88 protein-coding genes and 2 pseudogenes are annotated in these 99,295 nt (G+C 71.4%); 51 read left to right on the top strand and 39 right to left on the bottom strand.

Annotated features, from left to right (window positions below; genetic code table 11):
* Positions 1–405, top strand: a pseudogene (locus tag O3W51_RS21565) (acetyl-CoA C-acyltransferase); the annotation flags it as partial.
* A 40-nt stretch (positions 406–445) separates the two neighbouring features.
* Here O3W51_RS21565 and O3W51_RS21560 read toward each other — a convergent pair.
* Together O3W51_RS21560 and O3W51_RS21555 are read right to left on the bottom strand one after the other, a co-directional pair.
* Positions 446–2,164, bottom strand: a complete 1,719-nt coding sequence (locus tag O3W51_RS21560) for a class I adenylate-forming enzyme family protein (protein WP_138353435.1) — start codon at positions 2,162–2,164, stop codon at positions 446–448.
* Positions 2,165–2,242: 78 nt separating this feature from the next.
* Positions 2,243–3,208, bottom strand: coding sequence for an LLM class F420-dependent oxidoreductase (locus O3W51_RS21555; protein ID WP_164292771.1), 966 nt, complete (start codon positions 3,206–3,208; stop codon positions 2,243–2,245).
* Positions 3,209–3,415: 207 nt separating this feature from the next.
* Between O3W51_RS21555 and O3W51_RS21550 the strand changes: the two genes are divergently transcribed.
* The 4 genes from O3W51_RS21550 to O3W51_RS21535 all read left to right on the top strand — a co-directional run bounded on the left by O3W51_RS21550 (position 3,416) and on the right by O3W51_RS21535 (position 5,758).
* On the top strand, positions 3,416–4,027 hold the full coding sequence (locus tag O3W51_RS21550) for a hypothetical protein (RefSeq protein ID WP_138353433.1): 612 nt from the start codon (positions 3,416–3,418) through the stop codon (positions 4,025–4,027).
* 95 nt (positions 4,028–4,122) lie between these two features.
* On the top strand, positions 4,123–4,542 hold the full coding sequence (locus tag O3W51_RS21545) for a hypothetical protein (RefSeq protein ID WP_138353432.1): 420 nt from the start codon (positions 4,123–4,125) through the stop codon (positions 4,540–4,542).
* A 2-nt stretch (positions 4,543–4,544) separates the two neighbouring features.
* Positions 4,545–4,790 carry a helix-turn-helix transcriptional regulator gene (locus O3W51_RS21540; RefSeq protein WP_244808981.1) on the top strand — a complete coding sequence of 82 codons (246 nt, stop codon included), beginning with the start codon at positions 4,545–4,547 and terminating at the stop codon, positions 4,788–4,790.
* Positions 4,787–5,758 carry an NAD(P)-dependent alcohol dehydrogenase gene (locus tag O3W51_RS21535; protein ID WP_198358984.1) on the top strand — a complete coding sequence of 324 codons (972 nt, stop codon included), beginning with the start codon at positions 4,787–4,789 and terminating at the stop codon, positions 5,756–5,758. Before O3W51_RS21540 ends, O3W51_RS21535 begins: the two co-directional genes overlap by 4 nt.
* Before the next feature lie 283 nt (positions 5,759–6,041).
* Here the strand turns inward: O3W51_RS21535 and glgC are convergent, their stop codons facing one another.
* Both glgC and glgA read right to left on the bottom strand, forming a co-directional pair.
* Positions 6,042–7,259 carry a glucose-1-phosphate adenylyltransferase gene (glgC, locus tag O3W51_RS21530; protein ID WP_138353429.1) on the bottom strand — a complete coding sequence of 406 codons (1,218 nt, stop codon included), beginning with the start codon at positions 7,257–7,259 and terminating at the stop codon, positions 6,042–6,044.
* A gap of 39 nt (positions 7,260–7,298) precedes the next feature.
* Positions 7,299–8,483: a glycogen synthase gene (glgA, locus tag O3W51_RS21525; RefSeq protein WP_269287167.1), complete on the bottom strand. Its 1,185-nt coding sequence runs from the start codon at positions 8,481–8,483 to the stop codon at positions 7,299–7,301.
* A gap of 341 nt (positions 8,484–8,824) precedes the next feature.
* Between glgA and pgm the strand changes: the two genes are divergently transcribed.
* Entirely contained in the window at positions 8,825–10,480 is a 1,656-nt protein-coding gene (gene pgm / locus O3W51_RS21520) for a phosphoglucomutase (alpha-D-glucose-1,6-bisphosphate-dependent) (RefSeq protein ID WP_138353427.1), read from the top strand.
* A gap of 114 nt (positions 10,481–10,594) precedes the next feature.
* Positions 10,595–11,794 carry a serine hydrolase domain-containing protein gene (locus O3W51_RS21515; protein ID WP_232486001.1) on the top strand — a complete coding sequence of 400 codons (1,200 nt, stop codon included), beginning with the start codon at positions 10,595–10,597 and terminating at the stop codon, positions 11,792–11,794.
* A gap of 80 nt (positions 11,795–11,874) precedes the next feature.
* On the opposite strand, the gene O3W51_RS21510 is transcribed toward O3W51_RS21515, so the two are convergent.
* The gene (locus tag O3W51_RS21510; RefSeq protein ID WP_138353426.1) at positions 11,875–12,720 is read right to left on the bottom strand and encodes a hypothetical protein; all 846 of its coding nucleotides are present in this window, start codon (positions 12,718–12,720) and stop codon (positions 11,875–11,877) included.
* Positions 12,721–13,436: 716 nt separating this feature from the next.
* Here O3W51_RS21510 and O3W51_RS21505 point away from each other — a divergent pair.
* The 3 genes from O3W51_RS21505 (at position 13,437) to O3W51_RS21495 (ending at position 17,039) form a co-directional block, all read left to right on the top strand.
* The gene (locus O3W51_RS21505) at positions 13,437–15,215 is read left to right on the top strand and encodes a diacylglycerol kinase family protein (RefSeq protein WP_269287166.1); all 1,779 of its coding nucleotides are present in this window, start codon (positions 13,437–13,439) and stop codon (positions 15,213–15,215) included.
* On the top strand, positions 15,151–16,104 hold the full coding sequence (locus O3W51_RS21500; protein WP_138353424.1) for a YihY/virulence factor BrkB family protein: 954 nt from the start codon (positions 15,151–15,153) through the stop codon (positions 16,102–16,104). The genes O3W51_RS21505 and O3W51_RS21500 overlap by 65 nt, the downstream gene beginning before the upstream one ends.
* 83 nt (positions 16,105–16,187) lie before the next feature.
* Positions 16,188–17,039 carry a phosphatase PAP2 family protein gene (locus tag O3W51_RS21495; protein ID WP_138353423.1) on the top strand — a complete coding sequence of 284 codons (852 nt, stop codon included), beginning with the start codon at positions 16,188–16,190 and terminating at the stop codon, positions 17,037–17,039.
* 40 nt (positions 17,040–17,079) lie between these two features.
* On the opposite strand, the gene O3W51_RS21490 is transcribed toward O3W51_RS21495, so the two are convergent.
* Positions 17,080–17,931 carry an LLM class flavin-dependent oxidoreductase gene (locus tag O3W51_RS21490; RefSeq protein WP_138353422.1) on the bottom strand — a complete coding sequence of 284 codons (852 nt, stop codon included), beginning with the start codon at positions 17,929–17,931 and terminating at the stop codon, positions 17,080–17,082.
* A 226-nt stretch (positions 17,932–18,157) separates the two neighbouring features.
* On the opposite strand from O3W51_RS21490, the gene O3W51_RS21485 reads away from it, so the two are divergent.
* From O3W51_RS21485 to O3W51_RS21475, 3 genes are all read left to right on the top strand, one after another.
* Positions 18,158–18,595, top strand: coding sequence for an SRPBCC family protein (locus O3W51_RS21485; RefSeq protein ID WP_138353421.1), 438 nt, complete (start codon positions 18,158–18,160; stop codon positions 18,593–18,595).
* A gap of 52 nt (positions 18,596–18,647) precedes the next feature.
* Entirely contained in the window at positions 18,648–19,598 is a 951-nt protein-coding gene (locus tag O3W51_RS21480; protein ID WP_232486002.1) for a ribokinase, read from the top strand.
* Between the two features lie 71 nt (positions 19,599–19,669).
* On the top strand, positions 19,670–20,290 hold the full coding sequence (locus tag O3W51_RS21475; protein ID WP_138353419.1) for an RraA family protein: 621 nt from the start codon (positions 19,670–19,672) through the stop codon (positions 20,288–20,290).
* Positions 20,291–20,305: 15 nt separating this feature from the next.
* Here the strand turns inward: O3W51_RS21475 and O3W51_RS21470 are convergent, their stop codons facing one another.
* Positions 20,306–20,698: a hypothetical protein gene (locus tag O3W51_RS21470; RefSeq protein WP_138353418.1), complete on the bottom strand. Its 393-nt coding sequence runs from the start codon at positions 20,696–20,698 to the stop codon at positions 20,306–20,308.
* Between the two features lie 550 nt (positions 20,699–21,248).
* Positions 21,249–21,797, bottom strand: a complete 549-nt coding sequence (locus O3W51_RS21465; protein ID WP_138353417.1) for a ferritin-like domain-containing protein — start codon at positions 21,795–21,797, stop codon at positions 21,249–21,251.
* 335 nt (positions 21,798–22,132) lie between these two features.
* Here O3W51_RS21465 and O3W51_RS21460 point away from each other — a divergent pair, with 335 nt between their 5' ends.
* Positions 22,133–22,882 carry a YhjD/YihY/BrkB family envelope integrity protein gene (locus O3W51_RS21460; protein ID WP_244808982.1) on the top strand — a complete coding sequence of 250 codons (750 nt, stop codon included), beginning with the start codon at positions 22,133–22,135 and terminating at the stop codon, positions 22,880–22,882.
* Between the two features lie 41 nt (positions 22,883–22,923).
* On the top strand, positions 22,924–23,244 hold the full coding sequence (locus O3W51_RS21455; RefSeq protein ID WP_138353415.1) for a hypothetical protein: 321 nt from the start codon (positions 22,924–22,926) through the stop codon (positions 23,242–23,244).
* 6 nt (positions 23,245–23,250) lie between these two features.
* Here O3W51_RS21455 and O3W51_RS21450 read toward each other — a convergent pair whose 3' ends face one another.
* The 12 genes from O3W51_RS21450 to O3W51_RS21395 all read right to left on the bottom strand — a co-directional run bounded on the left by O3W51_RS21450 (position 23,251) and on the right by O3W51_RS21395 (position 36,483).
* Entirely contained in the window at positions 23,251–24,846 is a 1,596-nt protein-coding gene (locus tag O3W51_RS21450) for an MFS transporter (RefSeq protein WP_138353414.1), read from the bottom strand.
* Between the two features lie 244 nt (positions 24,847–25,090).
* Positions 25,091–25,471 carry an RNA-binding S4 domain-containing protein gene (locus tag O3W51_RS21445; protein ID WP_138353413.1) on the bottom strand — a complete coding sequence of 127 codons (381 nt, stop codon included), beginning with the start codon at positions 25,469–25,471 and terminating at the stop codon, positions 25,091–25,093.
* Positions 25,472–25,516: 45 nt separating this feature from the next.
* The gene (locus O3W51_RS21440) at positions 25,517–26,734 is read right to left on the bottom strand and encodes a glycosyltransferase family 87 protein (protein WP_269287164.1); all 1,218 of its coding nucleotides are present in this window, start codon (positions 26,732–26,734) and stop codon (positions 25,517–25,519) included.
* 239 nt (positions 26,735–26,973) lie between these two features.
* Entirely contained in the window at positions 26,974–28,140 is a 1,167-nt protein-coding gene (locus O3W51_RS21435) for a glycosyltransferase (RefSeq protein WP_138353412.1), read from the bottom strand.
* 394 nt (positions 28,141–28,534) lie between these two features.
* Positions 28,535–28,879: a hypothetical protein gene (locus tag O3W51_RS21430; protein ID WP_138353411.1), complete on the bottom strand. Its 345-nt coding sequence runs from the start codon at positions 28,877–28,879 to the stop codon at positions 28,535–28,537.
* A 73-nt stretch (positions 28,880–28,952) separates the two neighbouring features.
* Positions 28,953–29,120 (bottom strand): hypothetical protein, encoded by a 168-nt coding sequence (locus O3W51_RS21425; protein WP_269287163.1) that lies wholly within the window; start codon positions 29,118–29,120, stop codon positions 28,953–28,955.
* A gap of 170 nt (positions 29,121–29,290) precedes the next feature.
* Complete coding sequence (locus O3W51_RS21420; protein ID WP_138353410.1) at positions 29,291–30,544, bottom strand: DUF2637 domain-containing protein; 1,254 nt, start codon at positions 30,542–30,544, stop codon at positions 29,291–29,293.
* A 166-nt stretch (positions 30,545–30,710) separates the two neighbouring features.
* Entirely contained in the window at positions 30,711–31,682 is a 972-nt protein-coding gene (egtD, locus tag O3W51_RS21415; RefSeq protein WP_138353409.1) for an L-histidine N(alpha)-methyltransferase, read from the bottom strand.
* Entirely contained in the window at positions 31,679–32,431 is a 753-nt protein-coding gene (egtC, locus tag O3W51_RS21410) for an ergothioneine biosynthesis protein EgtC (protein WP_138353408.1), read from the bottom strand. The genes egtD and egtC overlap by 4 nt, the downstream gene beginning before the upstream one ends.
* On the bottom strand, positions 32,431–33,768 hold the full coding sequence (egtB, locus tag O3W51_RS21405; RefSeq protein WP_244808984.1) for an ergothioneine biosynthesis protein EgtB: 1,338 nt from the start codon (positions 33,766–33,768) through the stop codon (positions 32,431–32,433). Before egtB ends, egtC begins: the two co-directional genes overlap by 1 nt.
* Entirely contained in the window at positions 33,765–35,099 is a 1,335-nt protein-coding gene (gene egtA / locus O3W51_RS21400; protein WP_138353486.1) for an ergothioneine biosynthesis glutamate--cysteine ligase EgtA, read from the bottom strand. Before egtA ends, egtB begins: the two co-directional genes overlap by 4 nt.
* Positions 35,100–35,256: 157 nt before the next feature.
* Complete coding sequence (locus O3W51_RS21395; RefSeq protein WP_138353406.1) at positions 35,257–36,483, bottom strand: aminotransferase class I/II-fold pyridoxal phosphate-dependent enzyme; 1,227 nt, start codon at positions 36,481–36,483, stop codon at positions 35,257–35,259.
* Positions 36,484–36,596: 113 nt separating this feature from the next.
* Between O3W51_RS21395 and O3W51_RS21390 the strand changes: the two genes are divergently transcribed.
* Both O3W51_RS21390 and O3W51_RS21385 read left to right on the top strand, forming a co-directional pair.
* Positions 36,597–37,121 (top strand): hypothetical protein, encoded by a 525-nt coding sequence (locus O3W51_RS21390; RefSeq protein WP_138353405.1) that lies wholly within the window; start codon positions 36,597–36,599, stop codon positions 37,119–37,121.
* A gap of 210 nt (positions 37,122–37,331) precedes the next feature.
* Positions 37,332–40,067, top strand: coding sequence for a glycoside hydrolase family 2 protein (locus O3W51_RS21385; protein ID WP_269287162.1), 2,736 nt, complete (start codon positions 37,332–37,334; stop codon positions 40,065–40,067).
* Positions 40,068–40,149: 82 nt separating this feature from the next.
* Here the strand turns inward: O3W51_RS21385 and O3W51_RS21380 are convergent, their stop codons facing one another.
* The gene (locus O3W51_RS21380; RefSeq protein WP_443048314.1) at positions 40,150–42,372 is read right to left on the bottom strand and encodes an RICIN domain-containing protein; all 2,223 of its coding nucleotides are present in this window, start codon (positions 42,370–42,372) and stop codon (positions 40,150–40,152) included.
* A 34-nt stretch (positions 42,373–42,406) separates the two neighbouring features.
* Positions 42,407–43,651 (bottom strand): ricin-type beta-trefoil lectin domain protein, encoded by a 1,245-nt coding sequence (locus tag O3W51_RS21375; RefSeq protein ID WP_232486186.1) that lies wholly within the window; start codon positions 43,649–43,651, stop codon positions 42,407–42,409.
* Between the two features lie 635 nt (positions 43,652–44,286).
* Between O3W51_RS21375 and O3W51_RS21370 the strand changes: the two genes are divergently transcribed.
* Entirely contained in the window at positions 44,287–45,738 is a 1,452-nt protein-coding gene (locus tag O3W51_RS21370) for a dihydrolipoyl dehydrogenase family protein (RefSeq protein WP_269287159.1), read from the top strand.
* Positions 45,739–45,835: 97 nt separating this feature from the next.
* Here O3W51_RS21370 and O3W51_RS21365 read toward each other — a convergent pair whose 3' ends face one another.
* The gene (locus tag O3W51_RS21365) at positions 45,836–46,996 is read right to left on the bottom strand and encodes a PP2C family protein-serine/threonine phosphatase (protein WP_138353402.1); all 1,161 of its coding nucleotides are present in this window, start codon (positions 46,994–46,996) and stop codon (positions 45,836–45,838) included.
* A 95-nt stretch (positions 46,997–47,091) separates the two neighbouring features.
* On the opposite strand from O3W51_RS21365, the gene O3W51_RS21360 reads away from it, so the two are divergent.
* On the top strand, positions 47,092–47,583 hold the full coding sequence (locus O3W51_RS21360; RefSeq protein ID WP_138353401.1) for a MarR family winged helix-turn-helix transcriptional regulator: 492 nt from the start codon (positions 47,092–47,094) through the stop codon (positions 47,581–47,583).
* 40 nt (positions 47,584–47,623) lie between these two features.
* Here O3W51_RS21360 and O3W51_RS21355 read toward each other — a convergent pair whose 3' ends face one another.
* Together O3W51_RS21355 and O3W51_RS21350 are read right to left on the bottom strand one after the other, a co-directional pair.
* Positions 47,624–50,014: a SpoIIE family protein phosphatase gene (locus O3W51_RS21355; RefSeq protein WP_269287157.1), complete on the bottom strand. Its 2,391-nt coding sequence runs from the start codon at positions 50,012–50,014 to the stop codon at positions 47,624–47,626.
* A gap of 120 nt (positions 50,015–50,134) precedes the next feature.
* Positions 50,135–53,656: a HAMP domain-containing protein gene (locus tag O3W51_RS21350; RefSeq protein ID WP_232486185.1), complete on the bottom strand. Its 3,522-nt coding sequence runs from the start codon at positions 53,654–53,656 to the stop codon at positions 50,135–50,137.
* 298 nt (positions 53,657–53,954) lie between these two features.
* Here O3W51_RS21350 and O3W51_RS21345 point away from each other — a divergent pair, with 298 nt between their 5' ends.
* Positions 53,955–54,905, top strand: coding sequence for an anti-sigma factor RsbA family regulatory protein (locus tag O3W51_RS21345; protein ID WP_138353399.1), 951 nt, complete (start codon positions 53,955–53,957; stop codon positions 54,903–54,905).
* A gap of 141 nt (positions 54,906–55,046) precedes the next feature.
* Here O3W51_RS21345 and O3W51_RS21340 read toward each other — a convergent pair whose 3' ends face one another.
* The 3 genes from O3W51_RS21340 to O3W51_RS21330 all read right to left on the bottom strand — a co-directional run bounded on the left by O3W51_RS21340 (position 55,047) and on the right by O3W51_RS21330 (position 58,752).
* Complete coding sequence (locus O3W51_RS21340) at positions 55,047–55,922, bottom strand: SigB/SigF/SigG family RNA polymerase sigma factor (protein ID WP_138353398.1); 876 nt, start codon at positions 55,920–55,922, stop codon at positions 55,047–55,049.
* A gap of 84 nt (positions 55,923–56,006) precedes the next feature.
* On the bottom strand, positions 56,007–56,843 hold the full coding sequence (locus O3W51_RS21335) for an undecaprenyl-diphosphate phosphatase (RefSeq protein WP_138353397.1): 837 nt from the start codon (positions 56,841–56,843) through the stop codon (positions 56,007–56,009).
* A 163-nt stretch (positions 56,844–57,006) separates the two neighbouring features.
* Positions 57,007–58,752, bottom strand: coding sequence for a glycosyl hydrolase family 18 protein (locus O3W51_RS21330; RefSeq protein ID WP_138353396.1), 1,746 nt, complete (start codon positions 58,750–58,752; stop codon positions 57,007–57,009).
* Between the two features lie 670 nt (positions 58,753–59,422).
* On the opposite strand from O3W51_RS21330, the gene O3W51_RS21325 reads away from it, so the two are divergent.
* The gene (locus O3W51_RS21325; protein WP_138353395.1) at positions 59,423–59,659 is read left to right on the top strand and encodes a DUF5133 domain-containing protein; all 237 of its coding nucleotides are present in this window, start codon (positions 59,423–59,425) and stop codon (positions 59,657–59,659) included.
* A gap of 33 nt (positions 59,660–59,692) precedes the next feature.
* On the top strand, positions 59,693–60,112 hold the full coding sequence (locus O3W51_RS21320) for a YchJ family protein (RefSeq protein WP_138353394.1): 420 nt from the start codon (positions 59,693–59,695) through the stop codon (positions 60,110–60,112).
* Between the two features lie 31 nt (positions 60,113–60,143).
* Here the strand turns inward: O3W51_RS21320 and ligA are convergent, their stop codons facing one another.
* Positions 60,144–62,231, bottom strand: coding sequence for an NAD-dependent DNA ligase LigA (ligA, locus tag O3W51_RS21315; protein ID WP_138353393.1), 2,088 nt, complete (start codon positions 62,229–62,231; stop codon positions 60,144–60,146).
* A 60-nt stretch (positions 62,232–62,291) separates the two neighbouring features.
* Between ligA and O3W51_RS21310 the strand changes: the two genes are divergently transcribed.
* Positions 62,292–62,516: a hypothetical protein gene (locus tag O3W51_RS21310; RefSeq protein ID WP_138353392.1), complete on the top strand. Its 225-nt coding sequence runs from the start codon at positions 62,292–62,294 to the stop codon at positions 62,514–62,516.
* A 6-nt stretch (positions 62,517–62,522) separates the two neighbouring features.
* On the opposite strand, the gene O3W51_RS21305 is transcribed toward O3W51_RS21310, so the two are convergent.
* The gene (locus O3W51_RS21305; RefSeq protein WP_138353391.1) at positions 62,523–63,134 is read right to left on the bottom strand and encodes a HutD/Ves family protein; all 612 of its coding nucleotides are present in this window, start codon (positions 63,132–63,134) and stop codon (positions 62,523–62,525) included.
* Positions 63,135–63,332: 198 nt separating this feature from the next.
* Here O3W51_RS21305 and ehuB point away from each other — a divergent pair, with 198 nt between their 5' ends.
* From ehuB to O3W51_RS21250, 10 genes are all read left to right on the top strand, one after another.
* Positions 63,333–64,250, top strand: coding sequence for an ectoine/hydroxyectoine ABC transporter substrate-binding protein EhuB (gene ehuB, locus O3W51_RS21300; RefSeq protein ID WP_138353390.1), 918 nt, complete (start codon positions 63,333–63,335; stop codon positions 64,248–64,250).
* A gap of 12 nt (positions 64,251–64,262) precedes the next feature.
* Positions 64,263–65,009, top strand: a complete 747-nt coding sequence (ehuC, locus tag O3W51_RS21295; RefSeq protein WP_138353389.1) for an ectoine/hydroxyectoine ABC transporter permease subunit EhuC — start codon at positions 64,263–64,265, stop codon at positions 65,007–65,009.
* A complete protein-coding gene (gene ehuD / locus O3W51_RS21290) occupies positions 65,009–65,644 on the top strand; it encodes an ectoine/hydroxyectoine ABC transporter permease subunit EhuD (RefSeq protein WP_138353388.1) in 636 nt (211 codons plus the stop codon). The genes ehuC and ehuD overlap by 1 nt, the downstream gene beginning before the upstream one ends.
* Positions 65,634–66,524, top strand: a complete 891-nt coding sequence (gene ehuA, locus O3W51_RS21285; RefSeq protein WP_443048313.1) for an ectoine/hydroxyectoine ABC transporter ATP-binding protein EhuA — start codon at positions 65,634–65,636, stop codon at positions 66,522–66,524. The genes ehuD and ehuA overlap by 11 nt, the downstream gene beginning before the upstream one ends.
* A 433-nt stretch (positions 66,525–66,957) precedes the next feature.
* On the top strand, positions 66,958–68,322 hold the full coding sequence (locus tag O3W51_RS21280; protein ID WP_138353387.1) for a CoA transferase: 1,365 nt from the start codon (positions 66,958–66,960) through the stop codon (positions 68,320–68,322).
* Between the two features lie 52 nt (positions 68,323–68,374).
* Positions 68,375–68,890, top strand: coding sequence for an NUDIX domain-containing protein (locus tag O3W51_RS21275; protein WP_443048312.1), 516 nt, complete (start codon positions 68,375–68,377; stop codon positions 68,888–68,890).
* Between the two features lie 240 nt (positions 68,891–69,130).
* A complete protein-coding gene (locus O3W51_RS21270) occupies positions 69,131–70,300 on the top strand; it encodes a lactonase family protein (protein ID WP_198359524.1) in 1,170 nt (389 codons plus the stop codon).
* A gap of 197 nt (positions 70,301–70,497) precedes the next feature.
* The gene (locus tag O3W51_RS21265; protein ID WP_443048311.1) at positions 70,498–72,639 is read left to right on the top strand and encodes an NPCBM/NEW2 domain-containing protein; all 2,142 of its coding nucleotides are present in this window, start codon (positions 70,498–70,500) and stop codon (positions 72,637–72,639) included.
* A 174-nt stretch (positions 72,640–72,813) separates the two neighbouring features.
* A complete protein-coding gene (locus tag O3W51_RS21255; RefSeq protein ID WP_138353385.1) occupies positions 72,814–73,305 on the top strand; it encodes a peroxiredoxin in 492 nt (163 codons plus the stop codon).
* Between the two features lie 169 nt (positions 73,306–73,474).
* On the top strand, positions 73,475–75,184 hold the full coding sequence (locus O3W51_RS21250) for a serine/threonine-protein kinase (protein ID WP_187144746.1): 1,710 nt from the start codon (positions 73,475–73,477) through the stop codon (positions 75,182–75,184).
* Positions 75,185–75,200: 16 nt separating this feature from the next.
* On the opposite strand, the gene O3W51_RS21245 is transcribed toward O3W51_RS21250, so the two are convergent.
* Positions 75,201–76,463, bottom strand: coding sequence for an MFS transporter (locus O3W51_RS21245; RefSeq protein WP_187145255.1), 1,263 nt, complete (start codon positions 76,461–76,463; stop codon positions 75,201–75,203).
* 476 nt (positions 76,464–76,939) lie between these two features.
* Between O3W51_RS21245 and O3W51_RS21240 the strand changes: the two genes are divergently transcribed.
* On the top strand, positions 76,940–77,113 hold the full coding sequence (locus O3W51_RS21240; RefSeq protein WP_244808988.1) for a hypothetical protein: 174 nt from the start codon (positions 76,940–76,942) through the stop codon (positions 77,111–77,113).
* 396 nt (positions 77,114–77,509) lie between these two features.
* On the opposite strand, the gene O3W51_RS21235 is transcribed toward O3W51_RS21240, so the two are convergent.
* Positions 77,510–78,058, bottom strand: coding sequence for an SRPBCC family protein (locus O3W51_RS21235; protein WP_164298096.1), 549 nt, complete (start codon positions 78,056–78,058; stop codon positions 77,510–77,512).
* A 233-nt stretch (positions 78,059–78,291) separates the two neighbouring features.
* Between O3W51_RS21235 and O3W51_RS21230 the strand changes: the two genes are divergently transcribed.
* Positions 78,292–78,753 carry a universal stress protein gene (locus O3W51_RS21230; RefSeq protein ID WP_138354555.1) on the top strand — a complete coding sequence of 154 codons (462 nt, stop codon included), beginning with the start codon at positions 78,292–78,294 and terminating at the stop codon, positions 78,751–78,753.
* Here the strand turns inward: O3W51_RS21230 and O3W51_RS21225 are convergent.
* Both O3W51_RS21225 and O3W51_RS21220 read right to left on the bottom strand, forming a co-directional pair.
* Positions 78,737–79,321, bottom strand: coding sequence for a winged helix-turn-helix domain-containing protein (locus O3W51_RS21225; RefSeq protein ID WP_138354554.1), 585 nt, complete (start codon positions 79,319–79,321; stop codon positions 78,737–78,739). The two genes, O3W51_RS21230 and O3W51_RS21225, sit on opposite strands and share 17 nt — an antisense overlap.
* Before the next feature lie 373 nt (positions 79,322–79,694).
* On the bottom strand, positions 79,695–79,931 hold the full coding sequence (locus O3W51_RS21220; RefSeq protein WP_138354553.1) for a hypothetical protein: 237 nt from the start codon (positions 79,929–79,931) through the stop codon (positions 79,695–79,697).
* 167 nt (positions 79,932–80,098) lie between these two features.
* Between O3W51_RS21220 and O3W51_RS21215 the strand changes: the two genes are divergently transcribed.
* From O3W51_RS21215 to O3W51_RS21200, 4 genes are all read left to right on the top strand, one after another.
* On the top strand, positions 80,099–82,174 hold the full coding sequence (locus tag O3W51_RS21215) for an FUSC family protein (RefSeq protein ID WP_138354552.1): 2,076 nt from the start codon (positions 80,099–80,101) through the stop codon (positions 82,172–82,174).
* A 46-nt stretch (positions 82,175–82,220) separates the two neighbouring features.
* A complete protein-coding gene (locus O3W51_RS21210) occupies positions 82,221–82,409 on the top strand; it encodes a hypothetical protein (RefSeq protein ID WP_138354551.1) in 189 nt (62 codons plus the stop codon).
* Positions 82,410–82,462: 53 nt separating this feature from the next.
* The gene (locus tag O3W51_RS21205; RefSeq protein ID WP_138354550.1) at positions 82,463–83,011 is read left to right on the top strand and encodes a flavoprotein; all 549 of its coding nucleotides are present in this window, start codon (positions 82,463–82,465) and stop codon (positions 83,009–83,011) included.
* A 179-nt stretch (positions 83,012–83,190) separates the two neighbouring features.
* Complete coding sequence (locus O3W51_RS21200) at positions 83,191–83,832, top strand: PASTA domain-containing protein (RefSeq protein WP_138354549.1); 642 nt, start codon at positions 83,191–83,193, stop codon at positions 83,830–83,832.
* An 85-nt stretch (positions 83,833–83,917) separates the two neighbouring features.
* Here O3W51_RS21200 and O3W51_RS21195 read toward each other — a convergent pair whose 3' ends face one another.
* Positions 83,918–85,144 (bottom strand): acyl-CoA dehydrogenase family protein, encoded by a 1,227-nt coding sequence (locus O3W51_RS21195; RefSeq protein WP_164298090.1) that lies wholly within the window; start codon positions 85,142–85,144, stop codon positions 83,918–83,920.
* A 147-nt stretch (positions 85,145–85,291) separates the two neighbouring features.
* On the opposite strand from O3W51_RS21195, the gene O3W51_RS21190 reads away from it, so the two are divergent.
* Entirely contained in the window at positions 85,292–85,936 is a 645-nt protein-coding gene (locus O3W51_RS21190; protein WP_138354547.1) for a TetR family transcriptional regulator, read from the top strand.
* Positions 85,937–85,965: 29 nt separating this feature from the next.
* Here O3W51_RS21190 and def read toward each other — a convergent pair whose 3' ends face one another.
* The gene (gene def / locus O3W51_RS21185) at positions 85,966–86,511 is read right to left on the bottom strand and encodes a peptide deformylase (RefSeq protein WP_138354546.1); all 546 of its coding nucleotides are present in this window, start codon (positions 86,509–86,511) and stop codon (positions 85,966–85,968) included.
* A gap of 180 nt (positions 86,512–86,691) precedes the next feature.
* Here def and O3W51_RS21180 point away from each other — a divergent pair, with 180 nt between their 5' ends.
* The 7 genes from O3W51_RS21180 to O3W51_RS21150 all read left to right on the top strand — a co-directional run bounded on the left by O3W51_RS21180 (position 86,692) and on the right by O3W51_RS21150 (position 93,188).
* Positions 86,692–87,930 (top strand): MurT ligase domain-containing protein, encoded by a 1,239-nt coding sequence (locus O3W51_RS21180; RefSeq protein ID WP_138354545.1) that lies wholly within the window; start codon positions 86,692–86,694, stop codon positions 87,928–87,930.
* A 21-nt stretch (positions 87,931–87,951) separates the two neighbouring features.
* Positions 87,952–88,680, top strand: coding sequence for a type 1 glutamine amidotransferase (locus O3W51_RS21175; RefSeq protein ID WP_138354544.1), 729 nt, complete (start codon positions 87,952–87,954; stop codon positions 88,678–88,680).
* 128 nt (positions 88,681–88,808) lie between these two features.
* Positions 88,809–89,834, top strand: a complete 1,026-nt coding sequence (locus tag O3W51_RS21170; RefSeq protein ID WP_138354543.1) for a 6-phosphofructokinase — start codon at positions 88,809–88,811, stop codon at positions 89,832–89,834.
* Positions 89,835–90,019: 185 nt separating this feature from the next.
* A complete protein-coding gene (locus tag O3W51_RS21165) occupies positions 90,020–90,979 on the top strand; it encodes a cytochrome c oxidase assembly protein (protein WP_138354542.1) in 960 nt (319 codons plus the stop codon).
* 26 nt (positions 90,980–91,005) lie between these two features.
* Positions 91,006–92,037: a hypothetical protein gene (locus O3W51_RS21160; protein ID WP_138354541.1), complete on the top strand. Its 1,032-nt coding sequence runs from the start codon at positions 91,006–91,008 to the stop codon at positions 92,035–92,037.
* Positions 92,038–92,119: 82 nt separating this feature from the next.
* Positions 92,120–92,281 (top strand): hypothetical protein, encoded by a 162-nt coding sequence (locus O3W51_RS21155; RefSeq protein ID WP_187144749.1) that lies wholly within the window; start codon positions 92,120–92,122, stop codon positions 92,279–92,281.
* A gap of 157 nt (positions 92,282–92,438) precedes the next feature.
* On the top strand, positions 92,439–93,188 hold the full coding sequence (locus O3W51_RS21150) for a lysophospholipid acyltransferase family protein (protein WP_138354540.1): 750 nt from the start codon (positions 92,439–92,441) through the stop codon (positions 93,186–93,188).
* Here the strand turns inward: O3W51_RS21150 and O3W51_RS21145 are convergent.
* Positions 93,185–93,796, bottom strand: coding sequence for a DUF1707 SHOCT-like domain-containing protein (locus tag O3W51_RS21145; RefSeq protein ID WP_138354539.1), 612 nt, complete (start codon positions 93,794–93,796; stop codon positions 93,185–93,187). The two genes, O3W51_RS21150 and O3W51_RS21145, sit on opposite strands and share 4 nt — an antisense overlap.
* Positions 93,797–93,993: 197 nt before the next feature.
* Here O3W51_RS21145 and O3W51_RS21140 point away from each other — a divergent pair, with 197 nt between their 5' ends.
* From O3W51_RS21140 to O3W51_RS21130, 3 genes and pseudogenes are all read left to right on the top strand, one after another.
* Positions 93,994–94,824, top strand: coding sequence for a TIGR02452 family protein (locus O3W51_RS21140; protein WP_138354538.1), 831 nt, complete (start codon positions 93,994–93,996; stop codon positions 94,822–94,824).
* Positions 94,821–95,324, top strand: a pseudogene (locus O3W51_RS21135) (YbaK/EbsC family protein); the annotation flags it as partial. The gene O3W51_RS21140 and the pseudogene O3W51_RS21135, both read left to right, overlap by 4 nt.
* A gap of 48 nt (positions 95,325–95,372) precedes the next feature.
* On the top strand, positions 95,373–95,699 hold the full coding sequence (locus tag O3W51_RS21130; RefSeq protein ID WP_138354567.1) for a cupin domain-containing protein: 327 nt from the start codon (positions 95,373–95,375) through the stop codon (positions 95,697–95,699).
* A gap of 108 nt (positions 95,700–95,807) precedes the next feature.
* Here O3W51_RS21130 and O3W51_RS21125 read toward each other — a convergent pair whose 3' ends face one another.
* Together O3W51_RS21125 and O3W51_RS48495 are read right to left on the bottom strand one after the other, a co-directional pair.
* A complete protein-coding gene (locus O3W51_RS21125) occupies positions 95,808–96,413 on the bottom strand; it encodes an anthrone oxygenase family protein (protein ID WP_198358552.1) in 606 nt (201 codons plus the stop codon).
* Between the two features lie 164 nt (positions 96,414–96,577).
* The gene (locus O3W51_RS48495) at positions 96,578–98,245 is read right to left on the bottom strand and encodes a discoidin domain-containing protein (protein WP_198358553.1); all 1,668 of its coding nucleotides are present in this window, start codon (positions 98,243–98,245) and stop codon (positions 96,578–96,580) included.
* A gap of 170 nt (positions 98,246–98,415) precedes the next feature.
* Between O3W51_RS48495 and O3W51_RS21110 the strand changes: the two genes are divergently transcribed.
* Entirely contained in the window at positions 98,416–99,168 is a 753-nt protein-coding gene (locus O3W51_RS21110) for a Mut7-C RNAse domain-containing protein (RefSeq protein WP_138354536.1), read from the top strand.
* Positions 99,169–99,295 lie beyond the last annotated feature (127 nt).

Raw genomic sequence — 99,295 nt, 5'->3', positions numbered from 1 at the left:
CTCCTGCTGGGCGGCGCGGACTCCGGACGGCGCCCCCGCGCCCGCATCGTCGCCTCCGCCACCGCCGCCACCGACCCGGTGATCATGCTGACGGCCGGGCAGACCGCCGTGGAGCGGGTCATCGCCAAGGCGGGCCTGCGCCCCGCCGACATCGACGTCTTCGAGTTCGCCGAGGCGTTCGCCGCGCTCTGCCTGCGGTTCCGCCGCGATCTCGACGCGGGCCCCGACCGGCTCAACCCCAACGGCGGGACCATCGCCATGGGGCACGCCTTCGGCGCCACCGGAGCCGTCATGATCGGCGGCTGCGTCGAGGAACTGGAGCGCCGGGCGGGCCGGTACGGCGTCGCCGCGGTCAGCGGCGCCGCCGGCCTCGGCGCGGCGGTTCTGCTGGAACGCGTCCCGTAGCGCGGCGGCGGACAAACTGCCGGCCGGCGTCCGCCGCCGGTCAGAGGCTGTCGCGCAACACCCGTTTGAGCACCTTGCCGACGGGGTTGCGCGGCAGTGCGTCGCGCAGCTCCAGCCGTTCGGGCAGTTTGTACGAGGCGATGTGCCGCTCCTTGAGGTAGCCGACCAGGTCGTCCAGCACGAGCGGCGACCGGGCGACGACCACGGCGCAGGCCTTCTCGCCCAGCACCTCGTCGGGATAGCCGACAACCGCGACCTCGGCCACCGCCGGATGCCCGGCGAGGAGCTGTTCCAGCTCCGCGGGGGCGATGTTCATCCCGCCGCGGATCACCACGTCCTTCGCCCGGTCGACGTACTTCAGGAACTGCCCGCGGTCGCCCGCGATCTCGAAGAGGTCGCCCGTCTTGAGATAGCCTTGGTCGTCGAAGGGGCTCGGCAGGTCCGTGCCGCCCAGATAGCCCGCGAAGACCTGCGGGCTCTTGATCCGCAACTCCCCCGGCCGGCCCGGCTCCTCGATGTCCTCACCGGTGGCGGCATCGACGATCCGCACCTTCGTCCAGGCGGCGCCACGGGTGGACCACTCGACGCCGGGCACCCCGTACCGGGGGAAGAAGCGCGCCCGCTCCTCCGGATCCGGCACGTCGTACGGGTCGGTGAGCATCCCCGTGCCCTCGTTCGACCCGAAGAAGTTGATGACGCCGATCCCGTACCGCTCCTGCCAGCCGCGCACCATCGCCGGGGAGAGCGGCGCCGAGCCGGAGCCGATCCGGGTGAGCGAGGAGATGTCGGTGCTCGCGAGGAGTTCGTCCCTGGCGAGCAGCATGGTCAGCAGCGCCGGCGGCGCGACGGTGTAGGTGACGTGCTCCTCGGCGATCTGCCGGAGGAACACCGGCAGATCGAAGGGGTGGTGCTGGACGAGGACGCACCCGATCCGGAGCCACGGCAGGAACAGCCCGGCGAAACCGGCCATGTTGACCATCGGGAAGGGATTCAGCAACACGTCGTCCGCGGTCATCCTCGGCGCTTCCAGACACGTCCAGGCGATGGCCAGCCAGTCGTTGTGGCAGCGCGGGACGCCCTTCGGGGTGCTCTCGGTGCCCGAGGTCCAGCAGATGGTGACGCAGTCGTTGGGATCGACGGGGTGCTCGCGGGTGTACGCCGCGACGTCGGCCGGGTCGTACGGTGACCGCAGTTCGGCGTCGAGCGATATCGCCCCGGGTGGTACGTGATGACTGGCCGCGTCGGCTGCGTTGGACGCTCCGTACGCGAACAACAGCCGCAGCTGTGGCAGCCGGTCGCGCAGAGCGTCGACCTCCGCGGCGATCTCCCGCTCGCCGACCCGCACCGCCGTGATGAACGCCGTGAACTCCGCCAGCCCGCCCAGCTGCACCGTCTCGTGCTCGCGGTACTGCACCGGCAGCGGGGAGACGATCACGCCGATCCGCCAGCAGGCGAGATAGACGCACACCAGCTCGACGATGTTGGGCAGTTGCACCCCCACGACATCGCCCTGGCCGACGCCGTGCCGCAGCAGTACGGCCGCGAACCGGTCCACGTCCGCGTCGAGTTCGGCCCAGCTCAGCCTGCGGACCGGCATGCCCACCAGGTCCGCCTTGTTCAGCGGGTCGACCAGTGCGAGCCGGCCGGGATGCGTGCGTACACGTTCACGCAGCAGCGAGTCCGTGGTCTCGCCGTCCCACCAGCCCGCCCGGGTGTACTCGGCGACCCGTTCGGCCGGATGCAGCTTCCGTGCCCCCATGATGTCTCTCCCCTCCACCGATCGGCCGGTCCACCCGTGCGCCCGTCCACCCGTGCGCCGGTGTACCCGTGTGCTGGTCTACCGGTCCCGCAACAGGGCGAGCGTCCGCTCGCCTCCCGGGTCGGCGTCCGTGCTCGACGCGACGACCGCGACCTCGTCCACCCCTGCCGCCGCGTACTCCGCGAGCCTGGCCCGTACCGCTCCCAGATCGCCGACCAGCCCGACCGCCGCGGTCAGTTCGGCCGGCACCGCCGCGAGCAGCTCCCGCGGATGCGGCCGTGACCGCGCGAACTCCACGACGTCACCGAAGCCCGCCTCGATGAACATCTCGGCGTAGCCGGGCGCCGCGAGATAGCCGACCACCCCGCGCCGCAGTTGCTCCACCGCCTCCGGGGACGGATCGACGGCGGCTGTCACCCAGGCGGCCACCCGCGGCGACGGACGTCCCAGCGCCTCGGCCTCCTCCCGCATCCGTCCGACCAGCTTCGCCGCCGACGCCGGAGTCAGGAGGTTCAGCACCATCCGGTCGGCGAACGCGGCCGCCGTGCGGACCGCCGCGGGGCCGAAGGCGGCCACCGTCAGCTGTGACTTGGGGGCAGGCAGCCGCAGCCGGTAGCCGCTGGTGCGCACGACCTCCCCCTCCGAGGTGGTCCGCTCCCCGTCCAGCAGCTGTCGCAGCGCCGTCGCCGACTCCCGCAGCGCCACCCCGCTGCGCCGGTGCGAACGGCCGTGCCACTGCTCGACGACGACCGGGCTGGAACTGCCGATCGCCACGTCCACCCGCCGCCCGGTGAGGGCCGCCACCGAGGCGGCCCCGCGCGCGATCGTCATCGGGTCCCGTACGGCCACGGCGAGCGGGCCGACGGTCAGCGGGATGCTCCCGGTCCGCAGGCCAACGGCGGTGGCGAGGGCGAACACGTCATAGGTGGCCATCTCACCGAGCCACAGCTCCTCGTATCCGTTCCGCTCGGCGGCGGCCGCAGTGAGCAGCGCCTCCTCCGGCGGCCGGTCCTGCCAATAGCCCAGCGACACCGACAACTTCACGTGCTTCAGCCTCCCCGACCGCAGCCCACGAACCCCACGAATCCACGCTACGCCGACGCTACAATAAGCAGAGTGACCAGACCACCCCTCCCGCGGCGCCGAACACCGCGGCGGGCTGCGACGGATCGGTCGGCGTGGCGGGACAACCATCGGGACCCGGGGTCCGTCCTACTCGGCAGTACTCCCTGAAGACCGAGGCCATCACCCATGCCCTTCGCCCGCGCGACCGTCACGACCCTGCTCAGCGCGACACTGCTCCTGACCGCCGCACCGTACGCCCTCGCGGACTCCGGCATGTCGCTCTCCGTCGATCCGACCTCCAGCCGCCAGCGCGGCCGGGAGGTCACGTTCACCGTCGCCGCCGACGAGGCGGACCTGAGTCACGGCAAGGGGACGTTCACCCTGGAGTCCCGCGCCTTCGTCAAACCGGTCGGCGTCGCGAAGGAGCGGTTCCACGACGGCAAGGGCGGCCAGTTGTACGCGAAGACCATGGCCATGGTGCCCTGCGACATCGAACCCGGCCCCTACACCGTGGAGTTGAAGGCCGGGGCGGGCAGCCAGGCCGCGGCCGCCATGACGTTGACGGTCGTGCCCGAGATGGATCCCGGGAACCGGTCGTTCTGCGAGGACCCGTCAGCGAGCTACGACTCGGTCGCCGACCGGACCAGCGAGGCGGCGGCCGACGACAACGTGGGCCATGACGGCATCGGCGTCGGCACCGTCGTCGCCGGCGGCGTGGGCATCGGCCTCGTCAGCTCCCTCCTGACCGGCTTCGCCCTCACCCGATGGCAGCGCAAGGCGGGACGCCCGCAGGCCTGACACTCAGCACGTACCGCAGTGGCGGCGGGAGCACCCGCTGCGATGCGATGTAAAGAATCGTAGACATCGTGTCAGCTCTGCCATACATTCATGCCATGTCATACGACGAGAAGAACGCCTGGGTCTACGCCCTGGTCGCGATCGGCGGCTACGCGGGCTACCTGGTGGTCATCCTCGGCAGGGCGCAGGGCGTCCCACTCACCTCGGTCGCCTACGTCATGCCGATGATCCTGGCCATCAGTGCCGCGACAGCCGCATCGATCGTGGGTCACATCGTGATCGCCGCCGCCCGGCCCAAGGAGGCCGGCAGGACCGACCAACGGGACAAGGAGATCCACCGGCACGGCGAGTACGTCGGCGGAATGGTGCTCGCGGTGGGCGTGATCGTCCCGCTCGGCCTGGCGATGGCGGAGATCGACTACTTCTGGATCGCCAATGCGATCTACCTGGCGTTCGTGCTCTCCGCGCTCTGCGGAACCGCGGTGAAGCTCGTCACCTACCGCCGGGGGTTCTAGCCGTGGGAAAGCCGACCAAGGTCACCAATGACATCCGGCGCCTGCGGTTCGTGAACGCCGAGATGACCCAGGCGGACCTGGCGGACCGCATCGGCGTCACCCGGCAGACCGTCATCGCGATCGAGCAGGGCCGCTACTCGCCCTCACTCGAGATGGCGTTCCAGATCGCACGTGCCTTCAAAGTGCCGCTCGGCGAAGTGTTCCAGTACCCGGACAACGATCCGGACGACGAAGGAGACACACCATGAAGGCTGTTGTCCAGGACACCTATGGGTCGGCCGATGTCCTGGAGCTCAGGGACATCGACCCGCCCGTGGTCGGCGACGAGGAGGTCCGGCTGCGCGTGCTCGCCGCGAGTGCCGGCATCGGGGACTGGCACGTCATGACCGGCAGGCCGTACCTGATCCGGCTCTTCGGTTTCGGACTGCGCAGACCCAGGGCCCGCGTCCGCGGCATCGACGTGGCGGGGATCGTCGAGGAGGTCGGTGGGAACGTGACCCGGTTCCAGCCGGGCGACGAGGTCTTCGGCACCTGCGACGGCTCCTTCGCCGAGTACGCGTGCGCCCGGCAGGACCGCATCACGTCCAAGCCGGCGAACCTCAGCGCGGAACAGGCCGCGGCCGTACCCGGCTCCGGAGTCGCCGCCCTGCAGGCCCTTCGCGACCAGGGGCAGCTCCAGCCGGGCCAGAAGGTCCTGGTCATCGGCGCCGGTGGGGGCGTGGGGACGTTCTCGGTACAGCTGGCCAAGGCGTTCGGAGCACACGTCACGGGTGTGTGCAGCACGACCAAGGTCGACCTCGTCCTCTCCCTCGGAGCTGACGACGTCATCGACTACACACAGGACGACTTCGCGGACGGCACGCGGCACTACGACCTCATCCTCGACACCGCGGGGAACCGCCCCCTGTCGCTGCTCCGGCGCGCTCTCACTCCTGCGGGAACGCTCGTCGTCGTCGGAGCCGAGGGCGGCGGGCGATGGCTGCAGGGCACGGACCGCCAGCTCCGGGCGATGCTGCTGTCCCCGTTCCTGCGCCAGAAGCTGCGCGGGCTCATGTCCGTGCAGCGCGAGAAGGACCTGCGGTACCTGGCGGAGCTCTTGGAGGCCGGCAAGCTCACTCCGGTCATCGGCAGGACGTACCCGCTGAGCGGGGTCCCCGACGCCATGCGGTATCTGGAGGAGGGGCACACCCGCGGCAAGGTCGTCATCACCCTCTGAGCCCGACGCCGGGAGAAGCTGACGACCTGACTGCCATGGCCCGGTACCTCTCCTCAAGTCCCAGGACCCGCATAGGCGTTCGCTCGTCCCAACAGCACGGCAACCGCCCCGATTCCGGCGTGACGCAGGTCACATCAAGCCAAGAGGTTTGGTCCCGGCGGACCGGGGCAGCCAAGTGTTCAGAGGCCCCCCTTACCTCGCAGTCCCGGCCCGGCCAGCTCTCCCCCCCTGCTGGCCGGGTCGAGCTGTCTCCGCAGCCGGCCGGCAGGGTCCGCGCACCTCGTCAGGGCACCCGCTGGCCCTTGCCCAGGGCCACTATCCCGCCGGCGGAGACGGTGAAGTGCCGGGCGTCGTGTTCGGGGTTCACGCCGATGGTGGCTCCGGCGGGGACGACGACGTTCTTGTCGAGGATCGCGCGGCGGACGACGGCGCCGCGGCCGACGCGTACGCCCTCCAGCAGGACGGACTCCTGGACGACGGCGCCCTGCTCAACGATGACGCCGGGAGCCAGCACGGATCCGGTGACCTGGCCGCTGATGATGCAGCCCGTGCTGACCATCGACTCGCCCGCGATCCCGCCGGCGACGAACTTCGCCGGTGGCCGCTGGGCCTGGTTGGTGAAGATGGGCCACTGCCGGTTGTAGAGGTTGAAGACCGGTCGGATCGATATGAGGTCCATGTGTGCTTCGTAGTAGGCGTCGAGTGTTCCCACGTCACGCCAGTAACCGTGGTCCCGGTCCGTCTCACCCGGCACTTCGTTGTCGTCGAAGTCGTAGACCTGCGCCTGGCCGCGCTCGGTGAGCAGCGGGAGGATGCTGCCGCCCATGTCGTGCACGGAGTTCTCGTCCTCGGCGTCGTGCTGGAGCGCGTCGATGAGGACCTTGGTGGAGAAGATGTAGTTGCCCATCGAGGCGAAGACCCGGTCCGGGTCGTCCGCGAGGCCGGGCGGATCGGCGGGCTTCTCCAGGAAGCCGTCGATGCGTGAGCTGCGGTCCGCCGTGGTGATGATGCCGAACGCGGAGGCCTGCTCACGCGGCACGCGGATGCCGGCGACCGTCACGCCCGCGCCGGCGTCCATGTGCCGGTCGAGCATCTGCCGCGGATCCATGCGGTAGACGTGGTCGGCGCCGAAGACCACGATGTAGTCGGGCTGCTCGTCGTGCACGAGGTTGAGCGACTGGTAGATGGCGTCGGCGCTGCCGAGGTACCAGCGGGGGCCGAGGCGCTGCTGTGCCGGGACGGGTGTGACGTAGTCGCCCAGCAGACCGGTCATCCGCCAGGTGGTCGACACATGCCGGTCCAGGGAGTGCGATTTGTACTGCGTGAGCACGCAGATGCGGTGGATTCCCCCATTCACCAGGTTCGACAGGACGAAGTCCACCAGCCGGTAGACCCCGCCGAATGGCACCGCGGGCTTGGCCCGGTCCGCGGTCAGCGGCATCAGCCGCTTGCCTTCGCCCCCTGCGAGGACGATGCCCAGCACGTTCGGTCGTCCGCTCACCCTGACCCCCTTCGTCTCCGGCTGCCCGCTGGCAGCCGGTCACTCCAGTACCGACTCGTAGACCTCCACGGTCCTGCGTGCCACCGCGTCCCAGCCGAATTCCGTCACGGCCCGCTGCCGCCCCGCCTCCCCCATCGCCCGCGCCCGGCCGCCGTCGCCGACGACCTCGTTGACGGCGGCCGCCAGCGCGGCCTCGAAGCCGCGCGGATCGGCTTCCTCGTACGGCACCAGCAGCCCCGTACGGCCGTGCTCGACCACCTCCGGGATACCGCCGACGGCAGAGGCGACCACCGCCGTACCGCACGCCATGGCCTCCAGATTGACGATGCCGAGCGGTTCGTAGACCGACGGGCAGACGAACACCGCCGCGTGGGTGAGGAGTTGGACGACGTCGGGGCGGGGCAGCATCTGCGGGATCCACACGACATCGCCGCGCCGCTCCCGCAGCTCGGTGACCAGGGAGCGGAACTCCGCGTCCAGCTCCGGGGTGTCGGGCGATCCCGCGCACAGCACGACCTGGGTGCCGGGGGCGAACTCGCGCGCCGCGCGCACCAGGTGCGGTACGCCCTTCTGCCGGGTGATCCGGCCGACGAACAGGACGAACGGCCGGGCCGGGTCGATGCCGAGGCGCTCCAGGACGTCGACCTGGGGGTCGGGCCGGTACAGGGCGGTGTCGATGCCGTTGTGCACCACGTGGACCCGGCCGGGATCCACCCGCGGATAGCAGGCGAGCACGTCGGCGCGCATGCCGTGGGACACCGCGATCACCGCGTCCGCCGCCTCGGCGGCGGTGCGCTCGGCCCAGCTGGAGACCGCGTAGCCGCCGCCCAGTTGCTCCGCCTTCCAGGGGCGCAGCGGCTCCAGGGAGTGGGCGGTCATCACATGCGGGATGCCGTGGAGCAGTTTGGCGAGGTGGCCCGCCATGTTGGCGTACCAGGTGTGCGAGTGGGCGAGGTCGATGTCCGTCACGGCGGCCGCGATGGAGAGGTCCACCGACAGCGTCCGGAGCGCGTTGTTGGCCCCGGCCAGTCCGGCGGCCGCCCGGTGCCGCACGAGGCCCGAGGCCTTGTCCGCGACCTCATCACCAGGTCGGGTGGCGACGCTCCAGCTGTGGACGGTGAGATCGACGAGGCCGCGCAGTTCCCGCGCGAGGAACTCGGCGTGCACCCCGGCTCCGCCGTACACGTCCGGCGGATATTCGCGCGTTAACAGCCCGACCTTCACCGTGTCCCACCTCTCCGCTGATCACCCGGTGTCCTGGGCGTTGCCGTCCCGGCCCGCTCCGCTCCGGCATCAGCGGGGCCGGCCCGGGATGCGGCGATCGGCGCAGGCCTCGTAGCCCTCTTCTGTACCGGATCGTCAGGCGGCAAACGTCACGGGGTCCGCCGGCAGGCGGCCGCGGGCGGCTTGTCCCGCGACACGGCAATGGTCCGGGGGCCCGTGGAGTGCGCCCTCTCGCGCCGGGCACGGAGAATGGGAACAATGCCGAACGACGCGGAACGCCTGCCACCACGGGCACAGGCCCACGGTGGCGGGGCGGCCCCGCACCCGGAGGAGAGAGCCAGATGCCGCACGAGCGCGCCGGACAGCCCGCACAGCCCGCCGACCTGGTCGACGTGGCCCGGCTGGTGACCGCGTACTACACGCTCCGACCCGACCCCGGCGAGGTGGGCCAGCGGGTCGCGTTCGGGACCTCGGGCCACCGTGGTTCGTCGCTGGCGGTCGCGTTCAACGAGGACCACATCGCGGCCACCAGCCAGGCGATCAGTGAGTACCGGTCAGGCCAGGGGACCGACGGGCCGCTCTTCCTGGGGGCGGACACGCACGCGCTGTCCGAGCCGGCGCGGGCCACCGCGCTCGAGGTGTTCGCCGCCAACGACGTCACGGTGCTGATCGACAGCGCGGACGGGTACACCCCCACCCCGGCGGTCTCGCACGCCGTCCTGGTCCACAACCGCGGCCGCACCTCGGGGTTGGCGGACGGGGTGGTCGTCACGCCCTCGCACAATCCGCCGGCCGACGGCGGCTTCAAGTACAACCCGCCGAACGGCGGTCCCGCCGGCTCGGAGGCCACGTCCTGGATCCAGGACCGGGCGAACGAACTCATCGCGGGCGGCCTCAAGGACGTCCGGCGGATCCCCTACGCCCGCGCGCTCGCCGCCGGCACCACGGGCCGCTACGACTTCCTCACGCACTACACCGACGACCTGCCCGCCGTGGTGGACCTGGAGGCCGTCCGGGCGGCCGGCGTGCGGATCGGCGCGGACCCGCTCGGCGGCGCGTCGGTCGCGTACTGGGGCCGGATCGCCGAGCGCCACGGGCTGGATCTGACGGTCGTCAATCCGGACTCCGACCCGACATGGCGCTTCATGACGCTGGACTGGGACGGCAGGATCCGGATGGACTGCTCGTCACCGTACGCCATGGCCTCGCTCATCCGGCGGCGCGACGACTTCCAGGTGTCCACCGGCAATGACGCGGACGCCGACCGGCACGGCATCGTGACCCCGGACGCCGGCCTGATGAACCCCAACCACTACCTCGCCGTCGCCATCTCTTACCTGTACGAGCACCGCGGGCAGTGGCCGTCGGACGCCCGAATCGGCAAGACCCTGGTCTCCTCGTCGATGATCGACAAGGTGGCGGCAGGCCTCGGCCGGAAGCTGGTGGAGGTACCGGTCGGCTTCAAGTGGTTCGTGGACGGGCTGCTGGACGGCTCGTTGGGCTTCGGCGGCGAGGAGTCCGCCGGCGCGTCCTTCCTGCGCCGCGACGGATCGGTGTGGACCACCGACAAGGACGGCATCCTGCTCGCGCTGCTCGCGGCGGAGATCATCGCGGTCACCGGCCGCAGCCCGTCGCAGCACTACGCCGACCTCACCGCACGCTTCGGCGAGCCCGCCTACGCCCGGATCGACGCGCCGGCGACGCGTGAGCAGAAGGCCGTCCTCGCCTCGCTCTCCCCCGAGCAGGTCCCGGCGGGCGAACTGGCCGGTGAGCCGGTCACGTCGGTCCTCACCGCGGCGCCCGGCAACGGCGCGTCGCTGGGCGGACTCAAGGTCTCCTCCGACAACGCCTGGTTCGCCGCCCGGCCGTCCGGCACCGAGGACGTGTACAAGATCTACGCGGAGTCCTTCCACGGTCCTGAACACCTCGCCAAGGTGCAGGAGGAGGCGAAGGCCATCGTGTCCAAGGCGCTGGACGACGCCTCCGGAAAGGCCTGACGCGCACCCACCCTCACAACGCACCCACGCACAGCAGCAGTGACGCGCACCCGTCCTGTGACCGGAGTCGACCACCGCCGGTGCTCATCCACCGGCTGACGAAGGGAACATTCCTTGAGCGGCAGCGGACTGTCTCAGGAACGGCTCGACCGGATGCGCGACGTCATGTCCGGCTACGTCGAACGCGGTGACGTACCCGGACTCGTGACGCTGGTGCACCGGCGCGGTGAGACCCGGGTCGAGGCGCTCGGCACGATGGCGGCCGGTGGCACCGTCCCGATGCACCGCGACACGATCTTCCGGATCGCGTCGCTGACCAAACCCATCACCGCGGCCGCCGCGATGATCCTGGTGGAGGAGTGCAAGCTGCGGCTGGACGAGCCGGTGGACCGGCTGCTGCCGGAACTCGCCGACCGCAGGGTGCTCCAGCGGCTCGAAGGGCCGCTCGACGACACCGTTCCGGCACGCCGGCCGATCACCCTGCGGGATCTGCTGACGTTCCGGCTGGGGATCGGAGCGGTGCTGGCGCCCCGGGGGACCCACCCGATCCAGCGGGCGATGGACGAGGCCGGCCTCTCCCCCAGTCCGAACCCGCCGGCGATCGGTCCCGACGAGTGGATGAAACGGCTCGGCGCACTGCCGCTGGTCCATCAGCCGGGCGAGCGGTGGATGTACCACACGGGTTCCGAAGTGCTGGGGGTGCTGATCGCGCGCGCCGCCGATCAGTCGTTCGCGTCCTTCCTCAGTGACCGGATCCTCGATCCGCTCGGCATGCGGGACACCTCGTTCCAGGTGCCGGCGGAGAAGCTGGACCGGCTGCCGCCGAGTTACCGGGCCCGTCCCGGAACCGGCGAACTCGTGCTCCAGGACGATCCCGCCGACAGCCGCTGGGGCCGCCCGGTGGCGTTCCCGTCCGGTGGTGGCGGGCTCGTCTCGACGGCCGACGACTACGTGGCCTTCTGCCGGATGATGCTGGACCGGGGGCGGCACGGCGGTGGACGGGTGCTGTCCCGGCCCTCGGTCGAACTCATGACCAGCAACCACTTGGCACCGGAGCAGCGGCCCGGAACCCGCAGCTTCCTCGGTCCCGACGAGGGCTGGGGTTTCGGTGTCTCCGTCTCCGTCCGGCGCTTCGATCTGGCGACGACCCCGGGCCGGTTCGGGTGGAACGGCGGCACGGGCACCTCCGCCTACACGGACCCGGGGGAGGACCTGGTCGGCATTCTGCTGACCCAGCGCCACATGGACTCCACCACTCCTCCCGCTGTCTTCCAGGACTTCTGGACCTCGGCGTACCGGGCGATCGACGACTGAGCCGCGGGGTCGTCACCCCGCAGCCGCGCCGGCCCTCCGCTTGCTCACTCAGTACCTGGCCGACGTGGGCAGCCGGAGACCTACTGGGTGACGGGCTCACTCTGCTGCGGGGCCTCGACGGCCGCGGTGATGGTGGTGCCGGCCGGGACGGACTCGTAGTAGACCGAACGGGACTGCTTGGAGCGCAGGGCCGCGGACTTGCGGACCAGGCCCTCGAGCGCGGTACGCACGCTCATGATGGTGACGGAGCGCTCCGGCGTCGAGATGGCCGTGGCGACCTCCGCCGCCGAGGCCGGGCCGCCCTGCTTGACCAGGTAGTTCTCGACGACCTTCACGAGCTTGTCGGCCTTGGGGGCGGCCGCCTTGCTGTCGGCCGCCTTCGGCGCGGCGGTCTTCGCGGTGGCGGTCTTCGCCGGCTTCGCGGTCGTGGACTTGGCCGTGGCGGCCTTCGTCGCGGCGGCCTTCGCCGGCTTCGCGGTGGCGGTCTTGGCCGGGGTGGCCTTCGCGGTCGCGGTCTTGGCGGGCGCCGCCGCCTTGGTGGCGTGCGCGGCCTCGGCCACGGCGCTCTTCGCGTCGGTCTTGCGGCCGCGGCCGGCCCGGCCCTGGGTCGGGACCGACTTGCGCGCGGTACGGCGCCTGGCGCCGGGCACCTTCGCCGACTTCGCGTGCGGTGCGACGTGCGCTTCCGGCTCGCTCTTCTGCGGTTCGGCCTGCTCGGAGACGGAGTGCTGCTTCTTCGCGCCGACGGCGCTCTGCATGCTCAGCAGCATCTCGCGGTCCTGGACGAGGACCTCCAGCTCCTTCTGGAGCACGTCGATCTGCGCGAGAACGCGGTCGCGGTCACCTTCGTTCTGCCGCAGATCGGCGGCGACGCGGGCTTCGTACTCGCCCTGCAGACTCTGGCTCTTGGACATGACGTCCGACATGGACACCACTCGCCTTTCGTTGCTCACTTCGCGTCATTGATGACCGTGATGGTAGCCATCAACGTATGAGGGGATATTCGAAACGGACGCTCACATCACGTCCCCGTGGTCCGGGCCGGACCGAGCTGCGCCGACATCCGTATGAGTAAGACCATCCCAGTCAACGTCCGCGAAAGCCAACTCGGTTCCCCGGATCCCGTCCGGGAGGTTACATCTTTCGGGCGCGGGAGGATAGGAGCAGCGTCCCCCGTTGACCTGGAAGTGTGGCGGCCCGGACGGCGAATTCCTTTCGCCCCGCCGGGAGTTGCCTCACTCGGCCGGGTACCGTCCGGCCGGTCCCGCGGCCCCCCGCGTTCGTGCTGCGCGGGAGAAACTCGGCGAACAGTTCGAGTTCGCTCCCGCTGTCCCGGAGGCGGATCAGCGCTTCCCGCACTTGTCTTCCCGGACCGTTGACGCCCTCTCCGGCAGGGCGCGATCCTGGAGTGACGCGAGTGAAAGGACACATCGTGTTCGAGCGTTTGCACAACTTATAGAGCGGCGAAAGGGCCGGGTGCCGAGGAGCGACACCTTCGGGTATCACGACCCGGACAACGGGCACCGGCCGTACGGCGGGGCGGATATCGATCCGGCCCCGGACGCGGCTCGCCGCACCAATCCGGACCGGAACACCCGGCCGCGGCAGGAGTTGTTCGGCCGGGACGGGCAAGAAGCCGCCTATGAGACCAAGCGACGAAGTGGCCGCGCGGCGTATCGGCGTGCTGCTCGTGATGCAGGGCGCGCTGTTGACGGGCTTCGGCCTGCTGCTCACGCGGTGGCTGGTGAAGGTTCCGCCGTTCACCGCGGAGGACGGGATCAACCGCGCCTTCGCCGCGCACCGGTCGGCGGGCTGGAACAGCGCCACGTACTGGCTGTCCCAGCTGGGCAACACCCATGCCGTCGTGCTGATGACGGCGGTGTCGGTGGCCCTGCTCCTGTTGCCGGTGTACGGGCGGCTCCAGCGCGAAGCGCTGTTCCTGGGCGCCGCGGTGGCCCTGCAGTCGCTCGTCTTCCTCATGGTGACCGCGGTCATCGACCGGGCCCGTCCGGACGTGGCACACCTGGATGCCGCCCCGCCGACGTCCAGTTTCCCCTCCGGGCACACCGGTGCCGCGACGGCGCTGTACGGCGGTCTGGCCGTTCTCGTCCTCATCCGCTTCCGCGGAAACTGGCGCTTCGTGCCGGCCGCGGTCCTGTTCAGCGTTCCCGTGCTGGTCGCGGTGGCGCGCCTGTACCGGGGGATGCACCATCCCACCGATGTGCTCTTCGGTCTGCTCAACGGGGCCGGAATCCTGCTGATCATGGGGCGTTCACTGCTGCCGGCGCGCGCCCGGCCGCAGGTGCCGGGGCAGGCTGAGCACATCACCTCTGCGGGTGCGACGGCCGTCACGCGGTACGGGCGGCGGGCGGCCGTGGTGGTGAATCCGACCGTCGTGGACGACGCGCTGCACGACGCGATCCGCCGCACGCTGGGTCGGTACGGCTTCCAGGACGTCTCCTGGCACGGGACGGCCGAGGACGACCCGGGGAACGGCGCCGTACGGCGGGCCGCGCTCAGGAAACCCGACCTGATCGTCGTGTGCGGCGGTGACGGCACGGTGATGGCCTGTGCCGACGGCCTGGCGCACAGCGGCATCCCGACCGCGGTCCTGCCCTGCGGCACCGGCAACCTGCTGGCGCGCAACCTCGGTTATCCGGTCGATCCCCTCGCCGCTCTCGTCGCCGCGCTGGAGGGCACCACCCACGCCATCGACCTCGGGACCGCCGACGGCGACGGCATCTCCGGAGCCCGGTTCGCCGCCATGGCCGGCGCCGGGTTCGACGCCGCCGTGGTCGGGGACGCCTCCTCCCGGATGAAGGCGGGCATCGGCTGGGCCGCCTATCTGGTGTCCGGGGTGCGCCATCTGCGCGACCCCGGGATGCGGCTGACCCTGCGACTCGACGACGGACCGGAGCTCGGCCGCCGGGCACGGATGGTGCTGGTGGGCAACGTCGGCACGCTGCAGGGCGGTGTGCCGCTGCTCCCGGACGCGCGGCCGGACGACGGGGTGTTCGACGTCGTGCTGCTCAACCCGGCGGGACCGCTCGGCTGGCTGCGCGCCGCCGCCCATGTGCTGAGCCGGCCGCACCACGACAGGACACCCCTGCCGCCGGGCCGCGGTGGACGGTTCGCCGACGGCGCGCTGGAGTACTTCACCGCACGGCGCATCGAGATGACCTTCGAACGTCCCCAGGAACGGGAGTTGGACGGTGAACCGGTCGGTCCCGGCGTACGGCTGGTGATGGAGGTCGATCCGGGCGCCCTGCTGATGCAGTTGCCGGCGACCTCACCCACGGCATCGTCATCGGCGCCGGCGGGCACCGAGGAACCGGCAGTCCTGACAGGAGTACACGATGGGTACGGCAACGCGCGTTCCGCAGACCCGCGACATCACGGGCGACGAACTCTCGGGCGATGATGCCTGGGCCACCCTGCGCCGCTACGGCGGATGGAAACTGGCCCGCGACGCCTTTCTGCGGTTCCGGTACGCCGACGGGTTCAGCCACGCGCGGGCGCTGGCCCTGCAGACGGTCCTGTCGCTGGTGCCGTTCGCCATCGCCGTCGTCGGGCTGTCCACCGTGCTGCACGCCGAAGGCGTCGGGCGGGTGGCCGAACTCACCGTGCTGCGCATGTCGAGCGGCCCGAGCTCCGATGTCGTGAGGAACGCCCTCACCGACAGCCGCCGGCACGCCGACGAGGGCGGACAGCTGGCACTGTGGTTCGGTCTGCTGTTCGCCCTGGTGAACGTCACCACCGCGATGAGCCAGATCGAACGCGGCGCCAACCGCATCTACGGCGTGGAGCGCGACCGGCCCTTCCACCTCAAGTACCGGCGCGGGGTGCTGATGATGCTGCTCGCCGGACTGCCCCTGGGCCTGGGCTCCATCCTCATGGTCGGCGGCGCCGACATCGCCGGAGCGGCGGCCCAGGTGTACCACTGGACGCCGGACCAGACGACGGCCTGGAACCTGCTGCGCCGGCCGGTGGGCATCCTTCTCGCGCTGTTCTCCGCCTCGGTCGTCTTCCGCAGTTCGCCGCGCCGCCGGCAGCCCGGCTACACCTGGCTGGCCTTCGGTGCGGCCGTCTATCTGGCGCTGTGGACCCTGCTGACCTGGCTGCTCAGCCTGTACGTCGAGTTCAGCAGCTCGTTCAACTCCGTGTACGGCCCGCTGAGCGCCTTCATCTCGCTGCTGCTGTGGTCCTACCTCACGGCGATAGCGCTCTTCATGGGCATCGCGTTCGCCGCCCAGTTGGAGGCGGTCCGCGCCCGCGTCAAGGAGCCGGTTCTCCAGGATCCGGGGGTCTGAGCGGTGCGGCTCCGCAACCCGGACAGGTCGGTGACTCGGCCCGCGATGATGATTCTCCGCCGGAACGGGTAGCCGTCACCAGCATGAGGGCACTGTCGCGATTTCCCGGAAACCTGATCCGCCGGCTGCGCGGCCCGGACGAGCGCCTCGGCGTACGGCTGCTGCTCACGGCGGCGGTGTGCGCCGTCGCGACCGTACCGTTCGCCTTCGTTCTGGTCCTCGTGGAGGCCCACTGGGGTCCCCTGCACCGCGCCGACCGGAGTGCGGCCGAGAACCTGCACCGGGCGGCGCTGGACCACCCGGCATGGGTGACAGTGCTGCGCTTCCTCACCAACGGGCTGTGGTCGCCCACCGTCATGCGGCTGCTGGTGGCCGCTGTCGTGGTGTGGCTGCTGTACCGCCGCGCCTGGCGACTGGCCGCCTGGGCCGCCGTCACGGCCGCCCTCAGCTCCATGGTGGGGGTGATGGTCAAGACGGCCGTGGAACGCGCCCGCCCGCAACTGCCGGACCCGGTGGCCCACGCCCCCGGCTATTCGTTCCCCTCCGGCCACGCCATGACCGCCACGACGTCCTGCGGAGTGCTGCTGCTCGTCCTGCTGCCGCTGGTCCCCCGCGGCCTGCGCGCGCTGCCATGGGCGGCGGCGGTGATCTCCGTGGTGGGTGTCGGCTACACCCGGGTCGCGCTCGGCGTGCACTGGGCGAGCGACGTGGTGGGCGGCTGGCTGCTCGGGCTGGCCGTACTCGCCGCCACCACCGCCGCGTTCCAGGCCTGGCGCCAGGAGGCGGGTCTCGCCCACACCTCACCGGCCCAGGGTCTGGAACCCGAACTGGACACCCCGCACACCGCGCCCGAACCGGCCCTCCACCTCGGCCACCACCCCACGGACGAGAACCCGTCCCCTACGGATACGAAGGAGGACGACTCACGTCCGTGAGGGCGGTCGGCCGACCGGCGAACCTCAGAACCTCAGAACCTCAGAACAGGGTGTCGGCGAACCGGTCGACCTGGTCGGTGTCCGGGGACCAGCAGTAGAGGATCACTTCGTCGGCGCCGAGGTCGGTGTACGTACGCACCGCGGCCTTGATCTCCTTCGGATCGCCCAGCAGTCCGTCGGCGAAATGGGAGGCGTCGCCGAGGAACGCGTAGTAGTGGCCGACGTTCTTGCGGGCTTCCGCGACCACCGCGTCCGGGCCGATGGCGACGTTGAGCTGGGCCACCAGCCGGGGCGCCGACGTACGCCCGGCGTCGCGCCAGGCCTGTTCCGCCTGGCGGAACAGGCGGTCGGTGAAGTGCGGTGACGGCGCGGCGCCGAGGAAGCCGTCACCCCAGCGGGCGGCGCGGGCGATCGCGGCGGGGGTGAAGCCGCCGAAGAGCACTTCGGGGCCGCCGGGTGTCACGGGCGCGGGTCCGATCGGTCCCACACCGTCGCCGTAGGGCTCGCCCGCCCAGACGCGGCGCAGTACCGCCATCTGCTCGTCGAGCCGGCGGCCGCGCCGGTGGACGTCGACTCCGGTGGCAAGGTAGTCGTCCTCGCGTCCGCCGATCCCGATGCCGAGGGTGAAGCGGCCGCCCGAGAGGTGGTCGAGGGTGGCGGTCTGCTTCGCCAGCAGTGCGGTCCGGTGCAGAGGTGCGAGCAGTACCTCGGTCTGTACGCGGATGCGGTGGGTGGCGCCCGCGAGGGCGGCCAGGGTGATGAGTGGTTCGGGGTTGTCGTGGACCAGCCGGTCCAGCAGTCCGAGGGTGGTGAAGGGGCCGGCGTCGGCACGACGGGCCCAACTCAGCAGCCGACCGGGATCGTCGACGGGAAGACCGAGACCGATGTTCATGTGTGACTCCTCAAGAAGGGCAGACGAAATCGATGCCGCCCCTCCGTGATCTCGCACGAACGATACGTGCGGGCGCGCTCCCGTTTGCGGCGTACCTCCAGGGAGCGGTGCTCGGAGTCCAGCCATCCTAGAGCAAGCCGCGAGGGACGAGTGGGGTCTTGGGACGGGATCAGGACACCGCGGCGGGTCCCGGCGCCCAGTGGGCGCGCTCGCATAGGGTCACGTGGTGGCTTTGATCAGGATCGAGCGCTCCTCCCCACTGCCCGTCGACGAGGTGTGGCGGCGGCTCACCCGCTGGGAGCGGCACGCGGCCCATGTGCCGCTGACCAGGATCACCGTCACCACCCCGCCGCCCACGCGGCTGGGCACCGTGTTCGTGGCGCGGTCCGGCCTGGGGCCTGTCGGGTTCGACGACCCCATGGAGATCGTGCGCTGGGAACCGCCCGCGCCTGGTGGCACCGGCCGTTGCCGGCTGGAGAAGCGCGGCACGGTCGTCGTGGGGTGGGCCGAGATCGAAGTGGCCGCGCGGGACACCGGATCGCGGATCGTGTGGACCGAGGATCTGCGGGTACGGGGACTGCCGCGGCTGTTCGACGGTCTGACCGTCCGGTCCGGCCGGCTGATGTTCGGCCGGGCGATCTCCGGACTGCTCGCGGAGGCATAGCCCCGGCGTGCCGGGGCGCCCGGTCGCGACGACGAAGAGAAGGACATCGGTGATGGACGAACGGCTGGTCGTGGTCGGCAGTCTCAACATGGACCTCTCGGTCACGGTGCCGCGTCTCCCCCGGCCGGGCGAGACGGTCTCCGGCGCCGATGTCGTCCGCGGACCCGGCGGGAAGGGCGGCAACCAGGCGGTCGCCGCGGCGCGGCTCGGCGCACGGGTCCGGATGGTCGGGCTGCTCGGGGACGATGCCCATGGCGTGGAACTGCGGGCGGCCCTGACGGCGGAGGGGATCGACGACAGCGCGGTGGGCACCCTCCCGGACACCGCTTCCGGACTGGCGCTGATCGTGGTGCAGCACGACGGCGAGAACACCATCACCCTCTCCCCCGGCGCCAACCACCACCTGGACGAAGCCACGTTGCGGAGCCTCACGGAAGGCCTCGTCGCGAACAGCGCCGACACCGTCCTGCTCCAGCTCGAAGTGCCGCTGCCCACCGTGCTGGCCGCGGCCCGCGAGGCGCGCGCCGCCGGGGCGCTGACCGTGCTCAACGCCGCTCCGCTGCCCGGTCCCGGCCCGCTGCCGGCCGAACTGCTGCGTGCGGTCGATGTCCTCATCGTCAATGAGACCGAGGCCGCCGGACTGCTCGGCCTCCCCGACGTACCGTCCGGCGGCCGGGACGAGGATTGGACGGCGCGCGCGGACCAGCTCCGTCGGCTGGGGCCCGGGACCGTCGTGGTCACGCTCGGCGCGGCCGGCGCGGTCGCCGCCGATGCCCGGGGTCCGCTCACCGAACCGGGCTTCCCGGTCGACGCGGTGGACGCCGTCGGTGCGGGCGACGCCTTCTGTGCCCAACTGGCCATCGCTCTCGGTCTCGGCAGCCCGCTCGCCGAGTCCGTCCGCCGGGCCTGTGCGGCCGGCGCCGTGGCCGCCACCCGGCGCGGCGCGCAGAACGCGCTGCCCACCCGGGCCGAAGTCGACTCGCTGCTCGCGGCAACTCCCTGATGATCGCGCGGCAAGGCAACGGTTTAGCCTGGGAGCGACCCGAGTCGGGTGGTCCCGAGTGAAGGAAGAACATGAACGGCGTCACCGGATTCACCAGCGTTTCCCCGACCACGCTCGCCGACGTCCTGGGCCGTGAGCAGGTCATGGACATCGGCATCCGCCCGCTGTGGCCCTCTCCGCGGATTGCCGGCCCGGCGTTCACCGTACGGTGCCCTCCCGGCGACAACCTGATGCTGCACGCGGCCATCCACCGCGCGGAGCCCGGCTCGGTCATCGTCGTCGAAGCGGGTGACGTGGACTACGCGCTCGCCGGCGGCAACGTCTGCGCCGTCGCCCAGCGCCGGGGGATCGCGGCGTTCGTGCTCGACGGTGTGATCCGTGACCTCGCCGAGGTGCGCGAGATGGGCTTTCCCGTCTTCGCCAGGGGCGTCATCCCCATTCCCGGGACCAAGAAGGCCGTTGCGCCGCTCAACGGCACGGTGCGGTGCGGCGGCGTGAACGTGAGCGCCGGCGACATCGTGGTCGCCGACGAGGAAGGCATCGTCGTCACTCCCGGCGCCCGTCAGGAGCAGGTGCTCGCCGACGCCCGCACCAAGATGGCCAAGGAGGCCGGCGAATCCCTCGATGCCTGGGAAGCGGCGCATCGTGCCCGCATCGACGCGATCCTGGCCGAGAAGGGCTTCACCGGCTGACCGAGGCCGTTCGGCTCAGGGGGCGTCGTGCCGCGGCGCGCCTCGTGCGGTCCGGTCCGGTTGGTGTGCGCGGTGCTTCCGGTGCCAGTGGGGGCGGTGCACGGAGACGGCCGTGGCCCGGCGCGTCAGGGCTCCGAGTCCGATCAGTGTGACCGTCCAGGTGCCGACGAAGGTGTAGATCAGCGTCGGTGCGTCGGCGCGTACCGCTTCGATCAGCAGGATCAGGGATCCGGCGGCCAGTCCGCCGAGCAGCGCCACCAGCCAGCGGACCGGCGGGCGTCGCACCCTGCGGTAGGCAGGGGCGACCCAACTGGCCAGCCGGCGCAGGAGTCGGCCTTCACGGCGGAAGTTGACCTCCATACTGCTGAGGATCCGGCGTTCCTCGTCGGTGAGTTCTACAGCTCCCATCGTGTGGGTCCCTCCCCCGTGCGGCTGAACGGACTGATGGCGCGGCGGTCCGCACCGTGCTTCCCGGGGGTTGGAGGGGCGGCGCGCTCGGCTGCCGACGCGGCCGCTCCGGGAAGATCGGGAACCTCGACCAGGGCAGGTAAGTCCGGTGTGAGCTGTGAGTGTTCGTCAGCGTCCATGAGGTGTCTCCGCGATGTCTGGCCCCCGGGCGGAGGCCGCCTCCTGCGCTCCTTCGTCAACGCCGGCCGCGCTTCCGGCCGGACGATACTCCGTGCTCCGCACCGTGCTGTCGTACACCCTCGTGGGTGGCAGGTCTCCGGCCGGTTCAGCTCCGCACGGGGGCGGAGGTCCGCCGGCCGGCCGGAGAACTCTGTACTGAAGCCGCTTCCCCCGGCGCGGGGAGGCAAAACGCCCGGCGCGTGACAGGGCTCCCGTGGTCCACGTGGACCCGAGCGCGCCCCTCGACGCGCCGCGGACCGGTGCGCGGCACGCCCGGGAATCCTGGCGTGCCGCGCACCGGTCCGCGGCGGACGGGCGGGAGTTCGGGCCGTCAGAGGCCCGACTTCTCCTGAGGGATGCGTTCCAGCAGCCCGCGCAGGTCGTCCGCGTGCTCCTCCTCCTGCGCGAGGAGCTCCTCGAACACCCGGCGGGTGGTCGGGTCGCCGTTGCCGAGCCACTGGGCGATCTCCGTGTAGGAGGCGATGGCGACCCGTTCCGCCACCAGATCCTCCTTGATCATGTCGATCAGCCCGAGGCTCGCGTCGTACTCGGCGTGCGACCGCTTGGTGAGGGTGTCCGGGTCGAAGTCCGGCTCCCCGCCCAGCTGGACGATCCGCTGGGCCAGCTTGTCCGCGTGCGCCTGCTCCTCCTGGGCGTGCTCCAGGAACTCGGCGGCGACGGGCTCGGAGTACAGCCCGGTGGCCGTGAAGTAGTGCCGCTTGTAGCGGAGCGTGCACACGATCTCGGTGGCCAGTGCCTCGTTCAGCACCTGGATGACCCGTTGCAGGTCAGCGCCGTAGGCATCCGTCACCGGACCCTTCTCGATCTCCTTGCGTGCCCGGCTCCGGAGCGTTTCGATGTCGGTCAGGAACTCCGCCATGTCGTACTACCGTCCTTCGTGATCTGCGGCCAAGACGAACGGGAGACCCGTCCACGCGCTGCGCGTACCCGGCCGTCCCGCCCGGTACGCCCTCCCCGGCCGGAGATCAGCCACCCGGCCCCGGCGTTGCCGGTGGCAGCGGGTCATCCGGCCGAATCCGGCTCCCCCCCGCGCGAACCGCACACCCGGTCGCACCGACGGCGTTCGGCCCGTGCAGACGCCCCAGGACGGGGTAGCAGACCGGCATGGGCTCGGAGTCTGTTCCCGGTACCCGCCGCACCGCGCACTCCGGCTCGGACGGTCCGTCGTCCCGCCGGGGGCCGAAGCCTGCCCGGGTGGCGCGCCGGATCTGGCGGCGGGGCGTGGAGATAGAGCTGATGCAGCGGTCGATGGGCTTCGCCGCACTCGGCCTGGTGACGCTGATTCCGCTGCTGATCGTCGTGGCGGCGGCGCTGGGGCACAACGGCCAGGGGTTCGTGGCGTGGGTGCGGGACGCACTGGGGGTGACGGGCGGATCCGCGCGCGCGGTGGAGAGCCTGTTCAGCAGCCCGGCGCGGGTGCTGAGTACGACGACCGCGCTCAGCCTCGGGTCCCTGGCGGTCTTCGGGCTGTCGTTCATCGCCGCCATCCAGACCGCCTACGAACGCATCTGGGACCTGCCGTCCGCACCCTGGCACGCCACCTGGCGGCGGGCGCTGGCTCTCGCGCTCCTGGTCGGCTACCTGCTGACGGCCGAGTACGCCGACCACGTCCTGCAGGACACTCCGCTGCAGCCCCTCATCCGCATCGTGGTGACGGGAGTCGGGGGCGTGGCGTTCTTCTGGTGGATCCAGCACTTCCTGCTGTGCGGCCGCATCGGCCGGCGGCTCCTGCTGCCCGGCGCCCTGCTGACCGTGGGCGGGCTGGTCGGTCTCCGGTTCTTCTCCATCACCGTCTTCTCGCCGCTGATCGCCGGCAGCGCGGTCTCGTACGGGCCCATCGGCACCGTCCTGATCGTCCAGTCCTGGCTCATCGGCATCGGATTCGTGATCTATGCGGGAGCGCTGGCTGGGCAGGGGCTGTACGAGCGCAAGCGTCCTCAGTGACGTGACCGTGCCACCATCCGACCGGTTGGGAGAGGACGACAGTGGAGCGTTGGCAGTACGGCTTTCTGTACATCGGGTACTACGGGCCCCCGGGGGCGGAAAAGGTCTACGAACTGGTGGTCACCGGCGAAGGCGCGGAGATCGTCGCGCTGGAGGACTCGACGCTGCAGACCCCCGCCCTGATCCTGGCCCGGCTCGACCGGCTGGGCGGCGAGGGCTGGCTGCTCGAGGCCCGCGGCGATGCCGAGTACAGCGCACAGGGGATGGCACCGGCCTGGATGCTCGACAAGGTCAGGGAGCTGGATCCCGGGGGCGAGATGGGGACGTACTCCATCTACACGATGCGGCGGACGCTGGACTGACCGCTGTCAGCCGATGCTGCACTTGCGGGCGGTCAGCGGCGGCCCGTCCACCGCGCAGTGCATACGCGGCGCGGGCTGCTCCTCCTCCCCCTCCTCCTGCGGCGCTGCCGGCGCCTCGGCGGGCGGGGGAGGTGGGGTGCGGATCGTGATGGCGGCCAGCGCGGCGCCCGCGGCGAGCAGCGCCGCCGCGATGACCAGCGACTGGTGGAATCCGTGCGAGAACGCCTCGGGGTCGTCGTAGCTGCGGCCCGTCAGTCCGGTGACGGCGGGCAGCGCGGCGACGGCGATGAGGCCGGCGGCGCGGGCGACCGCGTTGTTGACCCCCGACGCCACGCCGGCGTGCTCGGCGCCGACGGCGTCCAGGACGGTGGCGGTGAGCGGGGCGACCAGGACGGCCAGGCCGAAGCCCAGCACCACGACGGCGGGCAGCACGTCCTGGACGTAGTCGGCGTCCGGCCCGATGCGGAACATCAGCAGGATCGCGGCCGCGCAGATCAGCGGTCCGATCGTCATCGGCAGCCGGGGCCCGATGCGCTGCGACAGCCGGCCGAAGCGCGCGGAGAGCAGGAGCATCATGATCGTGATCGGCAGCATCGCCGTCCCGGCGGCGATCGGCGAGAATCCGGAGACGACCTGCAACTGGACGGCGAGCAGGAAGAACACTCCGCCGAACGCCCCGTAGACGGCGAACGTGACTCCGTTCGCGGCGCTGAACTGGCGTGAGGAGAACATGCTCAGCGGCAGCATCGGGTGCGCCTGGCGTGCCTCCGCGACGAGGAAGCCGGCCAGGGCGGCGATGCCGAGCGCACCGCTGACGAGCACCGTCGGCGACCCGGCTCCGTGCTCCGGGGCGGCGATGATCGCGTAGGTGACGCCGGCCAGTCCGACACAGCTCAGGGCCGCGCCGAGCACGTCGATCCGGCCGGTGGCAGCCGGATCGCGGGTCTCGGGGACGTGCCGCCGCGAGATGAGGACGACGGCGACGGCGAGCGGGGCGTTGATGAGGAACACCCAGCGCCAGGAAGCGGCCTGGACGAGCCAGCCGCCGAGGAACGGGCCGATCGCGGTCGCGACACCGCCGAAGGCGGACCAGGAGCCGATCGCCCGCGCCCGGTCCTCCGGGTGGAAGGACGCCTGGATCATGGCCAGGCTGCCGGGCATCAGCAGCGCTCCCCCGACGCCCTGCAGCGCTCGTGCGGCGAGCAGCAGGCCGGATGAGGGCGCCAGCCCGCACAGCAGGGAAGCGGCGGCGAACCACAGGACGCCGACGTTGAAGACCCGGCGCCGGCCGTACCGGTCGCCCAGCGCTCCGCCGAGCAGGATGAGTGAGGCGAGTGCGACGGTGTACGCGGTGACCGCCCATTGCAGGGTGCCGAATCCTGCGCCGAAGTCACGGCCGATCGCCGGCAGGGCGATGTTGACGACGGTGGCGTCGATGCCGGCGAGCGCCGACCCGAGGATCGAGGCGACGAGCACCCACCGCCCGGCGGCGGAGCGGACGCGGATCTCCCCGGCCGTCCCGGTCCCGCCGGGTTTCCCGGCCACGCCCGCCTGCCCGGCCTCGTCCGTCTTCCGGCGGGCCGCCCGCGACAACGAGAACATGGCAGGGCCTACCGTTCTGATCCGGGCAGCCGGAGCGATACGCCGCCGGTGGCGGGTGCGGGCGCGCGGTCCAGGAACTCGATCGGGTTCGTGGTGATCGCCTCCCAGGTCAGCGCTGCGCGATCCGGTGGGCCGGGGGCCCGGCCGGCACGGTTCACGCTAGGTGCGCCGATCTCCTACGGCAAGCGGTCCGGGAGCCCGGACGGCGACCACGCGGCGCCCCGTGGCCGCCGGTCGTGCGACGTCAGGCGTCGATGTCCCGGAGGCGTTCCATCTCGCGCCGGTCGCGCTTGGTGGGGCGTCCCGCCCCGCGGTCGCGGTGGCCGATCGCCAGGAGGTCCGCACGGGCGGGCGGCGGCGGGCTGTTGTCGACGAAGCACTCCGCGGCGACGGGCGCCCCGACGCGCTTGCGCACGATGCGCGAGACGACCACGATTCGCTCGGCACCCTCCCCGCGCAGCCGTACCTCGTCCCCGGCCCGCACCGTGTGGGCCGGTTTCACCCGCTCACCGTTGACCTTGACGTGGCCGGCGCGGCACGCCGCGGCGGCCATCGACCGGGTCTTCGTCAGCCGTACGGACCAGATCCAACTGTCGACCCGTACGGTCCCCTCGTCTGCAGCCATGACACGACCTTAAAGCCGGCGCGGCCCGGCGTGGCCAGGATGGGGTCAGCTGCCGCCGACGGCCCCGCTCTCCAGGGGTACCTGCCGCAGTCCGGCACGGCGTCCGGTCGCACGGGAGGTCCGGCCGGACGGGACCGCCGCGCGCCACAGCCGTACACACGACAGCAGCGTCGCGGCCGCCAGCAGGCTGTTGCGCGCCAAGAGGACGGCAACGCCCTGCCAGGAGCTGTTCAGCACCGCGCCGAAGAACAGCGGGAAGTCCACGGCGGTGACGGCGGTGGCGAGGAGCAGCAGTACCGCCACCGGGCGCTGGGTGGTGCCGCGCACCGTCAGGCACACCGCGGCGAGGGCGATCAGCCAGATCAGGTACTGCGGGCTGATCACCCGGCTGGTGGAGGTGAACAGCAGCACCGCCGTCAGGGCCGCGTCGTAGACGGTGGCCTCGCTCCAGACCCTGGCCCGCCAGCGCCACAGCAGCAGCCATCCGAACGCCACCGCGGTCAGCAGCAGGGAGCCGCGGGCGACGCTGGAGACGTAGGGGCCGAGGAACTCGAACGAGCCGTAGTGCATCCTGACGCGGCCGGGCCAGCCGCCCAGCCGGGCCAGGTGCAGCAGGGTGCCGCCCATCGACTCGACCTCGACGCCCCGGTTGCCCTGCGAGGACAGGAATCCGAACGTCCCGCGGAAGCCCAGCGCCAGCACCGTCAGCAGCACCGCCGCGGACCCCAGCACCGCGCTCCAGGCCTGGCGGGTGGACCGGCCCCTGGGGGTGCCGAGCACGATCAGCGCCGGCCACACCTTGATCATCGCGGCGAGCCCGGCGAGAGTGCCGCCGAGCCACGGCCGCCGGCCGATGACCAGCAGGGAGAGCACGGCCAGCGCGGTGACCGCCACATCGAACCGCGCGAAGGGCAGTGCCAGCAGCAGGGGCAGACCGCCGGCCCACAGCCAGGCGCCGGCCGCGCTGCCGGACCCGCCGGCCGGACCGCCACTGCGCGCGGCGCGCACCAGGGCCAGCACCACCACGGCGTCGGCCAGCACCATCAGTGCGACGAATCCCTGCAGGTACGACACCACGGGCAGCAGACGGGGCGCGAGCATGACCAGCCCCGCGCCCGGTGGGTACTGCCAGGTGACGTCCCCGGCCGGGAACGATCCGGCCGCCAGTTCGCCGGCCCAGCGCGTGTACAGCCGGTGCACCTCTTCCGCGATGTCCCCGCGCCCGGTGCGCAGCATGGCCAGCATCACCAGCCGCGAGGCCACCCAGTAGGCCGCAAGCGGCCACCAGCGGGACCCGATGCCGAATCCAGCAGGCGCCGTACGCTCCCGGTCCGTTTCGCACGCACATCCCGTGCACTCGGCCTCACCGCACGACGCCACCCGAACCTCCACAGTCCACGCCACCCGCCAACCACACCACCTCCGACGCTAAAACATCACAAAAGCTGCCAAAATGACCAACACGCTGAAATCGTTCACCAAAGCTCAGCCTGCTCAGCGGCTCAGCCGGGCAGGCCCTGCTCCGCCACCAGGTCTTCCAGGAGCGCGACGGCCCGGTCGGCGCCCGGCAGGGCGGCGATCTCGTCCCGCAGTCCTTCGGCGGCCAGCCGGTAGGACGCGTCCGCCAGTACCTCGACGACCGCCTCGCGGACGTGGTCCGGGGTGGCCGACACGGCGTCGAGCACGCGGGAGACGCCCAGCGCGGCACAACGGGCCGCGTTCTGGGGCTGGTCGGCGCCCATCGGGATCAGCACCGACGGCAGACCGTACGCCAGCGCGCCGATCACGCTCCCGGACCCGCCGTGCGAGACGACCACGTCGCAGTGCGGCAGAAGCGCCGCCTGCGGGACGAAGCGCTCGATGCGCACATGGCCGGGCTGCGGTCCGAGTTCCGCGGGGTCGATGTCCTTGCCGACCGTCACGACCACATTGACCGGCAGATCCCGCAGCCCCTTCAGCACCCGCGCGAAGAGGTCCCCCGACTCCACGTTGAACACGGTGCCGAGGGTGAAGTAGACGGTCGGAGCGTCGTCCAGTTCCCCGATCCACTTCGGCACGGCCTCCTCCGCCACCGCGTCGAGGCCGCGCGGCCGGAGCGCCTGCCCGGTGGGCGGCAGCGGGAAGTCCGGGTGCCGGAAGCCGGGCGGGAAGGGCGCCAGGACGAGGTGGCGGCCGAGCATCTCCAGCCCGGGGTCGGCGGGCAGGCCGTGCTCGGCGCGCAACTCGTTGAGCGGCTCCGCGATCAGGTGGTGCCGGACGAACGAGCCCTCGGCTATGACGAGCACGCGCGCGTACGGCAGCCCCAGGCGCTCGGCCACGACCACACTGCCGAAGTCCATCTCCTCGCACACCAGCAGATCGGGCTCCCACGCGGCATACAGGTCGACCCCGCTCGCCGCGCGCTCACGCGCCATCCGGCCGGCGAAGGCGTCCCGCAGGACCTGGTCCTCGCGCTCGGTACTGACCGCGAGGAGCGGACGCCGCTCCGCCTGCCATTCGCGGCCGGTGTCCTCCTCCAGGACGTCGAATCCCGCCGCCGCCACCGTCCTGGCCATGCTGGGACGGCAGGTGAACACGACGGTGTGGCCGGCCTCCCGTGCGGCGTCCGCGATCGGGATCAGCGGTTCGAAGTGGCCGTTCCCTCCGACGAAGGTGAACAGAATGCGCACGGTGGCGTCCCCTCTCGCTCGCGAAGGTCGACATCATGCCATCGTTCCGCGAGCGGGAGACGGGGGACGGTCCACGACCGGACAGCGGGCTCGGCCCAGGGCGAGCCGCGCTACTCGGCGGGATCGGGCTCCACCAGCAGCCGGGCTGATCGGCCGCACCCGGGCCGCGCTGCTGACCGGCCTGACGGAACCCGCCTCGACCTCCGCGCTCGCCCACCGCCATGCCTCGCGGGCGGCACCGTATCGGAGCACCTGTCGGTGCTGCGGGACGCGGGCTTCGTCGTCGGCGAGCGCCTCCGGCACGAGATCCGCCACCGCCGCACGGAACTCGGCCACGCGGTGGCGGAGCGCGGGCACGGCGCCGGGTAGCGCACTGAGGCGGCGGCGACCGCCGTCAGGACGTGGGGCGCTCGTAGAGTCGGTCGAGCCGGTGGTCGAGGGCGACCAGGTCCGGATGCCGGGCGACGAAGCGCTTGCCGCGCTCCCGTTCCCGGACCGCGTCGCGGACGCTGCGCCGGGCGGCCCGGTGGAGCGCCGCGGCGAACCGGGCGGCCGGTTGCCCGGCGGCGGCCAGCTCAGCGGCCACGGCACGGAACTCCGCGTCGACCTCGGCGAGATGGGGACCGCGCCGGTCGGCCGCGTCCTCGACCGCGATCCGGGCCTCGGCCCGGTCGATGCCCAGTCGTGCGGCAAGCCGGAACGCGATCGTGTCCAGAACACGCTGCTGCTCGGGCGTCATGGATCCAGTGTTGCGCACGGAACGCCGTCGCGATAGCGTGCCGGGCCCCCTCGTCCGGAGGCAGATCCGCACGTCAGTCCTGGGGCTCGCCGTCCGGCGGGTCGATCCGGCGGGACTCCTCGGCACGGCGGCGCAGGGTGTTGCGACGATATCCGGCCACGGCGATCAACAGGCCCGCGGCAAGGCTGACGCCGACCCACAGGCCGAGCCACTCCAGAGCCGTGATCACCAGCGCCGCCACCTCCTTGTCTCGCCGGCTGCGCGGGGCAGATGGCGGCGGGTGAGGCGAACCCGTCAATACAACGCATTGCTACCGGATCATGCCGAACCGCTCTTACCGGAGTGTCCCAGCCCGTCGGCGTCCGGGAGGACAACTTCCCGCAACGGTCACTCCTCCGGGGGAGGTTGCTCTCAAACCTCCACACCGTATTCCGCTCCCGAGCGCTCCTCCTCGTAGCGTTCCCGCAGTTGGCCGGCATAGCGGCGCAGGCTGTCGGGGCTCAACGGCTGACCGCCGCGGCCGGAGACGTTGTAGCGGACGAAGAGACTCTTCGCGAGATCGTCGAAGGTCGGGTACTGGCCCAGGGCGTCGGTCAGTTCGACGAACGCGGCGTAAATGGTGTCGAGGCGCGAGGCGGCGCCGGCGGGACCCGCGGGCGCCGCGGCCGGCTGCTCTCGCGCGGCCACCGGTTCCGGCTCGGGCGCCGTGCGGTCGTCCGGCGCCGGGTACGCGCCGAGCTCGCCGGACTCGTCCGTGGGCAGCACCGGGACCGGGGTGAACCAGAGGTTCTCGTATCCGTCGCTCCCGTCGTCCTCCGCCGGCTGTCCGGGGTGGGCCCGGCCGTCGACGCTGTCCGGGCCGGGGGCGGCGGACTGCTCATGGCGCGTGGCTCCGGCGTCCTCGCCCTCTGCGGCGGCCTCAGCGGTGGCGCCGTCCGGTCCCCCGGGGCCGGCGGTGACGGCGGGCACGGTGGGAAGGGTGATGCCGGCGGCGGCGAGGCCGAGGGTGGCGGTTTCGGCGAGGGGGATGCCGTAGCGGGCCAGCCGCAGCGGCATGAGGGCTTCGATGGGTGCTTTGCGGCGCCAGGCGCGGCCGTAGCGGGCTTGGAGGCGGGCCTGGTAGACGAGGCGGTCCTGCTCGAGGCGGATGACCTGGTCGTAGGAGCGCAGCTCCCACAGTTTCATGCGGCGCCACAGCTTGAAGGTGGGGAAGGGGGCGAGCAGCCAGCGGGTGAGGCGGACCGACTCCATGTGCTTGTCGGCCGTCAGGTCCGCGACCCGGCCCACCGCGTGCCGGGCGGCCTCGACGCAGACGACGAACAGCACCGGGATGATGCCGTGCATGCCGACCCCGACCGGGTCGGGCCAGGCGGCCGCGCCGTTGAACGCGATGGTCGCGGCGGTCAGCAGCCACGCGGTCTGGCGCAGCAGCGGGAACGGGATCCGCATCCACGTCAGCAGCAGATCCAGCGCCAGCAGCACCACGATCCCGGCGTCCACCCCGATCGGGAAGACGTTCGCGAACCAGCCGAAGCCCTTGTTCTGCGCGAGCTCCCGCACCGCGGCATACGATCCCGCGAAACCGATCGCGGCGATCACCACCGCACCGGCGACGACCACACCGACAAGAATCCGGTGCGTCCGGGTCAAACGTATCGCGGGCACCCGCGACCCCTCCTGTAGGTGTCGTACATCAGTTCAGCGGTGCCCAGAGTCTCATGGGCCGAGCCCGCCGGAAGTGACACCCCTCGAACACCCCTGACATGAGACCGGCTCCCGCACCGCCGAGGGCGGTGCGGGAGCCGGTCACGGTGTCCGCGGAGAAGCGCCGTTACCGGGCGACGGACAGCGACAGCCCGAACCTGCCGCCCGTGTCCGTCCACCAGTGGCGCAGGTCGAGCCCGGAGGCGTCGAGCTCCTCGCGCAGGCCCTCCTCGCGGAACTTCGCGGAGATCTCGGTGCGCATCTCCTCGCCCGGCTCGAAGGTGACCGCGAGGTCGAGCTCGGGGATCTTCACCGTCAGGTGGGAGCGGGCCCGCAACCGCATCTCGATCCACTCGTGTTGCCGGTCCCACAGAGCGATGTGGTCGAACTCACCCGGGTCGAAGTCGGCGCCGAGTTCGCGGTTGATGACGTGCAGCACGTTCTTGTTGAACTCCGCGGTCACCCCGGCCGCGTCGTCGTAGGCGGCGACGAGGGTGGCCTCGTCCTTCACCAGGTCCGTGCCGATCAGCAGCGCGTCGCCGGGGGCGAGTCCGGCGCGGACCGCGGCCAGGAAGCGGGCGCGTTCGGCGGGCAGCAGATTGCCGAGGGTGCCACCGAGGAAGGCCACCAGCCGCGGCCCCTCGGCCCCGGGCACCCGCAGGTCGCCCAGGAAGTCGCCGATGAGGGCGTCGACACGTAGCCCGGGGTACTCCTTGAGCAGCGCTTCCCCGGCCTGTTGCAGGGCCGCCTCACTGACGTCCACGGGTGTGTACGTCTTCAGCGTCCCGGCGGCGAGCAGCGCGTCGAGGAGCAGCCGGGTCTTGTCGGACGATCCGGAGCCGAGCTCGATGAGGGTGGCCGCTCCCGTGGCGGCGGCTATCTCCTGCGCTCTGGTCTGCAGGATCTCCCGTTCCGCCCGGGTCGGGTAGTACTCCGGGAGCCGGGTGATCTCCTCGAAGAGCTCGCTGCCGCGGGCGTCGTAGAACCACTTGGGCGGCAGCCACTTGGGGTCGGCGGTGAGCCCTTCGCGTACGTCGGCGCGCAGGGCGTCGGCGGTGGCGTCGGCGGGCAGGCGGCGGGTGAGCGTGAAGGTACTCAACGGTTCGGCTCCTTGAGCGTCGTGAGCTGGATCTCGTCGGGGGTGGCGACGAGCAGGGTCCGGTCGGGGACCCTGACCCAGGTGTCCTCGTCGTCGTGGGGTTCCGAGACGACGAGGACCGAACGGCCCGGCTCGTGGCGGTAGTAGAGGGTGTCGCCCCAGGTGGTGGCGGCGATGACGGCACCGTCGGTGAGAAGGAGGTTGAGGCGCCCCCGGTCGTGCGGGGCGAGGTCGGCGATGGTGCCGGCGAGAGCGTCGCCCGGCGGCTCCCCGGCCCGCAGCCGGTGCAGTGCCAGGGCCCAGACGAACGCGGAGTCGCAGCGCGCGTCCAGGGAGAGCAGTTCCGCGGCGGAGAGCCGCGCGGCGGCGGGCTCCAGGGTCGCGGGCCAGCCGGTGAGCGCCCCGTTGTGGCTGAAGAGCCATCGGTCGGCGGCGAACGGCGCCGCGGCGTTCTCTCCCGCCGCACCGCCCTCGGTCGCGGAGCGGACGGCGGCCAGCAGCGCGCCGGTGCTGATGACGCGGGCGAGGTCGGGGAAGGAGGCGTCGGCCCAGATCGGTCCTTCGCGGCGGTAGCGGGCGGGCACCGGATCGCGGTCCGCGTACCAGCCGACGCCGAATCCGTCGGCGTTGACCGTTCCGTGGCGCTGCTCGCGGGGCGCCCAGGACTGCCGGTACAGACTGTGCTCCGGCTCGGTGAGCACGGTGCGCAGCGCGACGGGCGGCCCGAGATAGGCCAGATGCCGGCACATCAGCGGCTGTCCTGGGAGCGGGCGGTGCGGAAGCCGGAGAAGATCTGCCGGCGTACGGGGTGGTCCCAGTTGCGGAAGGTGCCGCGGCAGGCGACCTGGTCGACGGCGAACGCTCCGCCACGCAGCACCTTGTAGTCGCCGCCGTAGAAGACCTCGCTGTACTCCGGGTAGGGCCACGCGGCGAATCCGGGATAGGCCAGGAAGTCGCTGCCGGTCCACTCCCAGACGTCGCCGATGAGCTGGCGCACTCCGAGCGGGGAGGCTCCGGCGGGGTAGCTGCCGGCGGGGGCGGGCCGCAGGTGCCGCTGGCCGAGGTTGGCGTGTTCCGGTGCCGGGTCCTCGTCCCCCCACGGGTAGCGCCGGGAGCGGCCGGTGGCCGGGTCGTGGCGGGCGGCCTTCTCCCACTCGGCCTCGGTGGGCAGCCGGCGGCCGGCCCAGCGGGCGTAGGCGTCGGCCTCGTACCAGGACACGTGCAGGACGGGCTCGTCCGCGGGCACCGGTTCGGTGACGCCGAAGTGCCGGCGCAGCCACTGGCCGCCTTCCCGGCTCCAGTACAGCGGGGCGAACAGCCCGGCCCGCTGCCGGTGCTCCCAGCCGGGACCGGTCCACCAGCGCGGGTCGTCGTAGCCGCCGTCCGCGATGAACTCCAGGTAGGCGCCGTTGGTGACCGGCGTGGTGTCGATGTGGAAGGCGTCGACCTGGACGCTGTGGGCGGGGCGTTCGTTGTCCAGCGCCCAGGGTTCCGCGGAGGTGCCCATGGTGAACGGTCCGCCGGGCACCAGGACCTCGCGCGGCAGCGTCGCGGCGTCGGCGGGCGCGGCGGGCGGCGACGGGGCGCTGAGGACGGCGGGGCCGGTGCGCAGCTGATGGGTGATCAGCATGGTCTCGTCGTGCTGCTGCTCGTGCTGGGCGACCATGCCGAAGGCGAATCCCGCGACGAGGAGGCCGCTGCCGTGCAGCGGGGTCTTCTCGATGAGGTCCATGACCCGGCCGCGGACCTCGTGGTTGTACCCGCGGGCCTCACCGGGCGGCAGCAGGGGCAGCCGGGGCCGTTCCGCGCGGGGGTGCTCGAACGCATCGTAGAGCGAGTTGATCTCACTGGGGAAGATCGGCTCGTGGCCGCCGACGGTGCGCAGCAGCCACAGCTCCTCCTGGTTGCCGATGTGTGCGAGGTCCCAGACCAGGGGTGACATCAGCGGTGAGTGCTGGGCGGTGAGGTCCGGGTCGTCGACGCATTCGGTCAGGGTCCGGGTGCGGGCGCGCGCGGTCGTCAGGGCCGCCGCGATGCGGGCGCGCAGCGCGTCCTCGTCCGGTCCGGGGGCGGTGCTGTCGTTCACGCGCGGTCCTCCTTGGTCGGCGTGCCGGTCCGGGCCGGCGGGCGGCCGGACGCGGAGCGGACCTGGTCGATCAGGTCGTCGGCGGGACATCGGCCGCGCGCGATGTAGCGCTCGGCGAATTCGGTGACGGTGGCCTGGACGTGCGCGGGTGCGCCGATCCGTGGCAGCGCGTCGAGGGCGGCCCGGAAGCAGGCGTCGGCAGCCCTGCGCAGGGCCGGGTCGGTCAGGCCGCGGCGGGCCGCGCGGACCCACAACGGGTTGCGCGGGGCGGGCGGGCCGCCCACGCCCAGCGGCAGCAGGGCCTGCAGCGCCGCCTGGTGGGCGACGGGGTCGTCGAACAGGGCGGTGACCACGGCCAGTGGCACGATCCAGCCGTCCTCGCCGGACTGCGCGTCGATCATGCGCAGTTCCAGGTGGCCCTGCGGGCGGACGGGCGGGAACAGGGTGGTCAGGTGGTAGCGCAGATCGTCGAGGGTGGGTGCGGAGCCGGCCGGGCCGCCGTTCCCGATCCAGTCACGGAAGGTGAGTTCGGTGGGTGCGGTCCAGGGCAGGCCGTCCTCCTGCCGGATGCACATCACCGGCGCGTCGAGGGCGTACCGGGCCCAGGCGGCGCGGGGTTCACGGTCCAGCGGCGGGGCGAGGGTGCGGGCGGTGTCCATCAGCGACCACACGGCCTGCCGGGTGGACCGCCAGCCGCTGGGGAGGCCCTGCCGCAGCGGTGAGTTGGCGAACGCGGCGACCAGGACGGGGCCGAGCAGATGGGCCAGCCGCCAGCGGGAACGGATGCCGTGCGGGCCGGGGCTGTCGGTGCCCGCGTCCACGCAGACCTGCACGGAGGCGGTGCTGCACATCATGGAACGGCCGGCGGTGCCCGCCCGGTCGAAGTACTCCTCCATCGCGACATAGCGCGGGAGGTCCAGGATGCGGCGCGGTGTGCGGTAGGGATCGTGGCCGTGGCCTGCGGCGACGAGGCCCCGCGCCTTGAGATGGCCGCGGACGGCGGCCAGGTCGGCCGAGGTCTCCTCGACGCACTGCGCGAGGGAGTCGGCGGGGCGGGAGCTGAGTTCTATCTGGCCGCCCGGCTCACGGGTGAGCCCGGCGTTCAGCGGAAGCTGTTCCAGGCCGCTGACGGCGTCTGCCAGCCGGCCGGGGTCGATGTGCAGGGCCGGGTCGTGCGCGTCATGCAGAAACCACTCGAGCTCGGTACCGATCCTGGTCGGTGGGCCGGTCTTGAAACAGATGCCGTGGATGAACAGCTCGGCCTCTGCCTCGGTGACCGGTCCGGCGGAACCGGGCTGCCGCCGGGCCGGTCGCCTGGCGGTGCCTGCCATGTCATGGCGCATGGTGATGTCTCCCATCGGGCCGTTGTAACGGCCGCTAACCAATGTGCCTCACTACGGCCGATCGCGCTCACTTTTTCTTATGGTTTGTTCGAATATGTTCACTTTTTGGCCGGTGTTCTCTTGCGTCACATGCCCCCCGCATGCGTCACCGGTCCCCCGACCGCATTCCCGGCCGCTTTTCGGCGAAACGGGCGATCCGGTCGGCCGCCTCGGCGAGCGCCGGCTCCGGCAGCGCGAAGTTCAGGCGTGCGTAGCCCTCCCCCGCCGCCCCGAACGTGGCGCCGTCCGTCAACTCCACCCCGCACGCGGCCAGCAGCACCTCGCGGATCCCGGCATGCGGCGCGACACCCTGCGGCAGGGCGCCGCCGAAAGCCGCTCCGCGCAGCCACAGCAGGAAGGACGCCTCCGGCACGCATGCGACCGCTCCGGGAACCGCGTCCGCCAACCGGGTGACGATCAGGTCCCGCCGGTCCGTCAGCCCGGCAGTGAGTGAACGCAGCCACGGCTCGCCGTGTTCCAGCGCGACCTCCTGGGCGAGCGCCCCGAGCAGTCGGCCGCCCTCGAAGAAGCCCCATCCCTCCAGCGTGGCGACGACACGTCGCCGCAGGTCGGCGTCGGGCACGAGGAGGAACGCGTCCGCCAGGCCGCTGACGTTGAACGCCTTGCCCACCGAGTGGACGACGACGGTGTGCCGCGCGAACTCCCCGGCGGCGTGGACGGCGGTGATGTGCCGGTGCCCGGGATGCACGATCTCGCAGTGCACCTCGTCGCTGATCAGCAGCCCACCGCAGTCGGCCGCCGCCGCGGCGAGCGCATGCAGTTCCGCGGCGTCCCAGACCCGACCGGTGGGATTGTGCGGGCTGCTCAGCGCCACCACGGCGCCCGGTTCCCGGCGGCACGCGTCGGCGAACCCGTCCACGGCCAGCCGGTATCCGCCGCCCGTCCGGTCGAACGGGATCTCCCGTACGGACCGGCCCGCGGCACCGGCGACGGCCGAGAAGCCGCCGTACTCGGGCGTCGGCGTCAGCACCGGGCCGCGCGGCGCCGGGCCGGCCGCGGCCGCGTCGAGCAGCACGCGTACCGCGGTGCGGGGACCGAACGGCAGCAGCACCACCCAGTCGGGGTCGATCGCGGCCGCGTGGCGGCGGGCGTACCAGCGTGCGACCAGCTCCCGGGCGGCGGGATCGGCCCGGGTGTACCCCAGCGCGCGATGGTCCAGCCGGTCCCGGAGCGCCGTGTAGAGGGCCGGAAATCCCGGCAGGTCCATATCGGCCACGCCCAGCGGGATCCGCCCGGCGTCCTGCTCCACGCCCGCGGTCAGCCACTTCACGCTCCGGGTGCCCGTCCGGTCCAGCCCGCGTCCGCCGTCCATCGGTCTCCCTGTCGTCGCCGCCGACCAGCCCGTCCGTCCCTGCCTACCCGTCCAGTCGAAGTAAACAGCGAAAATCGCTTGCCCCTCCGATCCGGAGGAGTAATTTTGATTACATGATTACAGCGAAGGATCGTGAAGCGGTACGCGGCTGGTTCGCCGGGCGCCTGCCGGAAGGACTGTTCACCGAGCTCCTGGACGTCACCGTCGACCGGGAGGAGATCACCGTCGTCGGCCGGATCCCCGAGCCCGAACTGGCCGCCGGCGTCTCACAGGCGGAGCGGGACGCGGCCCAGGAGGGACGCATCGCGGAGTTCCGCGGGCGCACCCGCGGCGCCCGCATGGAGGTGGCCCGGGAGGCCGAGGAGAAGTACGGGCGCAAGGTGTCGTGGGGTGTGCAGTGCGCGGACACCCGCAGCTGGTACACCACGGTCGCCGCGCCGGTCATGACGCGGCTGCGCCAGCCCGAGCGCCAGGTGCTCGACACGCTGATCGCCGGGGGCGTGGCCCGCAGCCGCAGCGACGCGCTGGCCTGGTGCGTACGGCTGGTCCAGCGCAACGCCGACGAGTGGCTCGGCGACCTGCGCGGCTCCCTGGAGCACGTCGAGCAGGTGCGCGCACAGGGGCCCGACACCGACTGACACCCGTCCGCCGCGGACCGACACCCCTTCGTGCCGGCGCCGTCCCGCCACCGCGGGACCGCGTCGGCACGCGCATGTCTCCCAGGCGCCGTTGACACGGCCTGCCCGGCTCCTTAAATTCAGGGGAACCGCATTGGTAAAGTTCCTTAACTTAAAACTCGGCACCCCTGCCCAGGCGCGAACCCCCCACGAGCCACTGGGAGATCCAGCGTGTTCCTCCGTCCGGCACCACACCATCGACGGCAGGCCACCGCGGCGGCACTCGCCGTCCTCGGTCTCGCCCTCGCCCTCGTCCTCCCCGCCAACGCAGCTCCCCCGTCCCCCGCCGCCGCCCGCCCGGCGGCACCGGTCACCGCGACCGCGTCGGGGCCGGGCTCGGCGACCGCCCTCACCGGCTACGCCATCCAGTCGTCCGCCAAGGTCGCCGACCCCCCCACCGCGGTCTCCACGCCCGGCTACCCGGCCGCCGGCTGGTTCCCGGCCGGTCCGCGCTCCACCGTGCTCGCGGCACTGCTCGCCACCGGCCGCTACGCGGACCCGTTCTACTCGCAGAACCTCAAGAAGATCCCCACCGCGGACTTCGCCGTCCCGTGGTGGTACCGCTCCGACTTCACCGTCAGCGACACGTCCGCGCGCACCTATCTCGACTTCAGCGGCGTCGTCTCCGCCGCCGACGTGTACGTCAACGGCGTCCGGATCGCCACCAAGGACGCGGTGTCGGGCGCCTACACCCGGCATGAGCTGGATGTCACCGCGCAGGTCACGGCGGGTACCAACACCGTCGCCTTCCTCGTCCAGCCGAACGATCCGCGGAAGAACCTGACCATGGGGTGGATCGACTGGCTCCAGCCGCCGCCCGACGAGAACATGGGCCTGGTCCGGGACGTCCTGGTGCGCCGCGGCGGACCGGTGGCGCTGCGGGACGCGCATGTGGTCACCGCGCTGGCGCTGCCGTCCCTCGGCTCGGCCGACCTGACCGTGAAGGCACAGGTCCGCAACGACTCGGCGGACCCGGTCACCACGACCGTGTCCGGCACGATCGGCGCCATCACCTTCAGCCAGAACGTCAGCCTCGCGGCACACCAGACGAAAGCCGTCGCCTTCGCGCCGTCCGGCTACCCCCAACTGCGGCTGAACCAGCCGGCGGTGTGGTGGCCGGCCGGCCTGGGCGCCCAGGCGATGTACGACCTGCAGCTGACCGCCACCGTCTCGGGCACCGCCTCGGACAGCGCCCAGGAGCGCTTCGGCATCCGGGACGTCAAGGCACCGGTGGACGGCAACGGCGCGCGCCAGTACTCCGTCAACGGCCGCAAGCTGCTCATCAAGGGCGGCGGCTGGTCACCCGACGTGTTCCTGCGCTGGGACCGCACGTACACCGAGGACCGGCTGCGGTACGCGCTGGATCTGGGCCTCAACACCATCCGGCTCGAAGGCCATATCGAACCGGACGAGTTCTTAGACCTCGCCGACCGGTACGGCATCCTGACGATGCCCGGCTGGGAGTGCTGCGACAAGTGGGAGGGCAACGTCAACGGCGGCGAGCCCGGCGACAAGTGGACCGCGGCCGACTACCCCGTCGCCAAGGCGTCCATGGCCGGTGAGGCCGCCCGGCTGCGCGACCACCCCAGCGTCATCTCGTTCCTCATCGGCAGCGACTTCGCCCCGGACGCCACCATCGAGAAGGGGTACGTCGACGCTCTGAAGGCCGCCGACTGGCCGACACCCGTGGTCGCGGCCGCCTCCGCCAACTCCGCGCCGCTGTCGGGTCCGTCCGGCATGAAGATGAGCGGGCCCTACGACTGGGTGCCGCCCAACTACTGGTACGCCAAACGTGAGGGCGGCGCCACCGGCTTCAACTCCGAGACCAGCGCCGGTCCCGACATCCCCACCATGGACACACTGCGCCGCACGCTGTCCCCCGCCGAACTCGAAACCCTCTGGAAGGACCCCACCGCCCCGCAGTACCACCGCTCGCCCTCGTCGACCTTCAAGGACCTCAAGCTCTTTGGCAACGCGCTGACCGGCCGCTACGGCAAGCCGACCGGCCTGGACGACTACGTCCGCAAGGCGCAGCTGGCCCAGTACGAGGCCGTACGCGCCCAGTTCGAGTCCTACGGCCGCAACGCCTCCGACAGCTCCCAGCCGGCCACCGGAGTCATCTACTGGATGTTCAACAGCGGCTGGACCTCACTGCACTGGCAGCTCGTCGACCGCTATCTCGACCAGGGCGGCGCCTACTTCGGCGCCAAGAAGGCCAACGAACCGCTGCACGTCCAGTACTCGTACGACTCCCGCTCGGTGGTCCTGGTCAACAACCGGCACGCGCCCGCGTCCGGACTGACCGCCCGGGTGAGCCTGTACAACACCGACGGGACCATGAAGTACGACAGGACCAGTACCGGACTGACCGTCGGCGGCGACGGCGCCAAGACCACCGCACTCACCGTGCCGGCCACGGTCAGCGGGCTGTCCACCACCTATCTGGCCAAGCTGGTGCTGACGGACTCCTCGGGCGCCGAGGTCAGCCGCAACGTGTACTGGCTCTCCACCCGGCAGGACGTCCTGGACTGGAACAACACCGACTGGTACTATACCCCCACGACCGCCTACGCCGACCTCAAGGGACTCAGCTCCCTGGCCCCGGCCACCGTCACCGCGACGGCACGGACCACCGCAGGAAGCGACGGTACGTCCACGACCGCGGTCACCCTCAGCAACACGGGCACGGGCAAGGCGCCCGCGCTGCTGACCGACGTCCATCTGGTGGACGGCGCCGGCGCCCCGGTGCTGCCGGTGACCTGGTCCGACAACGAGGTGAGTCTCTGGCCCGGCGAGTCGGTGACGCTCACCGCCTCGTACCGGACCGCGGACCTGCACGGCTCGGCGCCCCGCGTGCGGGTCTCGGGCTGGAACACCGCCACCGCCACCGTCCCCGCGAACCGGTAGTCCCCGCGAACCGGTAGCCGCCGCTACGCACGGATGCCGCGCCCGGCCGCTGGTCACAGCGGCCGGGCGCGGCATCGTGGGCTTACGGGTAGCTGACGAGGTCGGCGACGTTGCTGCCCGAGTTGGACGGGCCGCCGGTGGAGTTGATGACGTGGTTGATGGTTCCGGTGCCGCCTAGGGAGACGGTCACCATGTTGTGGAACTTCACACCCGAGGTGTTCGGCACTTCGAAAGAGTGTTCCTCGACGACCGCGGGATTGCTGCTGAAGTAGCAGTAGCTGCCGAAGCCCCATGCCTCATGGCTGGTGACCGAGTCCGCGACCTTGTAGGCGGCGTAGCCTCTGGTGCCGCCGTTCATCCAGGCCGCCTGGTTGGGCGGATCGTAGGGAAGTTCGTTCTGGTAGAAGTACGTGCGGCCGCCGTTGCCGTTCCAGATGGTCTGGTACTGCTGGTAGTGCTCGACGAACAGCCCGTACATCGTGACGTTGTTGCCGTTCACCACCAGGCCGGTGGCCGCGGTGTTGGACGTCCATCCGACGCCGCTGCCGTGGTCGGCCCGCCACAGCCACATGTGGTCGCCGATGACGTTGGAGCTGTTGACCACCAGGCTCTGGGTGGCCTTCCCGACGCCCGCGCCGCCGATGCGGAAGAACACGTCGTGCAGGGAGGTCGGGTCGGCCGAGTGGCTCTGGCTCGAGCCGGCCGGGCCGACCTGCATGAGCGTCGCGGAGTTCACCGAACCGGCGTCGATCAGCAGTCCGGCCATCTTCACCCCGTCGACGTCCGCGACCGACATCGCGGTCACGCCGTTGTCCGGGACGAGCGTGGCGAGGCCCAGGCCGAGGACGACGGTGTCAGGACGGGTCACCCTGATCGCGTCGTTGAGGTGGTAGACGCCCGGGGTGAAGAGCAGGTCCTTGCCCTGCGCGAGGGCCCCGTTGATGTCGGCCGAGGTCGCGCCCTGCTTGACGATGAAGAACTGGCTGATGGGCAGCGAGGAGCCGGCGGCCGTGCCGTTGGCCCACGTGGTGCCCTGCGAGTTCGACCGCAGCGCGGGGACGAACACCTGGTAGGCGCCCGACGCGTCGATGTAGAGGAACGGCTTCTCCCGCGTGACCGGGGTCTGGTTCACGGTGGTGTAGGGCGGGTTGGGGAAGGTGTTGGCGGGCGCGTTGGTGTCGCCCACGAAGACCATGTTCCAGTTGGATCCGGTCCAGCTGCCCCACTGGCTGTTCCGTGACAGCCACTGCTGCTGCGAACCGGAGCGCACCTGGCCGTCGACCTTGGAGTCGGCCATGAAGCCGCCGCTGGACCAGCCGCCGTCGTCCAGTGCGAGATTGCCGCGCACATGCATACGCCGGTACGGCGCGGCCTGCGAGACGGCCCACCGGTCGGTGCCCGAGGTGGGGTTGACGGAGAGGTTCTCGGCGGAGCGCCAGAAGTTCTGGGTGGCGTTGCCCTGGAACCAGTCGGCTTCCGCGTGCACACCGCCGTTGATGGTGACCGCGTCGGGCGACAGGCCGAGACCGGCAACCTGCGTGTAGAAGCCGACGTTGACGTCGGCGTTGTAGGTGCCCGGCTTGAACAGCAGCGCGAAGCGGTTGGCGCCGAACTGGTTGGTCTCCTGCTGGCTGAAGACGGTGTTCAGCCGGCTCTGGATCGTCGACGCGGACATCGACGGGTCGAAGACGGAGACGTTCGGGCCCAGGTCGGGGGTGCCGGGCGGGTTGTCCGGCGGGGTGCCGGTCACCGGGGTCACCTGGAAGGACTGGGCCGTGGTGCCGTTGCAGGCCCACTGCTGCAGCTGGACGCTGTTGGCGGTCGAGGCGCTCGGCACATCCAGGCACTTGCCGCTGTTGCGGCTGACGAAGTGGTACGAGCCGCCGGTCTCCTCGACCGGCAGCCACTGCTGGTTGTTGCCGCCGCCGTAGGTCCACAGGTGGATCAGGCCGCCGTCGGCGGTGGAGACATCGGCGACGTCCCACACCTGGGCGGCGTTGCCCTGGCTGTTGACCCGGACGTAGCCGTCACTGGTGGCCTGGAACTGCCACTGCTGCGCGGCGGTGCCGTTGCAGGTGTACTGCTGCACGGCGGTGCCGTTGGCCGTCGAGGCGGCGCGGGCGTCCGCGCACAGGCCGCTGTTCTTGTTGGCGACGATGACCGGCCCGGTGGGCAGGGCCGCCGCCGACGCCTTGCCGGCCGGCGCCAGGAGCGTCCAACAGGTCAGGGCGAGGACGACGAACGCCAGCGCCAGGGGTGCCGCTCTTCGGGCGGTGAGCGGATGGTTCGAGTGTCGTGCGGTCACGGAGTACTCCTGTCGTTGTGGGGTGCGGCGGTCATCAGCTGGGGAGCACCCACTGCTGATTGGCCGACCCCGCGCAGTCCCACAGCTGGAGGCGCGTGCCGTTGGCCGAGCTCTGCCCGGTGGCGTCGAGGCAGCGGCCCGAGGCGGGGTTCACCAGCGTGTTGCCGGAGCGGGTCCACTTCTGGGCACCGCCGCCGGAGCAGTCCCACAGCTGGATCTTCGTGCCGTTGGCGGTGCCCTGGCCGGTGGCGTCCATGCACTTGCCCAGCGCCTTCAGGGAGCCGTCAGCTGAGACGGTCCAGTTCTGGGCGCCGGTGCCGTTGCAGTCGTAGAGCTGTACGGCGGTGCCGTTGGCCGAACTCGCGGCCGCCACGTCGACGCACTTGCCGGCGATGCCGGTGATCCGCCCGGTGGGCTCGGTCCCGCCGCCACCGTTGTTGCCGGTGATCGCGTTGAAGGTGCGGGCGAACTGGTACGGGCTCTGCGAGGTGCCGCTGCAGCTGTCGGACAGGGTGCCGTTGCTGGCACAGGCCTTGTCACGGCCCAGTGCCCAGAAGGACAGCTCCTGGATGCCGTGGCTTGCGGCGAAGGTCTCCAGCGAGGTGGCGTTGGCGGTGGTGAAGACCTCGTTGGTCGAGTCGTTCACCCCGATCATGGGGGTGTTGCCCTCCATGGCCCACAGCTGGTCGGAGGTCTTGGTGTTCCAGATCTGGCCGAGTTGGCCGTGCAGGGCGGTGGCGGCGTTGATGGCGGCCTGGCCCATGTCCATCGAGGGCCCGTAGTCCATCGTCATGATGTTGACGACGCTGACGTTGAGGCCGCGGCTCTTCGCGTTGTTCAGCAGGCTGATGGAGTTCGACTCCAGCCCGGTCGGGTTGACCGGGAGTGTGTAGTCGACGGCGAGGGTGCGGCCGGCCGCCGCGTACTGCTGCTGCAGCGCGGCGAGCGCCTGGTTGCGGCGGTCGTTGGCGGCGGTGTCGTTGAGCGCCCCGCCTTCGATGTCCAGGTCGATCCGGGTCAGGTTGAGGGTGTCGACGACGCGCTTGTACTGCGCCTGCAGCGTGGAGACCGACGTACACGCCTGGCCGAGTTCGGTTCCGGCGGCGCCGCCGAAGGAGGCGATGACATCGCCGCCGGAGGCGCGCAGGCTGTTGATCGCGTTGGTCCAACCGGCGTCACCGATATCGGTGTTGCCGTTGAACGTCGCGTTGCACCCGCCGCCGATGACGAAGGCGAGCGTGAAGTACTTGAGACCGGTGGCGGCCTGCGCACTGGCCATCGCCGAGGGCGAGTTCCAGGTCTCGACGTAAGGAGCCGCGTAGTGCGCGGGGAATCCGGGTCCGGGGTTGGCGGCGGCGTTCGCGGCCGGGCTGCTGCCGAGCAGCAGCCCCCCCGGACATGATCGGGATCGCTGCGGCGACCAGGGTTTTCTTCAGGCGTGACCAGGGCATGGCTGTCCTTCGGAACGTGCGCCGGGAAGCGCGTGGGGGTGCCCGCCGCCCCAGGGGTGGCGGAGTCCTGACCGGTGGTGCGCAGGCCGCGGCACGCCCCGGTGTGGTGCGGCTCCGGGCGTGTCGTGGCCGGTGGTGCGACCGGTGCACGGCCGGTGCGCGGCCGTGCATCAGCTGTGGTGGGACGAGCCGCCGGTGATCTGGTGGGGGGGTCGGCGGCGGCCGCCGGAGAAGGCCGCGTAAGGAAGTTGCGGAAGCGCGGCTTCTTTTATCACCACTTAGTTCAAGTGGTGATTGAACTCGCGTGATCATGGTCGCGTCAAGGGTCTGGACCAATCAAATGGAACTCTCCCCACCACGGCCTTTCCGCTGCCGCCGCGCCCGCGCGACAGGTGGTGGCCGTACCCGGGCCGTTGGGTGAAGATGACTTCTGGACGCCCACCCCCTGCAGACAGGCCCTCTCATGAGCCCTTCCCCTCAGTCATCCGGGACCACGAGGTACGACGTCATCGTGATCGGCGCGGGCCCGGTGGGCGAGAACCTCGCGGACCGCACCCGCGCCGCGGGCCTCACCACCGTCGTCGTGGAGAGCGAACTCATCGGCGGCGAATGCTCCTACTGGGCCTGCATGCCCAGCAAGGCGCTGCTGCGCCCGGTGGCCGCGCTGGCGGGCGCCCGCGGCGTCGCCGGTTCCCGCGAAGCGGTGAGCGGCGGTCTCGACGCCGCCGCGGTGCTGGCCCGGCGCGACAGTTTCGCCTCACACTGGAAGGACGACGGACAGGCCGCCTGGCTGAAATCCGTCGATGTCGACCTGGTACGCGGCGAAGGGCGGCTCGACGGGCCGCGCCAGGTCGTCGTCCGCGCACCCGACGGAACGGAGCGGACGCTGACCGCCCGGCACGCGGTCGCGGTCTGCACCGGCAGCCGCGCCGTCCTGCCGGAGCTGCCCGGCCTCGACGCGGCACACCCGTGGACGAGCCGGGAGGCCACGTCCTCGCCGGCCGTGCCCGGCCGGCTGGTCGTGGTGGGCGGCGGCGTGGTCGGCGTCGAGATGGCAACGGCCTGGCGGGCGCTGGGCTCCGAGGTCACCCTGCTGGTGCGCGGCGCCCAACTGCTGCCCAGGATGGAACCGTTCGCCGGCGAGTCCGTCGCGACATCACTCACCGAGGCGGGAGCCGTCGTCCGCACCGGAGTCGACGTGGCGGCCGTCCGCCGGGAGTCGCCGTCCGCACCGGTGACGGTGATCCTGGAGGGCGGGGAGGAGATCGAGGCGGACGAGGTCCTCTTCGCCACCGGCCGCGCCCCGCGGACGGACGAACTCGGCCTGGAGACCGTCGGGCTCACCGATGGATCATGGCTGGACGTCGACGACTCCTGCCGGGTCACCGCCGTCGACGGCGGCTGGCTGTACGCGGTCGGCGACGTCAACCACCGCGCGCTGCTGACCCACCAGGGCAAGTACCAGGCGCGGATCGCGGGCGCCGCCATCGGCGACCTCGCGGCCGGCCGGCCGCTGGACACCTCACCGTGGGGCCCGCACACGGCGACCGCCGACGTCGCGGCGGTGCCGCAGGTGGTGTTCACCGAACCCGAGATCGCCTCCGTCGGCCTGACCTCCCAGGAGGCCGAACGCGCCGGGCGCCGGATCCGTGTCATCGACCACGACCTCGGCCAGGTCGCCGGCGCGTCCCTCTACGCGGACGGCTACCGCGGCCAGGCCCGCATCGTCATCGACCTGGACCGCGGCCACCTCATCGGCGCCACCTTCACCGGCCCCGGCGTCAGCGAACTGCTGCAGTCCGCCACCATGGCCGTCGCGGGCGAGATCCCCATGGACCGCCTCTGGCACGCCGTCCCCGCCTACCCGACGATCAGCGAGGTCTGGCTGCGCCTGCTGGAGGCCTACTGGCAGTAGCCCGCTCAGCGGCCGGCCCTGGCCGCGCGTGCCTGACCGCCCGAGGAGGCGTTCGGAGCGGGTTCCGGCGCGGGCGCGGCCCTGACGGCCCGGGCCGTCAGGCGGGCGCGCCGAACCAGTCCAGGCAGACGACCAATGCGTCGTCGTCGCCCTGGGACGAGCCCCGGTGTGTGGTGAGTTCCCTCAGTACGGCCCGCGGCACATCGGCCGCGGGCAGGAGCCGAGTGGCCAGCAGCGCGCGGGCCAGTGCCCGGTCGCCGTACGCCTCACCGCCGGCATTGGTGACGGCGTGCACCCCGTCGCTGACGAACAGCAGCCGGTCGCCGGGCAGCGCCTGGATCGACTCGGGTTCGTAGTGGGTGCCGTCGAACATGCCCAGCGGGAGCTGGGCGTCGAACGTCAGGGGCCGTACCGTTCCGTCCCGCAGCACGAACGCCCTCGGTGATCCCGCGTCGATGATCTCCACCAGACCGGTGGCCAGCTCGAACCGCAGCAGCAGGCACGCCAGGTGCCAGGTGCCGCGGTGCTGGCCGTACACCGCCTGGTCGGCGAGCGCGGCCTGGTCGGCCAGCGGGAGTCCGGCGCGCCGGGCGTTGCGCAGCGCGCCCACACCCAGGCTGGTGAGCAGCGCGGCGTTGATGCCGTCGCCCATCCCGTTGGTGATCGACAGGGTGAGCGCGTCGGGCGAGGCGGACCAGTCGAAGTTGTCCCCGAAGGTGTCGTACGCCGGCTCCAGCTGCGCTCCGAGGGCGAACTCGGGACGGGTGCAGGAGCGGGCGGGCAGCAGCTGCCACTGCATCTCGGCGGCGAGGGTGAGCCGGTCCAGCCGGCGCGCCTGGACGTAGAGGTCGGTGTCGCGCTCGGCGACCACCACCTCGCGGGCGAGCAGCCCGGCGATCTCCAGCAGTTCCGCGGTGGCGGCCGGGTCCGGCGGCTGCGCGAACATGACACTCAGCACGCCGAGCCGGTCACCGCGCGCGGTGACCGGCAGGTGCAGGACACTGCGGCCGTCCCGCCGCTCGGCGTACGGTTCCTGCGAGCCGAAGGCCCGGCCCGCGCCCGATCCGTCCACCGGCAGCGGCGGTACGCCGTGCGGCGGGACCGTCATCGCCTGCAGGTGGCCCAGGCCGTAGTCGGCCATCAACAGCTCCGCGTCCAGGGCGTCGTGGCAGCGGGCCAGGACCGGCCGCAGGGCGTCGAGCAGGGCGGGAGGTGTCGCGTCGCGCAGGGCGCGCTCGGAGTCCTGGAGTGCGTTCACTGGTGGCCGGCCACGCCTTCGGTCGTTGGGGCGGTACTCACCGGCGGGAGCCGGAAAGCTGACAGTTGGGGTCGGACAGTGCGAAGGTGAAGGCTATGCACTCCTCCCGATCCGCAACCCACCTCGAGGAGGCGGCAGGCGCCGCCTCGGAGATCACTGAGCTTCTCGAGGTGTTGTGGGGCCGTGGACGTGACGATTCCGCGGCTCCGGTGTCCGCCTCGCAGCTGCGTGTGCTGTTCATACTCGCGGACAACGAGGGCATCAATCTCCGCACCCTGTCCGAGGCGCTGGGCTCGGCCCCGCCGTCCGTCAGCAGACTCTGCGACCGGCTGCAGGCCGTCGGATACCTGGAGCGCGATCCCAATCCGGCGAGCCGGCGCGAGGTCCGGCTGCGGCTCAGCGGACGCGGCGTGAAGTTCCTCGACGAGTTGCGGGCCCGCCGCCGCGAGCAGCTGTCGCAGGTGCTGGCCACGATGGAGCCGGCCGCGCGGACGGACCTGCTGAGCGGGTTGCGCGCGTTCCGGGACGCCGCCGCTTCCGAGGCGTCCCCGCTCCCGGCGCACACGGTCGCCGCGCACATCGCGTAAGCGCCGTCCACGGCGCGTGGGCTGTTCACCGCAGTGACGTTCACCGCAGCCGGAATCCGATGATGCAGGTGTCGTCGTCGGTGTCGGAGTTGCTGTGGGTGAGCAGCCGGTCGAGGTCCTCCTCCAGGTCGCCGGTGGGCGGCCCGGCATCGCGCAGCAGCTGCTCCAGGGACTGGTTGACGGTACGGTCCCGGCGTTCCAACAACCCGTCGGTGTAGAGCAGCAGGGTGTCACCCGGCTCCAGGACGACCGTCTCCTCCGCGTAGCTCGCCTCGGCGACGGCGCCGAGCAGGATGCCGGCGGGCAGCGGCAGCACCGTGGACCGCGCGCCGCGGACCAGGACCGGCGGCGGGTGCCCGGCCCGGGCCCAGCGGACGACCCGGGTCGACGGGTCGTAGAGCCCGCAGACCACGGTGGCGGTGACGTGTTCGGTGAGCCGGTGGGCGACGGTGTTGAGCCAGCCCAGCATCCGGCCGGGTCCCGCACCGGTCGCGGCCAGACCGCGCAGGGCGTTGCGCAGCACGACCATGCCGGTGGCGGCGTCGATGCCGTGCCCCGCGATGTCACCGACCACCAGCAGCACCTGCTTGCTGGGCAGCACGACGGCGTCGTACCAGTCACCGCCGACCAGGTGGCCCTTCTCCGCGGGCCGGTAACGGACGGCGACCTGCAGCCCGGACGCGTCGATGGGCGCGGGGGCCGCCGGCATGATGGCGCGCTGGAGCTGCAGGGCGAGCAGATCGCGTTCGCCGGCCCGCTGCTCGGAGTCGGCGAGCTGGTTGCGGGTGGCCGCCAGGGCGACCTCCGTCCAGTGCTGCGCGGAGACGTCCTGGTAGGCGCCGTGCACGGTCATCGGGCCGCCTTCCGGGCCGGCCGCCGGTTCCGCGACCACCCGGATGTACCGGACGACTCCGTCGGGGCGCAGCAGCCGGAAGGCCGTCGACGCGGAACCGCGCTGGTGCAGCACCTCCCGCAGAAACCTTCCGATGATGTCGGCGTCGTCGGGGTGGGCGTGGTGGCGCAGCCGTTCCAGCGGGATCGGCGCGGAGTCCGGCGGCAGCCCGTAGATGTCGAACAGCTGGCTGTTCCAGATGACCTCGCCGGTGGCCGGGGTCTCCTCGAAACCGCCGATCCGGCCGAGGCGCTGGGTGTGCTCGACCAGTGCCGCCAGCCGGGTCGCCTCGTTGTGGGTGCGCCAGCTCACCAGCAGGGCGTCACCGTACCGTCCGATGCCCAGCGCGGCGGTCGGGTGCGGCGCCGTGCTCTCGGCGGCGGCCGGCAGCACCGTCCGCTTGGTGCGGAACGGCTCGCCGGTGCTGTGGACGCGCAGCGCCCGCTCGTACAGGCCGCCGTCCGCGGCCGCGAGCGGGTAGGCCTCCAGCAGTGGTCGTCCGGTGATGTCGGCCCGCGGGCGGCCGGCGAAGTCCGTGAAGTGCTCGTTGGTGTACGTGATCCGGAAGTCGCAGACCTGACCCTGGTCGTCCAGCAGCGGTTGGAGGACCAGCGCCGGGTCCAGGAGACCTTCGGCGAGGCCGCCGAGCCGGGTGGCGCTGTCGGCCCGGACCGGTTCGCCGCCGGGTGCGGCGGTGCCGGTCCCCTCCAGCGTGTGGGCGCACAGTCCGGCAAGGGCGGTGAGCTGGCGGTGGACGGCGCGCGGCAGCGGTGTGCCGGGCTCCGGCCAGCACACCTCCAGGACGCCGACCGTGCGGCCGGCCCGCTGCGCGGGGATCAGCGCCCGGGCGCCGGCACCGCTGCCGGACAGGCCGATGGACGCGGCCGACGCCGGCGGGGCGCCGTGCCACAGCGTCCGCCCCGACAGCAGCGCCTGCTGGGCGAGCGTCCCGACGCGCGGCGGCACGTAGCGCCAGCGGACGGCCTCCGCCGCGGGGAATCCCGCGCTGCCGGCGAGGGTGAGCGAACCGTCCTGGTCGGCCTGCCACACCGCGGCGGCGGTGGCGCCCAGCGGCTCCAGCGCGTGGACGAGAAGTGACTGCGCGACCGTCTGCGCGTCGGTGCCGCTGAGCGCTCCGGCCTCCGCGATCCGCAGCCGGACGGAAACGGGAGGCGCCGCCCGGTCGGCGCCGTCGTCCGGTGCCGGGACGGCCCGCGACAACGGGTCGTGCGCCGCTTCGTTGACGATGTCGGCGGCCAGCTCGGCGGTCGGCAGCCCGGCGCGGGCGGCGAGTTCCTCCAGGTGCCTGGCGGCCTCGGCGGGTCCGTCCACGCCGCGTTCGACCAGGATGCCCTTCGCCACGTCGAGCAGCCCCTGCGTGGCGGCCGCGCTCTCCTGCGCGTCGAGCCTGCGGCGCAGCCGTTCCACGACCGCCGCCAGCCGTTCCACACCGGACCCGCCCGTGCCGGTCCCCGCGAGCGGTCCGGGGGGCACCGGCCGCTCGGTGTCCGGCGCGGATTTGGGGGTGGGGTCGTTCACGGGCGCGGGTCCTTCGGGTCGGGAGAGCGGTTCCGGCCGGGCGTCCGCCGCCGGATGCGGTGTCGACGGCCCAGGTGGTGCGGGTGAGGTGGGTGGCGTGGGTGGCGGGTGCCGGCTGCGCTACCGCAGCCAGCGCCGTATACAGGCCACCAGGGCTGCGGAGTCCACCGGTTTGGTGACGTAGTCGTTGGCGCCGGAGGCCAGGCTCTTCTCCCGGTCCCCGTGCATGGCCTTGGCGGTCACCGCGATGATCGGCAGATCGGCGTAGTGGGGCATCGCGCGGATCGCGGCGGTGGCCGCGTACCCGTCCATCTCCGGCATCATCACATCCATCAGGATCAGGTCGATGCCGGGGTTCAGGTCCAGGGCGTCGATGCCCTTGCGACCGTCCTCCGCGTGCAGGACCCGGACCCCGTGGAGTTCGAGCATGCTGGTGAGCGCGAAGACATTGCGGGTGTCGTCGTCGATGACCAGGATCGTCCGGCCGTCGAGTCCGACGGCGGCGGCGCCGCGGGCGGTCTCCCGCGGCCGGTAGGACTTCAGGTGGCGGGCGATGCGCTCCCGCAGTTCGTCCAGTCCTGAGAGCACTTCCAGCGGACGGGTGCGGGCCCGCTCGGCGATCTGCCGTTCCCGCTCGGGGTCGAGCCGCCGGGTGGGGTGGACGAGGACCGGTACCTCGCGCAGCGCCGGTTCGCTCATGATCGCGTCGAGCGAGCGCAGACCGGCCTCGCCGTTCGCGTCGAGTCCGAGCACCACGCAGTCGTACGGCTCGGTGGCGAGCGCCTCCACGGCCTCCGCCGCCCCCGCGGCGCTGCGCAGCCGGACCCGGCCGCGCGGATCGGCCGGACCGCGGCCGTGGTCGAGTTCCGCGACGACGCTCTCGGCGACGAGCGAGAGCAGTCCGCGGGGCTGGTCCTCGATGACGAGCAGCCGGCGCCGCTCGGTCTCCCGCTCCCCCTCGCGGTCATGGCCGCGGTTGCGGTTCTGGTCCCGTTCCCGGTCCGGTTCCGGGGACGACAGGACGAGCGGTTCGGCTGTCGCGTCGCCGGTCGCCGCCGCGTGCAGCGCGGCGAAGTCGGGCTGGGCGACGGGCAGATGGAAGGTGAAGACGCTGCCCTCGCCGGGGACGCTGGCCGCCTGGATGGAACCACCGAGCAACTGGGCGATCTCCCGGCTGATGGACAGGCCCAGGCCGGTGCCGCCGTAGCGGCGGCTGGTGGTGCCGTCGGCCTGCTGGAACGCCCCGAAGATCGCTTCGAGCTGTTGTTCCGCGATCCCGATCCCGGTGTCGCGGACCTCCAGGGCCAGCATGGGCCCCTGGGAGAGCGCCGCCGCCGGGAGGTCGCCGGGCGGGGCCACGAAGACGCGCAGCGCGACCTCGCCCGCTTCGGTGAACTTCACGGCATTGGACATCAGATTGCCCAGCACCTGCCGCAGCCGGGCGTCGTCGGTGAGGACCTCCATCGGCGTACCGGACGCCACCTCGACCCGGAACTCCAGGCCCTTCTGCGAGGTCAGCGGACGGAAGGTGGACTCCACGTAGTCCACGAGCTGGCGCAGCGGCACCCATTCGGGGGCGACGTCCATCCGGCCCGCCTCGACCTTGGACAGGTCGAGGATGTCGTTGATCAGCTGGAGGAGGTCGGATCCGGCGGAGTGGATGACGCCGGCGTACTCGACCTGCTTGGGCGTGAGGTTGTGGTGCGGGTTCTGGGCGAGCAACTGGGCCAGCACCAGCAGGCTGTTGAGCGGGGTGCGCAGCTCGTGGCTCATGTTGGCGAGGAACTCGGACTTGTACTTGGAGGCGAGCGCGAGCTGCTGGGCGCGCTCCTCCAGCTCCTGGCGGGCCTGCTCGATCTCCAGGTTCTTGGTCTCGATGTCGCGGTTCTGGGTCGCCAGCAGCGCCGCCTTCTCCTCCAGTTCGGCATTGGAGCTCTGCAGCTCCTCCTGCCTGACCTGCAGTTCGCTGGAACGGGCCTGCAACTCGGCGGCGAGCCGCTGCGACTCGCCGAGCAGCTCGTCGGTGCGGGCGTTGGCCACGATGGTGTTGACGTTGGCGCCGATGGTCTCCATCAGCTGGTCCAGGAAGTCCCGGTGGATCTGGGTGAAGCGGTGCACCGAGGCGAGCTCGATGACGCCCAGCACCTGGCCCTCGACGACGATCGGCAGCACGATCAGGCTGGCGGGCGGCGTGTGGCCGAGCCCGGAGGAGATCACATAGCCGGCCGGGATGTCGTCGACGGCGATGGTGCGGCGGCTGCGGGCCGCCTGTCCGACGAGGGACTGGCCGAGCTTGAACCTGCTGGGCCGGTCCTGCGATCCGGTACCGGACGGATAGCCGTAGGAGCAGATCAGCTGCAGCTCGGTGCCCTCGGGGGCGTCCTCGGCGAGGTAGAACGCGCCGTACTGCGCGGCGACGAGCGGCGTCAGCTCGTCCATGATCAGTTCGGCGACGACGCCCAGGTCCCGGCGGCCCTGCATGAGGCCGGAGATCCGCGCGAGGTTCGACTTGAGCCAGTCCTGCTCCTGGTTGGCCCGGGTCGTCTCGCGCAGCGACTCCACCATCGAGTTGATGTTGTCCTTGAGGTCGGCGACCTCGCCGGAGGCGTCCACCGAGATCGACCGGGTCAGGTCGCCCTCCGCGACGGCACCGGTGACCTCGGCGATGGCGCGGACCTGCCGCGTGAGGTTCCCGGCCAGCTCGTTGACGTTCTCCGTGAGCCGCTTCCAGGTGCCCGAGACGCCCTCGACCTCGGCCTGGCCGCCGAGCCGGCCCTCGCTGCCCACCTCGCGGGCGACGCGGGTGACCTCGGCCGCGAACGACGACAGCTGGTCGACCATCGTGTTGATCGTGGTCTTGAGCTCGAGGATCTCACCGCGCGCGTCCACGTCGATCTTGCGGGTGAGGTCGCCCCGGGCGACGGCCGTGGTCACCTGCGCGATGTTGCGGACCTGGCTCGTGAGGTTGTTCGCCATGGAGTTGACGTTGTCGGTCAGGTCCTTCCAGGTGCCGGCCACGTTCGGCACCCTGGCCTGTCCGCCGAGCATGCCCTCGGTGCCGACCTCGCGGGCGACCCGGGTCACCTCGTCGGCGAAGGCGGACAGCGTGCCGACCATGGTGTTGATCGCCTCGGCGAGCGCGGCGACCTCTCCCTTGGCCTCGACACTGATCTTCTGCGACAGATCGCCCTTGGCGACGGCCGTCGAGACCTGGGCGATCGAGCGGACCTGGGTGGTGAGATTGCCCGCCATGACGTTGACGGAGTCGGTGAGGTCCTTCCAGGTGCCGGACACGCCCGGTACGACCGCCTGGCCGCCGAGCCGGCCGTCGCTGCCGACCTCGCGGGCCACCCGGGTCACTTCGGAGGTGAAGAGCGACAGCTGGTCGACCATCCCGTTGAAGACGGTGGCGATCTCGCCGAGCAGCGCCGTGTCACCGGGCAGCCGGGTACCGAAGTCGCCGTCACGGACGGCGGTGAGGCCGGCGAGCAGCCGCCGGAGCTCCGCCTCGCCGACCGGTCCGCCGCGGTCGGCGGAGTCCGCCGTGTGGTCCGGGGCCCGGTCGTCCGTGCGGTTCTGCGCACCGCCTGACCGGCCGCGCGGTGGTTTCACCCGTGCGTCCGCATCCACCATGTCGCCCATGTCAGTCCCCATCCCGCCATCACGTCGTCACCGCATGTCGAGCGGGTGCCCGAGGCTCTTCCATCTTCATTGCCACATGACAAATGTTGCCTTGCACTTCGCAGGCTAGCCCAGCATCCCGCCTTCCCGCGCCACACGCCAGAACTTCTTCCACGGCCGCCGCGCGAGGCAGGGGTCGCAGGGGTGCGATCCTTTGGTACGGGGCGGGCAGACTCCCCATCGAGCACAATGCATCCTTGAGGGCGGAAGCCGCGGTGTGGTCGCGGACGGGGCCGCTGTCGATGGAGGGGTAGTGGAGATGAGCGCGATACCGCAGGACACGACCCGCCGCGGCGAGTTCGCGCATCCGGCGCTCCTCTACCGCGGCAGCGACGCCTACCTTGCCGGAACCGTGCCCTTCATCACCGAGGGACTCGACCGGGGCGAGCCGGTCGCCGTCGCCGTTCCCGGCCCGAATCTGGCCCTGCTCGAGAAGGCGCTCGACGACCGCGCCGGCGAGGTGAGCCTGCTCGACATGACACGGGCCGGCCGGAATCCGGGCCGGATCATCCCCGGCGTGCTGCGGGCCTTCGCCGACGCCCACCCCGGCCGCCGGGTGCGGATCATCGGCGAGCCGATCTGGCAGGGGCGCTCAGCCACCGAGTACCCGGCCTGCGTCCAGCACGAGGCACTGATCAACCTCGCCTTCGCCGACCGCGACGTCACGATCCTGTGCCCCTACGACGTCGACGGGCTCAGCCCGGACGTCCTGGCCGACGCCGCGGCCACCCACCCGGTCCTCATCGACGACGCGGGCAGCGTCCGCAGCCCGGACTACGCCCCCACCTACATCGTCGCGAAGTGGAACCTGCCGCTGCCCGAGGCCCCGGACGGCGCGCTGACGCTGGCCTTCGACAACGCGACCCTGACCGAGCCCCGGCTCGCCGCGTCCCGGTACGCCGTCGGCGCCGGCCTGGACCTGGGCCGGATCCCGGACGTGGAGCTGGCCGTCAACGAACTGGCCACCAACACCATCCTGCACGGCGGCGGCTCCGGCACTCTGCGGCTGTGGACCGAGGACGGCCACCTCGTCTGCGAGCTGCGCGACCGCGGACACCTCACCGATCCGCTCGTCGGCCGAATCCCGGTCGTGCGCGCCACCCCCGGCGGCCGCGGGATGCTGCTCGTCAACCACCTCGCCGACCTGCTGCGGATGCACACGACGGCGGCCGGCACGACGCTGCGCGTGTACTTCGCCCTCACCGCGTAGGGCCGCCGGTCCGCTCAGCAGGCCGTGCAGGGCCGTCGGTGCCGTCAGCAGGACTGCCGCGGCCGGCTCAGCACGCCGGTGGGGCCGCTCGCGCACTGTCCGCGAGCGGCCCCACCGCCGGTCCTCACACCTTCTGCCGGATCACTCCTGGATCAGCAGCTGACCGCGCAGCCGCGTCAGGGTCCGGGTGAGCAGCCGCGAGACGTGCATCTGCGAGATCCCCAGCTCCGCGCCGATCTCCGCCTGGGTCATCTCGGCGCCGAACCGCATGTTCAGGATGCGGCGGTCGCGGGGGGCGAGCTCGGCCAGCAGCGGTTTGAGGGACTGGAGGTTCTCCACGAACTCCAGCGCGGGGTCGAGGTCGCCGAGCCGGTCGGCCAGCACGCCTTCGCCGCTGCCCTCCTCCTCGCCCGCGGGGATGTCGATGGACCCGGCCACGTAGCCGTTGCTGGCCAGCTGGCCCTCGGTGACCTCCGCGGGAGTCAGGTCGAGCAGCGCCGCCAGCTCGTCGGTGGTGGGCGCGCGGTCCAGCCGGCCGGCCAGCTCCTCGGTGGCCTTGGCCAGCTCCAGGCGCAGTTCCTGCAGCCGCCGCGGTACGTGCACGGCCCAGCTGGTGTCCCGGAAGAAGCGCTTGATCTCGCCGGTGATGTACGGAATGGCGAACGTGGTGAACTCCACCTCGCGCGACAGGTCGAACCGGTCGATCGCCTTGATCAGGCCGATCGTCCCGACCTGCACGATGTCCTCGCGCGGCTCGGACCGGTTGCGGAACCGCCCGGCGGCGAAGTTCACCAGCGATATGTTCAGCTCGATGAGGGTGCTACGGGCGTACTGGTATTCGTGGGTGCCCTCATCGAGCTCCCGCAGCCGGTCGAAGAACAGCTTCGACAGCTGCCGCGCGTCCTTGGGTGCGAGCTTTCCCGGGCACTCCACCCGCGGCAGTTCCACCCGGTCCACGTCCGCCTCCGGCAACCGCACAGCGGTCGGGGAGGTCCTCGTCACTACCGAGCCCGCCATGTCGTCCTCCTCAGGAAGTCCACACCGTCGAGGCCTCGTATACCCCGGCGCTCCGGGCACACACGTGACGGTTCCGGCGGGACCTCAGGCCTCCAGGACGCCGGTGCCGAGCAGGGAGAACAGCAGGACCCCGATGATGATGCGGTAGACCACGAAGAGGTTGAACGAGTGCTTGGCGACGTACTTCAGCAGCCAGGCGATCGACGCGTAGGCGACCACGAACGACACCAGCGTGCCCACGACGAGAGAAATCGTGTCGACACCACCGCCGGTGGCGTCCTTGAGCTCGTAGAGTCCCGCGCCGGTGAGCGCCGGGATCGACAGGAAGAACGAGAGCCGGGTCGCGGCCAGCCGGTCCAGGTCGCGGATCAGGCCGGTGGAGATCGTGGCGCCGGAGCGGGAGAAGCCGGGGAAGAGCAGCGCGAGGATCTGGGAGGAGCCGACGATCATGGCGTCCTTGAGGGTGATCTCGTCCTCCCCGCGCTTGAACCTGGCCATCTGTTCGGCCACCCACATCACGATGCTGCCGCCGATCAGCGAGCCGGCCACCACCCACAGCGAGGCGAGCGGGCCGTCGATGAGCGGCTTGGCGAGGAGGCCGACGACGACGATCGGGATCGTGGCGTAGATGACCCACCAGGCGAACTTGTAGTCGTGGCTGTCGCGTTCGCTCTTGTTGGCGATGCCGCGTCCCCAGGCGCTCGCGAACCGCACGATGTCGCGGAAGAAATAGACCAGGACGGCCGCGATGGCCCCGACCTGGATGACCGCCGTGAAGCCGACCACCGCCTTGTCGTCCACCGGGATGTTCATCAGCCCCTCGGTGATCTTGAGGTGGCCGGTGGAGGACACCGGGAGGAATTCGGTGACCCCTTCCACCACTCCGAGAATGGCGGCTTGGCCGACGCCGATCGCGCTCATTGGTCCCGTCCCTGGAAATTGCGTCGAATGACCGGCTTGGCGGCGCCGTTGTCAACGAGGGCCCTCATGGGCACACCCAACGTCTACAGAATTGTAGACGTTGGGTGTGACTGTAGACGACGGCCCGCCGACCGGGCAGGCCGGGACCAGGGTAGCGAGGGTGCTACGTGATCGAGAAGTCGTCCCCGTAGACGTTGCCCTGGGCGTACCAGCCGTGCAGGTACACGGTGACCGTTCCGGAGGCGCCGGTGGTGAAGGGGACGGTGAGCTTGGTCCAGCCGCCGGAGGACGTCCAGGTGCTCGCCGAAGCACCGCCGCTCACCCCGAGGTAGGCGTAACTGCCCTGCACCCACCCGGACAGTGTGTAGCTGTGGTTCGGCGCCAGGGCGACGCTCTGCCCGCACTGGCCGGTCTGGCCCGACGTGGGCGCCACCAGCAGCGCGTGGGTGCCGGCGTGCGCAGGAGTGGCGACGACCGCTCCCCCGGGCTGGCAGGTCCACGGGGTCAGACTCCCGCTCTCCAGACCGCCGTTGACCAGCACACCCGATCCGCCGGGACCGGTGACGGTGAGGGCGTACGTCGTCGAGTGGCTGCCGGACGCCGCCGAGCCGGTGACCGTCACCGCGTACGTTCCGGCCGCCGCCGTGCCGGAGGCGGTGGCCGTCAGGGTCGCGGACCCGCCGGCGGTGACCGAGGCGGGGCTGACGCCCACCGTCACACCCGCGGGGGCGCCGGACGCCGTCAGGTTGACGGTCTGCGCCGAGCCGGCCGTGACGGCGGTCTTCACCGTCGCGGTCAGCGAGGCGCCGGGGTCCACCGATCCGGCGGCGGGTGCGGTGGTGACCGAGAAGTCATTGGTGACCGGGCCTCCGCCGCCGGTGAACGGCGCGAAGGCGTGGCTGAAGAACCAGGTGCTCTGCGCGATGCCCGAGCAGGAGTCCGATCCCCCGGTGCCGGGGCAGCCGCCGTTGTCGCGCTGGAGTGCCCAGAAGGACAGCGAGGCGATGCCCTTGGAGACGGCCCAGTTGTAGACGGTCGCCGCGTCGGCGGTCCGGAACGTCTCGGCGGGGCCGAAGTCGTCGATGCCGGGCATCTCCGTGATGCCGACCATCCCCCACAGCTGCGCGTCGCTCTTCGCGGGGTAGAGCGTGCCCAGTTGACCGCGCAGGCCGGTGGTGGCGGTCTGGGTGTCGGTCGCCATCTGGTGGGAGGCGCCGTCGTAGTAGTCGAACGTCATCAGGTTCACGACGTCGATGCGGGCGTTGTTCGTCACGGCGTTGCGCAGGACGGCCAGTCCGCTGGAGGCCAGTCCGCTGGTAGTGGTCGGCAGCGTGTAGGAGAACTGGACGGTGCGCCCGTTCGCCGCCGCCCAGTCCTCGACCAGCTTGATCGCCTTGTTCCGGCGGTCGATGCCGGCGGTGTTGGTGAGCGAGTTGTCCTCGATGTCGAGGTCGATCCGCGTCACGTCGTAGGTGGTGATGACGTTCTCGAAGGCGGCGGCGATGGAGTTGACGTTCGTGCAGCTGTCCGCCAGCTCGGTGCCGGTGTTGTCCGCGGTGTAACCGCCGAAGGACGGGATGACGTCACCGCCGGCCGCCCGCATGGTCGCGATGTCGGCGCCGAAGCTGGACTGGGCGATCGGCATGCCCGTGTCGCCGTTCCAGTACGGCGTGCAGGAACCCTTCGACGGCGTCTGGATGAACGCCATCGTCAGGTACTTCGCACCGGACTGCGCGGACAGCGCCGACATGCTGTCGCCGTTGTACGCCTCGAAGTACGGCGCGAAGACATGGGTGGGGATCGGGGTCGCGGCATGCGCGGCGGTGCCGCCCGCGACCACCAGGCCGAGGGACGCGGCGGCCGTGGCCAGTGCGGTCAGCAGTACCCGGACGGATCTTGGTCGTCTCATGAACGCTCCCACAGAATGAGCCGGCGAATGGGGGGATACGCGGTGCGGTGTCACGAGGAGAGCCGAGCAGTGCCCATGATTGGACTAGACCAACGGACTGTCAAGGCTCTTTACCATTCGCCCGCGACCGTCTCCCCCAGCAGGCCGAGTGCCACCAACTGCCATGTGGCGAGGGACCGTTCAGCGATCTTGAGGCTTTCCGGTGGGCGGGCCCCGGGCGCACCCTTCCCGCCGGATCCGCGCCCATGAGACCGGGATGCCCCCTACCCCGCGGCCCGATCCGGGAGCAGCATCGACAGTGTGGCGGGATCAGCGGATCTGGCAGCCTGTGACGAGTGCGGCCGTACCGATCGGACGGTCCGCGACCTCGGCCTGCGCGCGCCCCTGGCCCTGTGCGACAGCTGCTTCCGTGCCCTGCTGGACGTACGGGCGCGCCGTCAACCGCTGCCGCTGTCACGGATTCTGGACGATGTACGGCATCGCTCCCCGGGACACGGGTAGGCGCCGTAGGGCCGGGAACCACTCGGCGCACCACGGGTCGTCCCGTCATCGGGTCGTCCGATCGTCGAGGCGGTCTCGTGGGAATCGAGAACCAGGCCGAGAGCACTCCCGACAGGACCGAACGCCGTCCCGTCGGGCACCTCGTGCCACTCACCCAAGGAGTACGACCATGCTGATGGCCCATCCCGCTGTCCTGCGCGACTTACTGGAGCGCTACGAGGCGCTCGCCGCGCAGGTCCGGGGCGACTCGGCCGGGTCGCTGGACCACCGCCGGCTCGAGGACACCGCCTACACCCTGTGCGTGATCACCGGTGTCCGTACGGTCGGCCGGGCGGTCGAGTCCGCCAGGCAACGGCTCGCCGCGGACTCCGGGCCGTCCTCCGCGCCGCAGGCCGTGGCCTCGTAGTTCCGGGTGCCGCGGGGCCGTCACAATGAGGGGGTGACACGGAACAGCGCACGCCCTTCAGTGACGGCCCGGCCCGCCTCGCCCTGCCCCTGCGGACTGGACGCGTCCTACCGCGACTGCTGCGGCAGGCTCCACAGCGGCCAGGCCGCGGCTCCCACCGCGGAGCGGCTGATGCGCTCGCGCTTCAGCGCGTTCGCCGTCCGCGATGCCGCGTACCTGCTCAGGACGTGGCACACCACCACCCGGCCGTCCGGCATCGAGTTCGAGCCGGATCAGCAGTGGACCCGGCTGGAGATCGTCGGGACGACGGACGGCAGCGCCTTCCACACCGAGGGCACGGTGGAGTTCCGCGCCCACTACCGACTGCACGGCCACACGGACTCGCAGCACGAAGTGAGCCGCTTCGTCCGCGAGAACGCGCTCTGGGTCTATCTGGGCGAGGCCACCGCCTAGCGTTCCGCAGTGCGGCCACGCCGCGTGCCGCTCACGGTATGAGGTCGCCGAGCAGCTCGGCGAACTCCTCCGGGGCGATCACCCTGATCCCGAGTTCCGCCGCCTTGGCCCTCTTGGAACCCGCCTTCTCCCCCGCCACCAGCAGACTGGTCTTCTTCGACACGCTCGACGACGCCCTGCCGCCCGCACTCTCGATCAGCTCGTTCATCGCCGTACGGGACAGCTCCGCCAGCGCACCGGTCATGCTGCCGGTGACCACGACCGTCAGGTCCGCCAGCGGGCCGGCCGGAACGGCCTCCTGCGGCTCCGCCGCGCCGTCGGCGTCGCCGTCACCGGGCATCCGCGCCGGCACTCCGGGCTCGGTCATGTTCACCCCGGCGGCCGTCAGCCTGTCGATGAGCGGGGCCAGTTCGGCGATCTGGGCGACGACGACCCTGGCCTTCTCGGCGCCGATGCCGGCAACGGCCTCCAGCGCGGCGGCGTCCGCCGCCCGGATGGCCTCCATCGTGCCGAAGTGCCGGGCGATCCGCCGGGAGATGCTGCGGCCGGTGCCGAGGACGCCGAGCGCGCAGAACACCCGGTTCAGCGGCCGGTCCTTGGCGGCCGCGATCGTCGCCAGCAGTTTGTCGGCGCTCACCTCGCCCATCCGGTCCAGCGCCAGCACCTGCTCGCGATCGAGGGTGAACACGTCGGCGAAGTCGGTGACCTGACCGGACTCCACCAACTGCGTCACGAGCTTGTGCCCCATCCCGTCGATGTCGAGGCAGTCCCGTGCCACCGCGTAGCGGATCGAGGCGAGCTGCCCGCACTCCCGGCCGCGCACACAGCGCCAGCGCTCCTGGGTGGTGTCGATGTCGGAGGCGCAGCGGGGGCATTCGGTGGGGAAGTCGATCGGCGTCTCCGCCCCGGTGCGGAGCTGGACCACCGGGGCCTCGATGCGCGGGATGATGTCGCCGGCCTTGTAGACGGTGACCTGGTCGCCGATCCGCAGGTCCCGGCGGGTGATGTCGGCCGGGTTGTGCAGCGTCGCGTAGGTGACGGTGCTGCCGTCGATCTCGACGGGTTCGAGCACGGCGCGCGGCGCGATGACACCGGTCCTGCCGACGTTCCATTCCACGGCGAGCAGCCGGGTGACGCGCTCCACGGCGGGCAGCTTGTAGGCGATCGCCCAGCGCGGGGCCCGGGAGCTGAAGCCGGCCTTCTCCTGGTCGGCCGGGTTGTCCGCCTTGATCGCCACTCCGTCGATGCCGAACGGCAGCGCGGCCCGCAGCGCGGCGATCTCCTCGACGCGGCTCTGGACCTCCTCGATCGAGGCACAGGTGCGCAGCCCCACGGGAGTGGCCGCGGTGGTCTGCACACCCGCCTCCGCGACGATCTCCATGACACGGCTGTGGGCCAGCGCCGCGAGTTCCGCCGAACCGTCCTCCAGCGGCAGTCCCGAGTAGGCCCAGAACGTCATCTCGATGACGTACGGCCGTTCCTTCGCCCGCAGGGTGCCGGCCGCACCGTTGCGGGGGTTGGCGAACGGGGTGGCACCGAACTCGGCGCGTACGAGGTTGGCCTGCTCGAACTGCTCGGTGGTGAGCAGCACTTCACCGCGGACCTCGAACGTCACCGGGGTGTCGAGCCGGTCCGGCAGTCCGGCGATGGTCCCGATGGCGTGCGAGACGTCCTCGCCATAACTGCCGTCGCCACGGGTGACCAGCTGGACCAGGCGGCCCTCCCGGTAGCGCGCGGCGACGGCGACCCCGTCCAGCTTCGGTTCGACCGCGTAGCCGCCTGTCACCGGTCCGCCGAGCCGCTTGGCCAGGGAGTCCGCCCAGGCCGAGAGTTCGGCACCGTCGAAGACGTTGTCCAGTGACATCATCCGCGCCGAATGTTCCACCTCACCGGCCGGCACCGCGCCGCCCGCGACCTTGCCGGTCGGCGACGCCGGCACGATCTCGGCGGGGTGCTCGGCCTCATAGGCCGCGATCGCCCGCGCCAACCGGTCGTACGTGGCATCGTCGAGGCGGGAGTCCCCGCCGCTGTAATAGGCGGCGGACGCTTCGGTGGCCTCGGTGACGGCCCGCGCGTACGACTCGGCGTCGGCCAGCTGGGCCGTGGTGATCTCGGTCATGAGGACATCGTGCCGCCCGCCACTGACAATGCGCCGTGGCGGCGTGGAAGAGTGGTTTCCATGAGCCCCACGAACCCCGTCGAACCCGCGGAACCGGATGGACCCGCGGAACCGGCGGGACCGGCCGGCCGCGACGGCTCCGCCGGACCGCCCGACACCGTCGCCGAGCCGGAGGGCGGCGAGTCCGCCTGCTGGCTCGACCGCGTCTGCCCGCAGTGCGACGCGGTGTCCGACGGACCCCCGCCGGCCCGCTGTCCGCGATGCGGCGCCGGGCTGCGTGGCTAGGCTGCCCTAGAGCGCGTCGCCCGCGGGTCCGAGGGTGATGACGGCCGCACTGCCCTCGGACCGCACGGCCCCGACCTCGCTACCCGTCCCCGACACGAAGACCGCGTCGAAGCGGTCGAGCCGGCCGTCCTCAGAAGCGACGGCGGGGACGAGAGCGGGGTCGGCGAAGAACCCGACGTCGTCGGTCAGGGCGACGAGGAGCACGGAACCGTTCACGGGGACCTGGGCCGTGTGCGTGCCGTCCACGATCCCGACCGTTGCCGCCGCCCGTCCGCGCCGGATCATCACATTGAGATTGACGATGGGGCCGCCCGTCAGCCGGCAGTCGGTGACGGCGTCGCCGGGGAACGCGAACGGGCGCAGCGGACGGATCGGCGGGTGGATGGCACCGTCGATCGTCAGCACCATTCCCGGGCCGTCGACCACGGTGATGATCCTGTCGACATCCGGGAGGGCCGAGTACGGCCCGTCCCCCACGACATCGGCGAGGCTCACCCGCCAGCCGAAGTCGGCCAGGCCCGCGTGCGCCGGGTCCACCGTGATCTCACGCGTCACGCCGCCACCGTTGCTCCAGGGCGTCGGCACACGGTCACCGGCCCGCAGAATCCGCGCTTCCATGCCGTTGATCGTCGCGGCGCGGCCCTCTCGCGTCAAATGGTCCGCCGCCGCGTAATCGCCCCAACCCGCGCATCCCACACATCTGCGGATATCCACCCCCACCTGCGATTTCCCTGAATGCAAACGGTGTTGCCGGGTAGGGGCGGCCCTCATGTGGCGTCACGCACCAGGTGACGCACGTGACCGAAGGGACCATCCATGTCGCAGCGCAGCGCCTTCTCCCGCAGAGGATTCCTGCTCGGGACCACCACCTTGACGGGTATGGCGGTGGTACCGGGGCTGCTCACGGCGTGCAGCCGCACCGAGACCGGAACAGGAGCGCCGAAGGGCGAGGGCGACCTGTTGGCGAAGCTCAGGAAGCAGGGATACGTGCGGGTCGGGTTCGCCGGCGAGGCGCCGTACGGGTTCAAGGACGGCACCGCGCTGGCCGGTGAGGCCCCGACCCTGCACAAGGAGATCTTCACCGCGCTCGGGGTGGCCGACCTCCGTCCCACCCTCACGGACTTCGGCGCCCTCATCCCCGGACTGGCGGCGGACCGTTTCGACGTGGTGAGCGCCGGGATGGCGATCACACCGGAGCGGTGCGACAAGGTCATCTTCTCGGAACCGGAGTTCATCTCCCCCACCGCGCTGATGGTGCGCAAGGGCAATCCCAAGGGCCTGAGCGACCTCGCCTCGTGCGCCGCGAAGGGCGCCACCGTAGGAGTGCTGACAGCGGCGGTCGAGGCCGGGTACGCCGCCGGGGCCGGGGTCGGGGACTCCAAGGTCAAGTCGCTGGCCAAGCAGCAGGACGGGCTCGACGCGCTGGTCGCGGGACGGATCGACGCGTTCGCCCTGACCGGGATATCCCTGCGCTGGCTGGCCAAGACCAACAAGGGCGCGGACGTCGAGGTGCTCGAACCGTTCGTGCCGGAGCTGAAGGGCAAGAAGCAGTACAGCCCCGGCGGCGCCGTCTTCCGGCAGAACGCCACCACACTGCGGGACGCGTTCAACGGCCAGTTGAAGAAGATCACCGGCGACCCCGAGCACTATGTCGCGCTGATCGGGAAGTACGGCTTCACCAAGCAGGAGGTACCGCCGGCCACCCTGCGGACAGCCGACCTGTGCAAGGCGTGATGGGCACACCTGATGAGCGAATTCCTCACACAGTTCTCCCGGTCCCTGCCGAGTGTGTGGCAGGGCGTCTCCGTCACCCTCCAGGCCACCGTGCTCAGCGCGCTGCTGGCCCTCGTCCTCGCCTTCGTCCTCGGCTTCATGTCCCGCTCGGACCAGCTTCTCGTCCGGGGTCTGTCGCGGGTGGTCGTCGAGTTCCTCCGCGGCACCTCCCTGTACGTCCAGCTGTTCTGGCTGTTCTTCGCGCTGCCGATCCTCGGGTTCAAGCTTGAGCCGCTGGCCTGCGCCGTCGTGGCCTTCGGTCTCAACTACGGCGCCTACGGCTCCGAAGTGGTGCGCGGCGCGCTGAACGCCGTACCCCAGGCGCAGTGGGAGGCGGCCGTCGCGCTCAACCTGAGCCCCTGGCAGCGGATGCGCCGGGTGATCCTGCCCCAGGCCTGGGTCCAGATGATCCCGCCCTTCAACAACCTGCTCATCCAGCTGCTCAAGAGCACACCGCTGCTGTCGTTGATCACCATCTCCGATCTGACGTTCCAGATGGACCAGTTGCGCTCGACGACGGGCAACACCGCGGCCGCGTACGTGACGCTCCTGGTCATCTACTTCGTGCTCGCCTACGCGCTGACGCTGCTGATGAACGCCCTGGAGGCAGTGGCCAAGGCCCGGCTGGGCCAGGGCAGCGGACTGCGCCACGTCCTCAAGCCGCCGTCCGCCGGCATCACGGATCCCGACGGCCGCGCCGCAAGGGCGGGTGGTGTGTGATGTGGGACTGGAACACCGCCCGAGAGGGACTGCCCGTGGTCCTGCACGGCTTCGGGATCACCCTGCTCGCCACGGTGCTCGGATCCGTCGTCGCCATGGTGCTCGGGCTGCTGATCGCCGTGCTCCGCCGCGCCCCGACCCGATGGGTCACCGTGCCCGTCCGCATCGTCGTGGAGTTCGTACGCTCCACCCCGGTGATGATCCAGCTGTTCGCCGTCTGGGTGCTCGTGCCCGGCCTGGATCCGCTGACCATCGGCATCGCCGTCCTCGGCATCCACTACGCGATGTACACCTCCGAGGTGTACCGCGCCGGAATCGACGCCGTACCCCAGGGGCAGTGGGAGGCGGCCGTCGCGCTCTCGCTGCCGCGCGGCCGGGTGTGGCGCGCGGTGATCCTGCCGCAGGCCGTCCGCAAGGTCGTTCCGGCACTGGGCAACTACGTGATCTCCATGTTCAAGGAGACGCCGTTCCTCTCGGTGATCACCGTGCAGGAGATGGTCCACGAGGCGAACGAATACGGCAGCGTCCACTTCGCCTATCTGGAGGCCTTCACCCTCGCCGCCGCGATCTTCCTCGTGGCGAGCTACCCGACCTCGATGCTGATGAGAAGACTGGAGAAGCGCCTTGCTCAGTGACACCGACCCCAAGGAAGAGACCGGCCCCGGCAGCCACGCCGAGGCCGTGGACGACGCGCTCACCAACAAGGGCGACGCTCTCCGCAACGATTCCCCGGCCAACGATTCCCCGGTCGCGGACATGGTCCGCTTCGACCAGGTGGTGAAGCGGTTCGGCGACCACACGGTCCTGGACCAGCTCGACTTCGGGCTGCGACGAGGTGAGCGGGTGACGCTCATCGGGCCGAGCGGCTCCGGCAAGACCACCATCCTGCGGCTGCTCATGACCCTCGAACGCGTCACCGAAGGCACCATTCATGTCGACGGGGAGCCCTTCTCCCACATGCCGGGCGGCCGGGACGGACTGGTGCCCGCCAACGAGAAGTACCTCCGCGAACGCCGGCGCCGGATCGGCATGGTCTTCCAGCAGTTCAACCTGTTCCCCAACATGAAGGTGCTGGAGAACGTCACCGAGGCGCCGGTCCACGTCCTCGGCCTCAGCCGCGACGAGGCCGCGGAACGCGGCCGCGAACTGCTGGACCTGGTGGGCCTCGCCGACAAGTGCGACGCCCATCCGACCCAGCTCTCCGGCGGCCAGCAGCAACGCGTCGCCATCGCCCGCGCGCTCGCCATGCGGCCCGACATCCTCCTCCTCGACGAGGTGACGTCCGCGCTCGACCCGGAGCTCGTGGCAGGTGTGCTCGACGTCCTGCGGGACATCGCCCTGAGCACCGACATCACCATGCTGTGCGTGACGCACGAGATGGGCTTCGCCCGCGATGTCTCCGACCGGGTGATGATGTTCGACCACGGCCATGTCCTCGAAGTCGGGCCCCCGGACCAGCTGTTCGAGGCCCCGGAACACACCCGCACCCGCGAATTCCTCAGCGCGGTCCTCTGAAGGACACCCTGCCCCTCTGAGGGGGTGCACCGCGCCGTGGCCGGGCACGCCACCCCGCCCCGCCTCGGTTTCGGGGCGGGGTGGGACGTCGTGACGGCATCACGGCGTCTGACGGCGCCTGGGAGGCGGATGCGCGAACGCCCGCTGAAACGCCGCTTCTCGAATCCGCTCACACCGGGCCGGGCGTGCACGGACGGTGCCTCTGCCGCACCCCTTTCGCCTTCTGTACGGGAGGATCGGGACTGCCTCGAGCTTCCCCCTTCCGGGCCCGCGCGTCACCGTGCGAACACCGTGCGCCGGCGCGCGCCGTTCGCACGGGGCGTGAAAACGGGGCGTGAAAGCGAGCGCCGTCCCGGGGCCGCTCGCGAGGTCGCCAGTGGGGCGCGGGGAACCGGCTTGGGCCACCGGCCAGGGCCTGCAGCACAATGGGTCGATGACTGAGGGAATCGATGCGGCGACCGCTCACGCCTGGGCCGCGCTCGGCGGTCCGGCGGAGCTGGTCGAGGGGGTGTCGTACATCGCGTCACGCGGTGTTCTGCCGTCCCGGCTTCCGGTGCGGGAGCTGGCGCGCGCGACGGTGGGGGTGTGCTCGCTGGCGGCCGCGGAGCTGTTCGCGCGCCGCGCCGGGGGATCCGTACCGGAGGTGCGGGTGGACGAGGGGGCGGTGGCCACCGCCTTCGTCAGTGAACGGCATCTGCGGATCGACGGCCGGAAGCCGACGTCGTTCGCCCCGCTGTCCGGCTTCTGGCCGGCGGCCGACGGCTGGGTCAGGACCCACGCCAACTACCCGCACCACCGCGCCCGGCTGCTGGCCACACTGGAGATCCCGGACGAGGGCGACGACGGCGCACTGGCACAGCGGCTCGCGGACCGGCTGCTGACCCGTCCCGCCCGATGGATCCAGGAGACGGTTCAGGCGGAGGGTGGGCTGGCCGTGGCCGTCGGCATGGCGGAGGGCAGCCGAGCGGAACTCCCCCTCGTCGAGTCCCGTCGGACCGGGGACGGCGCGGCCGCCACCCTGCGGGCCGCGGCGCTGCCGGCCGCCGGCGTCAGGGTGCTCGACCTGACCAGGGTCATCGCCGGACCGGTGGCCACCCGCACGCTGGCGCTGCTCGGCGCGGATGTGCTGCGCGTCGATTCCCCCCGGCTCCCGGAACATCCGGACGCCCACGCCGATACGGGTTTCGGCAAGCGCTCGACGCTGCTGGACCTCGATGTACCCAAGGACCGGCTGCTGTTCGAGGAACTGCTCTCCTCGGCCGATGTCGTGATCACCGGCTACCGGCCGGGCGCCCTGGACCGCCACGGTCTCGCTCCGCGGGCACTGCTGGAGCGGCGGCCCGGACTGATCGTCGCCCAGCTCTGCGCCTGGGGCTGGGAAGGGCCGTGGGCCGGACGCCGCGGCTTCGACAGCCTGGTCCAGGCCGCCTGCGGCATCGCCGGGATCGAGTCCGCACCTGACGGACACCCCGGAGTGCTCCCTGCCCAGGCCTTGGACCACGGCACCGGATATCTGCTCGCCGCCGCGGTGCTGCGCGCGCTCACCGACCGTCAGGACACCGGCGGAGGCCGGCAGCTGCGGTTCTCCCTGGCGGGAACCGCCTCCTGGCTGAGGCACGGTATCCGCCCCGCCGCCACCGACGGTGCGGCCTACGACCCGGGCTCCTGGCTGGCCGAAACGCCCTCCCCGTACGGCCGCCTCCAGTACGCCCGTCCCCCGGTCGGCTACGCCGGCGGCCCCGGCGACTGGACCCGTCCGCCCACGTTGTGGGGCACCGACAGCCCCGGCTGGATCTGATCTCAGCCACCCGACCCGTCCGTCAGCTCCCACCACCGACGAAAGGATTCCCGTGGCCCTTCCTCCGGCCGCCGACCGGTCCGGCGCGCTCGCGCCCGCGCTGGATTCGATGACCCTGCTCGCCGCGGCAGTGATCGTTCACGATGTCGGGAAGCGGCGGGTGGTGCTGCTGCAACGCGGTCCTGGGGCGAAGTACTGTCAGGGCAAATGGGATCTTCCCATCGGCAAGAGCGATCCGGGGGAACCCGTCACCGACACGGCAGCCCGTGAACTGCGGGAGGAGACAGGCCTCGTGGTCGACCCGGCGGCGCTCCGCGTCGCCCATGTCATCCACGGCGCCTGGGGCGTCGAATCCCCCAACGGCTTTCTCACCGTTGTCTTCACCACGCAGAACTGGTCGGGAGAGCCCGTCAACAGCGAGCCGGAGAAGCACTCCGCGGTCCGCTGGTTCGACATCGACGCCCTCCCCGGGGAGATGGTGCCCAGCACGGGTCACGCACTGCGCTGCGTCCTCGACGACGGCCCGCGAATCTCGCTGCACGGCTGGCAGGACCGTACTCCGGGATAGCGGCTGTCACGAATCTGCGCGCACCCCTCCGACCTGGTCCGTCGTGAACGGCCGCGCGAATGCGGGGCGTACGGACGGCGACTCGCAGGTGGCCGGTTCGGGATCCGCGGGGATGGATGCGTTGCACCACGCGCAACACGCGTTGCGGCGGTCGGCGGACTCTGCTCCCCTGGAGCACCGCACAGCAGCGGACCGGCAACGCAGTATCGGGAGGTGTGTCGCGTGGAGGTCAACGCACGCATGGGCAGGCGGGGTCTGCTCGCCGCGGCGGCGGCTGCCGCCACGGCGGGACTGGGGTGCGCCCCAGGGGCGACCGCGCGGACGGAGCTGCCTGCGCCCAAGGCGCAGAAACCTTCCGCCGCCGGGACCAGGCCGCTCTATCTCGGCGTCTACACCTCGGTGAGCGGAGGCGGCAAGGGCGTCGCACTGACGGCGTACGAGCCCTCGACGGGTGCGATCACGTCCACCGGAGTGGTGACCGGAGTCGCGGATCCGTCCTTCCTGGCCTTCGGCCCGTCCACCGGCACGCTGTACACGGTCAACGAGCGCTCACCCGGCGCCGTGACCGCGATAGCCCTGCACGGCGGCAGCAACGGCGCACCGAAGGTGCTCGGGTCGCGGCCCACCGGCGGCGACGGACCGTGTCATCTGTCCGTTCACCCGGGCGGCCGATACCTGCTCAGCGCGAACTACGACTCGGGCAGCGTCGCCGTGCACCCGATAGGCCAGGACGGGAAGCTGGGCGCGCGGACCGCGCTCGTACGGCACAGCAGCCCACCGCCGGGACCCGGGCAGGACGGGCCGCACGCCCACCAGATCATCACGTCGCCGGACGGCCGCTTCGTCCTCGCCGTCGACCTCGGCAACGACACCGTGTACACGTACCAGCTCGACGAGACGGCCGGCACACTGCACCAGGTCTCCTTCGCCGCGCTGCGCCCCGGCGCCGGACCGCGGTCGCTGACCTTCCACCCCGGCGGCACGTTCGCGTACCTGGCGAACGAGCTGGACAACACCGTCGTGGTCTGCGCGTACAACGCCGCGACCGGGAAGCTGACCCCCGGCGCGCCCCAGTCCACCGGGACCGGGAGCGTCAAGAGCTACCCGGCGCAGCTGCTGGTGACCGCCGACGGGGCGTTCGCGTACCTCGCCAACCGCGGCCACAACAGCATCACCCGCTATGCCGTCGAGTCCGCCGGCGCGACCCTGCGCCTACTGGACACGGTGCCGGTGGGCGGCGACTTCCCGCGGCACATCGCCTTCGACCCGACGGGCCGGCTGCTCTTCGCCGCCAACCAGAAGTCCAACACGGTCACCGTCCTGAATGTCGACACCAAGACCGGGAAACTGACTCTGGCCGGAAAGCCGTTCGCCGCTCCTGGGGTGGTGTGCGTACTGCCGTCGCCGTAGTCCCCCATACCGCCGGAGTTGCCCCCGGGCTCATCGGCGGCGCTCCAACTCCCCCGTAAGCGGGGGCCCTCGACCCGGAAGCGCATCGCGCTTCCGGGTCGAACTTCTTGACATGTCCTGTCAGTACCGCTGTGATGTGGTTGCTTTCGTTCGACCCCGTTGAATTGTGCGCCATTTACCCCCGCATGGAGCCGCACATGCAGCCCGAACGTCACACCATCAGACAGCGTTTGGCGGCCCTGGCCGCCTCCCTGGCTCTCATCACGGGAGGTGGCGCGCTCGCCGCCACCGCCGCCGTGACCGCGCAACTGGCCACGGCGGCACCCGCCGCGGCCGTCGACAACGGCCTCGCCCTGACCCCGCAGATGGGGTTCAACAACTGGAACTCCACCCACTGCCGGGCGGAGTTCAACGAGACGATGGTCAAGGGCATCGCCGACATCTTCGTCTCGCAGGGCCTGAAGAGCGCCGGTTACAGCTATGTCAACATCGACGACTGCTGGGCGCTGCCCAACCGTGACGGCGCCGGAAACCTCGTCCCCGATCCGGCACGCTTCCCCAACGGCATCAAGGCCGTCGCCGACTACGTGCACTCCAAGGGGCTCAAGTTCGGCCTCTACTCCAGTGCCGGGACCAAGACCTGCGACACCCTCGGCTTCCCCGGCGGGCTCGGCCACGAGCAGCAGGACGCCAACCTGTGGGCGTCCTGGGGTGTCGACTACCTCAAGTACGACAACTGCAACAACACCGGTGCGGACGCCCAGACCCGGTACAAGGCCATGGGCGACGCCCTCAAGGCCACCGGCCGCCCGATCCTCTACAGCATCTGTGAATGGGGCTCCAACCAGCCCTGGAACTGGGCCGCGAACGTCGGCAACTCCTGGCGCACCACCGGCGACATCAGCGACTCCTGGTCCAGCATGATCGGCATCGCCCACCAGAACCAGTCGCTCGCCCCGTACGCCAAGCCGGGCGCCTGGAATGACCCGGACATGCTCGAGGTCGGCAACGGCGGGATGACGGACACCGAGTACCGCACCCACTTCAGCCTCTGGTCGCAGATGGCCGCTCCCCTGCTGATCGGCAGCGATCTGCGCAGCGCGAGCGCCGCGACGCTCGCGATCCTCAAGAACACCGACGTCATCGCCGTCGACCAGGACAGCCTCGGCAAGCAGGGCACCGTGGTGTCCAGCTCCGGCGGCAAGGTCGTGATGACCAAGGCGCTGGCCGGTGGCGACCGGTCGGTGACGCTGACCAACGAGAACGGATCGGCGCAGACGATCTCGACGACCGCCGAGGCGGCCGGTATCGGCGGCGCGTCCTCGTACGCGCTCAAGGACCTGTGGTCCAAGCAGACCAGTTCCACCACCGGCACCATCAGCGCCTCGGTGCCCGCGCACGGCACCGTGATGTTCCGGGTGACACCCGGCAGCCCCGTCCCGCCCCCGACCGGGATCAACCAGCTCAGCGATCTGCCCTGGACGTCGGCCACCAACGGCTGGGGCCCGGTCGAACGGGACCACAGCAACGGCGAACAGGCCGCCGGTGACGGACGCACCCTCACCATCAACGGCACCACCTACGCCAAGGGCCTGGGCACGCACGCCCCCAGCGAGATCAGCTACTACCTGGGCGGCAGCTGCCGTTCGGTCAACGTCGATGTGGGCGTGGACGACGAGGTGTCCAGTCCGGGCACGGTGATCTTCCAGCTCTACAAGGACGGCACCAAGGTCGCCGACAGCGGCGTGCGGTCGGCCAGTGACGGTCCCAAGCATCTGACCGCCGATCTGACCGGCGGAAGCCAGTTGAAGCTGGTCGTCACCGACGGCGGCGACGGCATCAACTACGACCACGCCGACTGGGCCGACGCCAAGCTGGCCTGCGGCAACGGCCCGGCGGCCGGCACCAGCGCACTCAGTGACCTCAACTGGACGTCGGCGGCCAACGGCTGGGGCCCGGTCGAGCGCGACCACAGCAACGGTGAACAGCCCGCGGGCGACGGACGCACCCTCACGATCAACGGAGCCACCTACGCCAAGGGCCTGGGCACCCACGCCGCCACCGCCGTCACCTACTACCTGGGCGGCACCTGCACATCCCTGACCACGGATGTGGGGGTGGACGACGAGTCCGCTACCAACGGATCGGTGGTCTTCCAGATCTTCCGGGACGGCACCAAGGTCGCCGACAGCGGTCTGGTCACCGTCAGCGATGCCGCGAAGCATCTGACGGCCGATCTCACCGGCGGTCTCGAGCTGAAGCTCGTCGTCACCGACGGCGGCAACGGCAACACCTCCGATCACGCCGACTGGGCACTTCCCCGCCTCACCTGCGGCTGATCCCGGCACCGGAACGACCGGCCGGACGGACGTGATCCGTTCGACCGCGGTGACCTGAACCACCAGGGCCTGCCCGGCCTCCGGAGTGTGACCGGGCAGGCTCTACCATCTGCGCAACACGGTGATCGCGTTCCGCCGCCGGGCGGCGCCGACGCCGAGGCCAAGGGAGCGCACATGTCCAAGCAGCCCGCAGTCGGTACGCCGGCCCCCGACTTCACCCTGCCCGGGCTCGTCCTCGGTCAGGGCGACGCCGACGCGGAACGGGCCGACTACGCGCTCGCCGGACAGCGCGGCAACCCGCTGCTCCTGGTCTTCTACCCCGGCGACGACACGGCCGTGTGCACCAAGCAGCTGTGCTCCTACACCTCCGACCTGGATCGTTTCACCGGCCTGGGCGCCACCGTGTGGGGCATCAGCCCGCAGGACCTGGACAGCCACGAGTCCTTCGCCCGTAAGCACCGGCTCGGCTTCCCGCTGCTGGCCGACACCGACCGCACCGTGGCCAAGGCCTACGGCATAGCCGTCCCCGGACTCGGTCTGCGCCGCTCGGTCTTCCTGCTCGACGGCGAGGGCAACGTGCGTTGGAAGCACGTCGCGCTGGCCGGTCTCACCTTCGTCACCACCGATGTACTGGCGGAGCAGCTCGCCGCGGTGCAGGCCGGCTGAGCGCCGGCGGGCACGTCCGCCGAACGCCGGACACGGCGCCGGACCGTACTCCATAATCGAACACGCTCCCGTGCAACCACCGGCTGCGTACAGGCGTCCACCCATCAACCGGTAGCTCCGCGGAAATCCCGTGCCGGAGCCCGTCCGATTCGACGAGGTGCGCCCGACAATGTCCGACCCACGAGACCCCAGACGGTCAGAACCCGAGTGGTCCCTTCCCGGCTACCGCGCGCTGCGCGTCCTGGGAGAGGGCGGCAGCGGCAAAGTGGTGCACGCGGTCGATGAGCGCAGCGGCGCCGAGGTCGCGATCAAGTACCTCAACGAGGAGAGCCGGGCGCGGCCCGGCCTCCTCCGCAGCTTCCGCGACGAGGCCCAGCTCCTGCGGCAGCTGGACTCCCCGCACGTGGTGCGCGTCCACGACTACGTGGAGACCGCCGAAGGCGCGGCGATCGTCATGGAGCTCATCGAGGGCGTATCGCTGGGGGCGATGCTGCGGGCGAACGGCGCCGCCGTTCCCGAAGCGGCCCTGTCGGTGCTGAAGGGGTCGCTGCTCGGTCTGGCGGCGGCCCACGCGGCCGGGGTCGTGCACCGCGACTACAAGCCCGGCAACGTGATGGTCTCGAACCACGGCGTCTCCACGCTGGTGGACTTCGGCATCGCGGTCCGGCAGGGCGCCGACGCCCCGAGCGCCGGCACACCGCCCTACATGGCACCCGAGCAGTGGCGCGGTGAGCCGGCGTCACCCGCCACCGATGTCTACGCGGCGACGGCGACGTTCTTCGAATGCCTCACCGGTGAGCGCCCGTACACCGGGGCGACCATGGCGGAGCTGGCGGTCCAGCACATCACCGCGCCGATTCCGGAGCACCGCGCGCCCGAGGAACTGCGGGCACTGATCGGGCACGGGCTCGCCAAGAGCGCCGAAGAACGACCGGTGAGCGCCGCCGCCTTCCTCACCGAACTCGAAGCGGCGGCCGGCGCCGCCTACGGCCCGGACTGGGAGCGCCGCGGACGCCGGGCGCTCGTCGCGATCGTCGCGCTGCTCGCCGCCCTGCTGCCGAGCGCCCTCGGCGACGCCACCGCGCCCCCGCCGCCGACCCCGCCCACCCCGCCCGCTCCTGGCGCCGGCGCGGGCCTGCCGTTCGGCGGCGGCAAGCCGCGACGGCTGCCGCGCGGACGCGTCGCCGCGCTGGTGGGCGGCAGCGTCGCCCTGCTGGCCCTCGCGACGGCCGGCACGGTCGTCGCCCTCGCCGGCACCGGCAAGGCCCCGCACCACACCGACGGCCTCTCGGCTCCGCCCTCCGTCACCACACAGCTCACCGGAACCAGCGAGCCACCCGGCACCACGCCGCCGGGCGGCGCGACGGTCGGCCCGAGCCTCACACCGACGACATCAGCGTCGACGTCCACCACGCCGACACCGACGGACAGCACGACGGGCCTGACGACCCCGCCCACGACACCGCCGACGACCGCACCGCCGGACCCGCCGACGACGGTTCCGACGACGGCGTCGACCACTACGTCGAAGCCGCCGCCCCCGGTGGTCAAATCCGCCTCGGTCGACACGTTCGTGGCTACCCGTGGGTCGAACGCGACAGCCTCGTTCTCCATCGGCAAGGGCAGCACCGGCACCTTCACCATCACGTTGACGTGGTACGACGCGGACAGCAAAGGCAACCCCGTAGCGACGGACGGACCCTCCGAGACGTTCACGTTCAACGGGGAGTACAGCTTCAGCAGGCCCCACACCTTCGACGGCCTCAACTGCAACCGAATGTGGGGTGTGCGGATCTCGACGAAGCCTGCCGCCGCTGAACAGAGCACCGCCTACCGGTCCATCCCGCGGGGTGCCTGCACTCCCCCACCCGTGGGCTGACCGCCCAGCGCGAGCGTTACGGCACTGGGTTGCGCGAGTCGTAGCGCGCAAATCTCGGCTGCAGGGCCGCCAGCGTGATGACGACCGCGATGCACGCCAGCCCCCCGCCCACGATGGCGGTGCCCGGGGAGAAGAGTTCGGCGGCCGATCCGGCGAGGAAGTCGCCCAGGCGGGGGCCGCCCGCGACGACGACGATGAAGACGCCCTGGAGGCGGCCGCGCATGTCGTCGGGGGCTGCGGCCTGGAGCATGGTGTTGCGGAAGACCATGGAGATGGTGTCGGCGCATCCGGCCAGTGCGAGGAAGACGAGTCCGAGCCACAGGTTGCGGGTGAGGCCGAAGACGGCGACGGCCGCGCCCCAGCAGGCGACCGAGACCAGGACGGCGAGGCCCTGGCGGTGGATGCGGCCGAGCCAGCCGGAGAAGAGGCCGCCGAGCAGCGCGCCGACGGCCGGGGCGGCGATGAGCAGGCCTACGGTCTTGGCGTCGCCCGCGAACCAGATGACGGCGATGGCCGGGAAGAGCACGCGCGGCTGAGCGAGCACCATCGCGGCCATGTCGGTGAAGAACGTCATCCGCAGATTGGGCCGGCCGGCCAGGAAGCGCAGTCCGTCCAGCACCGAGACCCATCCGCGACGGGTGCCTGCGGCCGTCGACGCGTCGCGTTCCGGGGTCATCGAGGGCAGGCGCCACATGGCGTAGAGGGAGGCGGAGAAGGTGACCACGTCGATCAGGTAAGCGGCCTGGTAGCCCCACAGGCCGACGAAGACGCCGCCGAGCATGGGCCCCGCCATCGTGCCCAGGCCACCGGCGAGCGAGGCCAGGGCGTTGGCGGCGGGTAGCTGCTCCGGCGGGAGCAGGCGCGGGATCATCGAGGAGCGGGCCGGGGAGTTCAGGGCGAAGCAGACGGACTGCAGGGCGACGATCGCGTACAGCAGCCCGACCTGTCGCAGGTCGAGCAGGGCGGCGCCCGCCAGGACACCGGACAGGACGGTCGCGCCGAGGGCGCTGGCCAGCCCGAGCTTGCGGCGGTCCACGGCGTCGGCGATGGCGCCGCCGTAGAGCCCGAATATGACGAGCGGGACCAGGGAGCAGAGGCCCACCAGCCCTACCGAGAAGCTGGACCCGGTGATCGCGTAGACCTGCAGGGAGACCGCCATCGCGGTCATCTGCTGGCCGATCCAGGAGACCATGTTGCCGAACCACAGCCGGCGGAAGTGCGGGGACTCGCGCAGCGGCGTCAGATCCGCGAACACACGACCGGCGGTACGGCGGGATATCCCGGCGGGTGGCGGGGTGGCGGCCGTGCCTGATGCGGTCTCCCGGGGTTCCCGGGGTTCCGCCGAATCGTCGGATCGCTTGCTTCGGAGCACCCGGCACGGTAACAACCGCTCTCCCGGCCCCTGAGCGGCGGGGTCGGACACCTCACGGGTGCCCAGGGCCCGCAACCCTTGAGGAGCCCTTGAGTGGCGCGCATGTGGACTGGGGTTCTCTTAGGGGTGACCCAGAGAGGAAATCGGCTGGTCGGAACCGTTCGGCGGGCTTACTCTGAGCGGAACGAACAAGCTCATAGGGCAGCAACCAGCGCCCAGAGCCTGTCCCGGGAAGCGTCCAGTCACCATGGCCGCCCTTCCGGCTCCGCACCAGGCGCCACCGCGTCCGCACCCGCTCGATACATATGCCCCACCGGGTGTCCGATGCCCGGTCGTAGGCCGCGTCGGCGCATCCGGTTCACTCGAAATGAATGGAGTGCGCGGTGACACCCGAGAAGACCAAGCAGCGCAACCAGGCCACGCCGGGACTAGGTGAATGGCCTCCGCCGCTGAAGGAAGTGCGAAACCTCGACGTCTGGGCCCGGTCCGCGCCGATCAAGCTGGCGGGCTACGAGGACGACGTGGCCGAGTCGCACATCCTGCGGAGCATCGACTAGATCTACTGGATCGACCGGATCGACGAGTTCGACCTGGCGGACGGACAGCCGCGGTCGCAGGTGGCGTGGGAGCGGATCCCACGCCACCGCCGCATGTGTGGGGCCAGGAGCGGGCACGGAGCGCGACGCGGGCCCGGGACGCAAGCAGGCCCGGGACGGCAGCGGATCCCGGACGGAATCAGGTCCGGGACGGCAGCGGATCCGGGACGGCAGCAGGTCCGGAACAAAAAGGAGCCCCGGCCAGGACGGGGGGACCGGGCCGGGGCAACACGGGGGAAAGGGGCGGTTTCGCGCCACCCTTCGGACTTAGTTTAACACTCAATGAGTGATGTTCGACTCCACTGTTTCCTGCAATTCCGCCGCCTGCGGTTCCCCCGCTTCCCGCTCCGGGGGGATCTACGCTCCGACGCCGGGCTGGAACACCCGGGCGGCCGGGGCGTAGTCGAACGGCGGCTCGGGAGCCGGCACCGCCGGCTCGGCCGTGCGCACCGCCTCCAGCGCGCGCGGCGCGGCGTGCAGACCGCCGAGGGCCTCGCAGAGCTTCCGGGCGTCGACCGGCAGGTCCCGCCGCCAGGCCATCGCCACGACCGGCGAGAACAGCGCCATCCCGGCCCCCAGCGAGCTGTGCACCGAGAGCCGCACCAGCGTGCCGGCGCCGTACGGCAGCAGGTCGAAGCCGTACTCGGGGACCTGCGTGCCCAGCGGGCTCCACATGCGCTGGCCCCGGAACACGATGTGCCGGCAGGGCTCGTAGCCCGCGCACACCAGCCGGTGCTCCCGGTGCCGTCCGGGATAGCGGTAGCGGTACTCGGCGTTCGCGCCCGGCGGCACGGCATCCCCATCGACCCCGGCCACACCCGAGCTCCACAGCGAAAGATTCCGGGCGTCGGCAAGGAAGTCGAAGACCTCTGCGGCCGGCCTCGACACGATCACGCTTGTGGTCACCCTCGGCATCGCAAACCTCCCCGTTGCCGGCCGTGCCGGCTTTGGCTGTTGGCTCAGAGATGCGGGCGGCACGTCGGCGGCCCGGGAGCCACAGGACTGCAGGTTCTCTCTGGGACTCCTCACCGAAATCCTGCATCCCAAAAGCCCGCGTGTCGTGGCAATGCGGCCATTCGGGTGATCAAGGAAGCGGGGGCGCCGAACGGGGCCGTAAGGCGAGGGCTAGCCTTCGAGACGTGGTGGACAAGGAACCCGCGCCGTTCGAGCGCGGAACGGACGGACCCAAGGTCATCGTCGTCGGAGCGGACGGCTCCGATTCCTCGTGGCGGGCGGTGTCCTACGCCGCCGGCCTGGCGCGGCGGCAGAACGCGCTGCTCGCCGTCGTCTATGTACAGCCGGTCATCGTCACCGGCACACTCCTCGGCGCCCCGGTGGCCGAGGTCACCACCGAGGTCGCCGACGAGCTGATGGCCGAGATCCGCCGGTCGGCGGAGCGGCTCCAGGGGATATTCGCCGTGCGCTGGGAATTCCACACCTTCCGCGGCGACCCCTACAACGGGCTGGTCACCGCGGCGGACTCACTCAAGGCCGACGCGGTGGTGGTCGGCGCCTCCGAGCACGCCGGACACCGCATCGTCGGTTCGGTCGCCATCCGGCTGGTCAAGGCCGGACGCTGGCCGGTCACCGTAGTGCCGTAGCCGCCACCGGTGCGTACTTGTAGCCCACCCGGCGGACGGTCACGATGCTGCCGCGGTGCTCGGCACCGAGCTTGCGGCGCAGCCGCGCCACATGCACGTCGACGGTACGGCCGTCGCCCACGTGACCGTAGCCCCAGACCGTGGTGACGAGCTGGTCGCGGGAGTGCACGCGGTGCGGGTTGGCGACGAGATGGGCGAGGAGTTCGAACTCCAGGTAGGTCAGGTCGAGCGGACGGCCGTCCACCGCCGCCGTACGGCGCTCGGCGTCGATCCGTACCCGGGCGCCGGGTTCGTGCGCCGGTTCGGGGACCGCCTCCACCGCGACCGGTCCCACTTCCGCGGGAACCAGGACCAGGTAGCCGACCATCCGCTGCTGGCCGGGAGCGGTCGGCAGTACGTGGCCGGGCGCCGGCATCCAGGTGGCACCGGGCGGCAGGAAGTCGGGGGCGGGCGGGACCTCGTCGGGCCGTACGGCACGCAGCCGCGAGCGCAGCGGGGTGGTGGTCCCGCCGGACCGCTGCTGGGAGAGGCTGACGGCAGGGAGGTTCAGGGACTGGGTGTTCGACATGGGTTCGGCTCTTTCGCGCGAGGGGTCGTTGGCTGGACGACGTATTGCGCGGTACCGGAATCCGTACTGCTGACGGCGACGGCCGGAGGCCGTGGTCCGCAGGTCAGCGGGGAGTGCGGGTCCGCGCGGTGATCGCGCGGCAACACTCTCGGTCGAAGTGGTGTCCCTGCCGGGACGGCCAGAAGGGCTCGAGGTCGGTGCGACCTGTCGCGATGTCAGTGTGGCTGGCCATGGGCCCTATTGAACCAGAAGCCACGCCCCGCGCGGCAGGGGGATGCCGGCGGAACGTGGATTCCGGTCATTTCGGGGCCACTACGGGGTCGCTACGGGTGTGTCACACGGCCTCGCGCGGCTCCACGCGCCTCGCAGGACCTCACATGGGCAGCGGAGCCGGGTCGGGCACCGGCTCCGGATGCGGTGTCGGCTCGGGCTGCGGCAGGGGTTCGGGCGACGGCAGCGGCGGGCCGGGCGGCATGGGACCCGGGCCGGGCTGCGGCACCGGGCGCGGCACCGGGTCCGGCTGAACGGGGTCCGGGGGCTGCGGCGTCGGTTGCGGATCGGGCACCGGGGGAACGCTCGCCCGGATGACGGTCCGGTCGGGACAGTCCATGGACTTCTCCTTCGCGTCGTGTCGTTGTATCGCTCTGTCGGTTTGTCGTCGTTACCGACGCAGCCGCTGCCCGCGCCTACCCAACGGCCGGGACGCTACGCACACGTACGCCCGCCCCGTCGACAGGGAAAGCCGGTTCTCCGGCGTTTCCACCTATCCTCTGGATCATGACCTGGTTGCGCGCGCTGAAGGAGACCGGGCGCTCCGGGTTGAGCGTCGAGCGGACCAGGCTCGAACCCCTGGTGGCCGTCCGTGGTGCGGCCGGGGTCGCGATCGTGATCGCGCTGTCCCTCTGGCTGTCCTCCCCCGCCGTGGCCGCGTCGTCGGCGTTCGGCGCCTTCGCCGCGGGCACCGCCACCTTCCAGCGCAGCTGGCGGTCCCGCCCGGTGCTCTCCCTCGCCGCGGGCACCGGCCTCGCCGTCAGCACCTTCGTGGGCTACCTGGCCGCTTCCCATCTCGTTGTCTTCGTCCTGCTGCTGGCCGTGTGGGCCTTCCTGGCCGGGATGGCGTGGTCGCTCGGCCCGACATCCGGCATCGTCGCGGCGCTGACCGTCGCCGTCATGATGGTCGTCGTCACGCTGCCCACGTCCGTCAAGGACGCCCTGGGACATGCCCTGGTGATCGCCTTGGGCGGGCTGGTGCAGGCGGCGCTCATCCTGCTCTTCCCCATCCGCCGCTGGGGGAGGCAACGGGACGCTCTCGCGGACGCGTTCGCCGCCGAGGCGGCCTACGCCCGGCGGCTGCGCCAGGATCCGCACGCCCCGTTCGATCCCGAACCGCTGATGACGGCCCGCAGCGCGGCCGCGGTGACACCGTGGCAGGCCCGGCGCCGTCCGGAGGAGCTGCACGGCAAGCGGGCGCTGGCGGAGCGGATCCGGCCGGTGCTGGCATCGCTCGCCGACCCCGCGGTCGGCGCCGCGGAGGAGGGCCCGGAACGGGATCGGGCGCGTGAGCTGCTGGCGGCGGCCGCCACCGTGCTGGACGCGGTGGCCCGCGCGATCCGGCACGCGAAACCGGTGAAGCTGCCGAAGGAGGTCGACGCCTTCCTCGAAATCCCCGAGCCGGAGGCAGAACTGACCGGCTCGGCCCGCCGGGCCGCCGCCCGGCTGATCAGCCTGCTCGCCGCCGCTGTGGAGAGCGCCAACGGCTCGGGCCCCTCCGACACCACCGAGTCCGCACACCTGCTGCGCCCCACACTGCCGCGGCTCGTACCGCTGGCCGCGCGGGCCATGCGCCATGAGATGCGCTGGAAGTCGGCGGTGTTCCGGCACGCGGTGCGGCTGTCCGCGGTCGCCGCGACGGGTTACCTGATCGGCGCGGCGCTGCCGCTGGGCCATGGCTACTGGGCGCCGATGGCCTCGGTCATGATCATGCGTCCGGACTTCTCCCAGACCTACGCGCGCGGCGTGGCCCGCTTCGTCGGGACGCTGGTGGGAGTGACCGTCGCCACCGGAGTGATGCAGGCGGCGTCTCCGGGCGTCTATCTCTGCGCGGCCCTCGCCGTGGTGTGCATCGCCCTGATGTACCTGCTGATGCGCACCGGCTACATCGTTGCGCAGGCCTGTGTCTCGGCCTACGCGGTCCTGCTGCTGGGCATGGGCGGCAGCCTGTGGACCCAGACGGTTCCCGAACGTGTCCTGCTGACGCTGCTCGGCGGGGTGCTGGCGATGGCCGCCTATGCCGTGTTCCCCGCCTGGGAGACCCCGCGGCTGCGCGACCGGCTCGCGGAGCGGCTGGAGGCCACGGCCGGCTACACGGCCGCGGTCCTGGAGGGTTTCGCGGATCCGGCGAAACGGCGCTCCTCGACGGTCCGGGAGGCGCTGCTCGACGCCCGCGCGGCCAGCGCCACCTGGGACCAGGCCGTCGCACGCGCCGACGCCGAACCCGTCCGGCACCGCGGGCTGTCCCGGCGGGCCGCGCAGGACGCCGACACGGTCCTCTCCGCGATGGGCCGGGTGGGCATGCTGATGGAGGCCCATCTGCCCGGCCGGGACGCCGACCCCGTACCGTCCGCAGCGGAGTTCGCCCGCGTACTCCGCGAGGCCGTCGCCGAATCCGCGCAGGCGGTCCGCGACGGTGCGCCGCCGCGCTGGGACGCGGTCCGGGCCGTCCTCGACGGCTGGCAGGGCGACACCACCCGGGAACGCATGGTCCGCCGCGGCGCGGAACTGCAGATGGAGACACTCGACGAGTTCGAGGAGGCGTTGCGCTCCCGCTCCGGCACCCGGCCCCCGCCCCTGTGACGCGGATCCGGCTCCCCCGCGGCGGGTTGGTCCGTAAGGTGAGCGGATGGCCGTCCAGAACTGGAAGTTCGTCCTCGCGGCGGTGTCCGCGCTGCTCTCGCTCAGCGCCGTCGTGCTGGTCCTCCCGGCGCTGACAGGCGCCGTCGGCTGGACCTCCGTCATCGTCGCGGGCGCCCTTGCCGCGGTGACGGGAACGGTGGCCCTGCTGTCCGACGGCGGCGAACGCCACAGCTGAGGCCGGTCCAGGGCTGGTTGCGCAAGATCGTCCGGCCAGGGTGTGATGGGACCATGGACTCTCGCACCCTGTACCTGTTCGGCTCGGCCGCCCCGCCCGTTTTCGACATAGCCCGGGTGATCGACGACGCGCAGGCCGACGGCTGGGACGTGTGTCTGGGCCTCACCCCCACCGCGGCCCACTGGCTCGGCGACCACCTCGACGGCCTCGCCGCACTGACCGGTCACCCGGTGCGGTCGCAGTACAAACTCCCGGGCGAACCGGACGTCTGGCCGCCCGCCGACGTGATCCTCTTCGCACCGGCCACGTTCAACACCATCAACCAGTGGGCTCTCGGGATCACCAACCACTTCGTGGTGGGCGTCGCCGCCGAGGCCCTGGGCAAGGGCATCCCCACGGTGGCCATGCCCTGCCTGAACTCCGCCATCGTCCAGCACCCGCAATTCGAGCGGTCCCTGGGCGAGTTGCGACTGGCCGGCGTGACGGTCCTGCATGGCGAAGGCGGCTTCGTCCCGAACCGCCCGGACGAGGACCAGCCGTCCGCGTACCCCTGGCACCTGGCCCTGGCAGCCGCAAGGAACGTCGCCCCCGCCATCCGCTGACCCATCGGCCGGGCCGGGGGCAGCGCTCGTGGGTCCCGCACACCAGGCACTCATCGACGCCGAAGCCGGCTGCGTGAAGGGCGCCCGGCATCGTAAGGGACACGAATTGCCGCTCCATCCCATGGCGACGCACCGTAGCGCTACGGTCACGCGACCACCGTGCAGCACCAGGGGGACCCATGCGCATCCGCACCATCGCCGTTACCGCCGCCGTCATCATCAGCACCGCGGCGCTCAGCGCCTGCGACCCCAAGGCCACCGCGCCGGCCGGTGCCCCGGCCCCGTCCGGCGCGGCATCCGTCCCGTCCGCCTCAGCGGCATCGTCCGCCGCGGCTCCCGCGAAGACGGCGACCGTCCCCGTCTTCATCGGCATGGGGCTCCAGTCGGCGCAGGACGCCGCCCAGGCCGCCGGATTCGCCGGCCTCACCTCGCATGACGCCCTCGGCCGCGCGCGCCACCAGATCCTTGACCGGGATTGGCGGGTCTGCTCGCAGAACCACGCGGCGGGGAAGAGCATCCCCGTCGACACCACCCTCGACTTCGGGGCGGTCAAGCTCGAGGAGAAGTGCCCCGGCACCGACCGGACGCCGCCGAAGGAGGCCGGGGCGACCATGCCGGACTTCGTCGGCAAGTCCGTGAAGGCGGCGCACCAGGCTCTTCCTTCCAACGCATCCGTCGACTCCAAGGACGCCACCCAAGGACGCTTGATCATCATCGAGAGCAACTGGCAGGTGTGCACCCAGACGCCGGCGGCCGGCGCCGCGCTCAACGGACAGCCGGTGATGTTCACGGCGGTGAAGTTCGGTGAGTCCTGTCCATAGGAATCCGGCCCATGGACAGGTGGACGAACAGCCGCGTCCCCTTCGCCAGGGTGAAGGGGACGCGGCCATGGGAAGTGGATCGGCGTCAGCGGATCGGCATGCCCGACAGGGTGCGGGCGATGACCAGGCGCTGGATCTCGCTCGTGCCTTCGAAAATGGTGTAGATCGCGGCATCCCGGTGCATGCGCTCGACCGGGTATTCGCGGGTGTAGCCGTTGCCGCCGAGGATCTGCATGGCCTGGGCGGTGACGGTCTTGGCGGTCTCGCCGGCGTAGAGCTTGGACATGGAGCCCTCGGCCGAGGTGAAGGGCCGGCCGGCCGCGGCCATCCAGGAGGCGCGCCAGACCAGGAGGCGGGCGGCGTCGATCTGGGTGCGCATGTCGGCGAGTTGGAAGGCGATGCCCTGGTTGTCGATGATCGGGCGGCCGAACTGCACGCGGGTCTTCGCGTAGTCGAGGGCGACCTCGTAGGCGGCGCGGGCGATGCCGACCGCCTGGGCGCCGACGGCCGGGCGGGAGGCCTCGAAGGTGGCCATCGCGGCGTTCTTGACCCGCTCGCCGCCGGTCTTGGCGCGCTCGTGGGCGCGGGCGAGGCGCTCGTCGAGCTTCGCCTTGCCGCCCAGGAGGCATTCGCCGGGGATGCGGCAGTCCTCGAGGACGACCTCGGCGGTGTGCGACGCGCGGATGCCGTGCTTCTTGAACTTCTGGCCCTGGGACAGGCCGGGGGTGTTCGGCGGGACGATGAACGAGGCGTGGCCCTTGGAGCCGAGCTCGGGGTCGACGACCGCGACGACGACGTGGACGGCCGCGATGCCGCCGTTGGTCGCCCAGGTCTTGGTGCCGTTGAGCACCCATTCGTCCTTGGCCTCGTCGTAGACCGCGCGGGTGCGCATCGCGGAGACGTCGGATCCCGCGTCGGGCTCCGAGGAGCAGAAGGCGGCCACCTTGACGTCGTTGACGTCGCCGTACATCTGCGGGACCCAGGTGCCGATCTGCTCCTCGGTACCGTTGGCCAGGACGCCGACGGCGGCCAGTCCGGTGCCGACGATGGACAGGCCGATGCCCGCGTCGCCCCAGAACAGCTCCTCCATGGCCATGGGGATGCCGAGGCCGGTGGGGTCGAAGAACTGCTGGGCGTAGAAGTCGAGGGAGTAGAGACCGATCTTGGCGGCCTCCTGGATGACCGGCCAGGGCGTCTCTTCGCGCTCGTCCCACTCCGCGGCCGCCGGGCGCATCACGTCGGCCGCGAAGCCGTGGATCCAGTCGCGCACGGACTTCTGGTCGTCGTTGAGCTCGAGCGTGAAGTCGCCCATGTCCCCTCCACCTGGTTGTTACTTGCGGTAACATCAGTCTGTTACCCGTGAGTAGGGGCTGTCAACTCCCCGCCGTGAACCCGGCTGCCCCGACCGGGGTGTTACGTTGCGCAGAGTGCACGAAATCGAACAGACAGGGAGTACCGGGTGGACACCGGCCAGCGGCAGGGCCAGCGGACGGCGACGGAGCGACGGCGTAAAGAGCTGCTCGAGGCCGCCGACCGCGTCGTACTGCGGGACGGACCCGAAGCCTCCATGAACGCCATCGCCGCCGAGGCCGGAATCACCAAGCCGATTCTCTATCGTCACTTCGGCGACAAGAGCGGCCTGTACCGGGCGCTCGCCCAGCGGCACACCGACGCGCTGCTCGCCTCGCTGCGCGCCGCCCTCGACTCCGGCAACGACCGCCGCGACCGGGTCGAGGCCACGCTGCACGCCTATCTCGCCGCTATCGAGACCCGCCCCCAGGTGTACCGCTTCCTGATGCACCCGGCCGAGGCACCGGGCGACGGGGAGAAGGGCTTCGACGGCGGCCGGCACTCCTCCTCGCTGCTGCGGCGGATGGGCGAGGACCTGGCCGAGGTGATCGCCGAGCGGCTCGACCTGGGCCCGCAGAGCCAGGAGTTGGCACGGGTCTGGGGTCACGGCATCGTCGGCATGATGCACGCGGCGGGCGACTGGTGGCTCAGCGAACGCCCGGTCTCACGCGACCAGTTGGTCAGCCACCTCGCCGACCTGCTCTGGGGACGGCTGGCCGCGGCCGGCGACCGGGCGGGCAGCCCGGGGCTGTAGAACCCGGAATCCCGCCGGGCAGGCCCTACCTAGTTCTGCCGCGCCCAGGGCGCCCGGCGCGCGGCCCGCAGGGCGCGGCGGCGGCGCAGCCCGCCGAGGCGGTCGGTGAACAGGCCGCCGTCGAGGTGGTCGCACTCGTGCTGCAGACAGCGGGCGAAGAAGCCGGTGCCGGCGATCCGCACCGGCTCACCGCGGACGTCGAAGCCCTCCACGACCGCGTGGTCGTGGCGGGTGGTGCCCGCGTTGATGCCCGGCAGCGACAGACATCCCTCGGAACCCGTGACGGTGACGCCGTCCACCTCCGCCAACCGCGGGTTGACGACATGTCCCAGGTGCCGCACGTCCTCGTCGTCGGGGCAGTCGTAGACGAACACCCGCAGGGCCGTACCGATCTGGTTGGCGGCCAGCCCGACGCCGTCGGCGGAGTACATGGTGGCGAACATGTCCTCGACGAGACGGGCCAGTTCGGCGTCGAACGCGGTGACCTCGGCGCACGGCGCATGGAGCACCGGGTCGCCGATCAGACGCATCGGACGGATGGTGCCGGTACTGCCGGGGATGGTGCCGCGTCGCATGCCGGCAAGCGTAGAGCCTGTACGTGGCGGGGCGGACAGTGCGGGGGCCGCGCGGGAATGTAGATAGGCTGCTCCGAGACCGAGGCCTCCCGGGTGTTGGATCGGCGTGGAGGGGCGGACACTCGGCCACCGCGAGGCTTGTGCAGGTGTGGGGGCCGGACGCGAGGAGGATGTTAGACGATGGCAGGCAACTCGGAGCCACTGACTCCGCGGGCCAAGCTGGCCGTGACGGCGGGCAAGGCGGCTGCGGCGGTGTCCCGTGCGGCGGGTCGCGGCAGCGGATCGGTGATCGGCGGACGGGTGGCCCTGAGGGTCGACCCCGATCTGCTGGCCCGGCTGGCAGGGCACCTCGATGTCGTGCTGGTGTCCGCCACCAACGGCAAGACGACGACGACCCGGCTGCTCGCGGAGGCGCTGCGGGCCAACGGCCCGGTGGTCTCCAACGCTCTGGGCGCGAACATGCCGGCCGGTATCACCTCGGCGCTCGCCGGCGGCGCGGACGCCCGCTACGGCGTGATCGAGGTCGACGAGAAGTACCTGGCCGGCGTCGCCCGTGATGTCGCCCCCAAGGCCATCGCCCTGCTGAACCTCTCCCGCGACCAGCTCGACCGCGCGGCCGAGACCCGCATGCTCGCCGAGCACTGGCGCGAGGGCCTGTCCGGTACGGACGCCATCGTCATCGCCAACGCCGACGACCCGCTGATCACCTGGGCCGCCTCCTCCTGCCCCACCGTGGTGTGGGTCGCAGCCGGCCAGGAGTGGAAGGACGACGCCTGGTCGTGCCCGTCGTGCGGCGGCGTGCTCCAGCGCCCCTCCGACGACTGGTTCTGCGGTGACTGCGGCTTCCGCCGTCCCACGCCGACCTGGGCGCTCTCCGGCGACCACGTCATCGACCCGTACGGCGCGGCCTGGCCGATCCGCCTGCAACTGCCGGGACGGGCCAACAAGTCCAACGCGGCCGTGTCCGCCGCGGCCGCGGCCGCCTTCGGGGTGGAGCCGAAGGTCGCGCTGGAGCGGATGTACGCGGTGCAGGCGGTGGCCGGACGTTACGACGTCGTCACCTACCTGGAGCGCGAGCTGCGGCTGCTGCTGGCGAAGAACCCGGCCGGCTGGCTGGAGACGTTCTCCCTCATCGACGGCCCGCCCACCCCGGTGATCCTGTCCGTCAACGCCCGCGGCGCGGACGGCACCGACACCTCCTGGCTGTGGGACGTGGACTACACCCGGCTCGCCGGGCACCCGATCTACGTCATCGGCGACCGCAAGCTGGACCTCGCGGTCCGCCTGGAGGTCGCGGGACTGGACTTCCGCGTCTGCGCGGACGTCGACGAGGCGGTGCGCTCCGCGCCCCCCGGCCGGATCGAGACCATCGCCAACTACACGGCCTTCCAGGACCTGCGCCGCCGCGTCGGCAACTGACCCGGACAAGGAGAAGCAAGCATGAGCGATTCCAGCCTTCGCCTGGTGTGGGTCTACCCGGACCTGCTGAGCACCTACGGCGACCAGGGCAACGCCCTGGTCGTGGAGCGGCGTGCCCGCCAGCGCCGCCTCAACGTCAGCCGGATCGACGTCCGGTCCGACCAGCCCATCCCCACCTCCGGGGACATCTATCTGATCGGCGGCGGTGAGGACCGCCCGCAGCGCCTCGCCGCGGAGCGGCTGCGCCGCGACGGCGGACTGAACCGCGCGGTCGCCAACGGCGCGATCGTCTTCTCCGTGTGCGCCGGCTACCAGATCCTCGGCCATGAGTTCGTGAACGACCTGGGCCGCCCCGAGGCCGGCCTGGGGCTGCTCGACGTCGTCAGCGTGCGCGGTGACGGCGAGCGCTGCGTCGGCGACGTCCTGGCCGACATCGACCCGCGGCTCGGCCTGCCGCCGCTGACGGGTTTCGAGAACCACCAGGGCATCACCCACGTCGGCCCGAGCGCGCGCCCGCTGGCGACCGTCCGGTACGGCAAGGGCAACGGGACCGGCGACGGGACCGAGGGCGCGTACAACGACACCGTCTTCGGCACGTACATGCACGGCCCGGTCATGGCCCGCAATCCGCAGATCGCCGACCTGCTGCTGAAGCTGGCGCTGGACGTGAACGCCCTGCCGCCGGTCGACGACCAGTGGTACGAGGCGCTGCGCACGGAGCGGATCGCGGCGGCGGGCCAGCCCGCCTGAGGCGGTGAGCGGTGTCCGCAGTGCGGGCGGCTGTGCGCCGTCCGCCTGCGGCTGGCTAAGGTAACGGGGGTTCCATCCGGACGACGGGGTCCGGCCGTCCGTTTGGAAATCGCGGGAGTGCGAGAGCAATGCGTATTGGTGTGCTGACGAGCGGCGGAGACTGCCCCGGACTCAATGCCGTCATCCGGTCGGTGGTGCACCGCGCCGTGGTCGACCACGGCGATGAGGTCATCGGGTTCCACGACGGCTGGAAGGGCCTGCTGGAGTGCGACTACCGCAAGCTGGACCTGGACGCCGTCAGCGGCATCCTGGCCCGCGGTGGAACGATCCTGGGCTCGTCCCGGGTGCAGCCCGCGCATCTGCGCGGTGGCGTGGAGCAGGCCAGGGGCCACGTACGGGACCTGGGCCTGGACGCGATCATCCCGATCGGCGGTGAGGGCACCCTCAAGGCGGCCAAGCTGCTGTCGGACGCCGGCCTGCCGATCGTGGGCGTGCCCAAGACGATCGACAACGACATCGCGTCGACGGACGTCACCTTCGGGTTCGACACGGCCGTCATGGTCGCCACCGAGGCCCTCGACCGCCTCAAGACCACCGCCGAATCGCACCAGCGGGTGCTGATCGTCGAGGTCATGGGCCGGCACACCGGCTGGATCGCCCTGCACTCGGGCATGGCGGCCGGCGCGCACGCCATCGTGGTGCCGGAGCGGCCCTTCGACATCGGCGAGCTGGCCGATCTGGTCGGCAAGCGGTTCGCGGCGGGCAAGAAGTTCGCGATCGTCGTGGTCTCCGAGGGTGCCAAGCCGCGTGAGGGCTCGATGGAGTTCTCGTCCGGTGCCAAGGACATCTACGGCCACGAGCGGTTCACCGGAGTCGCCACCCAGCTGTCGGTGGAGCTGGAGCAGCGCCTCGGCAAGGAGGCGCGGCCGGTGATCCTGGGCCATGTGCAGCGCGGTGGCACGCCCACCGCCTACGACCGGGTGCTCGCCACCCGGTTCGGCTGGCACGCGGTGGAGGCCGTCCACAACGGTGACTTCGGGATGATGACGGCGCTGCGCGGCACCGACATCAAGCTGGTGCCGCTGGCCGAGGCCGTCGAGCACCTCAAGACCGTGCCGGCCGAGCGCTACATCGAGGCCGAGTGCGTCCTGTAGCCGGGCCCGTCCGCCTTCCGGTGGACGCTGTGCCGGGCTGCCGCCCGCTTCCGACGTAACGGGGCCGCCCCCGGCCGCATCACCGGCCGGGGGCGGCTCTAGTCTGGTGCGGGCGCACGGGTCGAATCGGCACAATGCCGGACGGCGCGGGCGGGGCAGTCGGCACGAACAGGAGAGAGTGACCCATGGACCACGGCGGACACGGCATGCCGATGGACTTGCCGCCGTTCACCCTCGGTCGGGGGCTGGAGTTCAGCGGCGACCCGGTGTTCCTGGCAGGCTGCCTGCTGGCGCTCGGGCTGTACGGGTGGGGCGTGGTGCGGCTGTGGCGGCGCGGCGACCGCTGGCCGGCCGGCCGGATCGTGGCCTTCGTGCTGGGCGTACTGACCGTGGCCTCGGTGATGTGCACCGCGATGAACGACTACGGCATGGTCATGTTCAGCGTGCACATGGTGCAGCACATGGTCATCAGCATGCTCTCCCCCATCCTGCTGCTGCTGGGCGCTCCGGTGACGCTGGCCCTGCGGGCGCTGCCGGCAACCGCGCACGGACGCGGCCGCAAGGGGCCGCGTGAGCTGCTGGTGGTCTTCCTGCACAGCCGGTACATGCGGCTCGTCACCCATCCCGCGTTCACGATCCCGCTGTTCATCGCGAGCCTGTACGCGGTGTACTTCTCGCCGCTCTTCGACTTCCTGATGGGCAGCAGGCTGGGACACATCGCGATGATGACCCACTTCCTCGCCGTCGGCCTGGTCTTTTTCTGGCCGATCATGGGCGTGGACCCGGGGCCGCACCGCCCCAGCCACATCATGCGGATGCTGGAGCTGTTCGCGGGAATGCCGTTCCACGCGTTCTTCGGCATCGCCCTGATGATGGGCACCGAACCGATGGTGACCACGTTCCTGCATCCCCCGGCGTCCCTCGGGGTAGATCCATTGCAGGACCAGAGCGCGGCGGGCGGCATCGCCTGGGCGTTCAGCGAGATCCCGTCGGTCCTCGTGCTGGTGGCGCTGCTGTTCCAGTGGTACACCTCCGATCAACGGCAGGCGCGGCGGTCGGATCGCGCGGCCGACCGGGACGGGGACGCGGAGCTGGTGGCGTACAACGCCTATTTGGCATCCTTGGATGCTCGCGGTCGCGGCTGAAACAGCTGACCAAAGGGAGGCGCGAGATGGGGGACCAGGTGCGGATATCGGGCGGAGCGCTGGAGCTGCCGGGCGGAGTGACGGTGCGGTTCATGCGCACGTTGCGGCTGCCCGAGACCGGGACGCATCCGCTGCCGCCGGGGATCGGCACGTTTCCGCTGCGCCGGGTGGCGGACTATCCGGACCGGGCGCCCGCCGAGTGGCTGACCCGCGGCGGTGTGGTGCTGCCGGTCTACCAGCGCGAGGCGATGTGGCTGAGTTTCTCCTCGCCGGTGCCGGCCGCGCTCCAGGTGGGCGTGGGCAAGGTGTGTGCGGTCTCGGGGCAGCCGTGGAGCGATCGGCTGTCACAGGATCCGCAGAACTACGTGGTGCTGCCCCGGCAGCCCTGGCTGGACGGCATCAACTCCGGATCCGGCACGATCCGGCAGTTCGTGGCGGTTCCGCTGGGCCTGGGGGCGACGGTGGAGGGCCAGGTCTCCGGCGAGGAGGTCTGGGGCGGGGTGCAGCTGCAGGTCTTCGAGCTGCGGGACGAGCCGCTCGCGGTCTGGCGCGCCGAGCAGGAGCGGCGCGCGGTCGCCACCCGCGGGCCCTGGGGCGTCGCCGCCGAGGAGGACGAGGGAATGCCGCCCATGGCGGGCTACGGCGCGGCGATGCCGATGGAGGCCATGGCCGCCCCTGCCGCACCATCGATGGGCCTGGGCGCGGGCGGCCGGATGCGCCAGGAGGTGTACCGCGACGAGCGGCTGCCGGGCGACTGGCGGCCGACCCCGTCGGGCCGGGTCTTCGTCCATCTGGCGACCGCCCCGCAGTGGCGGCAGATCACCGGCGAGGCGCCGCCGCCGTCCCCGGTGGACCGGGCGGCCTACAACGCGGCGGGCCTGCCCTGGTTCGACTACTACGACGCGGACGCCGCCGATCTGGCGGCCGCGGCACCACTGGCGGACGTGAAGCCGGTGGGCGACTGGCTGGGCGACGACCAGCAGCCGTGGGCGCCGGTCCAGCCCGGCCAGGTGAAGAAACTCAAGGACGACGGCCAGGTGACCGACGGCGACTGGTAGCGCCGGAGGCGGCGGCCGGTCACCATGGAGACCGGGCCGCCACCGGGCGGGTCGTCCTGGGATTCTCGGGGAGGAGGGCCTCATGCCGACACCCGCGAAGGCGATGGCGGTGTGCACCGCGGCATCTCTGGTGGCCGTGTCCGCCTATACGGTGGCGCTGGGCGCGAACGGCTGGCTGTGGTTCGCCTGGGTGCTGCTCGGGCTGTGCACCGCCGCGGTGTTCGCCATCCGGCTCCCCCGCTGACCTCTGGGCGCACTCCGCGGCCACCCGGTTCACCCGAAGGGCCCCGCGCCCCGGCACCGCCGATACCGGTACTCTCGCGCCCCGCCCGTATCAGCACTACTGTGCCTGGTCACCGGGGTGCGGGCGCTCCCCGGCGTGGAGGGGGGAAACGGGCCGCGTGTTCTACCACGTGCTCAAATACGTGATCCTTGGGCCGTTGCTGCGGCTGCTGTTCCGGCCGCGGATCGAGGGGCTGGAGCACATTCCGGACGACGGTGCCGCGATCGTCGCGGGCAACCATCTGTCGTTCTCCGACCACTTCCTGATGCCGGCGATCCTGCCGCGCCGGATCACCTTCCTGGCCAAGGCCGAGTACTTCACCGGCGCCGGGCTGAAGGGCCGGCTGACCGCCGCGTTCTTCCGCGGGGTGGGCCAGATCCCGGTGGACCGGGCGGGCGGCAAGGCCTCGCAGGCGGCGCTGAAGTCCGGGCTCGCGGTGCTGCGGCGGGGCCAGCTGCTGGGCATCTATCCGGAGGGCACCCGGTCGCACGACGGCCGGCTGTACAAGGGGCGTACCGGGGTCGCGGCGATGGCGATCACGGCTCAGGTACCGGTGATCCCGTGCGCGATGGTGGGCACCTTCGAACTGCAGCCGCCCGGCCGCAAGCTCCCCCGGCTGGGCCGGGTCACGATCCGCTTCGGCACGCCTCTGGAGTTCAGCCGGTTCGAGGGCATGGAGGGCGAGCGGTACGTGGTGCGGTCGGCGACCGACGAGATCATGTACGCGATCCTGGCGATGTCCGGGCAGGAGTACGTCGACCGCTACGCGAACGAGGTCAAGGCCGAGCAGGCACGCGGCGTCGCGGCGCTGCTGCGCCGGCCGCCGGGAAAGGGCGAACCGCGCGACGAGCCGCCGTCGCCGCGCTAGCGCCCGTCCCGCCAGGGGTACTTGTAAGTGCGCATGACCCGGACATGGCCGAACACGGACCGGCCGGTGATGTGCACCACGGGGCCGTCCTCGTCCCAGTCCTCCTTGGTCCTGTCGTGTCCGCCGAGCTGGGAGCGCTTGCCGAACAGGGCGGTCCCGGTGTCGTAGACCCGCGCGTTGTCGGGGACCAGGATCTCCACCTTGCCGCAGAACGAACCGGCCTCGATGACGACTTCACGGCGGGTGAACACCGCCTGCCGCAGGTCGATCACGACGGCGCCGAACCGGGCGCGCGCGACGGTGTGCGGCGGGACCGGCCACTGGCCGCCGCGCCGGATCTTGCTGAAGAGGGCGTCGACGGGATCCGTGTCGGTGGGGGCGACCAGGTGCGCGCCCGCCGCCGGCTCCGGCAGATCGCCGGTGATCGGGGCGAGTTCACCGCGGGTGCGCGCCGAGTACGTGGCTTCGAGCCGCTCGGCGTGCTCGTCCGTGGTGAGCCGGCCGGTCGCGAGCGCGTCGGCGAGAATCGCGGCGGTCTGGTCGCGCTCCTGGTCCGACGCGCGCACGTCGATGTCGGCGGAGCGGGGCTCCGCTGGGGTGTCGGACACCGGGCAACCTCCTGATCGGACGCGGACCAGACTTACGCTATATCGCGACTGTCGCGTTCGCAAGGTCCGCGTCGGGCGACGGGCCGGAGCCGAACCCGGTCCACGACCGGGCCCGCAGGAGGTAAACCGCTGGCTCCGCCGCAGGTGAGGGCCATAGGGTCGGGAGCCGTGAACACCAACAGAACAAGGCGCGCGGCATGAGCGCCCGGCTGCGCGGCATCGCCCGGCACACCCAGGAGATCGTCGCGGCGGGCCGGTATCCGGCGCCCAGCGGCCGGGACGTTTCGATCGCCGCCGGCGTCGCCCGCGCGGTCTCCGGGACCCGGCTGTTCGGGCCCGAGCCGGTGGACGTGCCTCCGCCGTCCGCTCCGCCGGCGGCCACCGCCTTCGGCGTGACCGGTGAGAGCAGCCTCCAGGCCGCGCGCCGGCTGAGGGCGGCCTCGGACGGGCCCGTCGCCGTCCTCAACTTCTCCTCGGCCCGCAACCCGGGCGGCGGTTACCTCAACGGCGCCCAGGCGCAGGAGGAATCACTGTGCCGCGCGTCGGCCCTCTACACGTGCGTGGTGAGCACACCGGACTTCTACGCCGTCCACCGTGCCGACCGCGACCCCTTCTACACGGACCGGGTCATCCACTCCCCCGCCGTACCGGTCTTCCGCGACGACCGCGGCGCGCTGCTGGAGGAGCCGTACGAGGCGGGCTTCCTGACCTCTCCCGCGCCGAACGCCGGGGTGATCACCCGCAATCTCCCCGACCGGGTGGACCTGATCCCGCGGGCGCTGCTGACGCGCGCGGAGCGCGTCCTGGAGGTCGCCGCCGCCCAGGGCTACCGGCGGCTGGTGCTGGGCGCCTGGGGCTGTGGGGTCTTCCAGTGCGATCCGGCGCAGGTCGCGGACGCCTTCCACCGCCATCTGACCGGCTCCGGGCGCTTCGCCGGCCGGTTCGACGAGGTCGTCTTCCCGGTGCTGGACCGGCGCGAGGACTCCCCCACCCGCGCCGCATTCGCCGCGAGGTTTAATGAGTCATGACCGACACCGAGGACACGGCGGAAACGAACGAGCACGGGACGTACAACGGGCTGATCGCACTGCTCGACGAGCACGGTGCGGTCTACCGGACCATCGACCACGCGCCGCAGGGTGCCACCGAGCTGGTCAGCGAGCTGCGGGGCAACGCGCTGGCGCAGGCGGCGAAATGCATCATCGTCATGGTCAAGCTCGGCAAGAAGACCACCAAGTACGTGCTCGCCGTCGTGCCCGGTGACCGGCGGCTGGACCTCGGCGCGGTGAAGGCGCTGTTCGGCGGGACGTACATCTCGTTCGCGCCGAAGGAGACCGCCGAGCGGCTGGCCGGGAGTGTCAGCGGCACCGTGCTGCCGTTCTCGTTCGACGAGAAGCTGGAGCTCATCGTGGACCCGGCGCTGCTGCACCACGATGAGATCTTCTTCAACGCGGCCCGGCTGGACCGTTCCCTGGCGCTCTCGGCCAAGGACTACGCGGAGATCGCCGCGCCGCGCGTCGAATCCATCACGGAGGCACCGGCCGTCCCGGGCGGGAAGCGCAATATCGACACCGTCATGGACGCCGTCCCCGAGAAGTGGTTGCCGCACGTCCTGGCCCAGGTGAACGACTACGACGTCAAGGTCGCCAACGTCGAGGGCGAGTTCTCCGAGCACCGGCACGCGGACACCGACGAGTTCTTCCTCGTCCTCGCCGGCCGGCTGCGGCTGGAACTGCCGGACGGAACCGTCGAGCTGGGCCCGCACGAGGTGTTCACCGTGCCGCGCGGCACCCTGCACAAGCCGGTGGCCGAGCCGGGGACCCGGATCCTGATGTTCGAACCGCGGGGCACCGTCAACACCGGTGACGGCAACGAGGGAACGACCGGCGTCGTCCTGCCCTGACCATCCGTCCCCCGCGCCGCGCACCGTCCCACGCCCGGTCCCCGCGCCGCCTCCCGCAGCGGTCCCACAGCCGCTTCTCGCGGTGCGGGACCGGCCCGTCGGGGGCTCTCAACGGCTGCCCGCCCCGGCGTCGCCCCGGCCGTGCAGGAACAGGGCGCGGCTCAGGCAGCCCACGGCCACCGTGGACGCCGCCGTACGCACCATGTTGAGCGCGATCCAGGTGTTCTCGAACTTGGCGCGCACCGCGGCCAGATCGCGGATGTGCGCGGGGTCGCCGGCCTTCGCGAGCTCGTCGTTGAGCGGGATGTTCGCGCCCATCGTGACGAGGAGCGCCACGACGTACAGCGCCACCGACGCCAGCACCCAGCCGAACACGGCGCGCCGCCCCAACCGCCGCTGCTGGAAGGCCGCGACGCCCGTCAGCACCAGGGCGCCGAAGAACGCGAGGAAGAACACCGGGTTCTCGATGGCCACGTTGATGTTCTGCATCGCGCCGATGAATGTCCGGTCGTCACCGCGGCCCAGGCCCGGCATAACCGCGACGTCGAAGCTGAAGAAGACACCCGCCATGAGTGCCGTGGCGACGGTGGCGGCGCCCAGCACCGGGCCGGCCGCGCTCTTGCGGGCGGGGACCGGAAGCGCCGGGTGGTGCAGCGGAGCCTGGGGCGTCGGGTGGATGTTCGGGGCGCCGTTGGTGTGGTGGGCAGCACTCATCGCTTCGCTTCTCCCTGCGGGGTGTCGGACGGCTACGTTCGGCTGGTTGCTCATGGCTCCAGTCAAGTCCCCGGCGGGACTACGAACCATCGCTCAGACGCGCACCCGCATAAGCAACCGTCCACGCTCGGGCTCGTGGACGGTTGCCGTCACCCCAGGATCCGCTACGAGGCGGTCGTGCCGTACACCTGCATCTCGTAGAGGGAGTAGCCGTAAGCGGTGCCCCGGGCAGTGCCGTTCACCCGGACGTAGCGGCCGGTGCCGGTGAGCCCGGTCAGGTCGTCGGTGGCACCGTTGCCGGTGGTGGTGGAGTAGATCGTCGTCCAGGTCGTACCGTCAGGGGAGGTCTGGATCGTGTACGCCTTGCCGTACGCGGCCTCCCAGAGGAGCTTGACGTGGCTGACGTTCGCCGTGGCGCCCAGATCGACGCGCAGCCACTGCGGGTCGGTGCCTTCCTTGCTGGCCCACCGGGTGGCGGTGAGGTTGCCGTCGAAGGCGGCCGCCGCCGCGAAGGATGTCGATTCGACCGAGGAGGCCGTCGCCGTCCGGCCCTGGGACAGCAGCACCGGGCCGCCGCCGGGAGCGGTGACGGTCAGTGCGTAACCCGCCGAGTGCGCGGCCGATGCCGAGGTTCCGGTGACCGTGAGCGCCGCGGAGCCGGAGGTGGCAGCGGCGTTGGCCGACACCGTCATCACCGAAGTGCCACCCGCGGTCACCGTCGAGGGCGCGAAGCTCACACTGACACCCGACGGAGCGCCGGTGGCGGAGAGCGTCACCGGCTCCGCCGTACCGGAGGCCACCGGCACGGACACCGTCGAGGTCGTGGACGCTCCCGCGTTGACCGAACCCGCCGCCGGGTTCAGCGACAGCGAGAAGTCGTTGGTGGTGGAACCGGCTGTGAAGGCCCACTGGCTCGCGGTGCCGGAGCAGCTGCCGGCGACCACCTTGGCGCTCGAGGTCCGGAAGCACTTCTGCCCGGTCTGCATGTCGGAGATGGTGCCGTTGGGGTTGACCGACCACTGCTGAGTCGGGCCGCCGGTGCAGGTGTTGAGGACGATGTTGCTGCCGGACGTCGCCGCGCAGAGGTTGTTGATCACCATGAAGGCGCCGTGGAAGGTGAAGCGCTGGGCCGCCGAGCCGTTGCAGGCGGCGGTCTTGAGGGCGGTGCCGGGAGTGGAGCTGTTACCGGGATCCTCCATGCACTGCGCGTTCGAGCCGTTCTTGTACTGGCCGATCGTGGTGTTGGGCTGGGCGCCGCCGTAGCACTTGCCGGTGCTGGTGTTGAAGATCGGCGTCGGGTCGTAGGGCTCGTTGGCGCCGGGGTTGACGACGACCGGTTCCATCGTCGGCGTGCTGTCCGCGTTGTAGTGCGTCAACGCGTCCTCACAGTCGATGGCGTTCATCGCGTTGCCGCCCTTGCCGCCCAGCCACAGGTCGATGTGGTGCAGGCCGGGGCCGCCGTTGGGCCCCTCCTCGCTCCAGTCCGCCTCGCACTCCTGACAGCTGTCCTCCATGATGAAGTACTTCCTGACCCGCTCGACCCACACCTTCGTGCCGGCCGGGAGCTCCGCCTTGGAGGTCGCGAAGGTGATCGGATCCGCGAACGTGCCGGTACCGCCGGCCGTGTCGTGGATCTGCGGGTACGAGATGTCGCCGCCGGGCGGTGTGTTGTCGTACCAGCCGTAGAACGTCAGGAACGTCTGTTGCGTCGTGGCCGCGGGGGCCGCGGAACTCGGCGCCGCGTTCACCAGTCCGGCGAACGCCGAGATGAGGACGAGACAGGCGGTCGCGAAGAACGCGACAAGAGCACGCCGACTCATGGTGCGGCTCATGGTGCCTCCGTTGCCAGGGGGATCCAGCAGGGTCACCGCAGAGTCGGTCCGAGCACCGGCGCAAGTCAATAGTCTGTTAGGAAAGTTATCTAACAATCACTCGGTGTCCGCTGGGGACACCCAGCGGAATCAACTGGCCCGGCCCCGCCCCGTGATGACATCCTGACCGCGTGAACGGACCGGAGATCGACATCATTTTCGCCCCTGAGCTGCACCTCTTCGTCCCCGCGGAACGGCGTCAGGGCCCGAGCACGGTCGTCACCGACGGCACCTCGACGCTCGGCCATGTCGTCGAATCGCTCGGCGTCCCGCTCACCGAAGCGGGGCTGCTGCTCGTCGACGGCAGCGCGGTGCCCGTCTCGCACATCCCCGACGCGGGCGAGACCGTTCACGTCCAGGCGGTCGAGCGCCCCCAGCACGTGCCGGGGGCGCCCCTGCGGTTCCTGCTCGACGTCCACCTCGGCACTCTCGCGCGGCGACTGCGCCTGCTGGGCGTCGACGCCGCCTACGAGAACGAGGACATCGGCGACCCCGCGCTGGCCACGCTCTCCGCGAAGGAGCAGCGCGTCATGCTCTCCCGCGACCGGGGGCTGCTCCGGCGGCGGGAGATCTGGGCCGGGGCGTACATCTACAGCGACCGCCCCGAGGATCAACTCCGCGACGTCCTGCAGCGCTTCGCGCCCGCGCTCACCCCGTGGTCCCGGTGCGTGGCCTGCAACGGCCCGCTAGCCAACGCCGACAAGGAGTCGGTCCAGGACCAGCTGCGGCACGGCACGCAGCGCTCGTACGACGTCTTCGCGCAGTGCGCCGCCTGCGAGCGGGTGTACTGGCGGGGTGCGCACCACGCCCGCCTGGAGGCGATCGTCGAGGAGGCACTGCGCGAGTTCGGCGGCGCGGCCGCCCGAGACCGGCGCTTCGCCTAGTACTGCAACGGCGTTTGGCGTGACTGGTGGCCAGGGCCGTCGTTGATTTGACTATGGGTGGGGAACTCAGTGACATCAGGACGTGGGCGGCCGGTCTGGGCGAGTTGCACGAGCGGTTTGTGCACCG

The sequence above is a fragment of the Streptomyces sp. H39-C1 genome, from assembly GCF_027158125.1.
GTDB lineage: Bacteria > Actinomycetota > Actinomycetes > Streptomycetales > Streptomycetaceae > Actinacidiphila > Actinacidiphila fildesensis.
The sequence above is the reverse complement of the archived record's forward strand: the minus strand, read 5'-3'. Positions and strand labels throughout refer to the sequence as shown.

Excerpts from the sequence above, each read along its gene's own strand:
- O3W51_RS21200 (WP_138354549.1), top strand. The coding sequence starts at position 83,191 with ATGCGCATCCGCACCATCGCCGTTACCGCCGCCGTCATCATCAGCACC.
- ligA (WP_138353393.1), bottom strand. The coding sequence starts at position 62,231 with ATGACCGAGATCACCACGGCCCAGCTGGCCGACGCCGAGTCGTACGCG.
- O3W51_RS21360 (WP_138353401.1), top strand. The coding sequence starts at position 47,092 with ATGCACTCCTCCCGATCCGCAACCCACCTCGAGGAGGCGGCAGGCGCC.
- O3W51_RS21465 (WP_138353417.1), bottom strand. The coding sequence starts at position 21,797 with ATGGCGGAGTTCCTGACCGACATCGAAACGCTCCGGAGCCGGGCACGC.
- O3W51_RS21395 (WP_138353406.1), bottom strand. The coding sequence starts at position 36,483 with ATGGACGGCGGACGCGGGCTGGACCGGACGGGCACCCGGAGCGTGAAG.
- egtC (WP_138353408.1), bottom strand. The coding sequence starts at position 32,431 with ATGTGCCGGCATCTGGCCTATCTCGGGCCGCCCGTCGCGCTGCGCACC.
- O3W51_RS21165 (WP_138354542.1), top strand. The coding sequence starts at position 90,020 with ATGGACCACGGCGGACACGGCATGCCGATGGACTTGCCGCCGTTCACC.
- O3W51_RS21325 (WP_138353395.1), top strand. The coding sequence starts at position 59,423 with ATGCTGATGGCCCATCCCGCTGTCCTGCGCGACTTACTGGAGCGCTAC.
- O3W51_RS21255 (WP_138353385.1), top strand. The coding sequence starts at position 72,814 with ATGTCCAAGCAGCCCGCAGTCGGTACGCCGGCCCCCGACTTCACCCTG.
- O3W51_RS21180 (WP_138354545.1), top strand. The coding sequence starts at position 86,692 with ATGGCAGGCAACTCGGAGCCACTGACTCCGCGGGCCAAGCTGGCCGTG.
- O3W51_RS21495 (WP_138353423.1), top strand. The coding sequence starts at position 16,188 with ATGAGGGCACTGTCGCGATTTCCCGGAAACCTGATCCGCCGGCTGCGC.
- def (WP_138354546.1), bottom strand. The coding sequence starts at position 86,511 with ATGCGACGCGGCACCATCCCCGGCAGTACCGGCACCATCCGTCCGATG.
- O3W51_RS21535 (WP_198358984.1), top strand. The coding sequence starts at position 4,787 with ATGAAGGCTGTTGTCCAGGACACCTATGGGTCGGCCGATGTCCTGGAG.
- O3W51_RS21500 (WP_138353424.1), top strand. The coding sequence starts at position 15,151 with ATGGGTACGGCAACGCGCGTTCCGCAGACCCGCGACATCACGGGCGAC.
- ehuD (WP_138353388.1), top strand. The coding sequence starts at position 65,009 with ATGTGGGACTGGAACACCGCCCGAGAGGGACTGCCCGTGGTCCTGCAC.
- O3W51_RS21160 (WP_138354541.1), top strand. The coding sequence starts at position 91,006 with ATGGGGGACCAGGTGCGGATATCGGGCGGAGCGCTGGAGCTGCCGGGC.
- O3W51_RS21375 (WP_232486186.1), bottom strand. The coding sequence starts at position 43,651 with ATGGCCAGTGCGCAGGCCGCCACCGGTCTCAAGTACTTCACGCTCGCC.
- O3W51_RS21215 (WP_138354552.1), top strand. The coding sequence starts at position 80,099 with ATGACCTGGTTGCGCGCGCTGAAGGAGACCGGGCGCTCCGGGTTGAGC.
- O3W51_RS21545 (WP_138353432.1), top strand. The coding sequence starts at position 4,123 with ATGTCATACGACGAGAAGAACGCCTGGGTCTACGCCCTGGTCGCGATC.
- O3W51_RS21140 (WP_138354538.1), top strand. The coding sequence starts at position 93,994 with ATGAGCGCCCGGCTGCGCGGCATCGCCCGGCACACCCAGGAGATCGTC.
- O3W51_RS21445 (WP_138353413.1), bottom strand. The coding sequence starts at position 25,471 with ATGGCTGCAGACGAGGGGACCGTACGGGTCGACAGTTGGATCTGGTCC.
- O3W51_RS21330 (WP_138353396.1), bottom strand. The coding sequence starts at position 58,752 with ATGAGACGACCAAGATCCGTCCGGGTACTGCTGACCGCACTGGCCACG.
- O3W51_RS21250 (WP_187144746.1), top strand. The coding sequence starts at position 73,475 with ATGTCCGACCCACGAGACCCCAGACGGTCAGAACCCGAGTGGTCCCTT.
- O3W51_RS21175 (WP_138354544.1), top strand. The coding sequence starts at position 87,952 with ATGAGCGATTCCAGCCTTCGCCTGGTGTGGGTCTACCCGGACCTGCTG.
- O3W51_RS21550 (WP_138353433.1), top strand. The coding sequence starts at position 3,416 with ATGCCCTTCGCCCGCGCGACCGTCACGACCCTGCTCAGCGCGACACTG.
- O3W51_RS21430 (WP_138353411.1), bottom strand. The coding sequence starts at position 28,879 with ATGACGCCCGAGCAGCAGCGTGTTCTGGACACGATCGCGTTCCGGCTT.
- O3W51_RS21470 (WP_138353418.1), bottom strand. The coding sequence starts at position 20,698 with ATGGGAGCTGTAGAACTCACCGACGAGGAACGCCGGATCCTCAGCAGT.
- O3W51_RS21195 (WP_164298090.1), bottom strand. The coding sequence starts at position 85,144 with ATGGGCGACTTCACGCTCGAGCTCAACGACGACCAGAAGTCCGTGCGC.
- O3W51_RS21335 (WP_138353397.1), bottom strand. The coding sequence starts at position 56,843 with ATGAGCGCGATCGGCGTCGGCCAAGCCGCCATTCTCGGAGTGGTGGAA.
- O3W51_RS21350 (WP_232486185.1), bottom strand. The coding sequence starts at position 53,656 with ATGGGCGACATGGTGGATGCGGACGCACGGGTGAAACCACCGCGCGGC.
- O3W51_RS21125 (WP_198358552.1), bottom strand. The coding sequence starts at position 96,413 with ATGAGTGCTGCCCACCACACCAACGGCGCCCCGAACATCCACCCGACG.
- O3W51_RS21560 (WP_138353435.1), bottom strand. The coding sequence starts at position 2,164 with ATGGGGGCACGGAAGCTGCATCCGGCCGAACGGGTCGCCGAGTACACC.
- O3W51_RS21130 (WP_138354567.1), top strand. The coding sequence starts at position 95,373 with ATGGACGCCGTCCCCGAGAAGTGGTTGCCGCACGTCCTGGCCCAGGTG.
- O3W51_RS21475 (WP_138353419.1), top strand. The coding sequence starts at position 19,670 with ATGAACGGCGTCACCGGATTCACCAGCGTTTCCCCGACCACGCTCGCC.
- O3W51_RS21280 (WP_138353387.1), top strand. The coding sequence starts at position 66,958 with ATGACTGAGGGAATCGATGCGGCGACCGCTCACGCCTGGGCCGCGCTC.
- O3W51_RS21170 (WP_138354543.1), top strand. The coding sequence starts at position 88,809 with ATGCGTATTGGTGTGCTGACGAGCGGCGGAGACTGCCCCGGACTCAAT.
- O3W51_RS21390 (WP_138353405.1), top strand. The coding sequence starts at position 36,597 with ATGATTACAGCGAAGGATCGTGAAGCGGTACGCGGCTGGTTCGCCGGG.
- O3W51_RS21510 (WP_138353426.1), bottom strand. The coding sequence starts at position 12,720 with ATGTCGGACGTCATGTCCAAGAGCCAGAGTCTGCAGGGCGAGTACGAA.
- O3W51_RS21490 (WP_138353422.1), bottom strand. The coding sequence starts at position 17,931 with ATGAACATCGGTCTCGGTCTTCCCGTCGACGATCCCGGTCGGCTGCTG.
- O3W51_RS21450 (WP_138353414.1), bottom strand. The coding sequence starts at position 24,846 with ATGTTCTCGTTGTCGCGGGCGGCCCGCCGGAAGACGGACGAGGCCGGG.
- O3W51_RS21305 (WP_138353391.1), bottom strand. The coding sequence starts at position 63,134 with ATGGAAGCGCGGATTCTGCGGGCCGGTGACCGTGTGCCGACGCCCTGG.
- O3W51_RS48495 (WP_198358553.1), bottom strand. The coding sequence starts at position 98,245 with ATGAGCCGCACCATGAGTCGGCGTGCTCTTGTCGCGTTCTTCGCGACC.
- O3W51_RS21225 (WP_138354554.1), bottom strand. The coding sequence starts at position 79,321 with ATGTCGAACACCCAGTCCCTGAACCTCCCTGCCGTCAGCCTCTCCCAG.
- ehuC (WP_138353389.1), top strand. The coding sequence starts at position 64,263 with ATGAGCGAATTCCTCACACAGTTCTCCCGGTCCCTGCCGAGTGTGTGG.
- O3W51_RS21205 (WP_138354550.1), top strand. The coding sequence starts at position 82,463 with ATGGACTCTCGCACCCTGTACCTGTTCGGCTCGGCCGCCCCGCCCGTT.
- ehuB (WP_138353390.1), top strand. The coding sequence starts at position 63,333 with ATGTCGCAGCGCAGCGCCTTCTCCCGCAGAGGATTCCTGCTCGGGACC.
- egtA (WP_138353486.1), bottom strand. The coding sequence starts at position 35,099 with ATGGCAGGCACCGCCAGGCGACCGGCCCGGCGGCAGCCCGGTTCCGCC.
- O3W51_RS21480 (WP_232486002.1), top strand. The coding sequence starts at position 18,648 with ATGGACGAACGGCTGGTCGTGGTCGGCAGTCTCAACATGGACCTCTCG.
- O3W51_RS21505 (WP_269287166.1), top strand. The coding sequence starts at position 13,437 with ATGAGACCAAGCGACGAAGTGGCCGCGCGGCGTATCGGCGTGCTGCTC.
- pgm (WP_138353427.1), top strand. The coding sequence starts at position 8,825 with ATGCCGCACGAGCGCGCCGGACAGCCCGCACAGCCCGCCGACCTGGTC.
- O3W51_RS21370 (WP_269287159.1), top strand. The coding sequence starts at position 44,287 with ATGAGCCCTTCCCCTCAGTCATCCGGGACCACGAGGTACGACGTCATC.
- O3W51_RS21220 (WP_138354553.1), bottom strand. The coding sequence starts at position 79,931 with ATGGACTGTCCCGACCGGACCGTCATCCGGGCGAGCGTTCCCCCGGTG.
- O3W51_RS21310 (WP_138353392.1), top strand. The coding sequence starts at position 62,292 with ATGAGCCCCACGAACCCCGTCGAACCCGCGGAACCGGATGGACCCGCG.
- O3W51_RS21340 (WP_138353398.1), bottom strand. The coding sequence starts at position 55,922 with ATGGCGGGCTCGGTAGTGACGAGGACCTCCCCGACCGCTGTGCGGTTG.
- O3W51_RS21265 (WP_443048311.1), top strand. The coding sequence starts at position 70,498 with ATGCAGCCCGAACGTCACACCATCAGACAGCGTTTGGCGGCCCTGGCC.
- O3W51_RS21210 (WP_138354551.1), top strand. The coding sequence starts at position 82,221 with ATGGCCGTCCAGAACTGGAAGTTCGTCCTCGCGGCGGTGTCCGCGCTG.
- O3W51_RS21155 (WP_187144749.1), top strand. The coding sequence starts at position 92,120 with ATGCCGACACCCGCGAAGGCGATGGCGGTGTGCACCGCGGCATCTCTG.
- O3W51_RS21270 (WP_198359524.1), top strand. The coding sequence starts at position 69,131 with ATGGGCAGGCGGGGTCTGCTCGCCGCGGCGGCGGCTGCCGCCACGGCG.
- O3W51_RS21345 (WP_138353399.1), top strand. The coding sequence starts at position 53,955 with ATGAGCGCGATACCGCAGGACACGACCCGCCGCGGCGAGTTCGCGCAT.